The sequence below is a fragment of the Myxococcus faecalis genome (genome assembly GCF_050039385.1).
Lineage (GTDB): Bacteria > Myxococcota > Myxococcia > Myxococcales > Myxococcaceae > Myxococcus > Myxococcus fulvus.
The window spans coordinates 7,036,764-7,148,753 of sequence record NZ_CP144336.1; the positions used below are offsets into that span (position 1 = coordinate 7,036,764).

Below are 111,990 nucleotides of genomic sequence, written 5' to 3' on the forward strand. Positions count from 1 at the left end.
GCCGCGAGCACCACCAGGTCCGGCCTGCCGTCACGGGTGCCGTCGGCGCGCAGGTAGTCGATGCCGTCCGCGTCGAGGACGCTGTCGCGGTCCTTGTCGTTGTCCTCGAGCAGGCCCGGCTCATCCGCCAGCTTGCGCACCACGACGCGCGGCCAGACATCCGGCACCCCGTCGCGGTTGGCGTCGTCCGGCACGCCGTCGCGGTTGGCGTCCACGTAGCTGACGAGGAAGGCCTTGGGCCGCTGCGTCACCGGGCTGGCCTCCACCACCTGCGGCGTCAGCCGCAGCACCTTCATGGGCCCGCCCGCCGCCAGGGTGTTGTCTCCGCCGCCGGCGACGGTGACCTGGAAGGCGGGCCGGTCCACCGGCACCTGCGCGGTGGCCTGCGAGAAGCTCACCGTGACGTTGGTGAGCGGCTGCGGATGGCCCTCCTCGTCCTTGGTGACCTCCAGGACCAGCGGCTGGCCGTTGGTCAGGTCCACCGCGGCGCCGCCGATGTCGCCCGTGTTGGGCTCGCTGGTGACGCCGTACCAGGGGTTGAAGTCGGGGACGTGGCAGGGCGTGACGCCCGTCGCGCAGGTGTCCACGTCGATGAAGCCGCGCAGCATGTACTTGCCCGCGCCCACCAGGCTGAACGCGAAGGGCGCGGTGAAGGGGCCGGGCGAGTGGGTGCCGAGCGCCGGGCCGAACAGCTGCGCCGCGGGGATGACGGTGAAGGCCACCGGACGACCGCTGCCCTGGGGCGGCGGCAGCGGGCGCTTCTCCACGTCGTAGAGGAACACCACCGCGTTGCCCCGGAGGGCCGACTGCACGACGAGGCTGCCCTCGATGCGGGCGGTGTGCAGGGCCTGCTGGCCGTCCGCCGTGGGGACCACGGACGGGGACTCACAGCCCAGCACGAGCAGGGACGAGGCGAGCGCGACGAGCGCGGAGTGCTTGAACGAGGAGGTGCGGCTCATGGAGTCACCGTCAGCGTCGCGTAGACGCGCCGCTCGATGCGGTTGCCGAAGGGGTGTTGGGAGTGCGCGGCGCCCAGCTGGCTGCCGATGAGCGCCACGTCCACCAGGTTCTTCACCGCCGTGTAGCCCACGCGCGCGTTGATGATGGTGTGGGCGCCCAGCGGGTTGGAGGCCAGCTCGATGCGGGTCGGGTCCGCCGCCGCGGGCTCGCGCTCAATCCAGGTCGTGGACGAGGTGTAGGCCAGGTCCACGCCGAACTCGAGGTCCGCCTGGGTGCGGTAGGTGACGCCGCCGTACAGCTTGAGCTGCGGCACCTGGCTGCACGGGCCGCACTCCGCCTTGTCCTCCAGGTCCGAGGAGACCGTCTGGAAGGCGGCGCTCGCCTTGAGGCCCAGGCCGTCGATGAGGGCCAGCGTGAGGCCGGCTTCCGCGCCGCGCGCGGTGTAGATGGAGTCCTCGTTGACGAAGCGCGAGCGGCCGATGAGGTAGTTGCCCGTGGCCGCGTCGTAGGACTCGCCCACCGGCAGCCGCTCGAAGTTGGACAGGCCGATGAGGTCCTTCACCCGGTTCTGGTACAGGGCCACGTCCCAGTCCATGCCCAGCTCCGCGGACTCGCCGCGCCAGCCCAGCTCGAAGGCGGTGAGGCGCTCGGGGCGCAAGGCCGTGTTGCCCGTCGTCAGCGCGCTGGCGCCGTTGACGCCCTGCACGGGGACCAGCAGCCGCGTGTAGCTCTCCAGGAACGTGGGCTCGCGGAAGGCGGACGCCGCGCTGATGCGGAACGCGTGGCCCTCCACGGGCATGAACAGCGCGGACACGCGAGGCGAGTGCGCCAGGCCCGGCGAGCCCCCGTCGAGCAGCGGGTGGCGGTCCACGCGGTAGCTGGCGATGAGGCGCAGCGGGTCCGCCAGCCGCCACTCGTCCTGCACGAAGGCGGCGGCGTGGACCTCCTCACGCAAGGGGCCCAGGTAGTCCCAGCCCACGCGCTTGAGGCGGCCCTCCACGCCGACGTTGAGCTGGTGCTCGCCGCCCAGGTGGAAGGCGCGCGCGAAGAGCAGCTCCGCGTTGAACAGGTTGGAGCTGACCTCCGTGCCCAGCGAGCGCTGACCGATGGGCTCGTACTGGGGACCGGCGCTGCCGGAGATGTGGTTCCAGAACGTCTTGAGCTTCAGCGGCCCCAGCTCCACGTCGCCCTTGGCGTACGCGTTGAGGCCGTCCATGAAGTAGTTGCGCAGAAGGCCCAGCGGGTAGATTTCCGTCGCGTAGCGGTGCACGCCGCCGGACAGGCCCACCGTGCGGCCCTCCGCGAAGCTGTACACCGTGGACAGCGTGGCCCGGGCCCCGCGCATGCCGATGTCCGGGTCCGGGTCCCTGAGCACGATGTCCGGCCGGTCGCTGGCGTAGTCGCGGCTCCACTTGTCCGCCTGCGAGTACGCCACCGACGCGCGGTAGCGCAGCGCCCCGGAGCTGCCGTGGCTCAGGAACGAGCCCGCCACGCTGTGGCCGGTGCCGCCCGTCACCGTGAAGCGCGCGCGCGGGCCGGAGCCGGGGGCCTGGGTGATGATGTTGATGACGCCCAACATGGCGTTGGCGCCGTAGAGCGCGCTGCCCGGGCCGCGGATGACCTCGATGCGCTCGATTTCATCCAGGCCGATGGGGATGGACGACCAGAGCGTCAGGCCGAGGAAGTCCTGGTACTCGGTGCGGCCGTCGACGAGCACGAGCACCTTGTTGGCGATGCGCTGGTTGAAGCCGCGCATGGACACGTTGGCGCTGCCGATGCCCAGCGACATCACGTCCGCGCCCGGCACGCGCCGCAAGAGCTCCGGCAGGCTGGTGGCGCCCGACAGGCGGATGTCCTCCGCGGTGATGACGGTGGTGGCGTTGGGCGCCTCCAGCGAGGACTGGGCGCGGCGGCTGGCCGTCACCACGCGCTCCTCGTAGGGCACCGCGCCGTCGTCGCCCGTGGCCGCCTCGGACACGCCGGGCAGCACGGAGGGCACGTACGTGGAGGGCGCGGGCGTCGCGGGGCCCGAGGGCATGGACTCCGCGCGCTCGATGGCCTTCTCCAGCCGCTCCAGGAGCCCCGCCAGCTGCTGCTGGGACTGGACGCTCGCGGGGGGCGGCGGCATGGGCAGCGCGGAGTTGTCCGTCGCGCCGGCGGCGGCCTCCGCCTCGCGCTGCTTCGCCTCCAGCGCCGCGACGGTGGTCTCCACCGTGGCCGCGTCGGGCGGGTTGCTCGCCAGGTAGCGCCGGTAGGTCTCCAGCGCCTCCGCGGAGCGGCCCGCGTCCTGGTACGCGCGCGCGATGTTGAAGAGGACGTTGGGGTGCGGCTTGATGGCGTACGCCTGCTCCAGCTCGGCGATGCCCTGGTCGTACTCCTTCCGGGCGATGAGGCTCATGCCGGTGCGGAAGTGGCGACGGGCTTCCAGGCGTGCGTCCGCCAGGGCCTGCGACGCGCAAAGACACAGCGCCACGAGGCCCACTCGACGAAGGGATTTGAAGTGTTTCACTAGTAGGGGTTGTCCTTGAAATTGTCGCGCGACTCAGCGGGCCGTTGGGGGCGGGCCGGCGCAGTCGGCTTCTTCTTGAGCCTGTGGCGGATGGTCTGTTCGGTGCCGGTGCCCTCGGCCTTCACCGTGAGGGGCTGGTAGCCCTCCAGCGTGAAGGTCAGCTCCGCGCTCGCAAGGCCCTCACCGTCCTGCCGGACCTTGTACTTCACGGGGGTGACACCCAGGTCCTTGTTCCCCGCGCGCACCCGGGCGCCCATGGGCTCGCTCTCGATGGTGAAGACCACGGAGGGCACGTTGCCGGGCACCAGCGGCGCCAGCGCCAGCTCGTCGTCCACGGCGATGGCCGCCGGGCCCGGGGCCGTCTTCGCGGGCGCGGCGGGCGCCTTGGGCAGGGCGGCCTGGGTGGCGGCGTAGTCGGGCGGCAGCGGCTTGAGCTTGGGCTCGCGCATCATCATGGCCACCGCGAAGAGCCCGCCGCCAATCACGATGGCGCCGCCGAGGATGGCCAGGGGCAGCAGCAGGCCCTTGCCGGACTTCGCGGCCGGCTCCTCCACGGCGATGTCCAGCGCCATGGTGCTGGGGCCGGAGCCGGCGGCGTTCACCGGCCCGCTGATGGGGCCGCTGCGAGGACCGCTGCCGGTGCCCGTCAGGCGCGGGCCGCTGAAGACGCCGCTGACGCCCACCACGTGCGAGAGGCGACGCATCGCCTCCAGCACCTCGTCCATGGACTGGTAGCGCTCGGAGGGAATCTTGGCGAGGCACTTCATGACGAGCGCCTCCACCTCCGCGGGCACGCCATGGCTGGCCCAGACGGCGCCGAAGGCGGGAGGGGGCTCGTTGATGTGCTTGACGATGACGTCGATGCTCTGCGCGGCCAGGAAGGGCGGCTGGCCCATCAGCATCTGATAGAGCACCACGCCCATGCTGTACACGTCGCTGCGCGGGTCGGCGACGTTGCGCGCCTGCTCCGGCGCCATGTACTGCGGCGAGCCCAGGATGATGCCCGCCTGGGTGAGCGACGTGTCCTGCGGCACGTCCGCGTCGCCGATGAAGGACTTCACCAGGCCGAAGTCGAGCACCTTGACGATGTCGTGGTCCGTCTCCTGGTTGAGGACCATCACGTTGGCGGGCTTCAGGTCGCGGTGGATGAGGCCGACCTTGTGCGCCTCGCGCAGCGAGCGGGCGATCTGCTGCGTGATGTTGAGCGCGCGCGCCCACGGCAGCGGGCCCACCTGCGTGAGCAGCTGGCCGAGCGTGAGCCCGTCCAGGTACTCCATCGCGATGTAGTAGATGCCGTCGTCCGTCTTGCCGTAGTCGATGACGGTGACGGTGTTGGGGTGGCGCAGCTTCGCGGTGACGCTGGCCTCCAGGAAGAAGCGCTTCTGGAAGCCCGGGTCCTTGCCCTCGTCGTTGTAGTGGGGATTGAGGACCTTCAGCGCGACCAGCCGGTCCAGCGGCGCCTGCACCGCCTTGTAGACGCGGCCCATGCCTCCGGCGCCCAGGGTCTCCAGGATGCGGAAGCGCTCGTTGAGGACGCGCCCCAGCAGCGGATCCACCATGTCGGGCGGCGCGCCATTCGTCGGGGCGTTGTTTTCAATCATGTCTGCCCCCACCGACCGGGAAGGCACACGACGCTCCGGTCGAACATGCGTGCGGATGCTAACACCGCAATCGTCCACTGCCCAAGCGACCTGCCAGGTTGGCGCAGTGCATCAACGGCCGAGAAACCGGCCCGGGCGCCGCAACGTCCGGCACCGGACACGCGGCCGGTGGATCAGCCGGCAGACGCGGACTGGGGGGCGGGAGCGTGAGCGACTCGGAGTGTGGAACAAGGTTTTCGGGATTTCATGAAGCCTCCGCGAAGAGGGTGCGCGCGGTTAGGGTGGCGGGATGAGCGTCCACCTGACCGAGTTGCTTTCCAGCGCGCCCGCCTATCCCCGGCGGGTGGTGTGCATGACGGAGGAGACGACGGAGGTGCTCTACCGCATCGGCGCGGGGGAGCTGGTGGTGGGGGTGTCTGGCTTCACGGTGCGGCCGCCGGAGGCGCGCAAGAAGCCCCGGGTGTCGTCGTTCCTGGACGCCAACTTCGAGCGCATCTTGGAGCTCAAACCGGACCTGGTGTTGGGCTTCTCCGACTTGCAGGCGGACCTGGGCCGCGAGCTGTGCAAGCGGGGCGTGCCCGTGTACCTGTTCAACCAGCGCTCGGTGGCGGAGATCCTCCAGTCGGTGCGGCTGACGGGCGCGCTGGTGGGGCGCGCGGAGGCGGCGGAGAAGCTGGCGGAGGAGCTGACGGCGAACCTCACGCGCCACGCGGACGCGGCGGAAGCGCTGCCGCGCCGGCCGCGCATCTTCTTCGAGGAGTGGCACGAGCCGCTCATCTCCGGCATCCGCTGGTGCTCGGAGCTGGTGGAGCTGGTGGGCGGCGAGGACGTGTGCCGCGAGTCGCGCGCGTCGCAGGGCGCGAAGGGGCGCATCTTCGAGCCCGAGGAGGTGGCGCGCAGGAACCCCGACGGCGTCATCGCCAGCTGGTGTGGCCGCAAGGCGAAGCGGGACAAGATTGCCGCGCGTCCGGGCTGGGAGAAGGTGACGGCGGTGGTGGAAGACCAGCTCTACGAGGTGAAGAGCAGCCTCATCCTGCAGCCGGGCCCCGCGGCGTTGTCGGACGGCGTGGAGAAGCTCGCGCGCATCGTCTCGGCGATTGCGCGCGGGGAGAAGCTGCCCGTGCCGAAGGGCGCGGACCTGCGCGGCGGATGACGGAAGTCCGGACGCCGCGTAGGGGACGGGCTCCCTCGATGGAGGGAGCCGGTGCGACAGTCGAGCCGGAACGACAAAGGGGCTCCTATGCTCGGGCCCGAGGACACACGCAACGCAAGGAGGCAGGACGTGGAAGGATTTCCGCTGAGGCTCACGTGGAAGGGCTCCACCGCGAGCGAGTACAGCCGCAACGCGGTGGCTGGCACGGATGGCAAGCCGGACATCCTGGTGAGCGCGGGGACGGGGTATGGCGGTGAGGACTCGCGCTGGAATCCGGAGGACCTGCTCGGGGCCTCGGTGGCGCAGTGCCACCTGCTCACGTTCCTGGCGCTGGCGAAGAAGCTGCGGCTGGATGTGCGCTCGTACGAGGACCAGGTGACGGTGTTCCTCGACACGGTGGAGAAGGTGAAGCGGGTGAACAAGGTCCGCCTCGCGCCGCTCATCCGCGTGGCGCCGGGCACGGACGTGGAGAAGGTGCGCGAGATGTTCGTGAAGGCGCACAAGTACTGCTTCATCGGCCAGAGCATCACCGCCGAGGTGGTGATGGAGCCGACCATCGAAGTGCAGTCCGAGGCGTAGCGCTCAGCGCTTCCTGCGCGGCTTCTGCTCGGACACCTTCTTCACGACGGCGTCCGAGCAGGCCAGGGGCCGGCCGTCCTCGGCGCGCAGCTCCAGGGGGCGCACCGGCCTGCCGTGCTCCGTGTCGACCAGTCGGGAGCGGGGCTCGTCGGGTTGGAAGCAGTGGTGCTCGCCCCACTGCCGCAGGGCCACGATGACCTGGAACAGGTCCTTGCCCTTGGGCGTCAGCGCGTACTCGTGGAACGCGCTCCCGTCGGACGCGGCCACCGTCTCCAGGATGCCGTGCGCGACCAGGTTGCGCAGGCGGCCGGAGAGGATGTTGCGCGCCACGCCCAGGTTCTTCTGGAGCTCTCCGAAGCGGCGCAGGCCGTCGAACACGTCCCGGAGGATGAGCAGGGACCACTCGTCACCGAGGATGTCCACGGTCCGCTCGACGGGGCACTCGGCCTGGCTGTGGGGTTTTCGCTGCGCCATTCGGAAACGGAGGTTGCCACATCCCCTCCGGCCCGTTAACTCCCCGCTGGTTTCATTTTGAAACCAGATGCGGGCAGGTGGTGGATGCGACGGGAGTCCAAGGTGGTGGAGCCTGCGGGCAGGGGGGGGCCCGGGCTGTCGGGCGCGGTGACGGGGTTGTTGGCGGTGGCCTGCGGGCTGGCCGTCGCCAACGTCTATTACGCGCAGCCGTTGTTGGATGCGATGGCGCGGGAGCTGGGGTTGCAACCCGCGACGGTGGGCGTGGTCGTCACTGTCACGCAGGTGGGGTACGGGTTGGGGCTGTTGCTCCTGGTGCCGCTGGGAGACCTGGTGGAGCGGCGTCGGCTGGTCGCCCTGCAGATGCTGCTGTCGGTGGCGGCGTTGACGCTGGTGGGGCTGGCGCCCTCGGGCGCGGTGTTGCTCGGCGCGCTGGCGGTGGTGGGGCTGCTCGCGGTCGTCACGCAGGTGTTGGTGGCGTTCTCCGCGTCGCTCGCGTCGCCAGCCGAGCGGGGCCGCGTGGTGGGGCTGGTGACGAGCGGGGTGGTGATAGGCATCCTGATGGCGCGCACCGTGGCGGGCTTCCTGTCCGATGTCGCCGGGTGGCGCTCCGTCTATCTCGTGTCGGCGGGCGCGACGTTGCTCGTGGCGCTGGCGCTGCTGCGGGTGCTGCCTCGCGAGCGTGCGCGCACGCGGCTGTCCTATCCGGAGCTGCTGCGCTCGGTGCTCACGCTGTTCGTGGAGGAGCCCGTGCTGCGGGTCCGCGCGGTGCTCGCGCTGTTGGGCTTCGCCGCGTTCAGCACCTTGTGGACGCCGATGGTGCTGCTGCTGGCGGCGCCGCCGTTCTCGCTCTCGCACACGCAGGTGGGCCTGTTCGGCCTCGCGGGGGTCGCGGGCGCGCTGGGGGCGTCGAGGGCGGGGCGGCTGGCGGACCGGGGCTTCGGGAATCGGACGACGCTGTTCGCGCTCGGGCTGCTGCTGGTGTCGTGGGTTCCCATCGTGCTGACGCAGACGCACCAGTCGCTGTGGGCGCTGGGGTTGGGAATCATCGGTCTGGACCTGGCCATCCAGGCGTTGCATGTGACGAACCAAAGCGAGCTGTACGCGGTTCGCCCGGAGGCGCGCAGCCGGTTGGTGGCGGGCTACATGGTCTTCTATTCCATCGGCAGTGGCGCGGGCTCGCTCGCGTCCACGGTGGTGTTCGCGCACGCGGGTTGGGTGGGCGTGTGCGTGCAGGGGGCGACCATCGCCGCCGTGGCGCTGGGGTTCTGGGGCGTCACGCGACTGGCGGCGCGGGAGCGGGGATTCGCGAGGGTTCGCCGCGTCTCGTCATGACGTGGGTGCTCGATTCGTGAGACGCCTGCCCTCCGGTCCCGGGGGTGATTCGTGGAGCAGGTGGTGCGCAGGTCGCCGCTGTACACATTCGTCATCTGTCCGAACAACAGCGGCAGCACGTTGCTGGTGCGGCTGCTGGCCACGTCGGACCAGGTCTCCGTCTTCGACTCGATGAACCACGAGGGACAGTGGCTGGTGCACCGGGATGACCCGGAGGCGATGCCCATCCCCGACACCGAGTCGGACGAGCTTCGCAACTGGACGACGAACGAGGCGAAGTTCGCGGACCCCCAGCGCTACCACTGGGAGCGCATCAAGGCCGTCTGGCATCGCGCGTGGGATTTGGGCAAGGCGGTGCTCGTGGAGAAGAGCCCGCCCATGGTGATGGCCGCGCCGCTGTTGCAGGAGCAGTTCGCGCCCGCGCGGTTCATCGTCTCGGTGCGCAGTCCGTATGCCTTCGCCGAGGGCGTGCGGCGCAAGCGCGGCTATCCGCTGTCCGTCGCGACGGCGCATTGGGTGCGCTCCAGCCGGCTGCAGCTCCGCAACCGGGCCGTGCTGCGAGGCTCGCTCTTCTTCCGGTACGAGGACCTCTGTCAGTCCCCGGAGACCATCGCCGCGAGAATCCTCGAGTACATCCCGGAGCTGGGGCGGCTGGATGTCGGCCGCGCGTTCGACATCATGGGCGAGCGCAGCACCATCCGTGACTTCAACGGGGACTCGCTCGGACGCATGAGCGCCGCGGACCTGGAGGAGATCAACACGGCGCTCGCGGGTCATGAGGACGTGCTGGAGGCGCTGGGCTACGAGCGCCTCGTCCGGGCTTGAGCGGGTGGGGATGACCGCAGTTGCTGGCGAAGCCGTGCATAGGAGGGGATTCCGAGTGGCACCTCGATGTCCGCGCGCCAGGTCGCGGCGAGCGCGTCGTGCACCGCCGAGGACAGCTCCGAGGAGTCTCCCACGCGGCCGGCTCGGACCTTGGTGGTCTGGACCTCGGGTGGGAGCGCGGTGAGTCGATTGACGGCCTCGGTCGTCGGGTGGTCGTCGAACTGGGACTCGTGCGCGTGCATGAACTCGAAGGTGGACTGCTTCGTCACGAGCGCGACGAGCGCGTCGTCCAGGGGGATGCCCATGAAGGCGCCGATGCGTCGGACCGCGGACGCCAGGTCCTCCTTCATGTCCTCGTAGGCGAGCAGCAGCACGTCGTCGCGCTCGCGGACGCTCCACCAGGCGCGCAGGTGTTCCCAGTAGCGGCCGAAGCGCGCGTCCTTCAGGAAGATGCCGAAGCAGAACTCCTCCACGCTGACGGAGTCGGGCTCGAACATCCAGCCGTTCACGTAGTGGTAGAAGGACGTGAGCGTGTCCGCCGGGTCTCGCATCACGTGGATGTAGCGCCCGCCCTTCGGCACCCGCTCCCAATGCAGGTGTGTCTTGAACGCGCGCGGTTTCGCGACCTGGGGCCCCGCGAGGTCGACGCCCGGGAGGGGTGGGCTCTCCAGCCACGGGACGACGAGGGAGATCTCCTCGAAGCCCATGTCGCCGCGCGTGCGCAGGCCGTGGACGATTTGCTGCGTCCACGTGGTTCCGCACTTGGGATAGGTGGCGACGAAGATGTCTGTCGGCTCCACGTGGAAGTGCGCGGGGCCGGAGATGGGCTCGCGCCATGCGCGCAGGGCTTGCAGCTCCGGAAGCGATTTCGGCAGACGAGATGATGGCTGACGGTGCGCGGCGTCCGACGTGGTCATGCGGCCTGTCCCCCAAGTGGAGTGACTCCACCCGCGCGGGAGCCTAGCGTCAGTCCGTGCACGCATCGCGTGCCGCGTTCGTCACGGGCCTTGGTCGAAGGCGGTTCGACGCGGGATGTCACCTCGACGCGGGGAGTTATCGCGCGGCCAGGATGGCGCGGAGGTCCTCGGGGATGTCCATGGGTGTGAAGATGCCCACGTTGGCGCCGCCCGTGTTGCCCAGCGGCGCGCGACCGAGCCACGAGCCCGGCGCGGCCAGGAGGAGTCGCGGCAACTGTCCGAGCAGCTCCCGCCAGTCTCCGTGTCCAACGGCCCAACGGAACATGGCGCCGTGGACGCGCAGGTGGGGCCACGCATGGGCCTGACTCAGGACGTGGGCGCGCTCCAGGAAGCGCCAGGCGTCTTGATGGGCACCGCGTGCATGGGCTTGCTCGGCGCGGCGCAGCTCGAGGTCGAAGTGGGTTCGCAGGGTCGGGGTCATCGGAGGTCTCGGTGGGGCGCTGGCGAGGGGGGCATCGTCAGGGCGAGGGAGTCGAGGTCGGCGGCGGGGCCGGACTCGCACGGTGCCGTCAGGCGCATGCGGCGTGGCGGGTGTCACCAGGGGCGCAGGGGTGGCAGGTCGCGGCGAGCGCGGGTTCGAGTTGGAGTGTGACGTGCTCGATGCCGAACGTGTCGTGCAGCCGGGCCTTCAGCGAGGGGACGAGCGCCTCGGTGCCGGACGGCGCATCCACCACGAGGTGGGCGGTGAGGGCCGACTCGGTGGTGCTCAAGGCCCAGACGTGGAGGTCGTGCACGCCGGTGACACCGGGCGCCTGCGTCATGAGGCTTCGCACCGCGCCCAGGTCGATGTTCGCGGGAACGGCCTGCAGCGCGAGGTTGAAGGAGTCCACCAGCAGCCTCCACGTGCTGACGAGGATGAGCAGCGCGATGCCGAGCGTCACCACCGGGTCCAGCCACGCCTGCCCCGTGAAGTAGATGAGCGCGCCGCTGAGCACCACGGCGAGCGACACGCCCGCGTCGGCCGCCATGTGCAGGAACGCGCCCCGCACGTTGAGGTCGTTCCTGCGCCCCTTCCAGAACAGCAGGGCCGTGGCGGTGTTGATGACGACGCCGATGCCCGCGACGCTCATGACGGTGAGGCTGGCGACGGGCGCTGGCTCGCCGAAGCGGCGGAGGGCTTCCCAGCCGATGGCGCCGACAGCGACCAGCAGGATGAGCGCGTTGAAGAGGGCCGCGAGGATGGAGGCACCGCGCAGGCCGTAGCTGCGCCGCTCGGTGGGCTGGCGTCGGGCGAGGATGCTGGCGCCCCAGGCGAGCTCGAGCCCCAGCACGTCGCTCAGGTTGTGGCCCGCGTCCGCGAGCAGCGCCAGCGAGCCGGAGAGGAAGCCGTACAGCGCCTCGATGGCCACGAAGGCCAGGTTGAGCGTGACGCCGAGCGCGAAGGCTCGGCCGTGTGACGTGGGCGCGTGGCTGTGTGAACCCGACATGGGGAAAGGGACCTCCAGGAATGGATGGCTCCGGGGGCGAGCGCTCGAGGACCCACGAGCCGCGACCCACCGTTCATCGAGGAAGACGCCACCTTTCGCGCGGTATTACAGCGGCATTTCCCGAGGGTTTTCGACGGCGAGCGTGCTGCCAGCGGGCCCGTTGCTCGGGAGGCTCCGCGCGGCGGATTCGGTTCCGACACAGGGCCCTGGTCGTCCTGCGACTCGGGCGACAGCCACCACCGAGAGGCCCGCGCCAGGAGCCGCACCGAAGGCGGTGCTCCGTGCACGTGGTGGTGCTGTCTGGGGTCCTTGGACCTGGGCGGTTCTCGCCCGAGCGATAGCCCGGACATCACGGAGGGGGCCGACGTCGACGAACCGCGCCATCCGAGCTTCCCGCGATGAAGATGCTCGCCAGGAATGCGGCGCATGCCAGGATGGTGGGGTGGCGCTACCACTGGTTGCCCTCATCGTCGTTCCTCTTGCCCTGACTCCACTCCAGGCGGAGCCTGTCGTCGCGTTGCTGTCACCTGCCGCGCTTGTCGCGACGCCACAGGGCGTGCAGGCGGCCCCCAGCCCCGAGAAGCGGGCGCCTGTCGTTGCGTCTCCGCCACGGGTCGCGCTCGTCGCGACGCAGCAAAGCGAACTGGCGGAGCCCGTCTCGGAGACCCCGACTCCCGCCGTTGCGTCGCCGCTACTGGGCGTGACGCAGCAAAGCGAACTGGCGGAGCCCGTCTCCGAGACACCGGCTCCCGTCGTCGCGACTCCGCCGCCGGACGCGCCCGTCGCGACACAGCAGGGTGAGCAGCCCGAGGGCGCCACGGTGGAGCCTCCACCCGCGCGCGCACCCGGGCTGACGCAGGAGAACTACGAGGAGGCCCTCGTCGTCGAGTCGCTCGTCCGGCATGGCCGCCAGGTGGACCCCTCCCCGGAAGGAAAGCCGCTCTCGGATGTGCTCGTGGACACCGAGGAGGTGGTGGTCGAGAGCGACCCGTATCCTGACTTCCTCAACATCTTCCACGTGCGCACGCGCGACGAGGTCGTCCGGCGCGAGGTGCTGCTGCCGCTCGGTCAGCCCTACTCCACGCGCCTCGCGGAGGAGACGGCGCGCAACCTGCGCGCACTGCGCCTGTTCTCCGTGGTGCGAGTCGTCCCGCTCGTCGGCAAGACGCCCGGCACGGTGTCGCTGCTCGTCGTCACCAAGGACATCTGGTCGCTACGACTCAACAGCGACTTCTCCGCGGTCGGCTCGCTGCTCCAGTACCTGCGGCTGCAGGGCACGGAGCAGAACTTCCTGGGCCGGGGCAAGAAGCTCGCGGTGGACTTCATCCTGCGCCTGGACACGCTCAGCCTCGGACAGAGCTACACCGACCCGCGCGTGCTGGGCAGTCGCTGGTCGTTCACCGAGTCCGCCGCCATCATCATCGGACGCGAGAGCGGCCAGGCCGAGGGCTCGCGGGGCAGCGTCTCCGTGAGCCGGCCCCTCTACTCGCTGTCGACGCCGTGGAGCGTCAGCTCATCCGTGGCGTGGAACGTGGAGACCAATCGCGTCTACCGGGGCGCGGACATCTGGCAGCTCCCGTTCCCCGGTGGCCCGACGGTGCCCTACGTGTACCGGACGGAGGAGGTCGCGGGCGCGGCCTCGTACACGCGCTCCTTCGGCCTGCGCTACAAGCTCAACCTGAGCGGCTCCGTGGGCGCGTACCACTACGCCTACGACCCGCCGAGGTCGTCGATGTTGACCGAGGACCAGTCCGCCTGGTTCCGGCGCAACTACCTGCCGCGCGCCGAGGACGCGGGCTACGTGTCCATGTCCCTGCGCGCCTTCGAGGCCCGCTACGAAGTCCTCCGCGACGTGGACTCCTATGTCCTCTCCGAGGACTACCAGATGGGGCACTGGCTCTCCGCGACGCTGCGCTACGCGCCGCCCGTCTTCGGTGACGACACGCACTTCACGGAGGCAGGGCTGGCCGCGCGCTACCGCCTGCGCTGGGGCGAGGCGCTCACCACTGTCGCCGCCTCCGGCTCCATCCGTCGACAGATGGGCGACGCGGCGACCTGGAACAACCGCCACTGGGCCGCGGAGCTGACGCAGGTGTCGCCCAAGGTGCTCGGAGGACGCTTCGTCGCGCGCGGCCTGCTGGACGTCAACATCGACGACCTGTTCGACCGGGTGACGCTCCTCGGTGGAGGCAACGGCCTTCGCGGCGCGCCCGCGGACGAGTACTCCGGCAAGCGGATGTTGCTCGTGAACGTGGAGTACCGCACCGCGCCGCTGGTCATCAAGACCGTGCACGTGGGCGGCGTGCTCTTCCTCGACTCGGGCAGCGCGTTCAACGACAGGCCGGACATGGTGACGTCCGTGGGCGTGGGCCTGCGGCTGCTCTTCCCTCAGTTCAACGTCAACCCGTTCCGAATCGACTTCGGCTACGTGCTCAACGGCGACCGGCCTCCCATCGGCAGCCGCTTCACGTTCGCCGGCGGCCAGGTGACGGACCTGCGCCCCAGCTTCCTCGACTCACCGCTGTAGCCGCTCACGGCGGCTCGACGCGCAAGAGCTCCCGGAACAACACCTCGGCGACATCCCGGAACAGCTCCCCGGACGCGAGCAGTCCGCCGCAGTGGTGCGGCTCCCTCGCGAGCGTCAGCGCCACCGCGCGCTGGAGCACCGCGTCCCAGAAGGGCTCGGAGCCGTCGGGCAGGAGGAACTCTCGGATGATGGCGCGCGGCCAGGGCAGCACCGTCGTCGGGTCCGCGTCGCTCAGCGAGGTGAAGCAGTCCAGGTCCACGTCCAGCAGCACCCGCTCCGCGTCCTCCAGCACGTCCCGCACCGCGTCACCCGGAGCAGGGTGGCTCCACGCCTCGGACGCGCGGTCCACCGTGGGCACCACCACCAGTCGGTGCGAGCGGCCTCGCGTGTCCACGTAGGTGTCCCCCGCGAAGGCGCCCCGGGGCCGCGTCCGGGCGATGAACAACGCATCCGCCACCAGCCCCGCCTCCATCGCCGCGAGGATGTGGTCGTAGTTGCGCACGTCCAATTCCCACCGGGCGTGCTCATCCAGCGCTCGCAGGCCCGCCGAGCGGTCCGGCACCGCCTCCGGCCTCCGGGGCACCACCACGTCCAGGTGACGGTCCAGCGTGACGAGCAGCGCGGCGGGCCCTGTGTCCCCCAGGGCCATGGCCCAGGAGGGCAGGGCGAGCCGGTGGGGGTCGAAGACGTACGCGTCCGTCGGCCCCCGGCCGCCTCCCAGCCCCAGCCGGATGATGCCCGCCAGGCGCAGGTGGAGCAGGGCGTCGTCGTCGGTCTTCATGCCTCGGGAATCCTCGCGTCCGTCGCGGGTTTGCTCAGCTTGCGCGGCGGCCGAGTGTAGGCTTCCCCGCACCCTTCCGTGAAAGGAGCCCCGCCGCTGGCGGGAGTTCGACTACGCATGCGCCAGGTCCTCGCCGCAGCGCTCATTTTCGTGAGCGCGCCCGTATACGCCCAGGAGATGAAGCCCCTCACCATGCCCCAGACGGCGCACTCGCAAGACCCCTTCTTGAGGCAGCTGTCGGAGACCCGCAACTTCTCCAGCGGCCGCCCGGTGAGCGTACGGGTCACCCCGGACGAGAAGCAGGTCCTCTTCCTGCGCACCCAGGACACCTCCAACGTCCAGACGCTCTATGCGTTCGACGTGGCGACCGGGGAGGTGAAGGAGGTGCTCACCCCCGAGGCGCTGCTCAAGGGCACCGAGGAGACGCTCACCCCCGAGGAGAAGGCCCGCCGTGAGCGCATGCGCGTCAGCGCCCGGGGCTTCACCTCGTACCAGATCTCCGACGACGGCACGCGCCTGCTCGTCCCGCTCTCCGGCCGGCTCTATGTCGTCGAGCGCGCGAGCGGCAAGGTGACCGAGCTCAAGACGGGCCCCGGCGTGCTGGACCCGCGCTTCTCCCAGGACGGCAAGCAGGTGGCCTACGTCCGCGAGAACGACGTCTACCGAATCGACATCGCGGCGAACAAGGAGCAGCGCGTGACGAAGGGAGGCACCGCCGAGAAGACGCACGGCGTGGCCGAGTTCGTCGCCCAGGAGGAGATGAGCCGCTTCTCCGGCTACTGGTGGAGTCCCGACGCCAGGCGCGTCGCCTACACCGAGTCCGACACCTCGGAGGTGGAGAAGCTCACCATCGTCGACGTGATGCACCCCGAGCGCGGCGGCGAAATCTTCGCGTACCCGCGCCCCGGCAAGCCCAACGCCAAGGTGCGCCTGGGCGTCACGGCCGTCACCGGTGGCAAGACGACGTGGGTGCAGTGGGATGCGGCGAAGTACCCGTACCTGGCCACCGTGGTGTGGCCCAAGGGCGGCCCGCTCACCATCCTGGTGCAGAACCGCGTCCAGACGGAGCAGCAGCTGCTCGCCGTCGACCCGGCCACGGGCAAGACGCGGGAGCTGCTGGTGGAGAAGGACTCGGCCTGGCTCAACCTGGACCAGGACTTCCCGCTGTGGCTGGACGATGGCTCGGGCTTCCTCTGGTACACCGAGCGCAACGGCGGCCCGGAGGTGGAGCTGCGCAAGGCGGACGGCTCGCTCGACAAGAGCTTCGTCAAGCCGGACGCGGGCTTCCGGGGCATGACGCGCTTCGTGCAGAAGGACCGCACGCTGTTCTTCAACGGCGGCCCCAACCCCACGCAGAGCGTGTTCTACCGCGTGAGGGACGGCGGGGCGCCCGAGCGCGTGACGAAGAACGGCGAGGGCATCGAGGGGGGCTCCGCCTCGCGCGAGGGCGGGGTGTTCGTCGTCAACACGTCCAGTCTCAAGAGCATGAGCCGCACGGAGGTGCTGCGCGCGGACGGCACGCGCGTGGGCCAGCTGCCGGAGGTGGCGCAGGAGCCGCCCTTCGTCCCCAACACGGAGCTCAGGCAGGTGGGCCCCAAGCGCTACTGGGCGTCCATCACCCGGCCGCGCGACTTCAAGCCCGGCAAGAAGCTGCCCGTCATCGTCGACATCTACGGCGGCCCCACCACCACCGTGGTGCACCACAGCATGGCCGCGCACCTGATGTCCCAGTGGATGGCGGACCAGGGCTTCCTCGTCGTGAAGTTCGACGTGCGCGGCACCCCCCTGCGCGGCGCCGCCTGGGAGCGCGAGGTGAAGTACGACTTCGCCACCGTCACCCTGGATGACCAGGTGGACGCGCTCCAGGCGCTGGCCAAGGAGCTGCCCGAGCTGGACCTCAAGCGCGTGGGCATCCAGGGCTGGAGCTTCGGCGGCTACATGGCCGCGCTGGCCGCCCTCAAGCGCCCGGACGTCTTCAAGGCCGCGGTGTCCGGCGCCCCCGTGGTGGACTGGCTCGACTACGACACGCACTACACCGAGCGCTACCTGGGCCTGCCCCAGGAGCACCCCGAGGCGTACGAGAAGAGCTCGCTGCTCACCTACGCCAAGGCGGACAAGCCCATCGGCAAGCTCTTGCTCATCCACGGCACCGCGGATGACAACGTCTACTTCTTCCACACGCTGAAGCTGAGCGACGCCCTGTTCCGCGCCGGCAAGCCGCACGAGCTGCTCCCGCTGAGCGGCCTGACGCACATGGTGCCCGACCCGCTGGTGAAGCAGCGCCAGTGGGAGCGCGTGATGGAGCACTTCAAGAAGAACCTGTGACGGGCGCGGGCCCGGGCGCGTCCGCGCGCCCGGGGGACGCTCCGGAAAGCAAGAGGCCCGGTTCCCTGGGGACAGGGACCGGGCCTCCGTTCGTGAGCCCCTCGCGGGGAAGGGCTCATCGCAACGACGTCTCAGGCGGCGCGAACGTTCTGCGCCTGCAGGCCCTTGGGGCCACGCGTCACTTCGAACTCCACCTTCTGACCCTCGGCGAGGGTGCGGAAGCCGTCCATGTTGATGGCGGTGTGGTGGCAGAACACGTCCTCACCACCGCCGTCCTGGGTGATGAAGCCGAAGCCCTTCGCGTCGTTGAACCACTTCACGGTACCGGTTGCCATTGCACTTCCTTCAGTCTCGCGGGGCGACGCGTGAGAGTCGCCCGTTCTTCCCGCCCCCCGACGACCGGGAGACATGTCCGGTTTTAGTGAAACGCCTGCCTGGAAGTCCAGCCAGCGACCTGAAATGCCCGGTTTGCATTGAGGCCGGGCATCTCAGTCAATACTGACGCGTCGCGTTGGCGGCCTCAGACGTCGAGCAGGAGCCGCTCGGGGTCCTCGATGCACTCCTTCACGCGCACGAGGAACTGGACGGCCTCGCGGCCGTCAATGAGGCGGTGGTCGTAGGTGAGGGCCACGTACATGATGGGCCGGATGACCACCTGGCCGTCGCGGGCGACGGGGCGCTCGACGATGTTGTGCATGCCCAGGATGCCCGTCTGCGGCGGGTTGATGATGGGCGTGGACAGCATGGAGCCGAAGATGCCGCCGTTGGTAATCGTGAAGGTGCCGCCCTGCAGCTCCGGCAGGGTGAGCTTGTCGTTGCGCGCCCGGGTGCCCAGGTCGCCCACGCCCTTCTCCAGCTCCGCCAGGGACAGCTTGTCCGCGTTGCGGATGACCGGCACGACCAGGCCGCGGCTGCCGCTCACCGCCACGCCGATGTCGTAGTAGTGCTTGAAGATGACGTCTTCGCCGTCGATCTCCGCGTTGACCTGGGGGAAGGCCTTGAGGGCTTCAATCGACGCGCGGACGAAGAAGCTCATGAAGCCGAGCTTCACGCCGTGCCTGGCCTGGAACTTGTCGTTGTACTTCTTGCGCAGCGCCATCACCTCGCCCATGTCCACCTCGTTGAAGGTGGTGAGCAGGGCGGCGTTGGACTGGGCCTGGACCAGGCGCTCGGCGACGCGCTTGCGAAGCGGCGTCATGCGCACGCGCTCCTCGCGCGCGGCGTTGGGGCGCGGGCCCGCGGGCTGGGCCGGGGCGGCGGGCTGGGAGGGCGCGGCCGGGCGGTTGAGCTGACCGAGCACGTCCTCCTTGGTGATGCGGCCGCCGGCGCCGCTGCCCCTGAGCTGGCTGACGTCGACCTTGTTCTCCTCCGCCATCTTCCTGGCGGTGGGGGTGATGCGCGCGTCGGACTCCTGCGCGGGCGCCGCGGCGGCGACGGGCGCCGGAGCGGGCGCGGTGGGAGCAGCGGCCGCCGCGGGCCTGGCGGCGGCGCCGGCACCGGCCTCGATGAGGCCGAGCACGTCGCCCACGCGCACCTTGTCACCTTCCTTGAAGGCGACCGACGCCAGGGAACCGGCCGCGGGCGCGGGCACGTCGATGGTGACCTTGTCGGTCTCCAGGACGACGAGCGGCTCGTCCGCGGACACCGCGTCACCCGGCTTCTTGTTCCACTTGCCGACGACGGCCTCGGTGATGGACTCGCCCAGGGGGGGTACTTTCAGTTCAACGGCCATTCTTGGTCCCTCGGAAGATGGCTTCCTCGATGATGAGCTGCTGCTCGATTTCGTGAGTCTTCGGGAAGCCGGTTGCGGGGCTGGCGGCCTCCGCGCGCCCGATGTAGCCCAACTTCACGGGTTGCTGCGAGCGCGACGACACCAGGTCATGCAGGCGCGGGAACATGAAGTGCCACGCGCCCGCGTTGCGGGGCTCCTCCTGCACCCAGTAGACCTCCGCGAGCCTGGGCAGCTTCGCCACCAGGTTCGCCAGCTCGTCCGCCGGGAACGGGTAGAGCTGCTCCACCCGGACGATGGCGATGCTGTCGTCCTTGCGCTCGTTCCGCGCCTTCACCAGGTCGTAGTACACCTTGCCGCTGCACAAGAGCAGCCGCGTCACGCCCGCGGGCGCCACGCTGTCCAGGATGACCTCCTGGAAGCCGCCCGTGGCCAGCTCGTCCACCTTGCTGGTGGCCTCCGGCCGGCGCAGGAGGCTCTTGGGCGACATGATGACCAGGGGCTTGCGCACCGGGCGCACCACCTGACGGCGCAGGAGGTGGAAGATCTGCGCGGGCGTCGTGGGGTAGCAGACCTGGATGTTGTCCTCGGCGGACAGGTCCAGGAAGCGCTCCAGGCGCGCGCTGGAGTGCTCGGGGCCCTGGCCCTCGTAGCTGTGTGGCAACAGCAGCGTGATTCCGCTCAGCCGGCGCCACTTGCTCTCCGCGGCGGCGATGAACTGGTCGATGATGATTTGAGCGCCGTTGGCGAAGTCGCCGAACTGGGCCTCCCAGAGGGTGAGGCCGTCCGGGACGTCCAGGCTGTAGCCGTACTCGAAGCCGAGCACGCCCATCTCCGACAGGGCGCTGTTGACGACCTGGAAGCTGGCGCGGCCGGTGGAGAACTGCTGCAGGGGCGTGTACTTGGCGCCCGTCTGCACGTCGTGCAGCACCGCGTGGCGGTGGCTGAACGTGCCGCGCTCGCAGTCCTGGCCGGACAGGCGCACCGGGTGGCCCTCGGAGAGCAGCGTGGCGTACGCCAGCGACTCACCCTCGCTCCACTGCAGCTCCTCGCTGTCGAGCATGCCCAGGCGCTTCTTGATGACGGTGCGCTCCACGTCGCGGTGCACGTGGAAGCCCTCGGGCACCGTGCACAGCCGCTGGAGCGCGTCGCGCAGCTTCGCCTTGTCCACGGCGGTGGACACCTGGGGCGCGTTCTTCACCGAGCCGCCCTGGTAGGCCTTCCACAGGCCCTCCAGCGCGCTGGGCTCCTTGAACTCGCTCTCCTGGCGCGCGCGGGTCAGCGCCGCGTCGAACTCCGCCAGGCAGCGCTGCTTGATGGCCTCCGACTCCTCCGCGCTGATGCGGTTGCCGTCCGCCAGCGCCTTCGCGTAGCGCGTGCGCACCGTGGGGTGCTTGCGGATGATGTCGTACATCGCCGGCTGGGTGAACGAGGGGTCGTCGCCCTCGTTGTGGCCGTAGCGGCGGTAGCAGATGAGGTCGATGACCACGTCGCTGTGGAATGTCTGGCGGTACTCCGCCGCCAGCCGCGCCACGTGCACGCAGGCCTCCGGGTCATCGCCGTTCACGTGGAACACGGGGATGTCCAGCATCTGCGCGATGGCGGTGGCGTAGATGGAGGAGCGCGAGTCGTGGGGGTCGGTGGTGAAGCCGACCTGGTTGTTGATGACGACGTGGAGCGTGCCGCCCGTCGTGTAGCCCTTGAGGCCCGACAGGTTGAGCGTCTCCGCGACGACGCCCTGGCCCATGAAGGCCGCGTCGCCGTGGATGAGCAGGGGCATCACGCCCACGCGCTCGGTGTCGCCGAAGCGCTCCTGCTTGGCGCGCACGCGGCCCTCGACCACCGGGTTGACGGCCTCCAGGTGGCTGGGATTGAACGCGAGCGACAGGTGCACGTTCTTGCCCTGGCGCGTGGTGTGGTCCGACGAGAAGCCCATGTGGTACTTCACGTCGCCGCGGCCCAGGTACGCCCGGGGGTCCTTGGGGCCGTCGAACTCGCTGAAGATCTGCCCGGGCTGCTTGCCCAGGATGTTCGTCAGCACGTTGAGGCGGCCGCGGTGGGCCATGCCGATGACGACCTCCTTCAGCCCCAGGCCGCTGCCCACCTCGGCGATGGCGTCCAGCATGGGGATGAGGGCCTCGCCGCCGTCCAGGCTGAAGCGCTTGGCGCCCACGTACTTGGTGTGCAGGAAGTTCTCGAAGCCCTCCGCGTAGGACAGCTTGGTGAGGATGTGGCGCTGGTCCTCCACGGAGAACGCGGTGCGGTTCTCGCTGTGCTCCATCCGCTGCATCAGCCAGCGGCGGCGCTCGCTGTCGAGGATCTGCATGAACTCCACGCCGACGCTGCCCGTGTACGTGCGGTGCAGGCGCGCGAGCAGCTCGTCCAGCTTCACCTTCTGCTGCGGGAAGACGTGGTGCGTCTCCACCTCCTGCTCGCGCTCCTTGGGCGAGAAGTGGCCGTCATCCACCATGCTCACGTCCGCCACGTGGGCGAGCGCGGGGCGCGGGCGGTTGAGCGGATCCAGGTCGGCGCGCAGGTGGCCGCGCAGCCGGAACGCGAAGAGCGCCTGGTCCACCTTGGACTGCAGCTCCAGCGCCTGGGCCTGGGCGGTGCTCTGGGCGGCGACGGGGGCGGCCGCGGCCGGCGCGGCGGCGGGGGCCTGGGCGGCTCCCGCGGCCTTGCCGTTGCCCTTGCCGGGCGCGACGGCCGCCGCGGGCACCTCCAAGAGCTTCGTGCTGAAGATGGGACGGCCGGCGCCATCGTTTCGCTCGAAGATCTCTCGCCAGCTTGCATCCACGCTGGCGGGGTCCTCGAGGTAGCGGGCGTAGAGCCCCTCGATGAAGTCGATGTTGGCGCCGGAAAGGAACGAGTCCTGGAAGTTCGCCATGGCGGTGTCGTCTTTTACTGGATGACCGCCCCGTTGGGGGTTTTTCGAGGCGTCTTTGTTGGGCCCTGGCGGCACCCCAGGGGAGGGGCCTGTTCAGGGGAGCAGGCCAAGTCATGCCGCTGTTGAGCCCAGCTTCACCTGGGAACACCCCGACACCCGGGGACTCCCAGCACCCGTTTCGTCCCGTTTCGGTCGAAAGGAGTGCTAGACAGCCCGCTCCCCCAACCCCTTCTCCCTCCCAAGAGGCCGCCTCACATGCTGCTCCAGGGCAAGAAGCTGCTCATCACCGGGGTGCTCACCCCCCAGTCCCTCGCCTATGGCATCGCCGAGCACGCGCTCCAGCAGGGCGCGGACATCCTCCTGACGGGCTTCGGTCGGGCCAAGTCCCTCACCGAGCGCAGCGCCAAGCGCCTCAAGCCGGGGCTCGAGGTGCTGGAGCTGGACGTCACGAACCCCGAGCACTTCAAGGCGCTCACCGAGTCGCTCAAGCAGCGCTGGGACCGCGTGGACGGCGTGCTCCACGGCATCGCCTACGCCCCGGACGACGCCCTGGGCGGCAACTTCCTCAACACGCCCTGGGAGAGCGTCCAGACGGCGTTCCGCATCTCCGCGTTCTCCCTCAAGGAGCTCGCGGTGGCGTGCGTGCCGCTGATGCCGCCGGGCGGCTCCATCGTGACGCTGGACTTCGACAACCGCGTCGCGTGGCCCATCTACGACTGGATGGGCGTGTGCAAGGCCGCGCTGGAGTCCACCGTCCGCTACCTGGCCAGGGACCTGGGCCCCAAGGGCATCCGGGTCAACGCGCTGGCGGCGGGTCCCTTGTCCACCATGGCCGCCAAGGGCATCCCGGGCTTCAAGGCGCTGGAGGCGGGGTGGGGTACCCAGGCCCCACTGGGCTGGAGCGCCAAGGACAGCCACGACATGGTGTCCAGGACGGCGTGTGCCCTGCTGTCGGACTGGCTGCCCTCCACCACGGGCGAAATGATCCACGTGGACGGTGGTTATCACGCCGTGGGTGCGCCACCGGTGCCCCCGGAGTCCGTGGCGGGCGCCCAGCCCGCAGGCACCAAGCCTCCGAGCGAGTAGGCGCCACCCGCTCCCGGCGTCGAGGTCATCCGACACCTGCCCGCCCGCCGTGAATGCGGACAGGTCCCCCCGCTTTCTCCCGTGAGAGCGCTCACGGTAGAGTCCTCCCACGTTTCGCAGGGGACGGCCGCATTGGCCCAACCCCTGCGCAGGAGCCGTGGCACCGTGAGCACCAACAGCACCAACATCTTGCTGGTGGACGACAGCCCGACCGTTCGGAACATCGTCAAGATCTACCTCATGAACCTCAAGGTAGGGACGGTGGAGGCGGAAGATGCATCTCGTGCGCTGCAACTCCTCAAACTCGTCCCGGTGAATCTGGTCATCGCGGACATCAACATGCCCGGGATGGACGGCATCACCTTCGTCAAGGAGGTCCGGGCCAGCAAGAACGCGCAGCTGCGCACCGTGCCCATCCTGCTGCTGACGGCGGAGAAGGACGTGGCCCTGCGCCAGCGGGGCACGGAGGCGGGCGCCAACGCGTTCATCCAGAAGCCGGTCTCCCACCACGAGCTGACGGAGACCGTCCGTCAGTTCTTGACCAAGGCTTGATGCCGTGAGCCTGCCGTCCCTGCTGCTCGTCGACGACAGCGACGCCATCCTGGCGCTCGAGCGCGCCATCCTCTCCGGCCACTACACCATCCACACCGCGAGCAACGGCCGCGAGGCGCTGGAGAAGGTCTCCCGCCTCAGGCCCGCCGCGGTGCTGCTGGACCTGTCGATGCCGGAGATGGACGGCGACGAGGTCCTCCAGCGGATGAAGGCGGACCCGGCCACGTCGGACATCCCGGTCATCATCATCTCCTCGGAGAAGTCGCGCGCGGAGGCGTGTCTGGGGTTGGGCGCGGAGACGTTCCTGGCCAAGCCCTTCCGCGCGGATGAGCTCTTGCACGCGGTGGGGGAGGCGCTGGCCAACTCGCGCCGCCGCGCGCGCACCGGCTCGCTCCTGGTGTTGCGGGTGACGGTGGGCACGCTGGAGTTCGCGGTGCCGCTGGACGCGGTGCGCGAGGTGCTCCTGCATCCGGCGACGCGGCCGTTGCCCACGGCGCCCTCGTACCTGCGCGAATACGTGGAGGTGCGCGGCGAGGCGCTGTGCGTGCTGGACGTGGCGCGCCGCCTGAGCGTGGAGCACTCGCTGCCGCGCGTGGAGCGGATGCTGGTGGTCATCCAGGTGGACGGGGTGGCGCTGGCGCTCGCGGTGGACACGGTGAAGGACCCGGAGGAGTACGCGGCGGCGGACATCGACCGGCGCGAGCGCGTGGGCGGCACGGACCATGGTCCGCTGCGCGAGGGGCTCATCGGGATGTTGCGCGCCGGGGGGCACCTATTGCCCATCCTGGACCCGCGGGTGTTCGTGGCGCGGGGCCTGTTGCAGGACCTGCCCAAGATGGTGGAGGCCGCGGAGGCCAGGCGGAGCGCATGAGCGCAGAGCTCGACCCGCGGCTTCTGACCCGAGCGCGGGAAGTGGTGTCCTCCATCACCGGCTTCCGCGACGACGCCATCGCCTCCGAGGCCATGGAGCGCGTGGTGCGCCAGGAACTCGCGCGCGGACGCTCGTCGGCGGACCTCCTGGGGGAGATGCTCTTCCCCCAGTCGCCCCTGTCCGGGACGCTGGTGCGCGCGGCGCTGGTGGGGGAGACGTACTTCTTCCGGCAGCCCGAGCACTTCCGCTTCATCTCTCAGGTGGGCGTGCCGGCGGCGCTGCGCAAGGGCGCGCTCGCGCTGCGCGGCTGGAGCGCGGGCTGCGCCACGGGCGAGGAGGCCTACTCGCTGGCGGCGGCGCTGCTGGCGTCGGTGCCGCATGGCTTCCCGGTGGAGGTGCTGGGCACGGACCTGCACGAGGCGAGCCTGGAGACGGCGCGGCGCGCGTCCTACGGCACCTGGTCCCGGCGCGAGTCGGCGCCGCGGCTGTTCCCGCTCTACCTGGACGCGCCGGAGCGGCAGGTCACCATCCTCCCCGTGGTGCGCCGCATCACCACCTTCGCGCAGGGGAACCTGCTGGCGCCCTTGCCCGAGCGCTTCGGCCGCTTCGACTTCATCCTCTGCCGCAACGTGCTCACGTACTTCTCCCCGGCCGCGCGCGAGCAGGCCATCTCGCTCTTGACGCGGGCGCTCAACCCGGGCGGCTTCCTGTTCCTGGGCGCCGTGGAGGCGGACCGGGTGCCGCCCGGCATGGTGCGCGAGGGCCCGCCGGAGCTGCAGACCTTCCGCATGCTGGCGCCCGGTGAGCTGACCACGCCCGCGCCCGCGCCGCGCCCGGTGGAGCGCGCCGAGCCGCCCGCGCCGTTGTTCCGCAAGCCCAAGGCCACGCCCGTGCCGGTGGTGCCCGCGCGGGTGACGCCGCCGCCCCCGCCGTCCCGGCTGCACCTGGAGGCGCTGGAGCGCATCGAGGAGGGCGACGTGGAGGGCGCGGCGGCGGTGCTGGAGTCGCTGGTGCGTCAGGCTCCCGACTACCTGCCGGGGCTGCTCGAGCTCGCGCTGCTTCGGGAGCGCACCGGGGCGCGCGAGGCGGCGGTGCCGCTGATGCGCGCGCTGCGGGTTCGCGCGGAGCGGCTGGCGCCGGACCACCTCGTGGACGGGCCCGAGGCCCTGCCGGCGCGGTTCTATCAGGCGTCCGCTGACGCCTACCTCAATCAAGGGGCCCTCGAATGAAAATCCTTCCCAGAAGCATGGAGGAGGCCCAGGAGCAGGAGGCCGTCGAGCTGCTCGAGCGGCGCGCCTCGCGTCTGCGCGAGCAGGCCGAGACGACGGTGGAGGAGGCGGTCCACTGGATTGCCGAGTTCCCGCTGGGCGAGGAGCGCTACGCGCTGTCGCTGGAGATGCTGCGCGCGGCGCTGCCCCTGCGGATGGTGACGCCGGTGCCGCTGTCCTCGCCGCATGTCGTGGGTGTGCTGCGCTTCCAGGGCCAGGTGCTCTCCGCGCTGAGCCTCGCGTCCATGCTGGGCGGGCACGGCTGGCGGCAGGATCCGGCGGTGCTGCTGGTGGTGGACCGCGGCGACGGCGAGCTGTGCGCGCTGGACTGCGAGGCCATTCCGCGCCCCACCACGCTGCCGGCGAGCGCGGTGGAGGCCGCGCGCGTGCGGGCCGAGGGGCCGGTGATGGAGGTCTTCACCCAGGACCGGCAGCTCATCCACCTCATCGACCTCAAGCGCCTGTTCACCACCCGCTCGACGGGAGGACGCAATGCCCGTTGACCCGATGCTGCAGGGACTCGTCACGGGGTTCGCCGTCGAGGCCCAGGAGGTCATCCAGAAGGTCACCATGGACCTGCTGGAGCTGGAGCGCGAGGGCCTGGACTCGGGCGCGCTCGCGAAGCTCTACGTCCGGCTGGGCCGGCACCTGCACACCCTCAAGGGCAGCGCGTCCAGCCTGGGGCTGCAGGACCTGGGCGACATCGCGCACAAGCTGGAGGACGCGCTCGCGCCGCTGAAGGCCACCACGCAGAAGATGCCCCGGTCCGTGGTGGACGTGCTGCTGCACGGCCTGGACCTGTTCATGCTGCGCGCCCAGGCGCACGCGGATGGACGCGGGGACTCGCTGCCGGACCCGGCCGCCGCGCTGGCGCAGTTGGTGGCGGACGGCCCCGCGCCGGAGTCGGTGGGCGCGCAGGCGGCCCCGGGCCCGAACGGCGCCGCGGAGCCGGAGCCGAACAGCGCCTCGGAGGAGGCCGGGGCGTCGGAGCTGTCGGCGCAGCTGGACCCGCAGGCGGAGTCCGCGGACACGGGCTGGCGCGTCAGCGTGCGGCAGGTGACGGCGCTGATGCGCGAGGTGGAGCGGCTGCGCGAGGTGCGCCTGCGCGTGGAGGAGCGCGGCCGCGAGCTGGACCGCGTGGTGACGGTGCTGGCCAAGCAGGGCCTGCTGGCGGAGACGGCCGAGGCGCGCACGCTGCTGTCCGGCACGTCGCGCTCGCTGCGCACCGATGGCGAGGAGACGAGCGACATCGTCGACGCGCTGGAGGAGGGCCTCAAAGCCATCACCACGCGCCCGGTGCGCACCATCCTGGACCCGCTGCAGCGCATGGTGCGTGACTTGTCGCGCCAGCTGGGCAAGGAGGCGCGGCTGTCGGTGGTGGGCTCGGAGCTGTCCTTGGACCGGCGCCTCCTGGAGAAGCTCCAGGGCGCGCTGGTGCACCTGCTCCGCAACGCCGTGGACCACGGCCTGGAGCTTCCGTCCGAGCGCGAGAAGGCGGGCAAGCACCACGAGGGCGCGCTCACGCTGCGCGTGGAGCAGCAGGGCAACCTGCTCTTCCTCGAGTGCGCGGACGACGGCTCGGGCATCGACGTGACGCGGGTGCGCAAGGTGGCCGAGTCGCGCGGCGTCATCGCCTCCGACGAGGCGGAGCGGCTCAACGAGAACCAGCTGCGCGACCTCATCTTCCGGCCGGGCTTCAGCACGCGCTCGGACGTGACGGACACGTCGGGCCGGGGCGTGGGCCTGGACGCAGTGCGCGCGTCGGTGGAGGGCCTGCAGGGCCGCATCGAGGTGAACAGCACGCCGGGCCAGGGCACGCGGTTCGTGATGACGCTGCCGGTGGACCTGGGCAGCTCGCCCGTGTTGGTGGTGCGCGCGCTGGAGCAGCTGGTGGGCCTGCCGATGCTCGCGGTGGAGGCCACGCAGCTGGCGCGCGCGGACTCGCTGCGGCTGGGCAAGCGCAAGGCGCATCTGGAGTACCAGGGGCAGTTGCTGCCGGTGGTGGACCTGGGCGCCAGGCTGGGCCTGCGCGCGCTGGCGCCGCCCGCGGAAGGCCAGCCACTGCTCATCGTGCAGAGCGGAGGCAAGCGCGTGGCCCTGGGCGTGGACGCGGTGGTGGGGGACCGGGACCTGGTCATCCGGCCGCTGCCCTCCGAGGTCCGCGACGTGCCGGCGTGGCAGGGCGCGGCGACGCTGAGCCGCGGTGAGCTGCTCCTCATCTGCCGGCCGGACTGGCTGGTGACGGAGTCGGGCCAGACGCAGGTGACGGCGCAGCGCCGGGCGCTGGTGGTGGACGACTCGCTCACCGCGCGCGCGCTGCACCGGGCCATGCTGGAGGCGGGCGGCTTCAGCGTGCACCTGGCGGCCAGCGGCGCCCGCGCGCTGGACCGGCTGGCGACGGACACCTACGACGTCGTCATCTGCGATCTGGACATGGAGGAGATGGACGGCACCCAGCTCATCGCCCGCCTGCGGGAGAAGCGGGAGACGGCGTCGCTGCCGGTCATCCTCGTCTCCGCGCATGACAGCGCGGCGGCGCGGGAGCGGGGCCTGGCGGCGGGCGCGGATGGCTACCTGAGCAAGCGCGAGTGCGCCGCGGGCCGCCTGCTCGCCGAGGTGCTCGACGTCATGAGCCGCAGGGGAGCGCGCGCGTGAACAACCGACGCCCCATCCGGGTGCTCGTGGTGGACGACTCGCCCACCATGGCGAACACACTGACGGCCCTGCTCACCGAGGACCCTCGCATCGAGGTCGTCGGTCGCGCCGGGGACGGCAACCGCGCCGTGCAACTGGCGCGCCTGCTGCGCCCGGACGTCATCACCATGGACCTGCTCTTGCCGGGCCTGGACGGCCCCAGCGCGATCACCGCCATCATGTCCCAGGCCCCCGCGCGGGTGCTGGTGGTGAGCGCGGTGGCCGAGCAGCGCGGCGTGGACCTGGGCTTCCAGGCGATGAGCGCCGGCGCGCTGGAGCTCATCGGCAAGCCCAACGTCACCAACGTGGAGGAGCTGCGCCGGTGGGGCCGGGACCTGGCCCACTCGGTGTGTCTGATGGCGGAGGTGCCGGTCATCTCCCGGCGCCAGCGCGCCAACGTGGTGACGCCGCCGCCCATCGGCGCGCGCGTGGACGTCTTCGGCGTGGTGGCCTCCACCGGTGGCCCGCCCGCGCTGGCGGAGCTGCTCTCCAAGCTGCCCAAGGATTTGCCCGTCCCGCTGCTCATCGCGCAGCACATCACCGTGGGCTTCACGCAGGGCATGGTGCGCTGGCTGTCGCAGGTGACGCCGCTGACGGTGGACGTGGCGCGGGACGGCGAGCGGCTGGAGCCCGGCCGCGTGTACTTCCCGCTGGACGGGCACGACCTGCTGGTGGACCCGGCGGGGCTGGCGCGGCTGCAGCGCAGCAAGGGCGGTCCGTGCCCCAACGGGGACGTGCTGCTGTCGTCGCTCGCGGCGTCGTTCGGCCGGCGCAGCGGCGGGGTGGTGCTCACCGGCATGGGCGAGGACGGCGCGCGCGGGCTGCTCGCCATCCGCAAGGCCGGTGGTGTCACCTTCTCCCAGGACGAGGCCACCTCCGTGGTCTACGGCATGCCCCGCGCGGCGCTGGAGATCCACGCCACGGACCAGGGCGTGCCCCTGGCCTCGGTGCCGGAGCTCATCCTCCAGAGCTGCATCCCCCACAACTTCCGGGCCGGTGGGCGCGGAGAGGGTGGGGTGGGACGATGAGCCCGTCAGTGCCCCCTGTTCGTCGCGGGCCGCTTGCTGGTAGTCCCGAGTCGTTTGTATTCACCCCGCGCCCTCGCGGGTGTCGTCCCGACGTCTTCCGGGTGGTGATGCCGTGAGCACCGAACAGACCTCGTTCACCACGCAGCTCGGCCAGCAGTTCCGTCAGTCGCTCGGACTGGCGCCGAAGCTCGTCCTCGTCACCACGCTCGTCAGCGCGACGGTGGCCGCCATCCTCACCGGTATCGCCACGCGGCGGCTGGAGGCGGACCTCGTCTCCAGCCACATGGGCGAGGGCCAGCTGCTCGCCCGCAGCCTCGCGGTGGCCGCGGAGCAGGGCGCGAAGATGGGCCTCACCACGCTCCAGCCCCTGCTGGACGTCTCGCGCACCAGCGAGGACGTCGCCTACGTCTTCGTCTCGGACGCGGGCGGCAACGTGGTGGCGCACAGCCTGACGGGCGCCTTCCCCGAAGCGCTGAAGGCGTCCGCGGTGGCGCAGGGCGAGGTGAGTGAGGAGAACGGCTGGGGCGAGGTGCTCGAGTTCGAGACCGAGGGCCGCACGCTGCACGCCTCGAACGTGGCGGCGCCCGTGGCCGGTGGCCGGCTGGGCACGGTGCACGTGGGCATCTCCCGCGACCACATCGACGACCTGGTGTCCGCGCTGCGCTGGCGGATGATGGGCTTCGCGCTGTTGCTGGTGGCGCTGGGCGTGGCGGTGGCGGCGGCCTTCGGGCGCAGCATCGTGCGCCCCATGCGCGAGCTGACGGAGGTCGCCGGCCACATCGTCGAGTCCGGTGACCTGACGCGCCCCATCCACGCCAAGAGCGGCGACGAGGTGGGCCGGCTGGCCAACTCCTTCGCGCAGATGGTGGCCCGGCTGCGCGAGGTGACGCTCAACCTCCAGCAGGCCGCGCAGGCGCTGACGCAGTCCACCGAGCACCTCAACACGTCCTCCACGGACCAGGCGCAGACCATCTCCCGGCAGGCCGCCGCGCTCCAGGAGACGCAGGTCACCGCGCAGGAAATCAAGCAGACCTCCATGCTCGCCGCGCAGAAGGCGGAGAGCGTGCTGTCGGTGGCCGAGCGCGCGGACGCGCTGGCCCGCGCGGGCGAGGCCTCCATCGAGCAGACGATGGCGGGCCTCAACGACATCCGCGTCCAGGTGGGTGAGATTGCCCAGAAGATTCTCGAGCTGGGCGAGCGCACGCAGCAGATTGGCGGCATCACCCAGACGGTGAAGGACCTGGCCGACCAGTCCAACATGCTCGCGCTCAACGCGGCGATTGAATCGGTGCGCTCGGGCGAGCACGGCAAGGGCTTCGGCGTGGTGGCGCGCGAGATTCGCGCGCTGGCGGACCAGTCCATCCAGGCGACGACGCGGGTGCGGGAGCTGCTCGACGACATCGCCAACTCGGTGACGGCCGCGGTGCGAATCACCGAGCGCGGCGCCGAGCGCATGGAGGCGGGCCTGGCCCAGGTGCGCACCAGCGGGCAGAACCTGCGCGAGCTGTCCTCCATCGTCCAGGACAACGCCGCCGCCGTCCGTCAGATTGCCGCCGCGGTGTCCCAGCAGAACGTGGGCATCAACCAAATCACCCTGGCGGTGAACGACCTCTCCAAGATGATGGACGAGACGGTGGCCCGCATCGGCTCCACCGGCGAGGCCGCCACCACGCTGCAAATCATCTCCGAGCAGCTCTCCAGCGCGGTGAAGATCTACCGCGTCGAGTAGCGCGGCTGCTGGAAACGTCAGAGGCCCCGACTCCCACGGTGGGAATCGGGGCCTCGTTCGTTTCGAGGGCCTTGCTCGCGTGGCGCTACGCCGGCACGGGCTCGGCGGGGGCGGCGGTCGTCTGGAGGTCCAGCTTGTCGCCGCCCTTGTCCACGTCGTAGCGGGCGGTGCCGCCGTTCTTCAGCTCACCGAAGAGCAGCGCCTCGGCGAGGGGCTTCTTGAGCGAGTTGTCCACGAGGCGGGCCATGGGCCGGGCACCGAAGGCCGGGTCATACCCACGCTCGGCCAGCCACGCGCGCGCGGCGGGCGTCAGCTCCAGCTTCACCTTGCGCTCCTCGAGCATCTTCTGGAGGAGGCGGACCTCCTTGTCCACGACCTTGAGGATGATTTCCGGCGGCAGGCCGGAGAACAGGATCCACCCGTCCAGCCGGTTGCGGAACTCCGGCGTGAAGGTGCGCTCAATCGCCTTCTTCGCGCGCGTCGCGTCCGCGGGCTTCGCCAGGTCGCCGAAGCCGATGGACTTGGTGCTCATCTCCTGGGCACCCGCGTTGGTGGTGAGGATGAGGACGATGTTGCGGAAGTCGGCCTTGCGGCCGTTGTTGTCCGTCAGCGTCGCGTGGTCCATCACCTGGAGCAGGATGTTGAAGAGGTCCGGGTGGGCCTTCTCGATTTCATCCAGCACCACCACGGCGTACGGGTGCTTGCGCACCGCGTCCGTGAGCAGGCCGCCCTGGTCGAAGCCGACGTAGCCCGGCGGCGCGCCGATGAGCCGGCTCACCGTGTGCTTCTCCGAGTACTCGCTCATGTCGTAGCGCAGGAACTCCACGCCCAACGTCTGCGCCAGCTGCTTGGCCAGCTCCGTCTTGCCCACGCCCGTGGGGCCCGAGAAGAGGAACGAGCCGATGGGCTTCTCCGGCGCGCGCAGCCCCGAGCGCGCCAGCTTGATGGCGCTGACCAGGTCCTTGATGGCCCCGTCCTGCCCGAAGATGACCGCCTGCAGCTCCTTCTCCAGGTTCTGGAGCTGGACGCCCTCGCTCGCGGACACGCTCTTGGCGGGAATCTTCGCCATCTTGGCGACGACGGCCTCCACGTCCGCGCCGGTGACGGTGTTGGTGCGCGCACCTTCCGGCTTGAGCTTCTCCGCCGCGCCCGTCTCGTCGATGACGTCGATGGCCTTGTCCGGCAGGAACCGGTCGTTGATGTGCTTGGCCGCCAGCTCCGCCGCCGCGCGAATCGCCTCGGGCGTGTACTTCACGCCGTGGTGTTCCTCGTAGCGGCTCTTGAGCCCCTCCAGGATGAGGACGGTGTCCTCGACGGAGGGCTCGGCGACTTCAATCTTCTGGAAGCGCCGCGACAGCGCGCGGTCCTTCTCGAAGGAGGACTTGAACTCCTGATACGTCGTCGAGCCGATGCAGCGCAGCTTCCCGCTGGCGAGCGCCGGCTTGAGGATGTTGGACGCATCCATGGAGCCGCCGCTGGTGGCGCCCGCGCCGACAATCGTGTGGATCTCGTCGATGAAGAGGATGGCCTCCGGCTGCTCCTGGAGCGCCTTGAGCACGCCCTTGAGCCGCTCCTCGAACTGACCGCGGAACTTGGTGCCCGCGAGCAGGGAGCCCATGTCCAGCGAGTAGACGATGGCGTTCTTCAAGGGCTCGGGGACGCGGCCCTCGTGGATGTAGAGCGCCAGGCCCTCGGCGATGGCCGTCTTGCCCACGCCCGCCTCACCCACGTAGAGCGGGTTGTTCTTGCGGCGGCGGCAGAGCACCTGGATGGTGCGCTCCAGCTCCTTGTCGCGGCCGATGAGCGGGTCGATGCGCCCCTCCTTGGCCTCGATGTTGAGCTGCGTGGTGTACGTCTCCAGCGGGCTCTTGCGCGGCGACTCGCCCTCCTCGTCGTCGTCCCCCGCGGGCGCGTGCCCGTTGCTGGCGCCGCCCTCCTCGCCCTCGCCCGCCTCATCCTTGGAGATGCCGTGGGAGATGTAGTTGAGCAAATCCAACCGGGTGACGCCCTCCTGCTGGAGCAGGTAGAGCGCGTGGCTCTCCTCCTCGCGGAAGAGGGCCACCAGCACGTCGCCGCCGTCGATGAGCTTCTGCTCGGCGGACAGGGCGTGCATGGCGGCGCGGTGGAGCACCCGCTCCACGCCGATGGTCTGCTGGGGGTCGGCCTCCGCGTCCTCGGGCAGCCGTTCGACCGTCTCCTCCAGGAAGGAGACGAGCCTCTCTTGGAGGCGCTTGACGTTGGCCCCACACGCCTTGAGGACCTCGCGGGTGCGCGAGTCCTTGGTGAGCGCCAGGAGCAGGTGCTCCAGCGTCAGGTACTCGTGGCCCATCTTCCGCGCCTCCTCCAGGGCGGTGCGGAAGCTGGCCTGCAATTCTTTGGCAATCAGCGGTCCTGCCACGGTTCAACCTTCCTCGGGTTCCATGGACAACCGCAGCGGGAACCCATTGTCCTGGGCCGCGGCCTCCACCGTCTTGAGCTTCGTCTCGGCGACCTCGAACGTATAGACGCCGGCCACTCCGACTCCGTTGTAATGGACGTGCAGCATGATCTGCACGGCATCCGACTCCGACTTGTGGAAGACCTCCTTGAGGACGGCCACCACGAACTCACGCGTCGTGTAGTTGTCGTTGTGCAGAAGCACCTTGTAGAGGGTCGGCTTCTTGAGCTTCTGCTTGGGGGCGGTCTCCGTGGCGACGGAGCCGTCGTTGTCATGCTTCTGCGCCATATTCCTGTCCGACTCCCTCTGATGACCTGGGAAGCGCGCCGTTTCAGGCCACTCCCTTGAAACCTGTCTCCGCCCGCCACTGCGGCAGTCCGCCCTGGACGGCTGCCCGCTCGTGCTCCAGGAAGCCGCGCACCGCCCGGTCCAGCCCCGGGTGGAGCAAGAGGTGGGCACTGTACGTGAGGCGCGGCTCGAAGCCCCGCGTGAGCTTGTGCTCGCCGCCCGCGCCCGGCTCGAAGCGTGTCAGCCCCTGGGCGATGGCCTCGGCCACCGGGTGGTAGAGGCACACGTTGAAGTGCAGGAAGGGGTGCTCCTCGAAACACCCCCAATAACGCCCGTACAGGACCTGGGGCGCCCTGAAGTTGAACGCGCCCGCCACCAGCCGGCCTTCCCGCCGGGCCTCCACCAGCTCGCAGCGGTGACGGAAGCCGGAGAGCATCCGCGCGAAGAAGTCGCGGGTGAGCAGGCGCGCGCCCCACGGATACTTGTCCACCGTGGAGGCGTACAGCCGGTGGAGCGTGTCCACGTCCACCTCGCACAGCGCGTCGCCGCGCAGCGTCTTCAGCTCGAGGCCCTGCTCGGCGGGCGCGCGCAGCTCCCGGCGCACCTGGTTGCGGCGCTTGGAGTGGAAGCGGGCGAGGAAGTCCTCCATCGTCCTGTAGCCGGCGTTGTCCCACTGGTACTGCACGCCCAGCCGCAGCGCGTAGCCCTGGGCCTCCAGCGTTGGCAGCTCCTCCTGGGTGGGGAACAGGACGTGGACGCCGGAGAGCTGCTCGGCGCGCGCGAACTCCAGCGCGCCCTGGTACAGCTCCGCCTCGCGTGCGGCGCGGTCCTCGCCGGGGGCCACCAGGACGCGCCGGCCGGTGGCGGGCGTGAAGGGCACGGTGAGCACCAGCTTCGGGTAGTAGCGCAGGCCCGCGCGCTCGGAGGCGGTGGCCCACGGCGCGTCGAAGATGAACTCGCCCTGGCTGTCGTCCTTGAGATAGGCGGGCGCGGCGGCCACCAATCGGGAGCCGCGCCACAACGTCAGGTGGCGGGGGTGCCAGCCGCGCTCGGGCACCGCGCTGCCGCTGTCCTCGAGCGCCGCGAGGAACGTCCACTCCAGGAAGGGCAGGGCCGCCTCGTCCACGAGCCCGTCCCAGAGGGAGGCGGGGACCTCGTGGATGGAGGGCAGGATGCGCAGGGTGGTGGGCAGCGGGGTGGACATCGGCGGCGCACGGTGGAGCGTGGGGCCAGCCTATAACGACGCGGGGCCCCTCATGCCACGGCCGGCCGGCCCCTACTTGCCGCGTGTCAATTCGGCGGCAAGGAAGCGGCCCGCCTCGGCCATGCCCTCGTCGCCCCGTCGACGTCCCTCCTCGGTCTCCATCACCCGGCGGGCCGCGTCGCTGGCGGTGCCCGCCTCCAGGTCCGTCAGCACCAGGAAGGCGCTCCAGGCGGGCGTCACCTCCGCCACGCGGCCCGGGCGCAGCGGGCGCTCCGACAACGTACCGGCGACCTTCTCCAACAGCCCGTCATCCGTGAGCCGCTTCGTCTTGCCGCGCATCGCGGTCCACGCCGCGTCCAGCAGCGCCGCGAGCATCCGCCCGGACATCGCGGACGTCAGCCGCTGCGCGGCCTCCTCCTCGTCGAGTCGGTGCGCCTGGGCGTAGGTGGGCACCAGCTTCGCGACCACGACGGCGCGGGTGGCGAGGTGGGCGAGTCGGGGAGGGTAGGACATGAACTCTCCTGGGCCCGTGCGGGCCCGGGTTACCAGCGGACGAGCAGACGGTAGCCCTCGACGTTGCGCTCCTCCACGGTGATTCGCGGCTGGGCGTTGGCCAGCTCCATCATCCGCTCCAGGCCGCCGGCCATCAGGTCCGGGCGGTTGTAGCGGTCCGTGAACACGATGCGCCGGCCCCGCTCACCCACGGGCGTCTGGGTGACGTCGATGTCCGTGCGCCCCATCAGCGCCAGGTAGCGCGGGATGCGCTCCGCCGCGCGCGCGGGGCCAATCATGGGCAGGGCCACCGCCGCCACCCGGCCGACCAGCGTGGAGGCGAAGCCGTCCACCAGCGTGCGGCCCAACCGACGGTAGGCCTCCTCGTCCGTCAGCGCGCCGAAGACCTCCCGCCTCGCCAGCAGCACCGCGCGCTGGAAGACCTCCACCGGATAGTCCACCTCCGGCCGCTTGATGTCGTAGCCCAGCGCCTCCAACTCCTCCACCAGCCGCCCGGAGACCTTCAGCCCCCGGACGAACAACCCCTCCAGCACGCTCGCGGGGATGCGTGGAGCCGCGGGCGCGGTTGACTCGACGGAGCGACGCAGCGGACTCGAGGCCATGTACGGCTCACCGGGGTGCAGAGGTCCTCCCACCATAGATTGTTTCAGGTTCCGCCGCGAATTCCGGCTGTTCTTTTATTCCCGGTTGAGAAGGCGAGGGACCTGGTGGGAGGGGCCCGAGCGGACGTTTGATTCCCCGAGGGTCGGGTTGCTATGGGGCCCCGAGCGCCTTAGAGGAGTGGCCGAGGAGAACTGCATGTCGGTGAACATCCAGCTTGAGTGGACCCCCAACCCCAGCACGCTGAAGTACGTGGTGGATCGGCGCCTGTTGGCGGGTGGCGCGGTGAGTATCACGAATCGTGAGGACGCCCAGGCGAAGTCGCCGCTGGCGCACAAGCTGATGGACGTGCGCGGGGTGACGGCGGTGATGATCGGCTCGAACTTCGTGACGGTGACGAAGGGCGAGGACGGTGAGTGGGACGAGCTGAACGACCAGGTGATGGAGACCCTGGACACGCACCTGACGGCGAACGAGCCGGTGGTGGACGAGGCGGCGGTGGCGGCGGCGCGTCAGGTGTCCTCGGAGGGGGGGGGCTCGGTGGAGTCGCGCATCCGCGAGGTGCTGGACGCGGAGATTCGTCCCGCGGTGGCGATGGACGGCGGTGACATCACGCTGGACCGCTTCGAGGACGGCATCGTGTACCTGCACATGAAGGGCTCGTGCGCGGGGTGTCCGTCGTCGACGGCGACGTTGAAGATGGGCATCGAGGGGCGTCTGCGGGAGATCATCCCCGAGGTGCTCGAAGTGGTGTCCGTCTGAGGCGCAACGTCAAGGCGTCGCAGGTCCGGCGGGAGCTCCTGCCGGACCAGTCGAAGGCGCTGTTGCGCGAGCTGCACCTGCTCACGCGCGAGGGGCACCTCAACGCGGACGCGCTGCGCAAGCTCAAGCAGGTCAACCACCTGATGGGGCTGATGCGTCCGGCGGTGGAGGACGTGAAGGCTCGCCATCCGGAGTCCGCGGTGTTCGTGGACGCGGGCAGCGGCAATGCGTACCTGGGGTTCGTGCTCTACGAGCTGTTCCTGAAGGACGCGGCCGGGGGCACGCTGTTGTCGGTGGAGGGGCGGCCGGAGCTGACGGAGCGCGCGAAGGGGCGCGCGGAGCGGCTGGGCTTCTCTCGGATGACCTTCCAGACGGCGCACATCGACCAGGCGGCGTATCCGGAGCGCATCCACCTGCTGATGGCGCTGCACGCGTGTGACACGGCCACGGACGACGCGCTCATCGCGGCGATTCGTCACGGGGCGGACCACGTGGCGGTGGTGCCGTGCTGTCAGGCCGAGGTGGCGGCGCAGCTCAAGGAGCAGCGGGCGGCGGGGAAGGGGAGCATGGGGCTGTTGTATGCGCACCCGTGGCACCGTCGCGAGTTCGGCTCGCATCTGACGAACGTGGTCCGCGCGCTGACGTTGGAGGCGTTCGGGTACCAGGTGACGGTGACGGAGCTGACGGGGTGGGAGCACTCGTTGAAGAACGAGCTCATCCTCGGGCGGCGCGTGCACCGGGACAATCGCCGGGCGCGGGTGCAGTTGGAGCGGCTGCTGGCGGAGACGGGGGTGAACCCGAAGCTGACGCGGGAGCTGGGCGTGAAGCCCGCGGCGTCGGGTGCGACGGAGCTGCCCGCGGAGCCCGTGGCGGAGGCTCCCGTCGAGGAGGCTCCGGTGCCGTCCGAGGGTTGATGCGCCGAGGCCGCGAGTGCTGCTCGCGGCGTTGGCCTCGCGATGAGCTGAGGCGTCCGAAAGGCGAGGCCGTCGGGCGCCGCTCGCGGTGTTGGCCCGCGATGCGTTGAGCCAAGGAGTCCGAAAAGCGAGGCCGTCGGGCGCCGCGCGCGGTGTTGGCCCGCGATGCGTTGAGCCAAGGAGTCCGAAAAGCGAGGCCATCGGGCACCGCTCCTGCGGCGGAGACACCGAGGCCGCGAGTGCTGCTCGGCGCGCTGGGGCGTAGTCATCTCGGCGAGCGAGGAGCGAGGAGCGCTCGGTGTCGGTGATGCGCCGCCTTGGTCAGAAGGGCGCGGGGCAGTCGAAAGTCACGCGCTCACCGGTCCCTGGATGCAGGAGGGTGAGTGACTCCGCGTGGAGCATGAGCCGCTCGCCGTCGCGGCCGTAGAGCCGGTCGCCGACGATGGGTGCGCCGAGGCCGAGCGGATGCGCGGCGTGGACGCGGAGTTGGTGCGTCCTGCCCGTGAGTGGGAAGAGGGCCACGCGCGTCCGACCGCCGCGACGCTCCAGCACACGCCACTCCGTCACGGCGGGCTTGCCGTGGATGGGGTCGTGAATCTGTCGGGGCCTGTCGTCGAGGTCGACGCGCATCGGGAAGTCGATGCGACCCTCTTCCCCGGTGACGATGCCGTCGACCCAGGCCACGTAGCGCTTGTGCACCTCGCGGTGGACGAACTGGCGTTGCAGCGCCGAGTGCGTGCGCGCATCGAGCGCGGCGACGAGCAGCCCGGAGGTGTCCAGGTCCAGCCGGTGCACGAGCAGGGGACCGGTGGCGTCGGGATGGCGTGCCCGCAGTCGCGTGAGGACCGAGTCGCTCAGCGAGGCCTCGCGCCCGGGAACGGAGAGCAGCCCATGGGGCTTGGCGACGACCACGAGCCAGCGGTCCTCGAACAGGATGCTCAGTGCGCCTGGAGTGGTGGACGGAGGCGTGAAGGTCCGTGGTGGCGCGACGTGGAGTCCCTCCAGCATGAAGGGCAACAGGGGGCCGCACTTGTCGCGACAGGCCGCGTAGTACGCGCCGGTGACTCGTCCTCCGGAGGGAGGCGGCGCGCCCCACCAGAACTCCGCGAGCGCGACGGGACGCAGCCCGTGAGCCCGTGCATATGCGAGCAGCTTGGGCGCGGCGCAGTCGGCGGCGCCGGAGGGCGGCTGGGCTCGCTCGTAGAGGCCGCGCAGGAGGCGGCGCTCTCCACGCGCATTGGTGATGACGTAGGTGTCATGGATGCGCCGCATGACGGCACGGCTCACCATGTGGCGCAGACGGTCTAGTGCGCGAAGCCGACGCTCCAGACGCAGCAGCTTCGGCTCGAGGCTGCTTCGCTCTGAAGCATGGGTGGCCTCCAGTCGTCGTCGCTCGGCCTTGTCGCCACGGCTCTCCTGGTCGAGCGCGTGAAGACTGGTGCGCAGCGCCGCTGCCTGGGTGGCAGCCTCCGGAGTGGCACCCTCGCCATGACTCTCGGCCGGGCGCGAGGCGGGTGACTCCACCGTTCCACCCGGACGATCCACCCATGCCGGCGCGGCTCCATCGTCACGGCTTGATGCGCTGGGCACCTGTTGTGGACGCTTCGAGGATGCCCCGGTCAGCTCCGCCCTGCGTGCATGCCGCTGCTTTCGTCGGACCTCGTGCCGCTCACGCAGCGCCGCGAGCTCCGCCGCGTGTCTCGCGGATTGCTCCGCATGTGCTGCCCGCAGGGTCAGCAGCTCGGGAGAGGCCCGCATGGTCTCCGCGCGGGCGAGGAGCGCCTTCACGGTGGCCTCGCCCTGGGGCTCAAGGCTCGCTCGCGCCGCACGGTCGAACAGCGGAGGCACATACCCCTCCACGTCCCAGTGTCCAGCGAGCATCCCCGAGAAGGCCCGGAGGAACCCCAGACGCCCATCGGACAGGCGCACCACCAGGACGCCGAACATCTTCCCGCCCTCGCGGCCCTCCAGCGGCGGCGTGGGGACGCCCGGAGCCACCCACCCCTCACGAAGCTCGCGCTGCAACACCTCCGCTGCCTGCCTCGCCAGCGGCGAGGGGCCCAGCTCATCGAACGGGCTCGGCAGGCCGCCCCCGTCGAGAGGCGCCTCCCATCCTGGGTCGAGCAGGGTGATGCGCGCGTCGTCCACGTCGCCACCGCTAACACGAAACCCAGGCCCACGGGGAACGGGCCTGGGCACCCGGCGACGGACCTACTCGAGCGCGACCTTCTCCTCCGCGGGCCGCCGCTGGAAGCGATACAGCACGAAGCCGACCCCGAGCGCGATGGCCCCCGCGATGAGGTTCTTCTTCTCCGCGCTCAGCGCGAACACGACACACAGCGACGCCGCCGCGATGGGAATCACCGGCCCGCCGGGGATGCGGAACGCGTTGGCCGGCTGCTGGAGCTTGCGGCGCAGCACCGGGACGGCCACCGCCGTGCCGAAGTACGTGGCCAGCCGGGCCACCACGGACAACGTGGCGAGCACCTCGAACGAGCCCGAGAACGCCAACGGCAACGCGATGCCCGTCTGCACCAGGATGGCCGCCGTGGGCGTGCGGAAGCGCGGGTGCAGCGTGGCGAGCACCGCGGGCCCGAAGCCATCCCGCGCGAGCGCATACAGATACCGAGGCCCCGCGAGCACCGTGTTGCTGTTGGTGCCCAGGATGGACAGCGCGCCGCCCACCGTCATCATCAGGCCGCCCCAGCCCCCGAGGAACCTCGCGGCGGCATCGGCCAGCGGCGTCTTCGCGTCCACCACCCCGGGCAACGTCCCCAGCGCCACCCACTGCACCGCGGTGTAGATGAGCGTGACGACGCCAATCTGCACGATGAGCGCGAAGGGCACGTCGCGGCGCGGGTTCTTGAACTCCCCCGCGGGCGCGGCCGTGTTCTCGAAGCCCGCATACGCGAACAGGAGCAGCAGCACCGCGGCGCCCAGGCTGCCGGTGCTCTTGGGCTCCACGGAGGTCGCCAGCGGCGCCGACACGAAGAAGATGCCCACGCCGATGAAGACCAGCAGCGGCACCGTCTTGGTGATGGCCAGGAAGACCGCGGTGCGAGCGCCGCTCTTCACCCCGACGACGTTGATGGCCGTGAGCGCGAGCAGCGGAATCGCGATGGCCAGGCTCTGACCGAAGCCCGCATTGGCGCCGGGCCACAGGTAGCCGAGCGCCCGGGAGAAGCCGACCGACAGCGAGGCCACCGAGGCGACGCGGGCCAGCCACGTCATCCACCCGACCTGGAAGCCCACCAGCTCGCCGAAGGCCTCGCGCGTGTAGAGGTACGCGCTGCCGGGCTTGTCGAAGTAGCTGGCGGCCTCCGCGAAGCAGAGCACGAGCAGCAGCACGGCCAGCCCGGCGAGCACCACGGCGCCGGTGCTCGCGGAGCCCAGGTTCGCCGCGGCCGCCGCGGGCAGCAGGTACACCCCGCTGCCGATGACGTCATTGATGGAGAAGCCCACCAGCTCCCAGCGGGAGACGGCGCGCCGCATGCCAACGTCTTGGGGACTCGAATCGCTTCCAGTCGTCATGGTGGGGTGGGGCGCCCGGGGGTGCTGACAGGGTGGGAGCAGGAAGCATACGTGCGTCGCCGCCTGTTTCGTCGAGTCCTTGGCGAAGGTCTCGCGGACTGCCCGTTCACGCGTTGCTGCACGACTCGAACACGAGGGGGAAAGAATGTCCTCGAATTGGTGGGGCGCAGTGCTTGCGGGTGTCGTGGTGTTGTCCTCCACGTCAGCCCGCGCGGATGTCCGTATCTACAATCAGGATGCCGAAGTTCCCATCTGGGTGAACTGGGACAGCTTCGAGGCGCAAGGGATTCCGGCCAGTTGGCGTGACCCCTTCATGTCCTGTCTCTACAACGCCATCGTGAAGTGGCGCACCATCGGCGCCTTCCGACTCAAGCCCGCCGTCTATGGCTACACGACGCGCACGGTGGCGTCGTCGGGCGAAATCATCGTGCAGATGAACGAGAAGCACGGCGATGGCTCCCGGGTGGCCTCCACCTTCGGGACGGGCAGCGCCATCACCATCATCTTCCACCGCAAGAGCTCCAACGGGACGCCCTGGACCTTCACGCCGCACCGCAACACCACGGGCGCCATCGACATGCAGGGCGTGGCCATCCACGAGTTCGGGCATGCGTTCGGCCTGGACCACGAGGACGGAATCACCACGGCGGTGATGTTCCCCTCGGTGCATGCGGGCATGCGCCACGGCCCGACGACGAAGGACTACACGGACGTGCGCGCGCTCTACGGTGCGCGGGACTACGACCGTGTCTACATGAAGCGCTCCACGGACAACGGCGTCTCCTGGAGTGCGTTCACCACGAACCTCTCCGGCATCGGCGTGACGACGTCCATCGACCCGACGGCGCTGCGGGACACCAGCCAGACGGTGTTCTTCTACACGGGCGCGGGGAAGAACCCGCAGTGGATTCGCGGCAACTCGGACGGCTCCGCCTATGACACCAGCAAGTGGTTCGTCTTCGGCGGCGAGCGCAGCATCTACGGCACCACCGGCCATGGCTGGAACAATGACTACATCATGGCGTGGGTGGACCCGCTCAACGACGCCATGCAGATCCGCATGGTCAAGTCCACCGACGGAGGCGTCAGCTGGTTCGGCGTGGGCAACGTCGCCGGCGCCACCACCATCGGCACGCCGGCGGTGCACAAGCTGACCGACACCGTGTGGATTCTCGCGTACGCGAAGCTCGACCGCGCCAATCCCAACAATGACGGTCAGGTGGTGACGCGCGTCTCCACCAACGGCGGCTGGAACTGGGGGCCGGAGGTCGTGGTGCCGGTGCCTGCCTACTACCGGGCGCTCGCGGGGGTCTCCATCACCAGCTCCGGCAACAGCTTCATCCGGATCGGGTTCAGCTGGTCCGATGACATCCTGCACTCGAAGTACCTCGTGCGGACGCTGAAGCTGCACTGGGACGGGGCGGGCCTGGTCTACGACGGGATGCTGTACGGCACGGATGAGACGCGCACCCAGCCGTCGCTGGCGAAGAGCCTCAGTGGCATGCATCAGGCCGTCCGGGGCACCAACTTCGCGGGGGTGCTGTACTCGCGGACGTCGCCGAACGATGGCTCCGCGTGGGGCACGGCGGGGCCGGAGATTGCGCCGGGCTCGCTCGTCACGCCCTCGTTGTCCGCGCACAGGGACTACAGCTTCGTCTTCGCGCACTACCTGCAGTGAGTTCCTCCGGAGCGCCCCATCCCGTCTCCGCCTGGGGCGGGGTGGGGGCATGGTTCCTTCGTCGTGCGAAGCGAGGAGTGATTGACATGCATGGGACCACGCTCACGCGGCTTGGGCTGATGGTGCTGTTCGCGGTTTCGGTGTCGGCGAGGGCTTCGTCCTCCATGGGGCCGATTCCGCCCGAGGACATCGTGCGGCAGGGCACGTCGGTGGTGGTGGGCCGCTTCCTGGAGGGGGCGTCGGTCCACTGGCGCGAGCTGGGCGGACAGTTCGACGACCAGGGACGCCCCATCACGGTGCGCGAGGTGTACACGCTGCGCGACTTCGAGGTCCTCGAGGTCGTCGATGGCGCGCCACCGCCGGCGCGGCTGCGCATCCTGACCGTGGGCGGCACGGTGGAGGGGATTCACACGCCGGAGAGCTTCAACGCGCCGCCGCCTGGAGTCGCGGTGGGGTTGGCGTTGCTGCCCGTGGAGGGGCAGGGCGAGACCTTCCTCATCGTGCACGTCCGCTCGTTCGAGGCGGACTCGCCCGCGAAGCTCGCGTCGTTCAGGGGCTTCGTGCGTGAGGCCCGCAAGCCCGTTCCGGAGTCGCCCGAGGACGCGCTGGCTCGTGACCTCGAGCGGCAGCAGCCCCCGCCTCCGGACCCGGCGCTGCAGGTGACGGACGAAGCGACAGGGCCCAAGGTGCCAGAGGAGCCTCCCGTCGAGGAGGCGGGGCCCGGGACCCGAGCGGCGCCTGAAGAAGCTCGCGGGACGCCGGATGTCGTTGCTCCGCGGGGCGCGCCCACGGCCGCCCAGGACAGGGCACCATCGGAGCGAGAAGTGGATGCCGGGTCAGCGCGTCAGGCGCCCCCTTCTCCCGCGGAGGCCGCGACGAAGGCCGTCGAGGATTCGGACACCTCGGCGATTCATGTTGGCTGGGTGGGCTCACTCTTCGCCATCGTCGTCGCGGTGGCCATCGTCGCCCGGGTGACCTTTCGTCGCCGCGATTGAGCCGAGGTGCCGAACCTCCGTGGTGGCTCGCGGAGTTGAAGACCGCGTCACGGGTCGAGACCGTTGCTCCAGGCGGCAGGGGTGCGAGGCTGTCGATGGACGGAGCGCTGGCGGCGCTCTCCGCGAGGGCCACACTTCCCGGGGACACGTGCGTGGTTGTTCAGCGGCGCGGCGAGAGTGCCTCCGTGAGGAGCAGCTTGCAGCGCAGGCCGCCGTTGCGCACGGGCAGGCTCCGGGCCTCCGGCAGGTTCAGCGCCTTCACGAGCCCCGTGTCCTCGGGCACCAGCAGCGCGGCACGCCAGCCCGTGAAGCCCTTGCGTAGCGTCTCGCCCATCGCCCGATAGAGCCCGGGCAGGTCCTCGCCCTCGCCCACGCGCTTGCCGTAGGGCGGGTTCGCCACCAACAGCCCGGGGCCTCCGGGGGGAGCCGTCAGCGTCTTCACGTCCTTGCGCTCCAGCGCGAGCGTCACGCCCGCGCGGCGCGCGTTCCTTCGGGCGGTTCCCAGCGAGCCCGCGTTGATGTCGAAGCCGTGCAGAGCCCCCCGTGGCGCGGCCAGCGCTTCCGACTCCGCCCGCGCCTTGCGCTCCGCCCAGCCATTCGCATCGAAGCCCGGAAACGATTCGAACGCGAAGCCATGCATCAAGCCTGGCGCTCGCTTCATCGACATCCACGCGCCTTCCACCAGGAAGGTCCCCGAGCCGCACATCGGGTCCACGAGCGGCTCCGCGCCGTCGTAGCCCGCCAGCGTCAGGATGCCCGCCGCGAGCGTCTCCCGCAGGGGCGCGCGGCTGATCTCCTGTCGATAGCCGCGGCGATGCAGCGGCTCGCCGCTGGTGTCGGCGCTCACCGTGAAGACATCGCCCTCCACGCGCACGAGCAACGTGAGCCCGGGACCGCCCTCCTCGTCGAGCGGCCCCGCGCGGGCCACCGACTCCACGCCCCACGCCTCCGCCGCCGCGTCCATCACCACGTCCGCGCCCGGGACTCCCGAGCGCTTCAGCGTCACCGACATCCGAGGTGGCGAGCGACGGTCCCAGATGCGCGACAGCTCCAGTCCGCGCAGGCCCCGGACCAGCACATCCTCGTCGTTCGCCCGGAAGACGCCCAGTCGCAGCAGCACACGGCTGGCGGTGCGCAGGCGCAGGTTCGCCTCCTGATGCAGCCCGGTGGGCCCCTCCAGCTCCACACCGCCCTCGGCGCGGCGAGGCTTCCATCCGAGCGCGGCGCACTCCGACTCCAGCGCGGGCTCCAGTCCAGGAAGGGTGGAGACATAGACATGCTCGGAGGCGCGGGCGTTCGTCACGGGAGGCCCATTGTCCGTGCTCCCGTGCGGACCGCAACGACTCATTGCGGCCTCGCTCCCCGAGGCCGAGCGCTTCGTGGCGAACCGAAGTGACTGAGCGCGGGTTCGCCCGAGGGCACCCTCCGTGGCGGGGGCATCACTCGCGCCTCGCGTCCTCCACGCCAAGGCGCGGGATGCGGGCCCGCGGTCCTGCCCGTGGAGCTCCCGTGCAGGGCTCCACGGGCCCCGACACGCAAGCCCTCACGGGGCTGGCGCGGAGGGCGGCTCGTGCAGCCGTGTCACGGACAGCGGAGTCGGGGGATTCGCATAGACGCCCTGGTACTCGGGAGGCAGCAGCCGCGCCACCCGGCGCATCATCGCGTCCGCCAGCGCCTGCCTCGCGTCCTCCGCGCCGACGGTCTCGGGCTCCAGGTCCTCCATGCGGAACGCCGGCCCCACCCGCACACGGACCTGCGCGTGGTACAGCCGCTCACCCCCCATGTCCGAGTCGTTGATGGGCATCAGCTTCTCGGTCCCCATCAGCGCCACCGGCACCACGGGCACCCCCGCGCGCTTCGCGATGAGCGCCACGCCCTTCTTCGCCTGGAGCAGCTCGTGGGTCCGGCTCCGCGCGCCCTCGGGGAAGATGAGCACCGAGCTGCCGCCCTTGAGCGTCTCCACCGCGCGCCGCATCGCCTCGATGTCCGGCGAGTTGGGCTTGATGGCAATCGTCTCCATCACCTCCGAGGCCAGCCGCGTCATCACCGTGCCCTGCAGCTTCACGCCCGCCAGGAACACCAGCTTCCGGGGACGGAAGGCGCGGTCCAGCGTGAATCCGTCCGCGTTCGACAGGTGGTTGCAGATGTAGAGACAGGGCACGTCCGGGAGGTTGCCGCGGCCCTCCACCACCTCGTCGGCCAGGGCATCCCACACCCCGTCCATCAGGGTACGCACCACGTGGCGCCGGACTCCCTCCGGCAGCCGTGCCATCAGCGAAAAGAGAATGCGGAGCACGCGTCGGTCGCCTCCACCTCGGGACGGCTTGAGAGCATGGACAAGTCGGCGCCCAGGCGTCCGACCTCTTTCACCCATCCTTCAGCCCCACCACTGGCCACCAGAAGATGTAGTCCCAGCCGCCTTACCGGTCAGCGCCCACGCCGCGCCAGCCCCCTGCCCGCATGCCGTCCCGTCGTGCAGCCAACGCTCCGGACCGACTCCGGGACGGGCCACTCGGGGCCCCTGTCACGGACCGGTATCCCACGCAGTCCGCGTCAACCCCATCGGCGAGCACCCCGGGTTTGGGCTAAGGGAGGGGCCATGAGCGCCGCCGAAGCGAGTCCCTCGCGCAGCAGGAAGCCCGTGGAGTACGAGGTCACCGTCGACCATGTGCGGATGGACACGCACGACACGGCCACCCTCTTCCTCGACTTCGGGGACGTCCGGCCCGACTACAAGGCCGGCCAGTTCATCAACATCGACCCGCACCAGTTCCCCGCGCTCGGGCGCTTGTCCGCCTACCTGCAGGAGCAGAAGGGGCGCAAGGAGCCCCAGCGCTCCTACTCCCTGGCCTCCGCCCCCCACGAGCGCCACGTGGCCATCACCGTGAAGGACGAGGAGTTCATCCCCGGCCTCACCCGCTACCCGCCGCTGCTCTCGCCCTTCCTCGTCCACGGCCGACTCACCGGCGCGCGCCTCAAGGTGCTCGGCTTCATGGGCCCCTACGTGCTGCCCGACGACGTGGAGACGCGCACGGGCCACGTCGTCCACCTGGTGGCCGGCTCGGGCGCGGTGCCCAACTTCGCCATCCTCAAGGACGCGCTGCACCGCGGCCTGAAGACGCGCCACACCGTCCTCATGTCCAACAAGACGTGGAGCGACATCCTCTACCGCGACGAGCTGGAGGCCCTGGCCCGGCGGCACGCGGACCGCGTCCGGCTGGTGCACACCCTCACGCGCGAGCTGGACGAGTCGCGCTTCGGCGGCGACGTGCGCAAGGGCCGCGTCCACCAGGCGCTCCTCGAGGAGCTCATCCCGGACCGCGACACGTGCCTGGTCTACGCGTGCGGCCCCGCGATTACGCCGTGGGACCGACGCAAGGCGCTGGAGACGCGCACGCCCGCGACGCCGCGCTTCATGGAGACGGTGCTCGGCCACCTCCACGCGCTCGGCATCGACGACAAGCGCATCAGGCGGGAGACCTACGGATAGGCTCCAGCGGGAGCACCACCTCGAAGCGCGCGCCCCGCTTCGGCCGACCACTGGCGCGCACCTGCCCGCCATGCGCCAGCACCACGCGCTTGACGATGGCCAGCCCCAGCCCGCGTCCGTTGGCGCGCGTGAGGAAGAAGGGCTCGAAGACGCGGCGCGGGTCCACGTCGGGGATGCCCGGGCCCTCGTCCTCCACCGTCAGCCGCACGCCCTCGTCCCCGGGCTCCACGCTCAGCTTCACGCGCCCGCCCGGAGGCGAGGCCTGCACCGCGTTGCGCACCAGGTGCGTCACCGCGAGCTGGAGCAGCGTCTCGTCGCCCATCAGCTCCGGCGTGTCGGGAGCCTCGTCCACGGTGAAGCGCAGCGTGGGCGCGTCCGGAGGGCCGTGCATCTGCCCCAGCGCGCGCCGCACCAGCTCGCCCAGGTGGACCCTCCGGGGCCTGGGCTCCAGCGGACGCACCACGTCCAGCAGGTCGCGGACGATGTCCTCCAGCCGGATGGCCTCCTCCTCCAGCATGCCCACCGCGGCCTGCCCCGTGGGGCCCAGGTGCGCCTCGCGCCGCAGCACCGCCACCGCGTTGAGGATGGCGCCCAGGGGGTTGCGCACCTCGTGCGCCACCACGCCCGCGGCCTCGCCCAGCACCATCAGCCGCTCCTGCGCCACCAACTCGTCCTGCAGCCGTGACACCTCCTCCAACCGCTGTGAGGCGACGCGGTGGTGGCGCACGTTCTCCAGCACGCCGCCCACCATCTGCGCGAACAGCTCCAGCGTGCTCGCGGCGGCGGGCGTGAGGTTCAAGCCCTGCGCGGAGAGGATGCCGAAGGGCTGGCCCTCCACGAAGATGGGCGCGTCCAGCGCGCGGATGCCGGGAGGGTAGGCCCGCTGGATGTCCTCGAAGACCTCGCTGCTGTGGATGCGGTGGGCCGCGCCGAGCGCGTCCTGATGGAAGGCCGCCTTGCGCCGCGAGAGCACCTCCGCCAGATGGGGGAGGGTGGTGAGCGGCAGCCGCACCTCGGTGACGGGCATGCCGTACTTGCGCTCGGCCAGCGCGACGATTTCGGGCTCCTGCCGCATGGGCCCGTGCCGGAAGGTGTCGCCCTCCACCAGGAGGATGGCCGCGTAGAAGCCCTGGCGGTGCACGGCCTCCACCGCCGTCTCCAGCACCTCGTGCTCGTCCCGGGCGTGGAGCAGCTCCGTGGCGGCGGCGCCCAGGGCCTCGGTGAGCCGGCGCGCGGTGTCCTCGCCTCCCGCGTCGTGCAGCAGCACCACCGTCTCGTCCGGCGACGCGCCGGGCGCGTACGTGGCCGTCAGCGTGCGCTCCTGTCCATCCGCGCGGCGCATGCGCAGCCACAGGGGATGCTCGGGACGGTTGCCGTCGCGCACGAGCGCCTCGTGGAAGGCCTCCACCCAGCCGCGCTCGGCGGAGATGAAGCGCGCGATGTGGGCGGAGACGGGCGTGGCCTTCAGCTCCTCGAGGGAGATTCCCAGCAGCGAGGCCATGGCCTGGTTGGCCACCAGGACCTGCTCTCCCCGGATGACGGACGCGGCGGTGGGCAGCCCGTCGAGCAGCCAGTAGTCAGGAGGCGTGGCGGGGGCGTCGGGAGGCACGGAGGTCATCCTGGAGGGCGTCGGGAGGGGGGATGCAATCGTCGGCGCGGTGTCCCGTAGGAAAGGGGGAGGGGGCAACACGAGGGACGGAGGACACCATGAACAACTTCATGAATGTGATGGGCCGCGATGACCTGGAGCTCAAGGCGGTGATGGCGGTGATGGCGACCTTCGTGATGACGGGCGCGGTGCTGCTCGGACAGCTGCTCTAGGCGTCCTGTCCGAGCGGCCCCTACCGCTCGGGCCTACTTCGGGGGCTTGCGGCTGACGAACTGCTGGATGAACTCGCGCTCCTCCTTGCGGAGGCTGCTGAGCCGCAAGCCGTAGCCGCGAGGGTTCTTCCCGTCGTCCAGCGAGTTCTCCCAGATGACCGAGCTGCGCAGCGTCATCACGCGCGACGGGTCATCGAAGCGCAACGTCAGCTCCACCAGCGTGCCCAGCCGCAGCGGCTTGTCCGTCGCGATGAACAGGCCGCCGGAGGACAGGTTGATGATGCGGTGGTCCGTGAAGATGCCGGTGTTCTGCATCGACACCTTCACGTCCGCGTGGATGCGATCATCCTGGCGGCGCTCCAACCCCACGAACTCCGCGCTGGAATAGGTGGGCGCGGCGGCGGCCCGCCTCAGGGGCACGGCCGGGGGCGGCGGCGCGGGCTGCGGCGGCGGCAGGGTGTGCGTGCGCTGCACCGGCGGCGCGGCGGGCACCCGGGCCGCCACCGGCGCCGAGGGCTGCATCACCGGCGGCGGAGGACGCGGCGGCGGCGCGGGCTGCGGCGGCGGCTGGGGCCTGGCGGCGACCGCCACGGGCGGCGACGCGTACGCGGGGGCGGCCACGGGCGGCGGCGCATGGACGGGCGCGGCCACCGGCGGCGGCGCGTACGCGGGGGCAATCGAGGGCGGAGGCGCGGGCGGCAGGGGCCCGTTCATGTCCAGCCGGGGCGGCACCGGGCGGGCCTGCTGGTAGGCGCCTTGCGAGTAGAGGACCTCCACCTCGCGCATGCAGCGCGACAGGAAGTCGAAGATCTCCGCGGACACCTTGCGCAGCTCCGGATGCGTCTCCGGGGCCAGGTGCTCGGGCGCGAAGCGCTTGGCCATGCGGAAGAAGGCCAGGCGCACCTCGTCGAGCGAGGACGAGGGCTTGGCGCCGAAGACCTCGTGTGGAGGCAGGTTCTGCAGCCCCTTGAGCTGGGTGCGCAGGCGCTCGGCCTGCTGCTGCTCCACCGACTGTGACGGGCGCGCGGCGGTGAACAGGTCCGCCAGCTCCGGCAGCTCCTGGAGGGCCACCCATTGGGTGCCATCGCGCGACGCGCGCACGGCGGCCTTCATCCGACCGGAGGCGATGAGCTCGCGCAGGGCCTGGAGGGCGATGGGCCCCAGTACGCGGCCGAGATTGTCCGCTACCCAGTAACCGACAGCAGGAGACGACACGCAGACACCTCTGAAGTCAGTGAGCCAACGCCTGGCGCACGGCCGAGGCGATTTCCAGCGGATGGAAGGGCTTACCCACGAAGCCCACCGCGCCAGCGGCCATGGCCTGCTCCACCACGGGCTCCGCGTCCATGCTGCTGATGACGAGCACTCGCGTGCCGGGCGACACCTGCTTGATGGCGCCGAGCACCTCCAGGCCGCTCTTCTTCGGCATGAACAGGTCCAGGAACATCACCGCGGGCTTCTCGCGTGCGGCCACCGCGAGGCCCTCTTCTCCGTCGGCGGCCTCGAGCAGTCGCAGCTCGATGCCCGTGTCGGCGATGACGTCCTTGAGGATGCGGCGCACGAAGCTGTCGTCGTCGACGAGCAGCAGTGTCGGGGTGTCGGACATGGCGCCGCATGATACTTGGACCGCGCAACATCCGCGCGAGGGTCTGCGTCGCCTGCCTGCCTTTTTGGGTTAAGGGGTGAGCATGTCCATTGACCAGGCCCTCTCTCACTTCGAGTCCCAGAAGAACGCCTACCTCGAGGACCTCATGGCCCTCGTGCGCATACCCAGCGTCTCGTTCCCCGGCTTCGACGCCGCCCGTGTCCGGCAGAGCGCCGAGGCGACTTCTCGACTCTTGAGGGACCGTGGGTTTGAAAACATCCAGCTACTCGAAATCGGGGATGCCCATCCCTATGTGTATGGGGAGGTCCTGCGGGCGCCAGGTGCACCGACGTTGCTGTTGTATGCCCATCACGACGTGCAGCCGGCGGGGGATGAGTCGCTCTGGAAGAGTCCTCCGTTCGAGCCCACGTTGCGCGACGGGCGGCTGTACGGGCGGGGCACCGCGGACGACAAGGCGGGCATCGTGGTGCACACGTCGGCGGTGGACGCGTGGTTGAGGGGCGCGGGGAAGCTGCCGCTCAACGTGAAGGTGCTCATCGAGGGGGAGGAGGAGATTGGCAGCGGGCACCTGTCGGAGTTCCTGCGTCGGCACGCGGCGCTGTTGCAGGCGGACGCGATTGTGCTGACGGACACGTCGAACTTCGACACGGGGCTGCCGTCCATCACCACGGCGCTGCGGGGGCTGGTCACGGTGGACGTGGAGGTGCGGGGGCTCAAGCAGGCGGTGCACTCGGGGATGTGGGGTGGGCCGGTGCCGGACCCGGTGATGGCGCTGTGCCGGATGCTGGCGACGCTGACGCACGCGGACGGCTCCATCGCGATTGAAGGGTTGGGTGAGAAGGTGAAGCCGCTGACGGCGGGGGAGCGCGCGAGCATCCAGTCGTTGCCGGGGGACGAGGCGACGTTCCGCGAGCAGGTGGGGTTGTTGCCGGGGGTGGAGGTGCTGGGCGGGCGGCACCCGTACGAGACGAACTGGCGTCAGCCGAGCATCGCCATCAACGCCATCCAGGCCAGCAGTCGGAAGGACGCGCGCAACATCATCTGCGACGCGGCGTGGGCGCGCGTGGGCATCCGCATCGTTCCGGACCTGGACCCGGCGGACGTGGAGCGGCGGTTGAAGGAGCACTTGCGCAAGGTGTGCCCGTGGGGGCTGGAGGTGGAGTTCCAGACCGAGGGCGCGTCGGGGTGGTGGTACACGGACCCGTCGCATCCGGCGTTCCAGGCGGCGTTCCGCGCGCTGGAGAAGGGGTACGGGACGAAGGCGGTGGCCATCGGCTGTGGCGCGTCCATTCCGTTCGTGGAGCCGTTCGCGCGGGAACTGGGCGGTGTGCCCGCGCTGCTCATCGGCGTGGAGGACCCGTACACGTACGCCCACTCGGAGAACGAGAGCCTCCACGTGGGCGACTGGGAGAAGTCCATCCGCAGCGCCATCCACATCTACGAGGAGCTGGCGCGGGCGCTCACCGCGCGGTGACTACTTCTTGAACCCCAGGTGCGCGAGCGCCGCCTTCACCCAGTCCTTGATGGACACGGTGTCGAAGGGCACGGCCTCGCGGCCGGGGTACTTCTTCTCGAAGTACGTCACCGCCGCCACGCCCATCGCGAACGCGGTGCCGCCGCTGGCCGCGCCCTTGAGCAACCAGCCCGCGACCGGAATCCAGCCCACCGTCTCGCCCACGATGGAGCTGGCCGCCTTGCGCGCCACGATGCCCGCGCCCAACGTGGGAATCATCCCGAGCGACTCACCCAGGCTGAGCTTCTCTCCGTAGATGCCCGCCACGTGATAAATCATGTACGCCTCGATGGCGGACGTGAGCGCCGTGTGCGCGCCCGGCACCGGGATGGGCAGCGCGGCGGCCCCCGCGGCCCTCAACGCACTCTCCTCCACCCAGCTTCGCGCGGCCTTCTCTGCTGACATGTGCTCGTCTCCCGAGGACTGACCCGTCCCCACCACCTTAGGGACTCCCCGGGCCGAGCGAAAGCACGCGGCGCCCCCTCACCCTGGACGGAAGCGGTCCGTGGCCTCCAACAGCGCCGCCGTCGTCCCCGGCTCGTTCGCCGAGTGCCCCGCGTCCGGCACCATCACGAACCGCGCCTCCGGCCACGCGCGATGCAGCGCCCACGCGCTCTCCGGCGGACACACCACGTCGTATCGCCCCTGCACGATGACCGCCGGGATGTGACGGATGCGCGGCACGTCCTCCAGCAGCTGCGTGTCCGAGCGCAGGAACCCGCGATGGAAGAAGTAGTGGCACTCGATGCGCGCGAACGCCAACGCGAAGTCCCCCGTGCTGTTTCGCGCCACCAGCTCCGGGTTGGGATGCAGGTAGCTGGTGTGCGCCTCCCACACGCTCCACGCCCGCGCGGCCTCCAGCCGGACCGCCATGTCCGCGCTCGTCAGGCGGCGGTGGTACGCGCCCAGCAAGTCATGCCGCTCCTCGATGGGGATGGGCGCGAGGTACTCCTCCCAGGCCTCCGGGAACAGCGCGCTCGCGCCCCGCTGGTAGAACCAGTCCAGCTCCTGCTTGCGCAACAGGAAGATGCCTCGCAGCACCAGCTCCGTGACGCGCTCCGGATGCGCCTGCGCGTAGGCGAGCGACAACGTGCTGCCCCACGAGCCCCCGAAGAGCATCCACCGCTCGACGCCCAGGTGCTCGCGCAGCCGCTCCAGGTCCGCCACCAGGTCCCACGTGGTGTTCTCCTCGAGGCTCGCGTGCGGCGTGCTGCGGCCACAGCCCCGCTGGTCGAACAGGATGATGCGGTATGCGGCCGGGTCGAAGAAGCGCCGCTGCCGCGCATCCGTGCCGCCACCCGGGCCCCCATGGACGAACACCACGGGCTTGCCCTGGGGGTTGCCGCTCTCCTCGAAGTACAGCTCGTGGAGCGGGGACACCCGCAGGCGGCCCATGCGGTAGGGCTCCACGGGCGGGTACAGCGTCCGCGACGACCGGGACGGGACGGACATGCGCCTTCCGGGACTGCGAGAGAGCCCGAACGCTAGCGGATGCGCGCGGCTCCCGCGACGCCACGCCCCCGGCCCGCATGCGCGGGTGTTCGCGTGTCCTCTCGCTCGGCGTGGAGACTGTCAGGCAGGGCACAGCTCCCAGGCTCCGGGGCGCGCCAGGCGCGATGTGACGGCGAAGTTGCCCGCGTGCGACGTGGTGTTCGTGGGGGTGGTGGATGCTGCCCGCAACTCCACACCCCGGAGCGTTCCATGAACATCGCTTCCCTGATGAACCCCCCTCGGAAGAATGCGCAGGACACGTCGACCCACCTCACCACCCTGGTCCGCGTCCAGGCCACCGTCCTCGCCCAGGGCGCGCTCACCGTCGCCAAGGACCAGGTGAAGTCCTTCCGCCACATGCTCGACGTGCTCACCGGCGCCTACGCGCAGGCCCGTCCGTAGCACCGCGACCGCGCAGGCGGCCATCCCTCGCGGGCATGACGACGCGCGAGCGGCGTGAGTGCTCGAGAGGGGAGGTCAGTGCCTCCCACCGGAGGCTGAACCCCTTCGACGTGCCCCAGAGGCGACTCCGGGGCGCGTCAGCGTGAAGCCGACGTCGACGTGCTCGCGGGGCGTGTCGGTCCCCGAGGGGCACGTGGACGTCTCAGGAGGGCGCGCCGGGGCTCGGGCTGGTTCCCGGGCTCGAAGGCGCGTCCTCCTTCGGAGGCGGGGGAGGCACGCCCTTGCCCGCGGGCGCCACCATCCGCACCTCCGATGTCTCCCCGAGCGCCAGGCCGTCGCCCTTGGGCTCCGTCTCCGTCACCGCGATGACGTCACCCCGGTGCAACTGGAGGAAGCGCTCGTTCTTCTCGTTGCGGTGGCGCTCCTGCATCGCCAGGCCCACGCGGCCCTCGGGCCCGCAGCCGATGTAGCGGTGGCGCCCCTTGCCCTCCAGCGGCTCGGAGACGATGCGGAACAGCCGCCCCGGCGGCGTCTGGGGCCACTCCTCGCCCTTGGGCGCCAGCATCAGGTAGCTCATCTTCAGCGCTTCCTTGTGCAGGCTCGCCGCGCGCGCCAGCTCCTCCACGACGCGAGGCATGGGCCACGGCCGCTCCGCGTGGCACCAGTCGGTCTCCTTCACCAGCGCCGGACACGGCCCCCGGTACATGCACGGCGCGCGCACCGCGTAGCCCCGCGACACCAGCGCGTCGCGCACGTGCAACAGGCCCCGGCTCGTCTCGCGCAGCGCCGGCTCCATCACCAGCAGGCTGCCGCCCTTCTTCACCTTCGCCAGCACCGCCTCCAGCAGCGCCGCGCGCGGGTTCGTCGCCGCGTCGCCCGTGCCGTACAGCTCGTTGATGACGTGCCCCATCGTGATGAGGTCGAACTGTCCCTCCGGCAGCGCCGCGGCCTTCTTCGTCGGGTCCCACTCGCGCGTGGCCAGCGCCTCGCCGGCCTCCGTCGCCAGCGCGCGCGCCAGGTTCAGCGCCGGCTTGCTGCGGTCCGCCGCCGTCACCTCCTTGGCTCCCGAGTCCATCGCCGCGAAGGCCACCGGCCCCGGGCCACTGCCCAAATCCAGCACCTGCCGGGGCCGGTTCGGCAGCTCTCCCAACACCTGCCGGGCCTGCGCGTAGGACACCGGCCAGTAGAAGAGGAGATAGGCGCCCAGGAGCTTCGGGTCGTCCATGTAGCGCGCGCCCGCGAGCTGCCGCTCCCGCGTCAGGCCCATGGACAGCTGCCGCACGCCGGCGCCCACCTCCTTGACCTCCTGCGGCGTCAGCTTCGTCTCCGGCCCGTCCCCCCGGCCGCGCGACTGACGCCACACGGCGATGAGCCGCGGCATCCACCGCTCCAGGTCCTTGCTGTATGCGTTGCTCATCCCGCCAAGCCTTCGACCGAGGGGCCGCTCCCGGCAGCGGCCCGTGTCAACCCGTTGTCACCGCGCCACTTGCTCAACTCCACGGTCGCCACCCGGGGGCGTCCGCGTTAAACCCTTGTCGCACATGATCTCCGTCCAAGGGCTGCGCAAGCACTACAAAGTCCACAAGCGCCCGCCTGGCCTCAAGGCGGCCCTCCGCTCGCTCTTCCACCGCACCTACACCTCCGTGAAGGCCGTGGATGGCATCTCCTTCGACATCCGCCCCGGCGAGCGCGTGGGCTTCCTGGGCCCCAACGGCGCCGGGAAGACCACGACGCTCAAGGTCCTCTCCGGCCTCCTGCACCCGTCCGAGGGCGAGGTCCGGGTGGACGGCCACGTGCCGCGCCTGCGCGAGGAGGCGTTCCTCAAGAAAATCATGCTCGTCATGGGGCAGAAGCAGCAGCTCTTGTGGGACCTACCACCGGCGGAGACCTTCGAGCTCAACCGCGCCATCTACGACGTGCCCGCGGCCCAATACAAGCAGACGTTGGACGAGCTGGTGGGCCTCCTGGAGATTGGCGACCTCATCGGCAAGCCCACCCGGCAGTTGTCCCTGGGCGAGCGCATGAAGTGCGAGCTGGCCGCGGCCCTCATCCACCGCCCCCGCGTGCTGTTCCTGGACGAGCCCACCATCGGCCTGGACGTGTCCATGCAGGCCACCATGCGGACCTTCATCAAGGACTACAACGAGAAGTACGGCGCCACGCTCATCCTCACCAGCCACTACATGGACGACGTGGCCGCCCTGTGTCCGCGCGTCATCGTCATCGACAAGGGGCTGCTCTCCTACGACGGCAGCCTGGACGCGCTGGTGCAGCGCGTGCGCCCGGAGAAGCGCGTGGTGCTGCGCCTGTCCGAGCAGGTGGAGGCGGGCCGGCTGGAGCCTTTGGGCAAGCTGGTGACGCACGAGGCGGGGATGGCGGTGCTCCAGGTGCGCCAGGACGCGGTCAACGCCACCATCTCCCGCGCCCTGTCGGGCCTGCCGGTGACGGACCTCACGGTGGAGAACGCGCCGCTCGAGGAGGTCATGAGCGAGCTGTTCGCGGAGAACAAGGCGCGCCGTGAGTCGACGGCCCAGGTGGTGCCGGCGTGAGCGCCCGAGGCGTGCTGCGCGCCCTGCCCACCATGCTGCGCGTGGGCTTCGCCGAGTCGATTGCCTACCGCGCGGAGATGTTCGTCTGGGTGCTGTCCACCACCATGCCGCTGGTCAACATGGTGCTGTGGATGGCGGTGTCCAAGGACGCGCCCGTGGGCAACTACGGCCAGGTCGACTTCGTCAGCTACTTCCTGGCCACCTTCGCGGTGCGCCAGCTCACCAGCGCCTGGGCCGCGTGGCTCATCAACTGGGAGGTGAAGCAGGGCACGCTGGCCATGCGCCTGTTGCGTCCCGTGTCGCCCCTGTGGGCCTACGCGTCGGAGAACGTCGCGGGCTTCCCCATGCGCGTCGTGGTCGCGGTGCCGGTGGTGCTGGTGAGCGTGGCGCTGGTGGGCGCCGACAAGGCGGTCCCCCAGCACGCGTGGGGCTGGGCCCTGTTCATCATCGCGGTGCTGGGCGGCTGGGCGATCACGTTCCTGGCCAACGTGGCCATCGGCGCGCTGAGCCTCTTCATGGACAGCAGCCAGAAGATGATGGAGGTCTGGATGGTCCTCTTCTTCGTCTGCTCCGGCTACATGTACCCGGTGGAGCTGCTGCCCGAGGGGCTGCGCACGCTCATCGACTGGCTGCCGTTCCGCTACCAGATGGGCCTGCCGGTGGAGCTGATGACGAGCGCGCATGATGTGCCCACGGCGCTGGGGCTGCTCGCGCGGCAGTGGGCGTGGGTGCTGGGGATGGGAGTCCTGGCGGTGACGCTCTGGAAGCAGGGCGTGAAGCGCTTCGCGGCGTTCGGAGGGTAGGGGAATGGTGCGGCGTTATCTGCGACTGCTCGGCGTACAGCTCAAGGCCTCCGGGCTCCAGGCGCTCCAGTACCGGGCGGACTTCCTCACCGAGGGCTTCACGTCCCTGTGCTGGGTCTTCACCGCGCTGGCGCCGCTGTTCGTCGTCTACGGGCGACGGCCGGCGGTGGAGGGGTGGACCTTCGGCGAGTCGCTGCTCGTGGTGGGCTGGTTCACCCTGCTGCAAGGCGTCCTGGAGGGTGCCATCAACCCCAGCCTCACGGGCGTGGTGGAGCACATCCGCAAGGGCACGCTGGACTTCGTGCTGCTCAAGCCCGCGGACGCGCAGTTCCTCGTGTCGACGCAGCGCTTCCTGCCGTGGCGCGCCTTCAACGTACTCACCGGCCTGGGCCTGTTCGTCTACGCCTTCATGCTGCTGGGCCGAGGGCCGTCACCCCTGGGATTGCTCGCGTCCGTGCTGCTGCTCGGCACCAGCACGCTGCTGTTGTACTCGCTGTGGATATTGACGGTGAGCGCCGCCTTCTTTGTCGTCCGGGTGGACAACCTCACCTTCCTCTTCTCGTCCATCTTCGACTTCGCGCGGTGGCCCTCGTCGGTGTTCAAGGGCGTGGCGCGCGGCGCGTTGACGCTCGTCTTCACCTACGTGATTCCCCTCGCCCTGATGACCACCTTCCCGGCCGAAGCCATGTTGGGCCGGCTGCCGACGGTGTCCCTCGTCGGAGCGGTGGTGGGCTCGGCGCTCTTCGCGTGGGTGGCGCGGCGCGTCTGGATTCGCTCCATCGGCCATTACACCTCGGCCAGCAGCTAATCCCTTTCATCTCGCCCGGTTCCGCCGGGCGGACGGGCGCTTGTCGACTCGGCGGTGGGGTGTATCAACCCCACCTGTCGCAGGGGTGGAGCGTGTTTTTTCAGAGGCGGGATTGGCCTCGCTCCCGGGGATTGGGTTAAGCGCCGCCCTGTGCGGGCCATCGGGCCCCACATCCCCCTCGGGAAAGGACCTCCCTCCATGAAACGATGTATCAGGCTCGGCCACCTGGCCGCGCTGGTGACGGCGCTTGTCCTCACGGGATGCTCACACGAAGAATTTGCAGAGCCGTCGGAAGCCAGGGGGGCGGGTGCGGGGCTGACCGCCGCGCCCGTGCCGGAGCTGGGCTGGTCGTTGACGGCGAGCATGACGTTGCAGCGGGTGGACCACACGGCGACGGTGCTGCGCTCCGGCAACGTGCTGGTGGTGGGGGGCCAGTCCTCCACGAGCGCGGAGCTGTATGACGTGGCGGGCGCGCGCTGGCTCACGGGCGGCACGCTGAACGCGGCGCGGCGGCGACACACGGCGACGTTGCTCGGCAACGGCAAGGTGCTGGTGGTGGGGGGCGACTCGGCGGCGTCGGCCACGGGCACCGCGGAGCTGTATGAGCCGTCGCTGGGCTCGTGGGCGCCGACGGGCAGCCTGGACTCGCTGCGCTCGGGCCACACGGCGACGTTGCTCGGCAACGGCAAGGTGCTGGTGGTGGGCGGGGAGAACGGCGCGGGCGCGGGGCTCGCGAGCGCGCAGCTCTATGACTCGGCCACGGGCACGTGGTCCCAGACGGGGGCGCTGCGCAGGCCGCGCGTGGGCCACACGGCGACGCTGCTGCCCAACGGGCGGGTGCTGGTGGTCGGCGGACGGCAGGGGCCTCGGGGCGCGTTCCTGCGCGACGCGGAGCTGTACGAGCCGTCCACCGGGACGTGGAGCGTCGCGGCGAGTCTGCTCGTGGCGCGCGCGGGCCACACGGCGACGCTGCTGTTGTCCGGCAAGGTGCTGGTGGTGGGCGGCTTCGTGGACGAGTTCACCGCGACGCGCGGCGTGGAGGTGTTCGACCCGGGCATGGGGAGTTGGAGCCCCGTCACGCAGGCCTTGCCGGCGGAGCGCGCGCAGCACACGGCCACGCTCCTGCACTCGGGCGAGGTGCTCGTCACCGGAGGCTCGGACGGCAACGAGCCCTACCTGGAGACGGCGCTGCTGTATGACCCGGCGCAGGGGCGCTGGACGCAGGTGGCGTCCATGAGCACGAGCAGGCTGGGCCACACGGCGACGTTGCTGGTCCAGGGCGACGTGCTCGTCACGGGCGGAAGCCCCGACAGCGTGCAGCGCTCCGCCACGGCCGAGCGGTACTCGGTGCCCACGCCGCCGTGGCGCCTCACCACGAGCATGGCGACGACGCGCTATCAGCACACGGCGTCGCTCCTGGGGTCGGGCAAGGTGCTGGTGGCGGGCGGCACGATGGGCGGCGCGGGCCTGGGCGGCGCGGAGCTGTATGACGAGGCCCAAGCCACGTGGACGGCGACGGGCAGCCTCGTCACCCCGCGCTTCCTGCACACCGGGACGGTGCTGCCCTCGGGCAGGGTGCTGGTGGCGGGAGGTCAGGCCTCCGGGTCGTCCTACCTGTCCTCCGCCGAGGTGTACAACCCGGACACCGGCCTCTGGAGCACCACCGGCGCGCTCGCGGGGACGCGCTCGCGGCACACCGCGACGTTGCTGCTCTCCGGGCAGGTGCTGGTGACGGGAGGGCGGTCTTCGTCGAGCTTCAGCAGCATCCAGGCCACGGCGGAGCTGTATGACCCGCCGTCGGGCACCTGGCGCGCCACGGGCTCGATGAGCGTGAAGCGCATCAACCACACCGCCACGATGTTGTTGTCGGGACACGTGCTGGTGGCCGGTGGCACCACGCCCACGGGGGACACGGCCACCGCGGAGCTCTACGACATGAACACCGGGGTGTGGTCTCCCGCGGGCTCCATGTCGGGCACGCGCTATGGCCACGTCGCGGTGTCGCTGCCGGGAGGCCGGGTGCTGGTGGCGGGCGGCTGGGGGCAGGGGGGCGCGTTGGCCTCGGCCGAAATCTACGAGCCCGCGCTGGGCCTGTGGATGCCGGTGGCGCCCATGTCGAGCAGCCGCTACGGGGCGATGGCGTCGGTGCTGCCGTCGGGCCGGGTGCTGGTCATGGGCGGGGACGCGGGCGCCGCCACGGGGCTGTTGCCCACCTCCGAGGTGTATGACCCGGCCACGGGCCTGTGGACGTCCGCGGGCGCGCTGTCCAATCCGCTGTCGAGCGCGGCGGTGTCGCGCCTGGCGGGCTCGGACCGGTTGCTCGTCACTGGCGGGCTGGGCTCGAGCGGCGCGGTCTCCACCGTGGAGCTCTACTTCCCGGCGCCCTGAGACGCGGTGTCATGTCCCGCGCGTGCGGGATGCCGCGGGCGGGACGTGGCGTGGAGGGCCGCGCTCACGCGCCGGGAGGCGGCGCCTCCGTCTCCTCGGACTCCACGCCGTAGTAGGCCAGACACTCCACCTCGCGGCCCCGCACGACGCGCCGTCCATCCAGCGGCCCGCCGTGCGCGGTGACGACGGTGCACTGGCCCTCGTCGCCGTCCTTGTCGAAGTAGAGCACCACCCACTCGCGCGTCGCGTCCTGCTGGTGCGCGAGCGCCGTGTTGGAGAACAGCGCGCGCACGCTCCACCCGTCCACTTTGCGCCGCAGCACCGGCAGCCACGCCTCGCCCGTGGGGTTGAAGCGCCGGGGCGCGATGGTGCGCAGCTCGCCGGCCTCCGCGCGCCGGCGGTACTCCTCGTCCACCTGGAGCAGCAGCCCGACGTCCGGCTGGGGACCGCCTTCCTCCCGTTGCTCCTGCTTGCGCGCCAGCCCGCGCCGGTTGCGGCCCAGCCGCGCCGCCAGCAGGTCGCGCACCTGCTGCCCGCGACGAGGACCGAAGCCCTCCACCGCCTCCAGGTGCCCGTCGTGCGCCGCCTGCTCCAGCTCCTCGAGCGAGCGCACCCCCAGCTCCTCATGGATGCGCCGCGCGAGCTCCGGCCCGATGCCCGGCACGCTGGCGAGCAGCTGCTCGGGAGAGGACTCGTCCTCCAGGCGCTGCAACAGCCCCAGGTGCCCGGTGCGCACCAGCTCCGCGATGGAGGCCGCGATGCTCTTGCCCACCCCGGGCAGCTCCCGGAGACCCGCCTCGCCCTTGGACGCGAGCAGCTCCGCCACGGAGTCCGGCCACTTCCCCACCGTCGCCGCCGCCTTGCGGTAGGCCGATACCCGGAAGGGCATGGCGTCCTGCTGCTCGAGCAGGTCCGCCACGCGCTCCAGCGCGTCCGCGAGGCTGATGTTGTCCTTCCATTCGACGCCCATGGCTCCCTCCAACTTGGAGCGTCGCGTCCCAGGCGGCCACCCCGACCCGGGACACCGGGCGGACAGGGGAGCGCCCGCTCCTCAGGGCGTCGGAGCCGGCGCGTCCGCCACGATGGCGTCCGCTTCGATCTCCACCAGCATCGCCGGGTCGATGAGCTTGCTCACCTCCACCATCGACGTGGCGGGGCGGATGGCGGCGAAGAACTCCCCGTGGGCGCGGCCCACCTCCTCCCAGCGGGAGATGTCCGTGACGTACATGCGCGTGCGCACCACGTCCTTCAGGCTGGCGCCCACGGCCTTCAGCGCGGCCTCGATGTTGCGCAGGGTCTGCGTGGCCTGGAGGTAGGCGTCCCCGGGGCCCACCACCTGGCCCTGGGCGTCCGTGGCGGTGGTGCCGGAGACGGAGACGAAGGGGCCCACGCGCACCGCGCGCGAGTAGCCCACGCGGGGCTCCCAGGGAGTACCTGTCGAGTGGTGGGTCCGCTGCATGGCCGCCTCCAGGGGCGAGAAAGGGTGGGCGGACCCTCCCACGGGCGTCGGGCGGACCGCCAGGGGCTCCTTGCTGGCTGCAAGGAAACACGGCCCGTGGTAGTTGGCCTCGGGTCATGACGAACGAGCTCGACAGGGAGGTCGCCCGGCGGCGCACCTTCGCGATCATCTCCCACCCCGACGCGGGCAAGACCACGCTCACCGAGAAGCTCTTGCTCTACGGCGGCGCCATCCACCTGGCCGGCAGCGTCAAGGCCAAGCGCGCGCGGCGCCACGCCACCAGCGACTGGATGGAGCTGGAGAAGGAGCGCGGCATCTCCGTCACCTCGTCCGTCCTCCAGTTCTCCTACCGGGACCACGCGGTCAACCTGCTGGACACCCCGGGCCACCAGGACTTCTCCGAGGACACCTACCGCACGCTGGCCGCGGCGGACTCGGCGGTGATGCTCATCGACGCCGCCAAGGGCGTCGAGCCGCAGACCAAGAAGCTCTTCAAGGTCTGCCGCATGCGCGGCATCCCCATCTTCACCTTCGTCAACAAGCTGGACCGCTACGGCCGCGAGCCGCTCGAGCTGATGAACGAGCTGGAGCAGGTGCTCGGCATCCGCTCGTACCCGATGAACTGGCCCATCGGCATGGGGCCGGAGTTCCGCGGCGTCTACGACCGGCAGGCCCGCGTGGTCCACGTCTTCTCCGCGGAGGGCTCCCACGGCGAGTCGGAGGTCGCCGAGCGCTCGGTCTCCATCGACTCGGATGAAATCAAGACGGTGCTCACCGAGGCGGAGCTGGCGAAGCTGCACGAGGACATCGAGCTGCTCGACATCGGCGGGGACGAGTTCACCCGCGAGAAGAGCGACGCGGGGCAGTTGACGCCCATGTTCTTCGGCAGCGCGATGACGAACTTCGGCGTGCGCCCGTTCCTCGACGCGTTCCTGGACCTGGCGCCCGCGCCCACCTCTCGCCCGACGACGAACGGCCCGCGCGAGCCGAACAACCCCAGGTTCGCGGGCTTCGTCTTCAAGATTCAAGCGAACATGGACCCCGCGCACCGCGACCGCATCGCCTTCATGCGCGTGGTGAGCGGCCGCTACGTCAAGGGCATGAACGCGTACCACTCGCGCCTGGGCAAGGAGGTGCGCCTGGCCAAGCCCAGCCAGTTCATGGCCGCCGAGCGCACCGCGATTGAAGACGCGTGGCCCGGGGACGTCATCGGCCTGTTCGACCCGGGGCAGTACCGCATCGGCGACACGCTCGCCGAGGGCACGGACGTGGAGTTCGAGGGCGTGCCGCGCTTCAGCCCCGAGTACTTCGCCGTGGTCCGCTCCAAGGACCCGCTGCGCCGCAAGCAGATGGAGAAGGGCCTGGAGCAGCTGTCGGAAGAGGGCACGGTCCAAATCTTCCAGCAGCTGGCCATGGGCATGAAGGACCCGATTGTCGGCGTGGTCGGCGCGCTCCAGTTCGAGGTCCTCCAGTACCGGCTGGAGCACGAGTACGGGGCGAAGATCGCCCTGGACCGGCTGCCCTTCAGCCACGCGCGCTGGGTGGTGGGGCCCAACTTCGACCCCAAGTCCTTCGACTGGGAGGGCAACCGTCAGACGGTGCAGGACCGCGACGGGCTGCCGCTGGTCCTCTTCCGCGACGACTGGGCGCTCCAGCACGCCGAGGACAAGCACCCGGACCTGAAGTTCCTCAACGAGGCCCCGCAGCTGCGCAAGGCGCTGGCGCTCAACACGGGGAGCTGAGGCGCCCCGCGCGGCGGGCGGCTACTTGTAGACGTTGACCGTGCCGCCGCGGAACTGGGAGTCGCGAAGGACCAGGCCCTCCTTGTAGAGGCGGGCTGCCTTGGGGCCGACGAAGAAGTCCTTCGGCTGGCCCCGGCGGTACGTCTTCTTCACGTGCTCCTCGATTTCGAGGAACAGGCCCCGGAAGCGGTCCGGCGCCGCGTTCTTGCGGCCCGTCTGCGCGGTGATGTCCAGCTCCGCCCAGAGCTTGCCTGAGACCAGCTCGCCCTCCTCGTTGGTGCGGCAGCGCTCCATGAAGATGACGGGGGAGCGCACCTCGTCCACGCGCCAGCTGCCCTTGTCCGGGCCGCGCTTCACCTTGTCGACGATGGCGGGGCCAATCTCGCTGGCCACCAGGTACAGGTCCTCCTGGGGCAGCCGGTCCATGTGGTCCTGGTGGGCGCGGAACGTCACCCAGTCCTCCGGGACGCGGCGGGGGTACACCTCCAGCACGAAGCGCTCCAGGTAGCGGAAGAAGGCGAGCTCGTCGTCGGGGGTCATGAAGAACTGGAGGACATTGGCCATTGCCGGGCCCTCATACCCTTGTGTCCTCCGGGGCGGAAGTCCGGGGTGAGGCGCGCTATAGAGTCCCCATGGATACCTGGCTGCTCTCCCGGATGCAGGAGCTGAAGGACCTCCAGGGGCTCATCGGCCTCGCCACGTGGGACCAGGAGACGTACCTGCCCTCCAAGGCGGGTCCGGCCCGCGCCCAGCAGCTCTCCACCCTCCAGGGGCTCCACCACGAGCGCCTGGTGGACCCGAGGCTGGGAGAGGCCCTCTCCAAGGCCTCCGTGGACCCTGGGCTGACCGGGGACGAGCAGGCCATGGTGGCCGTGCTCCAGCGGGAACGGGAGCGCGAGGTGCGCGTGCCCGCCGCCCTGGTGCGTGCCCTGGCCGAGGCCCAGAGCCATGGGCTCCATGCCTGGAGGGAGGCCCGCAAGGAGCGCCGCTTCGCCCGGTTCCAGCCCGCGCTCCAGCGGCTGTTGTCGCTGCGCCGCGAGCAGGCGGACGCCTACGGACATGACGGTGAGCGTTACGACGCCCTGCTGGAGGGGTACGAGCCGGGCATGAGGGTCTCCCGACTGACGCCGGTGCTCACGGCGCTGCGCGAGCAGCTGGTGCCCATGGTGGGGAAGCTCACGGGGACGGGGAAGCGTCCTCGGCCCGTGTTCGACGGGCGCCGCTTCGACAAGGACGCGCAGTGGCGCTTCACGTTGAAGCTGCTCGAGGACATCGGCTTCGACCTGGAGGCGGGGCGGCAGGACTTGAGCATCCACCCGTTCACCGGGGGCACGCATGCGCTCGACGTGCGGCTCACCACGCACGTGGACGAGTCGAATCCGCTGTCGGCCATCTTCAGCACCATCCATGAAGCGGGGCACGGGCTGTTCGAGCAGGGCTTCGCGCCGGAGCTGCACCGCACGCCGCTGGCGGCGTCTCCCTCGATGGGGCTGCACGAGTCGCAGTCGCGGCTGTGGGAGAACCAGGTGGGCCGGGGCCGGCCGTTCTGGGAGCACTACTTCCCGCTGCTGCGTGACAGCTTCCCGGAGGCGCTGAAGGGCGTGGACCTGGAGGACTTCCTCGCGGCGGTCAACGAGGTGCGGCCGTCGCTCATCCGCATCGAGTCCGACGAGGTGACGTACAACCTGCACATCGCCGTGCGCTACGAGCTGGAGCTGTTGCTCTTTCGCGACGCGCTCCCGTTGGACGACGTGCCCGCGGCGTGGAACGAGCGCATGGAGCGCTATCTGGGGGTCACGCCGCCTGATGACACGCAGGGCGTGCTCCAGGACATCCACTGGGCCTGGGGCGAGCTGGGGTACTTCCCCACGTACTCGCTGGGCAACCTCTACGCGGCGTCGCTCTACCGCGTCGCGGGGCGGGAGCTGCCGGACCTGGACGCGCAGCTTCGTCAGGGGAAGATGTTGTCCCTGCGCGACTGGCTGCGAGAGCGGGTGCACCGGCATGGCTTCCGCCTGCCGGCCGAGGAGCGGATGCGCGTGGTGACGGGGCAGGGGCTCACCGACGCGGACTTCCTCACGCACCTGCGCTCGAAGTACGGCGTGCTCTACGGCATCACGCTCTGACTCGACTTTCGCCATTTTAGAGCGAGGGAGAGAGCGCGGCGGTCTACTCCGCGCTCTCCTGAGATGGCGGGGCGCGAGAGGCAGCATGTAAGTTGGCGCGAAGTCGACGCGGCGAATGCCAGCGGGCCCGGGCCAGGGAGGATTGAGCCAGGCGGAGGACATCCGCGAAGCTGACCGTGGTCTTGGTGGTGTACCAGGGGCGCAGAGGCACCCTCAGCTGTTGCCAGTTGGCGGTCAGCTCCAGGTACCAGAGGACGAGAAGGGTGTAGCTCAAGCCAGCGAAGGGAGCGGTGCGAAGCACGGCCAGGCGACGGCGGGCCCGCGAGTCGGCGAAGCCAAGCAGTTGCTTCAAGTCCCGGAAGAGCACTTCGATGCTCCACCTGAAGGCATACCGTTCCACCACTTCGAGGGCGGACAGGGAGGGGGCGGTGCAGAAGAAGACTCGCAGGGGGCGGCTTCCACTTGTCATCCGCACGACGACCACCTTGAGCATCCGCTCGCCGGCAGCACTCCTCCACCGGGCCACCACCTCCTTGTAGTCCACCTGCTGCGAGCGGCCGTAGAGCTGGGCTGTCAGCCGCATCCAGGGGAGTGCTGAATCTCTGGCAAGGGCCTCGGGCTTGGGCACCGGCACGTCACGCGTCAGCCAGCGCCCCGTTTTCCGCGAGCGGCAGCGGTGCACGCGCGGGCGCGTCAGCACTGCATCTGGACGCATGGCTCCGACGAAGACGAGCCGCTGCGGCAACCCCTTGAGCAGGGTGCTGCATGAGTACGCTTCGTCCGCGGCCAGTTCCAAAGGGCCCGTTGGCAGCCAGCTGAGGACACGCTCAACCAACTCTCGGCCCAACTGCGTTTTCTTCCGGTGCCGGATGTCCCTCCTCTGGCACTCGGCTTGGGTGCGGTAGAGCCGGAAGAGAACGGGCAGTGCCCAGGGGCGCGCAGCAAAGGGCACGTGCACCAGCACCGCGAGCGTCACCCAGACGTGGCCGAAGCAGAAGACGCGCATGGCCCGGGTGGAGCGAACCGCATCCAGGTGACTGCCCAGGCCGAAAACCTTCGGCCCCTTGTGACTGCAAAGGGTGTCATCGAGTACCAACCGCACGGGTCCCAATGCCGCCAGCTTCAACAGGAGCAGTCGGCCTACCTCGTCCGTACTCCACCGCGTCCGGGAGAAGAAGCGATGGAAGGCCGCATGGTGCTGCACGCCCGACACTCCTGCGGCCACCAGCGCCTCGGTAACGGCGTGCGTGCCTCCACTGCACACCCAGCCGGCGAACAGCACCAGGAAGCGGAGGAACGAGGGCTCGGTGAACGCCGGCCGAACCAGCTGCAGGACTCGAAGCAGTGCATACAAATGGGAAGCGGCCATCGCAGACCTCGAAGGTGCTGGAAGAGGCGTGTCTTGCCGGACACCTCTCTCAGCTGGTCTCGATGGCCGCTCTTTACCAACCCTCAGCCCTCTCTCCTCTCGGCCCCCTGCTTGGGCATCCCACCCCAAAAGGGCGAAAGTCGAGTCTGAGTCGAGGCGCGCTCACTTCCCGGAGCGCACCGCGGCCATGATGAACTTGGGCAGCAGCTCCTCACGGAACTTCCGCCAGAGCGCGACGTGGTTGTAGTTGCCCGCGGTGAACATCACGACGAGGTCCAGCTCGGGGACGACCATCACGAGCTGGCCGCCGTTGCCGCAGGCCTCGTACTCGGAGAACACGCGCTCTCCGACCTTCAGCTCGTGACGCCACCACGTGTAGCCGTAGGTCTGCTTCTCGTTCATCGTCGCGTGCTTCGCGATGGACTGCTCCACCCATCGCTTGCTCACCACGCGCCGGCCGTTCCACGTCCCTCCCGAGAGGTACAGCTGCCCGAGCTTCAGCGCGTCGCGCGGGCGCATGTAGATGCCGCCGCCCAGGTACTGCTCGCCGTCCGGCATCAGGTCCAGGTGGTAGTCGCGCATCTGGAGCGGCGTGGCGAGGTGCTCGGTGAAGAACTCCGGAATCCACCGCTTCGTGGTGTTGCGCAGCACGCCGCCCACCAGGTTGATGTTCGCCGAGCAGTACACGCCCTTCGTCCCCGGCTCGGACACCATGGGCAGGTCCAGCGTGTACTTGTACCAATCCGGGACGGAGTCCTCGAGCCGGTCCTCGTTGCCCGGTGACTCCGCGTCATCGTCGTCACACGCCAGCCCCGTGGACATCGACATCAGGTGCGCCACGTCGAGCCTGCGCTTGCGCTCATCCAGGTGCGCCACCTTGCCCTGGTACTCGGGGAGCAGCGAGAGGACGGGTGTGTCGACGGTGAAGGGCGCGCCCTGGTCCAGCGCGATGCCCACCAGCACGGAGGCGTACGTCTTCGCCGCCGAGCGCAGGTCATGCGGACGCTCCTTGTCGAAGCCCTGGAAGTACTCCTCGACCACCAGCTTCCCCCGTCGAGCCACCAGCAGGCCCTGGATGGCCGGCGCCGACTCCGGGCTCGGCTCCTGGTCGAGAATCTGCTGCACCAGCTCACGCAGCGGCTGCGCGTCCATGCCCACGTCCGCGAGTGACGCCGTCTTCCAGCCGTCATCCTCGGCGACAGGGGGCCGGTAGACGTAGGGGCCCGGCGCGGGCGTGCGCGCGTACAGGCCCACCGCCTGCGAGCGCTCCCGCCGCGTGAAGTCGAACGTCGTCTCGAAGGGCGGGTAGTGCAGCGACAGCCGCTCCGAGTCCGCGTCGAACGTCCCCTGGTACGTGGCCCCGCCCTTCGTCGGCGTCAGTCGCACGGTGTTGCCCTCGACGCTCACGCGGAACAGCACCCGGTTGCCCACGTTGCGCTCGGGGTTGCGCAGGAATGCGGTCACGGTGCCGTCGGTCTCCTTGCGCACCACCAGGTACAGCGAGAACCGGTCCTCCAGCGGCGCCACCTGTCCACGCCACACGTCCGCGCGCAGCGCACGCAGCTCCACCGGCGAGGCGAACTTCATGCCGCTCATCTGGACTCGCGGCTGAATCCAGTGGCCCCGGATGCGCTTGCCGTCCTTCGAGCGCGTGGCGCGCAGCTCGCCCTGTCCGCCCGGCAGGACGACGGAGACCTGGGTGCCCTCCACGCGCGCCGGAGCCTCGAAGCCGGCGATGCGCGCGCGCCACGTGTCTGCCTCGCGCGTCAGCGTCAATTCACCCCGGACCTGGGGACCGAGGACCCGCTCAGCGCCCCAGGTGCCCACCAGCCGCTCGGCGGACACCGGGGGCGCGGCGGCGGTCTGGCCACGCGCGGGGAGGGCGGAGAACACCAGCCCGAGGGCGAACAGGAAGTTGATGGTCGAGTTGTAGATGCAATTCATCTCGGAACGATGGTAGCGCGGGCTCGGCCGGATGTATCCCGGCATGTCTCGCGCGGGCCCGGGTCACGAGGATGTGACGGGGCGAGCGTCCCGGCGGCTCAGAACGAGAACAGCAGCGGGCGGCACGAGCGGGCGAGCCGCAGCGCGTCCCGGGCGAGCGAGTACGAGCTGGCGTCATCCGCGTCCAGCCAGGCCGCGCGAGCCACCTGGTTGCTCAGCTCGAAGCACAGGTTGGTGGTGTGCCGCGCCAGCCGGCTCTCCTTGCGCAGCGCGCGCACGTTGAGCTCGCACAGCTCCGCGCACTGCCGCAGCGCGCGCACGGAGGCGCTGCTCAGCGTCTGGCCCTGGGCCAGCAGGCGCGCCATGCCCGCCTCGCACGACGCCTGACACTGGAGGCTCGCATCGATGCAGCGCGACACGTCCGCGCGAGCACCGCCCAGTCTCGCTCCCGTCATCGCAGGCACCTCCGTTGCGCCCACCAGGGTATGCACGCCGAGCGGCGGAGCAACTGGAAGTGGGCCATGGGATGCCCGATGTTAAACGTTCACCATGCCGAAGCTCACGCTCGTCCCGAATGAAATCGAGGAGTACGCCCGCGCGCACACCGCGGCACCCGCGCCACTGTTCGAGGAACTCAAGGACATCACCCAGTCGCGCACGACCTCTCCCGGAATGCAGGTGGGCCCCGTCGAGGGCGCCTTCCTGAAAATGCTCGTCTCGCTCACGAGTGCGAGGCGCGTCCTGGAAATCGGGACCTTCACGGGATACTCCGCTCTGATGATGGCGGAGGGGCTCCCGGGCGACGGCGAGCTCATCACCTGCGACATCAATCCCGAGACGGCGGAAATCGCGCGCGCCTTCTTCGCCAGGAGTCCGCAGGGTCGGAAAATCCAGCTTCGACTCGGACCTGCCCTGGAAACCCTGAAGACGCTGCGGGGTCCTTTCGACCTCGTCTTCATCGACGCGGACAAGGGGAACTACGGCGCCTATTGGGACGCGGCGGTGCCGCTGGTGCGTCCGGGCGGGCTCCTGGTCGCGGACAACGTGCTGTGGTCCGGGCGCGTGCTCAGCCCGGAGTCGGAGTCGGACCACGCGATGGTGGCCTTCAACGCGAAGGTCGTGGCGGACGCGCGCGTGGAGCCGGTGCTGCTGACGGTGCGTGACGGGATGATGCTCGCGCGCAAGCGCTGACGTCAGTAGCGCGCGAGGAAGCGCGTGAGGCCGGGGCGCAGGGCCTCGCGCTGCGCGATGCACTGGTCCACGCGCTCCAGCGACTGGGCCAGCACGCGCTCGCCGCCCTCGACGTCGCGGGCGCGCGGGCCGAACACCCGGGCCACCTCGTCGCGGTGCGCGGCGTCGCAGAAGAACCCGCCGCCGCCGAGCAGCCACGTGGTGAGGTCGCGGGGCAGCCGCTCGCGCAGGGCGTCGAAGTGCTCGTGCAGGAAGGTGAAGGCCACCTCGCGCGTGGGCGCCTCCGACAGGAGCCCGAAGAGGATGGCCAGCGCCTCGCGCGTGTCCACCTTCGCGTCCAGCAGCAGCTCCAGGCTCTTCTTCGCGAGCGTCACGTCGCGGAAGCCGCCGAGCGTGGCGAGCAGCAGCCGGCGCTCCTCGTCGGTGGCGGTGCGCGCGGCCGCGCGCAGGCGCTCGTGCAGCTCGGCGTCACCCGCCGCGGCGGCCGCGTTGAGGACGGTGGCCCGGTCCTCGGGCGCGAGCGTGCTCCGGTCCTGGAGCCAGCGCAGCGTGAGTCGGCGCGCCTCGGCGCGCAGCCTCGGGTCCTCGCCCTCGGTCGTCGCCATCGAGAGCAGGGAAGGGCGCATCAGCCGCGTCTCTTCACTCTCCCCGGGGCGCGACACGAAGCCCACCGCGCGCGCACGTCCGCCGAAGAGCCCGCGCACGAAGCGCGCCCGGTGCGAGCGCAGCGAGTCCGGCACCAGGTCCCGATGCACGCTGTCCACCACCTCCGCCGCGCTGCTGACCAGCTCCGCGTCGCCCTCGCCCAGCCGCGCCACCAGCGTGAGCGTCTGGCCGACGTCCAGCTCGCCGCTGCCGACGAGCGCCCGCGCGTCCGCCATCAGCACCAGCCGCTCGGGGACGGTGAGGCGCGCGCCGCCGCGTCGCGCGAGCTTCTCCAGCCCGTCCCCCCGCAGGAGCGCGTGGTAGTAGCCGCGCGCGTCCGCGTTGGGGTGCACCCAGTCCGGGCAGCCCTTCGCCTCGGGCAGCGCCAGGGTGTCACGGGCGCCGGTGAGCACCGTGCATGCGCGGCCCTCCTTCTGGCCCACCGCGTAGCGCACGCACAGCGGCACGCGCCAATCCCGCGTCCCGGAGGTGTCCTTCGCGCCGAGGGGCAGGTAGCGCTTCTGCTCCAGCGCGAGCCGGGGCGCGCCGTCCTTGGGGCACTGGAGCGTCATCGCCACCAGGGGCACGCCGGGCTGGTCCAGGAAGGTGGAGAACGCGGGCGCCACGTCCTGCCCGGCCTCGAGCGACAGTGCGTGGAAGAAGTCCTCCGTGGTGGCGGTGCCGCGCGCGTGGGCGCGCAGGTAGTGCCGCACGCCGCGCTGGAACGCGTCCTGTCCCACCCACGACTCGAACATCGCGAGCACCGCGGCGCCCTTGCCGTAGGTGATGCCGTCGAACGCGCCGTGGATGTCGCCGGGTGACTCAATCGGCTGGCGGATGCTGCGCGCGGTGACGAGCCAGTCCTCCTGCATCGCCTGCCCGCGCGCCTCCACGCGGCGCACGTCCGCGCGCCACCCGGGCTGCCAGCGCTTCACCATCTTGAAGGCGAGCCAGTCCGCGAAGGACTCGTTGAGCCACAGGTCGTCCCACCACGCGGGCGTGACCAGGTTGCCGAACCACTGGTGCGCCAGCTCGTGCGCCTGCGTCTCGGCGAAGCCGCGCTGTCGCCACAGCGTGTCCGTCTCCGGCGTGCGGAGCATCAGCGGCGCGCCGAAGGTGATGAGGCCCGGGTGCTCCATGGCGCCGCCCACGAGCCCCGGCACCGCGAGCACATCCAGCTTCGAGTACGGGTAGGGCGAGCCGAACCACTCCTCCAGATGGGCGAGCAGCGGCGCGGTCACGGACGCGGCGTACGCGGCCTCCGCTCCCCGCCCACGGGGCACCAGCATGCGCACCGGCACCTTCGCCTCGCCCGCCGTGCCCGCGTCCACCGCGTCGAAGGGCCCCACCGCGAAGGCCACCAGGTACGTGGGCAAGGGCGGCGTCGTCTGGAAGCGCACCGTCTTCCAGCCCTCGGCCCCTGGCTCCTCGGCACGCACGGGCATGTTGGAGAAGGCGGCGTCCTCCGCGCGCACGCGCAGGGTGAGCGACCAGGGAATCTTGAAGCCGGGCTCGTCGAAGCAGGGGAAGGCGCGCCGCGCGTACAGCGGCTGGAACTGCGTCATCGCGTACCAGCGGCCCTCCTCCTCTTCACGGAAGACGCCGCTGTCCTCCTTGTCGTACGCGCGGCCCGAGTACTCGACGTGCAGCGTGACGGTGCCCGGCGGAAGCGGCGCCTGCGCGACGAAGGCGAGCAGGTCCTCGCCCACCGGCATCGCCTCCACCGGCACGCGCGCATCCGCCGTCTGGACGTGCGCGCGCCGCAGCGCCAGCTCGGTGCCGTGCAGCCAGAGCACGCGCGTGGGCTCCGACAGGGACAGCTCCACGTCCACCTCGCCGCGGAACGTCTCCTGACGCGGGTCCAGCTCCAACGTCACCGACTGCCGCGTGGGACGCACGCCGGCCTCCAGGCGCAGCCCGGGTGGCACGAGCGCTTGGGGCGTCTCCACGGGCGCGGGCACGACGCGAGGGCGAGGCATCGGCGTGGGCGCCGCGTCGCGTGAGCGCCCCAGGCACCCCACGTGGAGGAGCGTCAGCCAGAGTCCGAGGATGGCGCCAAGGTGTCCCAACCGCATCGAGGAGCTCCGTCCCGTCCGACACATGCGACGCGTGATGGTGTCCATTCCATCACCGCCGCGACAGGGACGGTAGCGCCTCGATGGGGGTCGCGGGTGACGCGCCCCTCGGAGCGAACGCGCGGTGCGTCAGCCGCCCTGCACGGGGAAGGCGGCGAGCAGCTCGATGAGGGCGGGGCCGTACAGCTTCAGCCGCTTCTCGCCGAGGTAGGGCACCCGGGCGAGCTCCTCCAGGTTCGTGGGAGGCTGGCTGAGCAGCGCGTCCATCAGCGGGTTGGTGAGCACCACGCTCGGCGTCACCTTGCGCTCGGTGGCCTTCTCCACGCGGAACGCCTTGAGCGCGTCCTCGCGCTTGCGGCGGTTGGAGTCCTTGGGGCCCTTGTTCTCGCGCTCCGGCGCCAGCTCGCCCTTCTGCGACTTCTCGCGCTGCTCGCGGACGATGGCGAGCACCTCGTCGCCATGGGCCCGCACGAAGACGCCCCGCACGCCGGCCGCGCGCGCCAGGTCCTTGGGCGTGGAGGGCAGCCGCGTGGCGATGTCCGCCAGCGCCATGTTGGAGAGCATGCGCCCCATGGGCACGTTCTCCTGCTCCGCCCACTCCAGCCGCTTCTTGTGCAGCGCGTGCGCAATCGCGTTCGCCAGGGTGAACTGCGCGGGGGACAGCCCGGTGCGCGGCAGCTTGGGCTTGAAGTCCGCGCCCACGTCGGGCCGGGCGACGGCCTCGTCACACAGCCGCTCGCAGTCGAGCGTCACCTCTTCCAGGATGTCCGCGTCGATGCACGCCTGCCGCACCTGCCGGCCCAATTCGCACAGGTAGCGCACGTCGTTGGCGATGTAGGTATGCATGCCCGGGGGCAGCGGGCGCAGCGAGAAGTCCGACTGCTGGTGCTCCTTGGGCAGCTCCACGCCCAGCTTCTCGCGGGCCACGTCCGCCAGGCCCACCTTGGGCCAGCCCAGCAGCGTCGCGGCGCGGTGCGTGTCGAACAGGCCCCGCACGCGCACGCCCGCCTCCGCGAGGAACTGCAGGTCGCCCTGCGCCGCGTGGAAGTACTTGGTGCGCTCCGGGTCGGCCAGCAGCGGGGCGAGCAGCCGGGCCTCCACGTCGGGCTGGAGCGTGTCGAAGAGGAAGACGTCCAGGTCCGTGGCCACCTGGAGGAAGCACAGCCGGGCGCGGAAGGCGTGCATGGAGTCGGCCTCCAGGTCCACGGCCAGCTCACGCGCCGCCTCCAGCTTCTGGAGGGCGCTTTGGGCCCCTGCGGCATCCACCACGTCCACGTCACCCTGCGGGTAGGTAGGCATCGAGCTGAGCAGGCTAGCGGACCGGACCGCCTGAATGACGTGTTTTTTCCCGGGCCGCCGCTAGGATGGCCACGCCGATGAATGACGTCCAGCGCCTGGAGAAGAGTCTGCTTGGCCACATGGGCCGAGCCATCGCGGACCACCGCCTCATCGAGGACGGGGACCGCATCATGGTGGGTGTGTCCGGGGGCAAGGACTCCTACACCATGCTCTACCTGCTCCGGGAGCTGCAGCGCCGCGCGCCGGTGAAGTTCGACCTGCTCGCGGTGAACCTGGACCAAGGACACCCGGGATTCCCCGGCCACGTCCTGGAGGAGTACTTCCAGCGAGAGGGCTACGCGTACAAGCTCCTCAAGGAGGACACGTACAGCATCGTCCTGGAGAAGACCCCGCCGGGGAAGACGCAGTGCGCGGTCTGCTCGCGCATGCGCCGGGGCATCCTCTACACGGCGGCGGTGGAGCTCGGGTACAACAAGATTGCCCTGGGCCACCACCGCGACGACCTCATCCACACGCTCCTGCTGAACCTGTTCTTCGCCGGCTCCATCAAGGCGATGCCGCCGCTGCTCAAGAGCGACGACGGGCGCAACGTGGTCATCCGGCCGCTGTGCTACGCGCCGGAGAAGGACATCGCGAGGTTCGCGGAGCTGAAGGCCTTCCCCATCATCCCCTGTGACTTGTGCGGCACGCAGGAGAACCTGCAGCGCAAGCGGATGCAGAAGCTGATGGAGGAGCTGGGCAAGGAGATTCCCAACGTCCGTCAGAGCGTGCTGAACGCGATGGCCAACGTGCGGCCGTCGCACCTGATGGACCGGACGCTCAACCCGGACCCGCTCAACGCCGGCGGGGCCGAGTCGGGGGCGCCCACTCAAGACACGCAGGACACGCAAGGGGGAGCCAGCCCATGGCTCGAGAGCAGGCAGTGAGCGCGCGCAAGGAACGCAACGCCGCGCTGGTGGAGGTGATGTTGCTGGCGGCGATGGCGGACGGCCGTGTCTCTCAGCGGGAGATGCAGACGTTGATCAGCCGCGTGCTGGAGCGGCCGGAGTTCGAGGGCACGCGTCCGGAGGAGCTCAACGCGCTGGTGGAGTCCAGCGCGGCCCGGCTGTCGGAGGCGCGGGATTTGGAGGACGTGCTGGCGTCGTTGCGGCGGCGGCTGCCGGACCACAAGAACCGGATGCTGGCCTTCGGGCTGGCGGCGGCGGTGGCGCTGGCGGACCAGCGGGCCACGCGCACGGAGCTGGGGCTCTTGAAGACGTTCCAGGCCGCGCTGGGCATCTCCGAGGACGAGGTGGCGCAGATCATCGACGTCATCGAGAACGGCGGCAGCCTGGCGGAGGCGCTGGGCGAGCCGCTGGAGCGGCTGTTCGCGGAGGTGATGGTGCTGGTGAGCGCGGCGGACGGGCGGCTGAAGGAGGCCGAGGCCCGGGCGCTGGTGGAGAGCTTCGCGGCGGACCCCCTGTTCGAGAACGTCAGCCCGGAGCGCGCGCAGAGCTTCGTGAGCGAGGCTGTGTCGGCCCTGTCCGCGGAGGGGCTGCCCCAGCGGCTCCAGGTGCTGGCCCACGGCCTGACGACGCACACCCAGCGGCTGAAGGCCTTCCGGCTGGCCACGAAGATTGCCCACGCGGGTGGGGAGCCCAGCCTGCCGGAGCAGCGAATCCTGGACCTGCTCCAGGCGACGTTCGGTCTGGCCGACGACGAAGTGGCGCGACTGGGCAGGGAGGGGTAATCAGGGGGCGGTCATGACCCTTCAAGTCCCTTCCGCGACCCGACACTCGTTCCGCTTCGGACTGCCGCCGTCATTGGGCAGTGAAACGGCGCGGGAGCGCGCGGACCGGCTGGCGGCCTTCCTCCAGCGGGCCATGGGCAAGCTGGTGGAGGTGAGCGTCGCGTCGAGCTACGAGACGCTCGCCAAGGACCTGCTCTCCGGACGCGCGGACGCGGCGTGGGCGCCTCCCTTCGTGTGCGCGCGGATGGAGGCCATGGGGGTGCGGGTGGTGGTGCGCGGGGTGCGCCGGGGCATGTCGTCCTACCGCTCGGCGCTGGTGTGTCGGGCGGGGGCGGGGCTGTCGGTGGACCGGCTCAAGGGCGCCACGGCGGCGTGGGTGGACCGGGATTCGGTGGCGGGGTTCCTGCTCCCCACCGCGTACCTGAAGGCGCAGGGCCTGGAGCCGGCGCGGGCCTTCTTCGCGCAGCACTTCACGGGCTCGTACCGGGGCGCGCTGGAGTCGGTGCTGGACGGCAAGGCGGACGTGACGAGCGTGTTCTGTCCGCCGGCCTCCACGGGGCTGACGTACACGACGGGCGTGGAGGATGTGCTGGGGGCGGGCGCGGGGCGCCGCTTCGAGCTCATCGCGTACACGGACGAGGCGCCCAACGACGGCGTGCCGGTGGCCATGGGGCTGCAGCCGCAGCTGGTGACGGCGCTGGAGACGACGCTGCAGGGCCTGCAGTCGTCGCCCGAAGGCGTGGCGCTGCTCAAGGACATCTTCAACGCGGAGCGCTTCGAGCCCGCGCCGCGCATGGGCTACCGCGCGCTGTACCGCGTGGCGCTCGCGAGCCTGTAGCGCCTGGCGTGGGGTGGGCCGCATGCCGCGACGCGGCGCGCGTTTTCGCGTGGACGTCCGTGCGAGCACATGCAGGATGCCGCGCATGAGCGAGCTCAAGAGCTACGAGGGCGGCTGTCACTGCGGGCAGGTGCGCTACGAGGTGAAGCTGGACCTGTCCCAGCCGGCCATCCAGTGCAACTGTTCCATCTGTCAGAAGACGGGGACGATGCTGAGCTTCACGCCGGTGTCGCAGTTCACGCTGCGCTCGGGCGAGAGCGTCCTGACGGACTACCAGTTCAACCAGAACATCATCCACCACCTGTTCTGCTCGAAGTGCGGCGTGCGCTCCTTCGCGCGCGGCAAGGGCCCGGACGGCTCCGAGATGGCGGCCATCAACGTGCGCTGCCTGGACGGCGTCGACCTGAACACGGTGAAGACGTTCCAGTACGACGGCCGCAGCAAGTGAGTCACCGCGCCTCCGGGACACGAGGTCGCGGTGTCCCGGGGGGCGTGGGAGGTCGTTCCGACGCGGGGCAGGGGATGTGATGCAAACACCAGCACCTCGGACTGCGAGCACCTCGAGGTGGGCCCGCGTCCTCGCGGTCGTGGCCAGTGCGTTGCTGTGTCTCTACGTGTTCCGTCCGCTCGACGGATACCTGGGGGAGCTGGCCTCGCTCGCCTTCAGGGAGGACACCGTCTTCGCGCCCGGCTATTCGGCCTTCAAGTTCTGGCGGATTCGCCGGGGGATGACCGAGGCCGAGGTCGAGCGGCTCGTGGGCGGGCCGCTGAAGACGTGGACGCCTCGGGATGTCGACCTGGATGAAGTGTATTGGAGCTACTCCCACTCACCTGGGGATACTCACTACCGCATGCGTCTGGTGTGTTTCCGTGACGGCCGCGTCCACGACCTCCACACCGAGTTCTATGTCGACTGAGGTCGAGCCGAACGCGAGGGTGCCGGGGCTACGGCTCCTCGGGTTCCTCGGGTTCCTCGGGAGGCTCGGGAGTCCGCGTGGGCACGCGCTTGGGCGCCGAGCCCGCTGTCCTGCCCGGAGGCGGTGAGGGCGCCTTGCCGGAGCCGGTGCCTCCCTTGGCGGGCATCGGCGCGGCGGACGAGGTCGAGCCACCGCTTCGCGTGGGCGCCGCCGAGCCACCACTCGTCCCGCTTCGTCCGGCCACCGGCGCCGCAGCCGCGGAGGACCCCGTGGGCGCACGCCGGGCGGGCGCCATGGGCGAGGTGGACGACGCGGACACACCGCCCGGGTCCTTCACCATCGCTGGCGCCGAGGCCGAGGAGCCTCCAGGCTTGCGCGCCGGCGTCCCCGCGGGCGTCGGACGCGCCGTGGGCCGCTGCCCGGAGCCCGCCGTGTCACCCGCCGCCGCGGCCGCCGCGGCCGCCTGCTGACGGGCCGCGAGCCTCGGGTCGTAGTGGATGACGGTGGGCTCGGCCGCGAGCCGCTCCTCCTCCAGCTCCTCCGAATACGTGTCCTGCATGAACGCCGCGAGGTGCGCGGGCGTCGCGTGCAGCTTCTGCTGCACCAGGAACTCATCCAGCGCGAGCTGCACCTCGCCCGCCGACGCGAAGCGCTCCTCGCGCTTGCGCGCCAGCGCCTTGAGCACGATGGCGTCCAGCGCCTTCGGGATGTCCGGCATCACCTCGGACGGAGGGACAATCTTGGTCCCCACCACCGCCTTGAGCGTGGCGATCTCCGTGTCGCGCTTGAACAGCCGCTGGTGCGTCAGCAGCTCGTAGAACACCGTCCCCAGTCCGAAGATGTCGGAGCGGTGGTCCAACGGCTCGCCCCGCGCCTGCTCCGGGGACATGTACGCGTGCTTGCCCTTGATGGTGCCCACCACCGTCTGGGAGAACTTCCCCGACGCCTTGGCCACCCCGAAGTCGATGAGCTTGACCCCGCCGTTGTAGCCGACGAGCACGTTCTGCGGCGACACGTCCCGGTGGATCAACGCCAGCTTGCGCCCCGACGGGCTGCGCGCGTTGTGCGCCGCATCCAGCCCCGCCGCCGCGTCCGCGATGATGCGGCACTTGAGCCCCAGGGGAATCGTCAGCTTGCGCTGCTGTGCCCTGAGTCCCAGCGGCCCCACCGCCTCGCCGTGCACGTACTCCATGGCGATGAAGTACTGCCCGTCCACATCGCCCAGGTCGTAGATCTGCGCGATGTTCGGGTGGTTCAGGTGCGCGGCGATGCGCCCCTCGTCCAGGAACATCTCGATGAACTCATCGTCCTCGGACAGGTGGGGCAGCAGCCGCTTCACCACCAGCAGCTTCTGGAAGCCCACCGGCCCCTTCTGCCGGGCCAGATAGACGGCGCCCATGCCGCCGATGGCGATCTTCCGGAGCAGCTCGTAGCGGCCGAATGTCTCCACGTCGACGCCACGATAGCCGCGCCGGGGCCAGCTGAGGAAGCCCGCGGCGCGTCATTTCCCCGCCACGCGAAAGGCCCCACCTCCCGGAGGACGTGGGGCCCCGCTTACTCAGGGGCTCGAGGTGGGCGGCGCCTTGCACACGCTGCGGTAGCGCACCTCCACCGCCTGCCCGGGACGAGGCACCGCCGCGCCGCCGAAGACGATGGAGTTGGTCGCCCCGTCGTACGTCCACTGGCTCTCCGGCACCTGCTGGCCCTGCACGTACACGGACATCTCCGCCTGGCCCGTGGGCGTGGTCGTCAGCGGGAAGTCCGCCTGCAAATCGCCAGCGCGCTGGATGACCGAGTCGAGCAGCGGCCGGTAGTTGCCCTCGCAGATGGACTCCGCCCGGCCACCCGTGCCGCGCGCCACCTCCACGAAGCGGTCCGCGTCGCTGCCCGCCGTGGTGCAGCGGTTGTCGGTGGGCACCAGCGCGTACAGCTGGCTGCGGTGCGACATGCCCGTGCCCTTCAGCGTCTGGAGGAACTGGATGTAGCTGTCCGGCGCGAAGCCCGAGTTGTCGTCCTCGTCCGCCAGCACCACCACCGCCATGCGCGCCGCCGGCCGCGTGAAGCCCCAGTTGCCGTCGTTGGGCTGAGCGGTGCGCGGGTCATCCGTCTGCTCGGACAGGGGCGCCGACAGGGCCTGCCGCATCGTCTCCAGGCCCTGCACCAGGTTGTGGCACAGGCCCACGTCGATGTTCGCCTGCAGGCCCGCCGCCGCGTTGGGGCTGGAGCTGGACAGCACGCGCGCCCGGTTGCCGTCCACCGGGAACAGGCGCCCGGCCTCGCCGCCGTTGGCCCCGCCGCCGCACTGCGGCCCGCGCTGCACCAGGCCCGTGCTGGTGACGCCCATGCGCACGTCCACGTTCTGCTGCCGCGCGTAGTCCAGCCAGCCCGGAATCGCCGCCTTCAGGCGCTCCTGGTACGGGTCCATCGTCGTCGTGTTGGAGACCACGAAGAGCACGTCCAGCTGGCTGTCGGTGCCCTGCGTGTAGCGGTCCACCTGGATGCCCTCGTGGTTGGTCTCGCCGAGCAGCGGCACCAGGAAGGGCGTCGGGTCCGTCGCCGTGCGCAGGTACAGGGGCGAGTAGTGCTGGCCCAGCACGGTGCGCGAGTAGTCCACCTCCAGCTCGAAGCCCTCGCCCGCCTGCAGCGTGCGCGGCTGGGTGATGGGCGTCAGCAGCGAGAACTGCGTGCTCGTCCCCGGGCCGATGTCCGCGCCCGTCACCGTGAGCGGCTCGCTGCACCGGTTGGAGATGTACGTCTTGCGAGGCGCCGCGGCGCAGTCGTAGCGGATGGGGCCGAAGTCCACGTAGGACGGCGTGGCCACCAGGCAGCTCTGGCGCGACACCCCCTTGAGCGGCAGCGTCACCGTGGGCGCCGCGGGGTTGTTCACCGTGAGCTTGAGCTCACCCGTGTACTCGCCCTCCGTCTGCGGCCGGAAGGCCACCATGGCGCTGAAGGCCGTGTCGTAGAGCACCACGCCGCCCGTCAGCCGGCCGCCCGGCATGAAGAACGCGCCGCCCGCGTCGTTGGACAGGTGCACGTCCTTCACCGCGCACTCGGCCCGGCCGGGGTTCTTGAAGCGGAAGCCCAGCACCGCGCCGCGGCCCGGCACCACGTTGCCGAAGTCCATCATCGGCTGCGGCGACAGCTCGTACACGCACGGGCCGCTGGTGCGCGAGCGACCGGTGAGGATGATTTCGCGCTCCGCGTTGAACAGGTCATCCGAGCGCACGCGCAGCCGGGCCCGGAAGCTGCCCTCCACCGTCGGCTCGAAGTAGACCTTCAGCTCCAGCGCGTCGTTGCCCGGGGCAATCTCCAGCCCGCCCGACTCCAGCGTGGGCCACGCGCCCGACGCCCACGGCAGCCGCTGCGTGCCGCGCGTGGGCACGTCCACGTTGAACTGGTTGCTGTCCCCGTCGGACGCCACGCCCATGAAGCGCAGCGAGCCGTTGGTGCCCGCGTTGGTGATGCGGATGACCTGCTCCACCTTGCCGCCCACCGGCAGCTCGCCGAAGTCCAGCGCCACGGGCGTCACCGCCAGCGTGGGCCGGCCGCCTCGCGCGTCCAGGATGACCTCCGACTGGCGCGGCTTGTCGGACGCGTACTGCACCTTGAGGTCCCCCACGTTGGGGCCGGAGAAGCGCGCCGCGAACTCCATGGGCAGCTCCACCACCTCGCCCGGCGCCACCGTGGAGCCCTCCGGCTTGGAGAGCGGCACGAAGGCGTGGTCGCTGGTGATGAGCTGCGAAATCGTCACCGGCCGCCAGGTGATGTTGCGCGCGCGGGTGAACGACTGGGTGCGCTCGTGCACCGGAATCAGGTCGAACGGCACGGGCGCCGGGTCGAAGACGAAGGCGCTCGCCACCGAGTTGCCCTTGAGCTCCACCACCGACGGCGTGCACGCCTCGCACGAGCGGACCTCCAGCCTCGCGTCCATGCTGCCCAGCGCGCGCGGCAGGTACTGCGTGCCCACCTCCACGGTGGAGTTGGGCGGAATGGTAATCGTGTCGGGCGTGAAGGGGTCCGGCCAGTCGCCGCGCACCGCGAGCGTCAGCGGCAGGTCCACCGGGTTGTTGATGGTGACCGTCAGCTTGCGCTCGCTGTCCACCTCCAGCGTCTCGTAGTCGAGCACCGGCGGGAACAGGCCAATCTGCGTCGGCGTGCCCAGGCCGGTGACGCGCACCTGCGCCTGCGCGCCCTGGTTGGCGTCCGTGGAGACGAACACCGTCTCCTCCGTCACGCCCTCGGCCAGCGGATGGAAGCGCACCTTCACCAGGTGCGACTCACCGGGCATCACCCGGCCGCCACCGTCCGTCAGCTCCACCTCGTATGAGGGGTTGCCGATGATGGCCAGTGCCTCGATGGCGAAGAAGGGCACATAGCCGACATTGCGGATGCGCACTTCGCGCTCCCGCCACTCGCCCACCGGCACCTCGCCGAAGTCGAGCACGTCCATGTCCACCACCGCGGTGGCCTGCACCGAGCGGGTTTCATTCCCCTCGTGACACGCCATCGTGGTGGTGACGAGCACCGCCAACGCGAGGACTCGCCCCCTCAACCCCATCCCCATTGTCCGCTCCCTCACCCTTCTCCCCACACGCCCCCGGATGGGTCCGGTGCGTGATCCGCCGAGGCGCGGTAATCCAAATCGCATACCAACCGAAAGGACGAGGACGCTGTCCTGAATTCAAGGGGTTGGGATGCGCAGTGGCGGTAAGGAGCCTGGGGTGGAACCGACTTGCCCACGCCTGGGAAAGAGTTTTCCGGGCGTTCTGACCGGGTGACAGCCCTTCAGCGGATGAAGTCCGCGAGCGCGCGGGCGACATCCTGGGCACGCTCCATGTGGACGTGATGCCCACCCGGGAGCACGAGCGGAGGGCCCGAAAGTGTACGCAGCGCCTCAAGCCGCCGGTCCAGCTTCGCCGCGTCCGGCCACAGCCCGTCCTGGCCCCGGATGAGGAGCACCGGGCACGTCACCGCGGCCTGCAGCGCCAGCCACTGCGCCTCGTCGTGTCCGTGCGCGAACCTGCGGCGGTGTCGTGGATCAAACGTGAAGACCACGCCTCCTTTCTCATGGGGCCGGGTGCCGTGCCGGGCCAGGTGCAAGGCGGCGGCCGGGGGCAGGGTGGGGTTGTTCTCCCTCAGGCGCGCGGCGGCGGCCGCCACGTCCGGATAGGGCTTGGCGTTCGGCGGCCGGCGCGCGTCGTTCATGAAGGCGCGCAGCCGCTCCACCGCGTACTCGGGCGGGCCGCCGGTGGGGCCTAGGCTCTCGATGAGCGCCACGTCCAGCACGCGCTCGGGCCGCACCGCGGCGTACGTCAGCGCGATGATGCCGCCGAGCGAGTGGCCGACCAGGTGGGCCTGCTCGAAGCCCAGCCCGTCCAGCGCGGCCTCCACGTCCAGCAGGTGGTCTCCCGCCTGGTAGTTCGCCTCGGGCGGGGCGTGGGCGCTCTGGCCCATGCCTCGGAAGTCGAGCAGCGCCACGCGCCAGTCGGCGGGTACGTGCTCGAGCACGGCGTCGAAGCTGTGGGAGTGGTCCAGCCAGCCGTGGAGGAACAGGACGGCGGGTCGGGTGGGGGCGCCTGGACGCACGCGCACGTGCAGGCGCAGGCCCTGGGCGTCGACGAAGCGGGATTCGAGAGAGAGGGACACGGGCGGCTCCTGACCCGTGCCTTATCTCATGGTCTGCCTAGCGGACCGGCGACGGCGGACGCGGCGGCCCACCCGTGTCCGGCTTGGACATCACCATGGCCAGCTGCCGGGCCTGGTTCTCCGTGGCGCACCGGTACTCCTGCACCTTGCCGTTCTCCTTTTCGATACGGAGAACCCAGACGTCGTTTTCCTTCGTCACGTTCGGACGTTGAGACATGTGGCGGTTCCTCCCCGCCACGGCGGTAAGCATGTCTCATGCCCGACAACGGGGCTTGAGCCAAATACCTGATATCCGGATGCGCTCCCCCGCACAGGTGGGTGGAGGTGACAAATTTGGTTCGCCGTTGCGACAATTTTTGGAGGCTGACCCCGACAGTCCTTGCGTAGTACCCCAGGGCTGGGTCGGCGTGGACCTGCCGATGTGAGGCATTGCGCTCAGGGGGCGTCGGGCCACTCCCAGGCGGAGCGGTAGCCGGCGCTCGTTTGAGTTCCTTCGATGAAGCGGGCGTAGAAGGGGTGGCCGCTGAGGGTGGCGGAGTCGCCCACGACGAAGAGGTGGCGGCGGGCGCGGGTGAGGGCGACGTTCATGCGGCGCAAATCGTTGAGGAAGCCCACCTGGCCCTCGCTGTTGGAGCGGGTGAGGGAGACGAGGATGGCGTCCTTCTCGCGGCCCTGGAAGGCGTCCACGGTGTCGACCTCCACGTCGGGGGCGAAGGGCTCCAGCCGCTCGCGCAGGCGGTGGGCCTGGGCGCTGTAGGGCGTAATCACGGCCAGCTCGCGCGGGGACAAGCCCAGGCCGAGCAGCGCGCGCACGCGGGCCTCGATGAGGTCCGCCTCGCCGGTGTTGAAGAGGCTGTGGGTGGTGGGCTCGACCTCCTCGTCGAAGCCCTTGCCGGCGGTGTCGAGGAAGAGGACGGGCGGGGCGTCGACCTCGGTGCCCGGGGGCAGCACGTCCTGGAGCGTGTGGTCGGCGACGGAGGGGTGCGCGCGCAGCTCGCCCGCGTACATCTCACGCGAGGGGAAGTCCATGATGCGCGCGTTCATCCGGTACTGCTCGCGCAGCATGCGCTTGACGCCGTCGCCGTGGTCCTCGAGCAGGCGCTCGAAGAGGCTCACCGCCAGGCCCGCGCGCGCGGCTTCCTGTGAGAGCACGGTGGGCGGCAGCTGCTGCGGGTCTCCGGCGAGGATGACGATGGGGGCGCGCAGGAAGCCCAGGAGCGCGAGCGGCTCGGTGGCCTGGGTGGCCTCGTCGAGCAGGGCCAGGTCGAACTTCTCGCCGGCGAGCACGCTGGACTCCAGGCTCGCGAGCGTGACGCAGACGACGTCCGCGTTGGCGAGCACGGAGCGCACGGCCTTCTTCTCCAGCGCGCGGGCCTCGTCGAGCATGGCCTTGGCTTCCGTGGTGGAGGCGCGGGCGTTGGAGAAGCGCTCGCGGCTGCGGCCCTGGGTGCGCTGGCGCCGGGCGTAGCCGAGCAGGGAGAACGCCTCGTCGAAGAGGTCTCGGGAGATGACGCGGTCGGGGTGCTCCTCCACGACGATGTCCAGGGTGTGCTCCTGGAGTCGGGCCGCGACGCGGGCGGGGTGGCCCACGCGGATGGCGCGCAGGCCCTTGGCGAGGCACAGGTCCAACAGGTGGTCCACGGCGGCGTTGCTGGCGGCGGTGCACAAGAGGCGCTGGCCTTTGGCCACGGCCTGGGCTGCGACCTCCGCGAGCACGGTGGACTTGCCGGTGCCCGGGGGGCCGTGGACCAGGAAGAAGTCCTCGGCGGCGAGCGCGCGCTTCACGGCGTCGAGCTGCTCGGGGTTGAGGGGGCGGCTCGGCTCGAAGTCACGGGGCGTGTCGGAGCGCGGGGGCTCGTTGCCCAGCAGGACCTCGCGCTTGCGGCGCTCCAGGCCCTTGTCCATGGCCTTCACGCGCTGCAGGCCCGCGCGCATGCGCTCGTAGGTGATGTCGTTGGGGACGACGTCCAGGCGCAGGAGGCCCTCGTGGACGTAGGGCGGCGGGGAGCGGCCGAAGGCGAGCTGCAGGCGCGTGGCGCTGGCGCGGGAGACGAGGGCGCGCGCGGGCTCGCTCACCTCGGCGCGGCGGGGGAGCACGGCGACCAGGTCTCCGTTGTGGAGCCGGGCGGGCAGGCGCGCGCGGTCGGCGCGGGCGAGCGTCAACAGGACGCGGCCTCCCAGGCCGACCGCCTCCTCCACCGTCTCCAGGTCGAGGACGGACAGGCCCTGCTCCTCGCGCTCGTGGAGGGACAGGCCCTGGGCGAGGGTGGCCAGGCGGGCTTTCTCGGCCTCGCGCTCCTTGGCGAGGAGGGAGCCGAGCTGGTCGAAGAAGGAGACGTCACGGGCCATGGCGCCGAGTCATGCCACGCGGGCGAGTCGGGCGGCCAGTGTCTTGGGTGCGCCCGTGTCGCCAGGACGGCGGAGCGGTGTTCCCGTGCACGTCGCGATGGTCAGCGCCGAGGCCAGGCCAGCGGACTTTCGCGCGGCGAGGACGCGAAGGACGGCCGCTGGCGGCGCTCCGTGAACGATGGATGCGGACGTCCGAGGCACGCCGCCGGACTCGAGGCGCTTCGGGTGCGCCGCTCGTCAAGGTGGGGGCGACCTCGGTCCATCCGCGCGAGGCGGGAGGGCGCCTCGGGGGGGCGATGCACCACCGGGGCCGACGGGCCGACCCCGGTGGTGTCCCGTGAGCCATGCGCTCACGGACGATGTGTTCGGGCACGCGCGCCGAGGCCCGCTTCCCGGGCCCGGCGCGAAGGCGCTACGGGACGATGAGGCCGCCGCTCACCACCAGCGCGTACTTCGCGTCGATGACGCGCGTGGAGAGGTCGGCGTCCTGGACGATTTCGTCGCCCAGCACCTCCACCTTCCAGCTGCCCGCCTCGGGCGAGACGAGGAAGACGTTCTCGACGGTGTCGACCTTGTTGGACACGCCGCCCGCCGTGGAGACGTTGCCCGCGGACAGGCCGTTGTTGCCCCAGTAGACGATGCCCGAGGGCGACGTCACGCGCAGCGACAGGTCATTGATGCGCGCTTGGGCCGCGCCCACCGTGCCGGCCGGGTCCGTGTAGACGAGCGTGACGTTGAGCTCCTTCTCGGTGCCCGTCACGGAGACCTTGTACTCGTTGACGCCCAGGGGCAGCAGGGTGTCCGTCTCGTTGATGATGCTGGTGGAGCCGGAGCGGTCATGCAGCCGCTTCAGGTCCGCGGTCCCCCAGCCCTGGCGCACGCGCGTCAGGTCCGCGTTGTTGCCGGTGACGTTCCAGTTGTAGCGGTGCGCCAGGTTGATCATCAGCGCCTTCGCGGTGGCCATCTGCGGGCGGCTGTCGAACACGTCCGCGCCGCCGCCGAAGCCCGCCCACACGCCCTCGTGCCACATCTGGAACAGGAGGCCGAAGTGGCCCGCCGTCTGCGGCGTGGCCGCGCTGGTGCCGCTGAAGTTGTAGTACGACGTGTTGCTCGAGTTGTTGGCCGAGCGGACCGCGTCGTAGAAGAACGACAGGTCCGGCTTGATGCGCCCGTCGGCCGCGGGGCCGATGCTCGCGCCGCCGTTCCAGCGGTCATCGTCGCGGTTGGCGTTGTCGTAGTGGTAGAAGCCGCCCACCGACACGATGTTCTTCGCCCACGCCTGGGGCCGCGAGTTGCGCGTGCCGGAGTTGCTCTGCGACTGGGTGCTCAGGATGGGGTGCTTGAACAGGTAGTCGTCCACCTCGGCGGAGATGGTGGTGTACGCGGTGCCCAGCGTGCTGCCCACGCTGGAGGTCTGGAACACGGCGCGGTAGGGGCCGGCCGGGTCCGTCAGCTCGCGGTTGATGTCGTAGCGCGACTTGGGGCCGCCGAACTGACTGGACTGGCTGTAGAGGAAGAAGATGCCCTGGCCGTCCGGCAGGAGCCCCTTCGCGGTGGCGTCCACGCCCCTGGCGAAGTTGATGCTGTAGCAGCTCGTCCCGTGCGCGCTGCCCGCGCTGGACGTGCTGTGGATGAGCGGCGGCGTCGCCCACTCCTGGTGCGTCGTGCGCAGCTCGGTGTCGAAGATTTCGCCGCGCACGCCCTGGCCCGTGAAGCCCTCGGCCGTCTGGATGTAGTTGGCGCCGCCGACCTCGCGCACGTTGTTCATGTCCACTTCACCCGGCCCGCCCCACCGGTCGATGTACTGGACGGCGTTGGAGCGCGCGAGCCGCTCCAACTGGTCCTGCGTGAGCGTGGCCTCCACGCGCAGCCCGCCGGCCTCCACCAGCTCCACCGTGCCGCCCAGCTTGCGCACCGCCTCGGCGACCTCGTCCTGACGCGCACTGCCGCGCTCGCCCACCATGATGGAGTAGCGCTGCGGCTCCAGCTTCGCCGCGCGCCCCGTCAGCGATTCGCGCAGCACGTCCTCCACGCGGTACTCGGGATGGTACGGCCCCACCCAGCGCACGAAGGGCAGCTCCGCCACGCGCTTGCGCGCGTCCGCGTCCAGCTCCACCAGGTACGTGTGGTCCGTGAGGAAGCGCAGCACCTTGCCGCCCTCGCGCTCCAGCGCCTCGCGCAGCTCCGGCAGCGGCGTGGCCTGCAGCTGCACCAGCGAGAGCGTGTTCCCCGTGTCCGCGGCCAGCGCGTCGGCCACCAGCGGCGCGCCCTGTCGCACCGGGTCGAAGCTCACGTGCGCCAGTCGCACCTGGTACGAGGTGGGCTGCGCGCGCCCGAGCAGCTCCGTGCCGCCGCGGCTGTAGGCGAAGAAGTCCTGGCGCTTGCCGTCCGCGCCCGTCTCCTCCCAGACGTGCAGCTGCAGCGTCGTCTTGGGGACGGACAGCGTCCTCAGCGACTGGATGGTGTTGTCCGTGCGGTGCAGCACGCGACCCGCGCCCGTGACGAGCGCGTGACGTCCGCCCGCCGTCGCCACCAGGCCCGTGGCCTGCTTCGCCGAGCCCAACGCCGCCGCGTCCACCACCCGCGCGGGGAGCAGCGACGCGCGCTCCACGCGCGAGGGGGACTTCGAGGCCGCGAGGACCGGAACGGGGGCCACCATGCCCAGGCCCAGGGCCATGACGGAGAGCCGACGCCAACGTAACGCATACGACGAGAGTGAGGTCTTCATGGGTGTCTCCTGCTCGGGTTGCGCTTCGTGCTGCGGCCGCCTCTTCCGGACTTCAGTCCGGACGGCGGATTACGACAACTCTTGAAATCAATTAATTCGAGACTTGATTGTTAATCGAGCAAAGCCAGTCGAATCAACACATTCGCCGCGAAAGGTGCGCGAGCTGTGCAGCGGCGTACAGCGCGAGCGAATCCGGGTAGACGCGAGGCTCCAAGCCCGCGCGACGTGGTGAGTGGCGCGTGGGTATCCCGCGAGCGGTGCGCATGCGCGGCGCGGGGTCGAGCGTCAGCCGGTCTGTCGGCGCCGCGTCCGGAGGGCTTCCGCCATGGAACTCATCCTCTTCATCGGGTTGCAGGCCTCCGGCAAGAGCCGCTTCTTTCACGAGCGCTTCGCGGACACGCACGTGCTGGTGAGCAAGGACCTGTGGCCGCACGCGCGTCGCAAGGAGGCGCGTCAGCGTCGGCTCGTCACCGAGGCGCTGGTGGCCGGGCGCTCAGTGGTGGTGGACAACACGCACCCCGACTGTGAGCAGCGCTCCCCGCTCATCGCCCTGGGGCATGCGCTGGGCGCGCGCGTCACGGGCTTCTATTTCGAGTCGCGCCTGGAGGACTGCCTCGCCCGGAACGCCCGGCGCGAGGGTCGGGCGCGGGTGCCGGAGGTGGCGCTGTACGCCACGGTGAAGCGGCTGTGCCGGCCGCGCCGCGAAGAGGGCTTCGATTCGCTGTACCACGTGCGCTGGGCCGCCGAGGGCGGCTTCATCGTCGAGGACTGGAAGGAGGACACGGATGCTGGACGCTGACGAGCTGGCCGGACGCATGCGACAGGGGGAGTGTTTCCACGCGCTGCGCCTCCTGCCGGGCGCCTGGGCGGTGCTGCGCGTGGACGGGCGGGGCTTCTCGCGCTTCACGCAGGAGCGCTTCGAGAAGCCCTTCGACCCGCTCTTCCACCGGTGGATGGTCCGCACCGCGAGCACGCTGCTGGAGGAGCTCCAGGGCGTGTACGCGTACACGCAGAGCGACGAAATCTCCGTGCTGCTGCGGCCGGACGCATCGCTGTTCGACCGCGCGGTGGAGAAGCTGGTGTCGCTGTCGGCGGGCCTCGCCAGCGCCACCTTCACGCACGCGGCGGGCGTGCCGGCGGTGTTCGACGGGCGCGTGTGGCTGGGCGCGGACGAGCGCGCGGTGCTGGACTACTTCACGTGGCGGCAGGCGGACGGCAGCCGGTGCGCGTTGCAGGGCTGGTGCTACTGGACCTTGCGCAAGGAGGGCTTGAGCGCGGCGCAGGCCACGCGCGAGCTGGACGGCAAGCCGGTCGCCTTCAAGAACGAGCTGCTCTTCCAGCGCGGCATCCACTTCAACGAGCTGCCCTTGTGGCAGCGCCGGGGCTCCGCCATCTTCTGGGAGCGCTACGTGAAGGAGGGCGTGGACCCGCGCGATGGCTCCAGGCACCAGACGACGCGCCGCCGGCTGGGCGTGGACTCGGAGCTGCCGATGAAGGAGGCCTACGAGCGCTACCTGCGAGGCGTGCTCGCCGGGGCCACTCCGGAGCCGCGCTAGCCGGAGGTGGCGGCGTCCAGCGGCATCACCCGCCACAGCCGGGGCTTGTCGTACTTGGGCGGAATCATGCCCGGCGGCCAGCCCTCGGCGGTGACCTCGGCGTATTGGTAGCTGCGCCCGCCGTGCCTGAGGCGGGTGCCCGCGCCCGGCAGGCCCACGCCCACCGCCGCGTGGGCCAGCGGGTCCGAGTAGAGCATCACCGCCTCGATTCCCACCTGCCGCAGGAGCATCACCGCGAGCAGCGCCTTGGAGTCGCAGTCCCCCCGGTTCCTCGCCGGCACCAGCGCCGGGGGGATGATGCCGAAGGGCTCATCGGTGGGCACCTCGTACTGGATGCGCTGCACGAAGCCGAGGATGAGCCGCGCGGCCTGCTGTGAGTCCAGCCCGCGCTCGCGGATGGTGACCATGAAGCGCTCGCCCAGCGCCTCCACGGGCCCCGCGTTGCCGCGCATCAGCTCCTCGTAGATGCAGCGCATGTCCGCGGAGCAGCCGCTCGGGGGCTGGTAGGTGAAGCGCTCTTGGCCCAGCGAGCGGTAGCGCAGCCTGCGCCCGAGCACCTTGTGCTGGTCCTCCAGCCACGCGTCCAAGAGCTCACCCAGGCCGTACCCCAGCCGGCTGCCCGGCGGCCGCAGCCCCTCCGTGTTCCAGTCGTACGTGAGCGCGCGCGAGGGCGACGTGTCGGCCGGGATGAGCACCAGGCCCAGGTCCACCACATCCGCGCTCGGAGGCAGCCCCGGCTCCACGGGCGGCGCCTTCGTGTCCACCAGGTGCCCCACCATGCCCACGCCCAGGCAGCACAGCGCGCTGGTCAGCGCGAACACGGCGAGTAGCAGCTTCAGGGCCGTCTTCAGTCCGGCGCTCGTGGACATGGCCTCGTCCGTCGCCTCCCGTGTCAGGCCGGCGCCACCAGCGTCCCCTCGGGGAGCTGGGGGAAGGGGATGAGCCCGTTGAGGGCCGCCTGGAGCCCGGGCGCCGTCAAGAGCGCGAGCACCAGGAGGATGGCGGAGAGGATGAGCCCCGCGGCGACGTTGCCCTTGCGCACCTCCGCCAGCTCGTCGATGCCGGGCGTCATCCGGTCGAACAGGAGGATGCCCAGCGCCAGCACGGTGACGCCGACGATGAGCGACAGGCCCACGTGCAGCGCGGCCACGGCGACGAGCCCCGGCACCATGGACCATTGCAAGTGAGGGGCGCGCACGGCCAGGTCCACCGCGTCCGACGTGGCCTGCACCGCGTGCTGCACCAGCAGCCCCAGCGACACCAGGCTGGAGGCGTGCACCAGGCCCGCCGCCACGTTGCCCTGGCGCAGCTCCTCCTCCGGCCGGGAGCCGAGGATGCGGCTGAGCCCGCGCAACGCCAGCCAGATGCCCAGCGCGGCCACGAGGCCGCCCAGCACCACCTTGATGAGCCCGACGACGAAGAGGGTGAAGTCCATGGGGAGCGCGAGCGACGCGTCACCCGCGCCGCCACGTCCGGACTCTACACCCTGTGGGGCGTCAGCGGCTCACCCGTACTTGAGGCCCGGGATGAGCGCACCGGCCGTCCAGCCGCGGTTGTGGGCGCTGAAGATGTTCACCCCGTACGCGGAGCCGCGCGCCTCGATGGTGCGCCCGTCGCCCAGGCTGATGGCCACGTGGCCGGGGCGGTACAGGAGCGCGCCGCGCGTGCGCAGGGCCTCGTCCACGGAGATGGTGGTGCCCTTCTGCTTGAAGTACGGCAGCTGGTTCATCGTGCCGTCGGGCACCTTGACGCCCGCCTGGTGGGCCGCCCACTCGACCAGCTCCGAGCAGTCCCACTTCGACGGGTTCTTGTCGCTCATCTTCGTCTCCGCGCCGAAGACGTAGCGGTCCCCGCGCTGCGCGAGCGCCTTCTGCACGAAGGTCTCCGCGCTGCCCTTGGTGCCCGGCTGCTGCGCGGGCGGCTTTGTTCCGCCCGTCTTGTTCAGCGCGCCCCACGTCTTCGGGCCCACGATTCCGTCCTGCACCAGGCCCTTCGCCTTCTGGAAGGACAGCACCGCCGCCTGCGTCTTCGGCCCGAAGATGCCGTCCACGGGGCCCGGGCTGAAGCCCGCGGCGGCCAGCTTCTTCTGCAGCGTCGTCACCGTCGGGCCCTGGGAGCCCTTCTTCAAGGTGGGGGGCGTGGCGGCGGCCGCGGTGGCGGAGGTGGAGACTCGACGCGAACCCGCAGGGGAGACAGTCGACATGGGGGACCTCCGTTTAGTGGGCAAAAACGGTTTCCCTTGTTGTCGGTGAGAGGCTTTGAAAGTTGTCATGCCCTCCCGGGCACGTCAGGGTCTGGCATTGCGGACCCACCACACCCGGAAGAAATGCAGACGACGTCCTTGGAAAGTTCCAACCAGCTCGACGTGCTCGTCCATGATTTCGAAGCGGTCCGTGAGGGCCGCGGGAGCGAACGGGCCATCCTCTTCCACCCAGAGCACATCTTTCCCAGGCGGGATGGGGGGCTCTCCCCAGACGTCATATTGGCTGAAGCGGACGGGGCCGGCGGTGCCCACGGGGACGCGGGCGTAGTGTGCGATTTGTGACGCCAGCTGATAGTTGCCGGCGAACACCGCGACGACGCTGTCTGGCTTCATCCCCGGGAAGAGCTTCTCGGGCGTGGACAGCTGGCTGAGCACGTCCCAGCCGTGGGTGCGCCACAGGGCTGTATCGCGTTTGAAGTTCAGCACCGGGAAGAACAGGTGCAGCGTCACCGCGAGCACCACCGCGAGCCCCGAGGAGGCCGCCGCGATTTGCCAGGGCCTGCGCATGCCCGCGACGCCCACGCAGACGCTGACATAGGCCATGGTGGTCCAGTTGACCTCGCCGCGCGCGCGCGACGCCGCGTAGCCGAAGAACAGCAGCGGCACGAGCGCGGCCATGCGCAGGAGGAACTGCTCGCGCGGGCCCTTGAACGCATAGACGAACGCGAGGGGCAGAGTCACCAGCCCACCGAAGGCGAGCTGCCCCGCGATGAACTCACCGAGCGTGCCCCAGCCGCCCTTGCCCTCGAGGCCGTGACGCAACTGGAACGCGATGCCCACCCAGTCATGGCGCGCGTTCCACAGCAGCACCGGGAGGAGGCACAGCGCCGCCAGCGCGCCCGTGCCCCACGCGCCCTTGGGCAGGCGGCGCACCTTCACCGCGGTGATGAGGAAGGCCACGCCCAGGAGCACCGCCGGGAACTTGGCGAGCAGCGCGAGCCCCGACGCCACGCCGGCCCACACCCAGCGCTCGCGCCACAGGGCCCACAGGGCCAGCGTCCAGAACAGGAGCAGCGGCGAGTCCGGCGTGGCCCAGACGCCGGCCACCATGCCGCCGGGCACCACGCTCCACAGGGCCGCGGCGCTCCAGGCGGCCTGACGGCTCTGGTACACGTCGCGCGCCAGGCCCCACACCGCGGCGATGGTGCCCGCGCCGCACACGAGCGCGGTGGCGTGGATGCCGAGCAGGGCGATGAGCCACGCGACGAGCGGAGGGTGGTCGTAGTAGCCCCAGTCGAGCCGCCGCGACCATTGCCAGTAGTAGGCGGTGTCGAAGTAGACGTCGGTGCCGAACGCCAGCATGAGCCTCACGATGAGCGCCACGCCCACCAGGGCGATGCACGTCTTCAGTCCGAGGCCGACGGGGTTGGGCGGGGCGGGGGCGAGGGAAACCATGCTCACGTCTTGTCGACAGCGTACCCTGCTCGCGTTCGACAGTGGAGGGTCGCGCCATTGGGACTTGCTCCGGATGGCGGGGCTCCATATGCCCTGGGTCCGGCAGTTCCCGCCCGGAGACCCCATGGCCACCCACCCTCCGTCGTCCGGCTCCGCCAACCGTCTGGCCCAGGAGCCCTCGCCGTACCTGCGCCAGCACGCCGACAACCCGGTGGACTGGTTCGCCTGGGGCGATGAGGCGCTCGCTCGCGCGCGCGCCGAGGACAAGCCCATCCTGCTCTCGGTGGGCTACTCCGCGTGCCATTGGTGTCACGTGATGGCCCACGAGTCCTTCGAGTCGCCCGACACCGCGCGGCTGATGAACGAGGGCTTCATCAACATCAAGGTCGACCGCGAGGAGCGGCCGGACCTGGACCAGATCTACCAGGGCGTGGTGCAGCTGATGGGGCAGGGCGGCGGGTGGCCGCTGACGGTGTTCCTCACGCCGGACCTGAAGCCCTTCTTCGGCGGCACGTACTTCCCGCCGGAGGACCGCTATGGCCGGCCGGGCTTCCCCCGGCTGTTGATGGCGCTGCGGGACGCGTGGGCGAACAAGCGCGAGGAGGTGCTGCGGCAGTCCGAGCAGTTCGCCGAAGGCCTGGGGGAATTGGCCGCGTATGGGCTGGACGCGGCGCCCGGCGTGCTGTCCGCGGAGGACGTGGTGACGATGGGCAAGCGCATGGTCCAGCAGGTGGACCCGGTGCACGGCGGCTTCGGTGGCGCGCCCAAGTTCCCCAACCCGATGAACTTCTCGCTGCTCTTGCGCGCGTGGCGGCGGGGCGGTGGCGCGCCGCTCAAGGACGCGGTGCTGCTCACGCTGGAGCGCATGGCGCTGGGGGGCATCTACGACCAATTGGGCGGAGGCTTCCATCGCTACTCGGTGGATGCGCGCTGGTTGGTGCCGCACTTCGAGAAGATGCTCTACGACAACGCGCAGCTCGTGCACCTGTACGCGGAGGCCGAGCAGGTGGAGTCGCGTCCGCTGTGGCGCAAGGTGGTGGAGGAGACGGTGGAGTACGTGCGCCGCGAGATGACGGACGCGGGCGGCGGCTTCTTTGCGGCGCAGGACGCGGACAGCGAGGGCGAGGAGGGGAAGTTCTTCGTGTGGCGTCCGGACGAGCTCCACGGGTTGTTGTCGCCCGAGCGCGCGGAGTTGGTGATGCGGCACTTCCACGTCACGCCGCAGGGGAACTTCGAGCACGGGGCCACGGTGCTGGAGGTGGTGGTGCCCGCCGATACGCTCGCGCGGGAGCGAGGGCTCCCGGTGGCGGAGGTGGAGCGCGAGCTCGTCGAGGCGCGGCGCGTGTTGTTCGAGGCGCGCGAGCAGCGGGTGAAGCCAGGGCGGGACGACAAGATTCTCGCGGGGTGGAACGGGCTGATGATTCGCGGGCTGGCGCTGGCCTCGCGGGTCTTCGAGCGGCCGGACTGGGCGCGGCTCGCGGTGGCGGCGGCGGACTTCGTGCTGGCGAAGCTGTGGGATGGGACGCGGCTTTCGCGCTCGTACCAGGAGGGGCAGGCGCGCATCGACGGGTTCCTGGAGGACTACGGGAACCTCGCCTCGGGGCTGACGGCGCTGTACCAGGCCACGTTCGACGTGAAGTACCTGGAGGCGGCCGAGGCGCTGGTGAAGCGCGCGGTGGAGCTGTTCTGGGATGAGGAGAAGCGGGCGTACTTCACGGCGCCGCGCGGTCAGAAGGACCTGGTGGTGGCGACGTATGGCCTGTTCGACAACGCGTTCCCCTCGGGGGCCTCCACGCTGACGGAGGCGCAGGTGGCGCTCGCGGCGCTCACGGGCCACGAGCACCACCTGGAGCTGCCGACGAAGTACGTGGGGAAGATGCGCGAGGGGCTGGTGGCCAACGCGATGGGCTACGGCTACCTGGGGCTCGCGGCGGACGCGCTGCTGGAGGGCGCGGCGGGGGTGACGTTCAGCGGCTCGCGCGAGGCGGTGGCGCCGCTCTTGAGCGTGGCGAACCGCGTCTACGCGCCGACGTTCGCGTTCGGCTGGAAGGAGGAGGGGAGGCCCGTGCCCGCGCTCCTGAAGGAGCTGTTCGAGGGACGCGAGCCGGTGGGCGGCAAGGGCGCCGCGTACCTGTGCCGGGGCTTCGCGTGCGAGGTGCCTCGCACGGATGCGAAGGAACTCGTCGAGCGACTGGCGCTGGCGCCCCGGGGGGCGTGAGCACGTCCCCCGGAGGTTCGCCGCGTTACTTCACCTCGACGACCTTCAGCGTGCCGATGAGGGGCGTGATTTCGGCGTTGCCCTCGTAGCCGAACGCGAAGTGGGTGGCGTCCGCGACGGGCTGGTTGAACGTGGGGTCCATCTGGGTCCACTCCCCCACGAACGCCTCCACCCACTCGTGCCAGTACAGCGCGGGCACGCCGTCCTGGTTCACCATGTAGATGACGCCGTCCACGCGCCGCGCCGGGATTCCCGCCGCGCGCAGCAGCGCCACGCTCAGCAGCGAGTGCTCCGTGCAGTCACCGCGCTTCTGGCGCAGCACATCCGTCGCCCGGTCCGCGCTGGCGCCGTAGTCCTTCTCCAGGTGTGTGGCCACCCACGTGTTCACCTTCTGCGCGGCGCGGTACGCGTCCTTCTCGTCCCCGATGATCTTCTTCGACTGCTCGCGGATGGCCGGCGCGTCGCTCTCCACCATGAGCGTGGACTTGAGGTTCTCCCCGCCGTCCGGGTCCGTCAGCGGCCGGGGCTTGCGGTTCGCCGTCGCGGGCGCCGCGGCCAGGAGCGTCACGTCCACGCCGCCATCCGGCCGGGCCGTGAACTTCTGCCGGTACGTCTCCACGCGGAACTTCTCCGGCAGCCCCTGCACCACCAGCTTCACGTTGCCGGGCACCGCGCGAGCCGCCTCGGGCAGCGGCTTGGGCAGCACCACGCGCGTGAGACCGAACACCTCCACCAGGTCCATCCGCTTGGCGACCGCCTCGGTCTCCTTGCGCGCCTGCATCGTCTTGCCGAAGTCCACCAGCACCATCTCCCCACGCTGCGTCACGTAGGAGTCCACCGGCACCTTCTCCTTCTGCGACAGGCTGCTGGCCTTGCCCAGCTTCACCTTCACCCCGTTGAGCGTGCGCTGCTCCGGGGCCTCCACCGTCGTCGACAGGCCGTAGGTCTCCAGGTCCATCCCGTCGAGCGAGAAGCCCTCCACCTTCGCCTTGCGAAAGAGCGCCACGCGCGCCTGGTCCGCGTCCTCCACGTGCTCCTTCGGCGCGGGCAACAGCGGCAGCACCTCGTCCGCGTAGCCCACGCGCTTGCGCACCACGCGCAGCTTCCCGTCGGGCGTCGTCGTGCCCTCCAGCGTCTGGTCGCCACCATCCCCGCGCTGCGTCACCGTGAAGGACAGGAGCCGTCCGCCGGCCTTCGCCTCGTAGACGCGCTCCTCGCGGTGGTTGCGCTCCGACAGGCGGGTGCCGACCAGCGCCTTGAACACGAGCTGGTTGACGCTCTTCACCTGGGGCACCGCCCCGGGCACCAGCACCAGGTCCGTGAACAGCCAGCCCACCTTCTTGTCCATGAGGTACAGGCCGAAGAACTCGCCGCCCTGGGGGCGCGGCGCCTTCAGCACGTCGGACGCGTCTGCGGGGAGGGAGGCGGCCTTCGCGGGCGCCGCGGCCTTGGCGGGCGCGGCGGCCTTCGCGGAGGGCGCGCCCGTCAAGAGGGCGCACAGGGCCACGAGGGCCAGGGACATCGGTCGGAGCGTGCGGGTCATCACGCCCCTTCTAACGGGGGAGGCGGGCAAAGTCTTCACCCGCCCCACACCCCGTGCGGTGGACTACAGCCGCTTGGTGAGGATGATGAGGTCGTCGCCCACCTTGTAGAAGTCGCGGATGCGCGCCTCCTCGCCGTACTTCATGGACGCGTAGAAGCCGCGCGTGGGGCCGTAGGCCTCCGTGGCGCTCGTCTCCACGCGGATGAGCCGGCCGTTGCGACGGCGCAAATCGCCCTCCATTCCGGACACCAGCGCCGCGCCCACGCCCTGGCCACGCACCTCCGTGGCGGACGCAATCCAGTACAGGTCGTACGTGTCCTCCGTCATCGGCGTGGGGCCGTAACAGACATAGCCCACCAGCTGACCGGCCCGGTCCGCGACGATGATGGCGTAGTCCGTGTTGCCCGACTTCAGGGCCTCGCCCACCAGCTCGATGGCGACCTCAACCTCCTGCGGCGAGAAGGTTTCGATCTTTCGAATCAGCGCGGCGAGGGGCTCCCGGTCCTTTTCTTCGATGGGACGGATGTCCATGGGCTCTTTCGGTAGCGACCTCCACCAGCCGGGCGGCCAGCGCGGCGTAGTCCAGGCCCGCGGAGGCCGCGGCCCTGGCGAACCCGGCTCCCGGATGGAGGTCGCAGTTGGGGTTGATATCGATGACGTAGGGCACGCCCTCCGGAGACACCCGGAGATCGACCCGGCCATAGTCCTGACAATCGAGTGCTGCGAAGGCTTCCAGCGCGACCTGCACACAACGAGCTTCCAGCGCCGCATCCACCTGGCACGGCCCGGCGGGCGTATCCCGGTACTCGTCGGAGCCCGCCTCCCACTTGGCGCTGTACGACACGATGTTCGGCCGGTCCTCGAAGGTCCGACCGAAGTGGATTTCCGTCAACGGCAGCGCGCGGCGCGGCTGGTTGCCGAGCAGCGGCACGTAGATTTCGCGGCCGGCGATGAACTGCTCCACCAGCGCGGGCTGATGGAACTCGCGCAGCACCCGCTCGCAGGCGCGCACCAGCGCCGCCCGCTCGTGCACCACCGAGTCCCCGCTGATGCCCATGCTGGCGTCCTCGCGCGCGGGCTTCACGATGAGGGGCCAGGACAGGTCCACCGCCAGCGCATCCTCCAGCCGCTCCACCACCCGGAAGCCCGGGGTGGACACGCCGCGCGCACAGAGCAGCTCCTTCGCCTTGGGCTTGTGCAGCGCGAGGCCCAGCGAGAGGGCGGACGAGCCCGTATAGGCCAGGCCCAGCGCGTCCAGCAGGCACGGGACGGCCATCTCCCCGCGGCTGTCGGCGGCGAGCGACTCGCAGAGGTTGATGACCAGGTCCGGCTGCCGCCGCCGCAGCGTGTCCACGAAGTCCAGCCGGTCGCCCTCGATGGCGAGCGGCTCGGCGAGGGTGTCGCCCTTCGTGAGGGCCTCGGCGAGCGCCGCGGCGACCCGCACCACGTCCTCGCGGGCTTCCCGGCCCGGGTCATCCTGGAGGAGCTCGTGGTCGCGGTTGTGCAGCAGAATGATGTGCATTCGGAGGTGGCCGAGGGTTAGCACGTCCCTCGGTCCTCGCCCAGTCCGCAGGTGACGGTTGGTTACCTCCTGGGCTACCTCCCGCCAGGGCTTGAAGTACGGTGGAATACCTCCGGTGGGGGTATCCAGGAGTATGGAAAGGGCATCATGCGCATCCGCGACCCCATCCACGGCACCATCCCGGTGAGCGACGCCGAGAAGGCGGTCATCGACAGCCGGCACTACCAGCGGCTTCGCTATGTGCGGCAGCTCGGCTTCGGCGACCTGGCCTTCCCCGGGGCCACGCACACCCGTCACATCCATTCGTTGGGCGCCATGCACGTGGCCGCGCGGGTGTTCGCCGCGGTGGCCTCGCGCTCCACGCTGCCCGAGGACGTGCGCGAGCGCTTCTGCACCGCGGTGCGTCTGGCCGTGCTGTGTCATGACCTGGGGCACATGCCGCTGTCGCATGCCTCCGAGCGCATCGCTCCGAAGCGCTCGCTCCTGCGGCTGCCCGGCTGGCTGGACTCGGCGGCCGAGGGCGAGCAGGCCACCCACGAGGACTACACGGCCAAAATCCTGCTCGACAGCTCGCTGACGCCCATCATCGAGCGCGAGTTCGGGCGGCTGGGCATCACCCCGATGGCGGCGGTGGCGCTGATCACCGGCGCGCGTCCGCCCAAGGACCCGGGCTTCACCTGGCAGGGCGTGGACTGGGCGCCGCTCTTGCGCGCCATCGTCTCCGGCGAGCTGGACGCGGACCGCATGGACTACCTGCTGCGTGACTCCTTCTACACGGGGGTGAACTACGGCCGGTACGACATGGATTGGATCATCAACAACCTCAATCCGGCGGTGAAGGACGGGCGCGCCTATCTGGCGTTGAGTCGGGCGGCGGCGTTCGCCTTCGAGGACTTCCTGCTCAGCCGCTACCACATGTTCGTGTCGGTCTATCTGCACCACACGTCGGTGAGCTTCGACTACATGCTGCGGCGCTACTACGAGGAGTCGCCGGGCGAGTTCGAGATTCCCTCGGACCCGGAGGCGTTCCTGCTCTGTGACGACTCGGCGCTCTGGTACACGCTGCGCCGCTCGCACAACCGGTGGGCCCAGCGCATCATCACGCGGCAGGGCTTCAAGCTGCTGGCGCAGTTCACCGAGCGCGACGCCGGGTATGACCTGGACGTGCTGCGCAGCGCACTCGTCTCGTCGGGCTTCGAGCACTACGTCGTCGAGTCGGTGAATGTGCTCAGCAAGTACGCCTCGGGGCCCTCGAGCACGGGGCCGAGCCTCTTCATCGTCGACGCCTCCACGGGTCGGCTGACGGAGGTGGCGCGCTACACGCCGCTGTATCAGCGCTACAGTGGCGCGGTGCGCCTCACCCGGCTGTATGTGAGGCCGGACCAGTCGGCCGCGGCGCACGAGCTGATGGGCCAGCTGTTGGGCCAGACGGTGCGAACATGAGCGAGCGACTCCCCGGTCTGGGCCTCGGCCTGGACCTGCAGCATGTCCCCAGTGAGCCCAGGGGCTCGGCCGTGGCGTTGTTGTACCGCCGCGTGGGCGCGGGCGTGGAGGTGTACTGGGTGAAGCGCGGCAAGGCGCTGGCCTTCGCCGGCGGCTTCTATGCGTTCCCCGGTGGGAAGCTGGACGCGGCGGACGCGCAGGTGCCGGTGCGGGGTGTCACGGGCGAGGAGGCCGCGCTGCGCTCGGCGGCGGCGCGCGAGCTGTTCGAGGAGGCGGGCGTGCTGGTGGCCGAGGGCGCCGAGGCGCTCTCGCAGGAGAAGCTGGACGCCCTGCGCAAGGCGTTGCTCGCGGGGAAGCTCGGGTGGGGTGAGTTGCTGCACGCGGAGGGGCTGGCGCTGCGCGCGGACGACTTTCGGGGCGCGGGGCGGTGGATTACGCCGCCGTCGGTGCCGGTGCGCTTCGACACGCACTTCTACCTGGTGGAGCTGCCGCCCAAGGCGCGCGCGGAGCTGTGGCCGGGCGAGCTGTCGGAGGGGGCGTGGATTGCGCCCGAGGCGGCGCTGGCGCGGTGGAACGACGGCACGGCGCTGCTGCATCCTCCGGCGGTGCATGCGCTCCAGGTGCTGGGCTCGTTCAAGGACGAGGCGGATGCGCGGGCGCGGCTGCTGACGCCGCCGTACTGCCCTGGGTACATCTCGCAGCGCATCGAGTTCCAGAAGGGTGTGCGCGTGGTGGCGCTGGAGACGGCCACGCTGCCTCCGGCGACGCACACGAACGCGTACGTGCTGGGCAACGGCGAGCTGTTGCTGGTGGACCCGGGCTCCGGGGACGTGAAGCAGTACGCGAAGCTGTTGTCGCTGGTGTCGAGCCTGAAGGCGGAGGGGTGCAAGCCGGTGGCGGTGGTGCTGACGCATCACCACGGTGACCACGTGGGCGGGGCGCGCGCGGTGAAGGAGCGACTGGGGATTCCGCTCTGGTGCCATGCGAAGACGGCGGAGTGGCTCGACTTCCCCGTCGAGCGGCTGCTGGAGGATGGCGAGGTGCTGGAGCTGGCCGGGGATGTGCCGCAGCGCTGGCGCGTGTTGCACACGCCGGGACATGCGCGGGGACATCTGTGTCTGGTGGACGAGCGCAGTCGCTCGGCGGTGGTGGGGGACATGGTGGCCGGCGTGGGCTCCATCGTCATCGACCCGCCCGAGGGCAACATGCGCGACTACCTGGCGCAGCTCGCGCGGCTGCGCGACTGGCCCGTCACGACGCTGTACCCGGCACATGGGCAGCCGCTGCCGGATGGTCCCTCGAAGCTCCAGGAGTACCTGAACCACCGCGCGCAGCGCGAGGCGCTCATCCTCGACGCGGTGCCCGCGGACGGCGTCTCGCTGGCCGAGGTGGTGGAGCGCGCGTACGCGGACACGCCGCCGGTGATGCACCCGGTGGCGGAGCGCAGCGCGCTGGCCACGCTGGAGAAGCTGGTGGCCGAGGGCCGCGTGCGCGAGGAGTCGGCTCGCTACTTCCGACAGGGGAGCTAGAAACGCCCGATGAGACCGAAGCGGGGCCCGTGCTCGGTCATCCCGGCCACGGGCATCAGCCGCACGCCGGTGTCCGCGCGCGTGGGCGCCACGGGCTTCACGGCCGAGTGCGACTGGTGCGACAGCTCGTAGCCCGTGGTGGCGCCGATGACGGGCAGGAAGAGCAGCAGCGCGGAGACGGCCTTGTCGTCGTCGGCCCCGAGCACGAGCGAGCCCAGCAGCGCGCCGCCCCAGCCCACGAGGCTCCCGCCGACAGTGGCGAGGATGGTGCCCTTGCCGTCCATCAGCCGTCCGCCCGCCCACGTCCCCGCGGGCACGCCGATGACGACGCCGGTGAGCCCGCCCACCAGCGAGACGACGTTGCACTCGTCACAGCCCACGGTGGGCGCGCCCAGCAGGTAGCCCACCACGAGCCCCACCGCGCCGCCCGCGATGCCACCGGCGGTGCCTCCCACGAACTCCACCGCGATGCGCGGGACCGGGTCCTCCACGGCCGCCTTGCGGCTGGGCCGGGCCTCCTCCGCCACCTGCGTCCCCGCGTCGTCCGGGGGCGTGTCCTGCGTCCGTCCGCTCGAGCCCTCGTCGTCGTCCTTGTCGCCAGGGGACACGGGGACGAGTGGAGGAGGCGTCAGCTCGGGCGCGGGGCGCTTCGCGGGCTCGTCCTCGGAGACGTGCTGACCCCACGCGGGGCCCGTGCTCAGAAGGAGCAGGCCCACCAGGAGGACAGGATGCGCGCGCGAAAGCCTCACCCGCACACGCTACCGCAAGGCTGGGGTACTCGTCGCGTCAACTGGCGGACACCTCGGTGACGCGCTCGGGACGGGCCCGCCGACGCAGCAGCACCAGGGCCAGCGGCGCGGCGGCCAGGAGCACCTGGGGCACCAGCGAGAGCAGGTCCGGATAGATGCCCAACAGGTCGATGGTGACGAAGCCCACCGGATAGAGCGGCAGCGCGCCCACCTCCTGCAGCGAGTGCAGGCCCTTGCCCAGCAGCATCACCGCGGTGACGACGAGCACCACCGTGGAGATGTTGAAGAGCGTCTTCATGGGCAACCGGAAGCCGAGCCGGTTGATGAAGAGCACCAGGATGACCAGCGCCACCGAGCCCACCAGCGCGCCCCACGCCACGCCCGCGGGCGAGTCCAGCGCCAGGCCCTGCAGGAAGATGGCGGTCTCGAAGCTCTCGCGCAGCACGGCGGTGAAGGCGATGAGGAACAGGCCGAACAGGCTGCCTCGCCCCAGCGCACCCTTCATCTTCTCGCGCAGCTCCCCCATGAACTGGCTCATGTTGGAGCGCGCGTTGAGCCACAGCGCCGCGTACAGCAGCATGCCCACGGCCACGAGCGCGGCCACGCCCTCCATCCACTCGCGCTCGGCGCCAGCCAGCAGGTGGCGGCCCAGCACATAGGCGACGGCGCCCACCACCAGCGCGGACATCCAACCGGCGTGCACCACGCGCACGTGCTCGGTGGCCTTCATCTTCTTCAGGGCCGCCAGTAGCGCGGCGACGATGATGGCCGCCTCGAAGCCCTCGCGCAGCAGGATGAACACGGTGAGCCACAGCGTCGACACCAGGTCCGCCGCGCTGCCGCTGTCCCGGCGCGCCTGGTCGAGCAGCGCAATCAGCTCGCGCCCCTCGTCCTGCAACCTGGGGCTGCTGGTCTCCGCCGCCAGTCGCGCCTTGAGGAAGCCCTGCTCCAGCTTGAGCACCAGCGCGGAGTCGCGCGAGGTCAGCTTGGGCTCCACCGGCTCCAGCCCGTTGAGGTACGCATCCAGGAGCGCGGCCTTCGCGGCGGACGGGTTGCCCGCGGCGCCCTGGCGCATGGCCTCCTGCACGCCGTCGCGCGCCGCCATCAGCGAGCGCTCCTCGTCCACCTGGGGCAGCTTCCGACGCAGGCACGCGAGCTTGTCGGCGCCAAAGTCCTTCACCAACTCGTCGTCGGTGGCGTTCGCCAGCCGCTCCAGCGACGCGCGCGGAGGCGTCCCCTCGCACGGGGGCAGGCGCAGGGTGAAGGCGAAGAACGCGAGCGACCAGCGCTCGTCCTCGGTCAGCGTGGGGAAGGCGGGCATGGCGGTGCCCGGCACGCCGAAGCTGGTGGTGTTGAACGCCTTGTAGGGCGTGAGGCCGCCCATCAGCTCCGCGTCCTGGAAGTTGGCGGGCGCGGGCTCCATCGTCGCGGCGATGGGCAGGTTGGCGCTGCCGTCCGCGGCGTGGCAGGCCGCGCAGTTCGTCTGGAAGAGCTCGGCGCCGCGCTGGAGGTCCGGCGGGTGACGGGGGCTGCGCGCGAGTCCACCGACGAGCACCAGGTCCTGCACCAGCGCGCCGCAGTCGCGGCTGACGCCCTCCGGGTCCTGCGACTGGTCCACGCGCGCCTGGATGGCCTTCACGCGGGGGACGAAGACCGAGGCCTGCGCACCCAGCTCCCGCGCCGCGGACACCGCCTCCGCCGCGAAGCTCTTCTGCTCCTCCAGCTCGAACGCGGACTGGGACTCGATGGCGGCCGGGTAGTCCGCCTCCAGGTACTGGAGGATTCCCACCAGCCGATGCCAGGTCCGCTCCTCCGCGCCGCTCTCGGCGGCGAAGGCCGACCCGGGCACCATGAAGAGCAGGACGAGGACGACGCGGACCACATGATTCATGCGTCCCGTCTACCAGCGGGGCCCGGTCGTTTCAATTCTGCGACTCAATCTCAAGATGGGGACTTCAGGCGGGAGTCGGAAGGCCCGGAATGGGGGCGGGGTTGCCCAGGGCTGTCCACCGTTCGACCTCCAGCGAGTGGATGCGCAGCCGGGCGATGCGCCAGTCGCCGCCGCGCAGGTGGCCGAGGGCGAGCGAGGCCACGGTGAGCGCGCCGATGGAGACGGCGCCGATGGCGAGCGCGCCCAGGCCGGTGGCGCCGATGGCGGTGGCTCCGACGGCGAGCGCGCGCAGGGCGCGTGGGCGGAAGCGGCGCTGACGTTGCTGGGCCTCGAGCTGACGCGAGAGGCGAGCGAGCGTGGTGGTGTTGGCGAGGGTGAGCGTGGCGCCGAGCAGGGAAGCGGCGCGCCAGGGCAGGCGCGGCGCGGGGAGCCAGGGGCTGAGCGTGAGTCGAGGGCCGAGGGAGGTGCGCATGCCGTTCCAGGTGCGCACGGCGCGGGAGCGAGACAAAGCCGACGTGGAACGCCGCGCTGCTCGACGAGGGAGCAGCGGCGTCAGCGCTCGTAGGTGAGGAACGCGTACGGAGGCTCGGACTCCGGATGCGGGTCCTCTTCGATGAGCCGCCAGCCGGACAGGTCCACCTCGGGGAAGAATGTGTCACCCGGGTAGTCGCGCGCGATTCGCGTGAGGTAGAGCCGCTGGATGCGGTCCATCGTCTGCGCGTACAGGTCCGCGCCCCCCGCGATGAAGACCTCGTCGTCGCCTCGGGCCTCGGCCTGTTGGAGCGCCTCCTCCACCGAGTGCGCCACCGTGACCCCCGATGGCGCGAAGTCCTTCTGCCGCGTGACGACGATGAACGTACGCCCCGGCAGCGGACGGCCGATGGAGTCGTACGTCTTGCGGCCCATCACGAGCGTGTGGCCCATGGTGAGCCGCTTGAATCGCGCCAGGTCCGCGGGCAGTCGCCACGGCAGTTGGTTGTTCGCGCCGATGACCCGGTTCGACGCCAGCGCGACGATGGCCGACAGCTTCATACGGCCACGGGCGCCTTGATGGCGGGGTGGGGCTCGTAGCCCTCGAGCGTGAAGTCCTCGTACCGGAACGCGAAGAGGTCCTTCACCTCGGGGTTGAGCTTCAATCGCGGCAGCGCACGCGGCGCGCGCGAGAGTTGCTCGCGGGCCTGCTCCACGTGGTTGAGGTACAGGTGCGCGTCGCCAATCGTGTGGATGAACTCGTGCGCGACCAGGCCCGTCGCCTGCGCCACCATCATCGTCAGCGCCGAGTACGAGGCGATGTTGAAGGGCAGCCCGAGGAACAGGTCCGCGCTGCGCTGGTAGAGCTGGCAGGACAGCTTCCCGTCGGCCACGTAGAACTGGAAGAGCACGTGGCACGGCGGCAGCTTCATGCCCGGCAGGTCCGCCACGTTCCACGCGCTGACGATGTGTCGGCGCGAGTCCGGGTTCTTCTTCAGCCCGTCGACCAGCGCCTTCATCTGGTCGATGTGGCCCCCGTCCGGCGCGCTCCACGAGCGCCACTGGTGTCCATACACGGGGCCGAGCTTCCCCTCGGCGTCAGCCCACTCATCCCAGATGGTGACGCCCTGCGCCTGCAGCGTGCGCACGTTGGTGTCACCCGCGAGAATCCACAGCAGCTCGTGAAGGATGGACTTCACGTGCAGCTTCTTCGTGGTGACGAGCGGAAACCCCTGCGTCAAATCGAACCGCAGCTGGGGGCCGAAGACACTCAGCGTGCCCGTGCCGGTGCGGTCGCCCTTCTTCGTCCCGTGCTTCAGGACGTGGTCCAGCAGGTTCAGGTAGGGCTGCATGGGGCCCAGCCGTCTAGGCGTCGTTGCCCCCAGTGGCAAGCACGAAGAAACGCAGTGCCCGCAACCCTGCAATCTCACTTGGGTCCACACACGTCCTTCGGATTGGACGCGCGGCGCATCCCGCCGGTAGAAGCCCGGACATGAAAATCTACACGAAGCGCGGAGACGCCGGAGATACCGGTCTATTCGGGGGCGGCCGGGTCCCGAAGGATGACGTGCGCGTGGATGCCTACGGCGAGGTGGACGAGCTGAACGCGACGCTGGGCCTGGTGCGCGGCTTCTCCCCGCCGCCGGAGCTGGACGCGATGCTCCACCGGCTGCAGGACCAGCTCTTCACCGTGGGCGCGGTGATGGCGACGCCCATGGACGCGAAGGCCGCCTCGCACCTGCCTCCGCTGAAGGAGAGCTGGGTGACGGACATGGAGAACGCCATGGACCGGTTCGACAGCGAGCTGCCGAAGATGACGCACTTCATCCTGCCCGGAGGCACGCAGGCGGCGGCCGCGCTGCACCTGGCTCGCACGGTGTGCCGTCGCGCCGAGCGCCGCGCCGTCCCGCTGCTGCGCGAGGGGACGATTCCCAAGGACGTGGTCATCTTCCTCAACCGGCTCTCCGACCTGCTCTTCGTCATGGCGCGCGTGGCGAACCACCGCGCGAATGTGCAGGACGTGAAGTGGATTCCGGAGAAGCCGTCCGAGTCCTAGTCTCTTCAAGGCGTCTTCTTGCTCCCCACCGCTCCGCTTCGTGACCTCGCCCGCTCGGTGGGCTTCGACCTGGTGGGCTTCGCCCGCGCGGAGCCCATCGAGCCGCGCTTCCTCCTGAGCTGGCTGGAGGCGGGCTACGCGGCGGACATGGACTGGATGGGCGAGCGGGCGGAGGAACGCCTGGACGTCGGCCGTCTCCTGCCGGGCGCGAAGACGGTCATCTCCTTCGTCAACAACTACTACCGCGACGAGGAGCCGTCGAAGGGCTCGCCCATCGCCCGGTACGCGCGGGGGCGCGACTACCACTCCACGCTGCGCGACCGGATGAAGGCGTTCCGCAAGGCCATCATCCAGATGGCCCCGGGGCTGGGCACGTACGGGAGCGTGGACAGCGGCCCGCTGATGGAGAAGGTGTGGGCCGCGCGCGCGGGCCTGGGCTACGTGGGCAAGAACGGGTGCTTCATCACCGAGCCCTTCGGCTCGTGGGTGCTGCTGGCCACGCTCGTCATCGATGCGGAGGTGGACGAATACGCGGACGGCCCCACGGCGGACCGGTGCGGCGCGTGTCGTCGGTGTCTCGTGTCGTGTCCCACGGGCGCGCTGGTGGGCAACAGCCAGGTGAACGCGGGAGCGTGTCTTTCCTACCAGACCATCGAGAACCGCGAGCGCGAGGTGCCCGAGCCATTTCGTTTCAAGTTCAACAACCTCATCTTCGGGTGCGACATCTGTCAGCAGGTGTGTCCGTTGAACCGCAAGCCTGTGTTCGCGGAGCACCCACGCTTCGCGCCTCGCGCGGTGGCGGAGCTGGGCACGCTGGAGCTGGCGGGGCTGACGACGGAGCAGTACGAGCAGCTCATCCCGGGGACGGCGCTGGCGCGCGCACGCTACGACGTGCTGCGCCGCAACGCCGTGTACGCGCTGGGGGTGGCCAGACAGGCGGACGCGCGGCACCTGCTCGAAAAGCTCAGCGACGATTCGAGCGAATTGGTACGTAGCGCGGCGCAATGGGCACTGCGCCAGCTGGTCCCCTGAACTCCTCCACGCCTTCGCTGCGCGGCGTCTACGCCGCCCTCCTCATCCAGGTGCTCATCAGCGCGGGGACGTACCTCGCCGCGAAGCGCGCCATGGCGGAGCTGCCGCCGCTCACGGTGGTGTTCTGGCGCTTCATGCTCAGCGGGCTCGTGTTCATCGCGCTGCTGGCGCTGGTGCCCGGGCCCAAGCTGCCTCCGCGAAACGCTTGGGGCCGCATCCTGTTCCTCGGGCTGATGGCGGGCCCGGTGAACCAGCTGTTCTTCTTCACGGGGCTGTCGCGCTCCACCGCCGCGCACGGCGCGCTCCTGTATTCGCTCATGCCGCTGGGCGTGTACGTGCTCAGCCTCGCGCGAGGACAGGAGCGTGCCTCGACGCGGACCCTCGCGGGCATCGCCGTGGCCTTCGTGGGCGTGGTGGTGCTGCTGCTCGGCCGAGGGCTCGCGGAGGCGCGCGGCTCGCTGACGGGCGACCTGCTCATCCTCTGCGCGGTGATGGCGTGGGTGGTCTACACGACGGAGGGCAAGCCCTTCGTCGCCATCCATGGGCCGCTGCGCGCCACCGCGTGGTGCATGACGATGGCCACGGTGATGATGCTGCCGTTCGCGCCGTTCGTCGCGAACCCGGAGGCGCTCGTGGCCACGAGCACGCTCGCGAAGGGCTGCATCGTGTACCTGGGCCTGCTGACGTCGGTGGTCGCGTACGTGCTCTGGTACTACGCGCTGTCGAAGGTGTCGGCGTCGAAGGTGGCCATCTTCTCCAACCTCCAGCCGGCCGCCACGGCGCTGGCCGCGTGGGCGCTGCTGGATGAGGCCCTGCACTGGGAGATCGCCGTGGGCGGCGTGCTGGTGCTCGCGGGCGTGCGGCTCACCCAGACGGCCGTGACGAAGCCGCCGGTCCTCGCTCCCACGACGGACCGTCCCGCGACCTGAGGACCTTTTTCTTTCGTGCCTCGCTTTCGCGGTGCCGACGAGGCCTTTGGAGGGATGTTAAGCATTCTTGACATGGAGTCTTGAATGCTTAACATTGTGCGGTACGTGAAGGGAGCGGTTCATGGAGACGCAGATGTCGTCCCGGGAGCGGTTCGCGTGGGTGTTCCTGGTGTTGCTCGTCGTCAGCTACGGGACGTACTTCACCGCGGTCGCGGTGCTGGACGCGCGGGGTGAGCTCACGTTCTGGTCGCAGATCATCATGCTGACCGCGTCGGCGGTGTTCCAGGGCGTGGTGCTCGGTGTCTCGGCGATTGTCGGCCGGATGCGTCGGGCACCGGGCGAGAGGACCGGGCCCGACGAGCGCGACCGGGCCATCGCGCATCGCTCCGCGTCCGTCGCGTACTACGTGTTGATGGGCGGGATGATTCTCGTCGGCTGCATCATGCCGTTCGGCGCCAGTGGCTGGAAGGTGGCGAACGCGGCGATTCTCGCCATCGTCATCGCGGAGCTGGTGCACACGGGCCTGACGGTGTCGGGCTACCGCAGGGGCTTGCGTGCCTGAGCCTCGGCTGACCAACGAAATCCGCACGCTGCGCTTCCTCGCGGGCGAGATGACGCAGGCCGCGCTCGGCGAGAAGGTGGGCCTCACGCGTCAGACGATTGCCGCGATTGAAGCGGGCAAGTACTCGCCCAGCCTGGAGACGGCGTTCCGCATCGCGGAGGTCTTCGGCAAGCCGCTCGAGGCGGTGTTCCGCTGGGAGCGCTGAAGCCCGACACCGCGCCTCGAGGGCACTTCCCGAGGCGCGGTGTTCCCACTGGGGCCGGCTACTGCGGGTCCCATCCCGCGTTCACCGTCACGCGGTCCAGCGCGCGCACGGTGACGTAGGGCACGAAGCCCGCGGCGCGCGAGCGGGTGTACGCATCCGCGACATGGGCGGACTGCGTGGCGTAGTCGGTGGACAGCACCAGCTTGCCCGCGGCGCGCACGCGAGCGGCGTTGGTGCGGTTCTCCTCGCACCAGCCCTCGTCGCAGGCCACGTCGTCGGACCAGTACATGTCCTCCATGCCCAGCCCGTCGATGGCGGGCAGGTAGGCGGGGTCATCGACCAGCTCCGGCGAGTTCTGTGGCACCACCTTGAAGTCCGGGTTGCGCGCCTTCGCGTACGTGTTGATGCGCGCGATGAGGGCCACCATCTTCCGCGCGAGGTCGGCGCGGTTGGTGCCGGCGGAGTTGGCGGGAATCTCCTCGTACGTGACGACCATGTCGAGGTAGCAGCCGTTGAAGCCCGCGGCGAGCGCGCGGTCGATGCGGCCCTGGACGATGGGCCACCAGCGCTCGTCCCAGTACTTCACGTACTGCTCGTCGGGCCAGCCGGACACGGGGCCGAGCTTCAGGTCCGCGGGCACCTGGCTCCACTCGGGGCGGTACTCCTCGATGGCGCCAATCTCGAAGTAGGCGAGCACCTGCTTGCCCCGGGCCTTGAGCGCCGAAATCTCCGCGGCGGTGAAGTAGCCGCTGGAGCCGTCGCGCACGAGCTCGACGATGGCCAGGTCGAACTTCGACGCGGCAATCGCGTCGAGCTTGCCCTGCGGATAGTTGGTGAGCTGGTACGTGAAGCTCTTCACGTTCGCCCAGGGCACCTGCGTGCCCGCGTCTGTCGGAGTCCCCGCGTCGGTGGGCGTGCCCGCGTCCGTCGGAGTCCCCGCGTCGGTGGGCGTGCCCGCGTCGCTCGCCGCCACCTGCACGCGCACGACGAGCAGGTCCAGCAGCGACGCATCCGCGGTGGAGTCCGTGCGGTAGCGCAGCTTCACCGGGCCGCCGGACAGGAAGCGCGCGGGCGTGGGCAGGGCCAGCGACGTGGCCGTCCAGCGCCACGACTGCGCGAAGGTGTTGTCACCCACCAGGGCCCAGCTGTTCGTCGAGTAGTCCCACGCCTCGATGACCCAGCGCATCTGCGCCTTCGCGGGGCCCCGGTAGTTCACGCCGACCTCGGCCGCGACGACGCTGTCCGCGCTCACGCCCGTGGGCAGCGGATAGGTGCACGTGGCGGAGCTGTTCGGCGCGAACTCGACGTACTCGGCCCAGCGGTCCTGCGTTCCGGACAACGTCTGGGTGTTGAGCCCCTGGCCGCTCTGTCCCGAGGGGAGGGCGCCGCGCTCGAACTGGAGCGTGGCGCAGGGCAGGGTCCGCGCGTCGGGCAGGATGGCGTCCTGTCCCGTGTCGAA

General features: G+C 70.5%; 96 protein-coding genes and 1 pseudogene (2 of these 97 running past the window's edge). 44 read left to right on the top strand and 53 right to left on the bottom strand.

Annotation, left to right across the window (positions count from 1 at the left end; genetic code table 11):
* The 3 genes in view from VZQ01_RS28250 to VZQ01_RS28260 are tightly spaced (at most 35 nt apart) and all read right to left on the bottom strand, a layout consistent with a single transcriptional unit that may run on beyond the window.
* On the bottom strand, positions 1-959 hold the 5' portion of the coding sequence (locus VZQ01_RS28250; protein ID WP_223748402.1) for a hypothetical protein. The gene continues 295 nt to the left of window position 1, outside the view; only the first 959 of its 1,254 coding nucleotides appear in the window; the start codon lies at positions 957-959; its stop codon lies off the left edge, out of view.
* Entirely contained in the window at positions 956-3,433 is a 2,478-nt protein-coding gene (locus tag VZQ01_RS28255) for a TonB-dependent receptor domain-containing protein (RefSeq protein ID WP_491630665.1), read from the bottom strand. Before VZQ01_RS28255 ends, VZQ01_RS28250 begins: the two co-directional genes overlap by 4 nt.
* Before the next feature lie 35 nt (positions 3,434-3,468).
* Positions 3,469-5,070 (bottom strand): serine/threonine protein kinase, encoded by a 1,602-nt coding sequence (locus VZQ01_RS28260; protein ID WP_223781619.1) that lies wholly within the window; start codon positions 5,068-5,070, stop codon positions 3,469-3,471.
* Positions 5,071-5,359: 289 nt separating this feature from the next.
* Here VZQ01_RS28260 and VZQ01_RS28265 point away from each other — a divergent pair, with 289 nt between their 5' ends.
* Positions 5,360-6,223 carry an ABC transporter substrate-binding protein gene (locus tag VZQ01_RS28265; RefSeq protein ID WP_223748404.1) on the top strand — a complete coding sequence of 288 codons (864 nt, stop codon included), beginning with the start codon at positions 5,360-5,362 and terminating at the stop codon, positions 6,221-6,223.
* Between the two features lie 129 nt (positions 6,224-6,352).
* Complete coding sequence (locus VZQ01_RS28270; protein ID WP_223748405.1) at positions 6,353-6,802, top strand: OsmC family protein; 450 nt, start codon at positions 6,353-6,355, stop codon at positions 6,800-6,802.
* A gap of 3 nt (positions 6,803-6,805) precedes the next feature.
* Here VZQ01_RS28270 and VZQ01_RS28275 read toward each other — a convergent pair whose 3' ends face one another.
* On the bottom strand, positions 6,806-7,225 hold the full coding sequence (locus VZQ01_RS28275) for a winged helix-turn-helix transcriptional regulator (RefSeq protein WP_223748406.1): 420 nt from the start codon (positions 7,223-7,225) through the stop codon (positions 6,806-6,808).
* A gap of 135 nt (positions 7,226-7,360) precedes the next feature.
* On the opposite strand from VZQ01_RS28275, the gene VZQ01_RS28280 reads away from it, so the two are divergent.
* Positions 7,361-8,608 carry an MFS transporter gene (locus tag VZQ01_RS28280; RefSeq protein WP_426745200.1) on the top strand — a complete coding sequence of 416 codons (1,248 nt, stop codon included), beginning with the start codon at positions 7,361-7,363 and terminating at the stop codon, positions 8,606-8,608.
* A 63-nt stretch (positions 8,609-8,671) separates the two neighbouring features.
* Complete coding sequence (locus VZQ01_RS28285; RefSeq protein ID WP_223748408.1) at positions 8,672-9,433, top strand: sulfotransferase; 762 nt, start codon at positions 8,672-8,674, stop codon at positions 9,431-9,433.
* Here VZQ01_RS28285 and VZQ01_RS28290 read toward each other — a convergent pair.
* The 3 genes from VZQ01_RS28290 to VZQ01_RS28300 all read right to left on the bottom strand — a co-directional run bounded on the left by VZQ01_RS28290 (position 9,409) and on the right by VZQ01_RS28300 (position 11,837).
* Positions 9,409-10,350, bottom strand: a complete 942-nt coding sequence (locus tag VZQ01_RS28290) for a sulfotransferase domain-containing protein (RefSeq protein WP_426745201.1) — start codon at positions 10,348-10,350, stop codon at positions 9,409-9,411. The genes VZQ01_RS28285 and VZQ01_RS28290 overlap by 25 nt on opposite strands.
* Positions 10,351-10,486: 136 nt before the next feature.
* A complete protein-coding gene (locus tag VZQ01_RS28295; RefSeq protein ID WP_426745203.1) occupies positions 10,487-10,831 on the bottom strand; it encodes a DUF3703 domain-containing protein in 345 nt (114 codons plus the stop codon).
* Positions 10,832-10,919: 88 nt separating this feature from the next.
* Positions 10,920-11,837 carry a cation diffusion facilitator family transporter gene (locus VZQ01_RS28300; protein WP_426745204.1) on the bottom strand — a complete coding sequence of 306 codons (918 nt, stop codon included), beginning with the start codon at positions 11,835-11,837 and terminating at the stop codon, positions 10,920-10,922.
* Between the two features lie 700 nt (positions 11,838-12,537).
* On the opposite strand from VZQ01_RS28300, the gene VZQ01_RS28305 reads away from it, so the two are divergent.
* Positions 12,538-14,364 carry a BamA/TamA family outer membrane protein gene (locus VZQ01_RS28305; RefSeq protein WP_426745205.1) on the top strand — a complete coding sequence of 609 codons (1,827 nt, stop codon included), beginning with the start codon at positions 12,538-12,540 and terminating at the stop codon, positions 14,362-14,364.
* A gap of 4 nt (positions 14,365-14,368) precedes the next feature.
* Here the strand turns inward: VZQ01_RS28305 and VZQ01_RS28310 are convergent, their stop codons facing one another.
* Positions 14,369-15,145 (bottom strand): hypothetical protein, encoded by a 777-nt coding sequence (locus tag VZQ01_RS28310; RefSeq protein ID WP_408889326.1) that lies wholly within the window; start codon positions 15,143-15,145, stop codon positions 14,369-14,371.
* A gap of 117 nt (positions 15,146-15,262) precedes the next feature.
* Here VZQ01_RS28310 and VZQ01_RS28315 point away from each other — a divergent pair, with 117 nt between their 5' ends.
* The gene (locus tag VZQ01_RS28315) at positions 15,263-17,470 is read left to right on the top strand and encodes an alpha/beta fold hydrolase (protein ID WP_426745206.1); all 2,208 of its coding nucleotides are present in this window, start codon (positions 15,263-15,265) and stop codon (positions 17,468-17,470) included.
* A gap of 131 nt (positions 17,471-17,601) precedes the next feature.
* Here VZQ01_RS28315 and VZQ01_RS28320 read toward each other — a convergent pair whose 3' ends face one another.
* The 3 genes from VZQ01_RS28320 to VZQ01_RS28330 form a co-directional block, all read right to left on the bottom strand.
* Complete coding sequence (locus VZQ01_RS28320; RefSeq protein ID WP_141332297.1) at positions 17,602-17,805, bottom strand: cold-shock protein; 204 nt, start codon at positions 17,803-17,805, stop codon at positions 17,602-17,604.
* A gap of 185 nt (positions 17,806-17,990) precedes the next feature.
* Positions 17,991-19,202 carry a 2-oxoglutarate dehydrogenase complex dihydrolipoyllysine-residue succinyltransferase gene (gene odhB, locus VZQ01_RS28325; RefSeq protein ID WP_426745208.1) on the bottom strand — a complete coding sequence of 404 codons (1,212 nt, stop codon included), beginning with the start codon at positions 19,200-19,202 and terminating at the stop codon, positions 17,991-17,993.
* On the bottom strand, positions 19,192-22,086 hold the full coding sequence (locus VZQ01_RS28330) for a 2-oxoglutarate dehydrogenase E1 component (RefSeq protein WP_426745209.1): 2,895 nt from the start codon (positions 22,084-22,086) through the stop codon (positions 19,192-19,194). Before VZQ01_RS28330 ends, odhB begins: the two co-directional genes overlap by 11 nt.
* A 255-nt stretch (positions 22,087-22,341) precedes the next feature.
* Here VZQ01_RS28330 and fabI point away from each other — a divergent pair, with 255 nt between their 5' ends.
* From fabI to VZQ01_RS28370, 8 genes are all read left to right on the top strand, one after another.
* Complete coding sequence (fabI, locus tag VZQ01_RS28335) at positions 22,342-23,172, top strand: enoyl-ACP reductase FabI (RefSeq protein WP_223748416.1); 831 nt, start codon at positions 22,342-22,344, stop codon at positions 23,170-23,172.
* A 165-nt stretch (positions 23,173-23,337) separates the two neighbouring features.
* A complete protein-coding gene (locus tag VZQ01_RS28340; RefSeq protein ID WP_141330178.1) occupies positions 23,338-23,724 on the top strand; it encodes a response regulator in 387 nt (128 codons plus the stop codon).
* 4 nt (positions 23,725-23,728) lie between these two features.
* The gene (locus VZQ01_RS28345; protein WP_141330176.1) at positions 23,729-24,595 is read left to right on the top strand and encodes a response regulator; all 867 of its coding nucleotides are present in this window, start codon (positions 23,729-23,731) and stop codon (positions 24,593-24,595) included.
* The gene (locus VZQ01_RS28350; RefSeq protein WP_223748417.1) at positions 24,592-25,824 is read left to right on the top strand and encodes a CheR family methyltransferase; all 1,233 of its coding nucleotides are present in this window, start codon (positions 24,592-24,594) and stop codon (positions 25,822-25,824) included. Before VZQ01_RS28345 ends, VZQ01_RS28350 begins: the two co-directional genes overlap by 4 nt.
* Positions 25,821-26,366: a chemotaxis protein CheW gene (locus tag VZQ01_RS28355; protein WP_141330172.1), complete on the top strand. Its 546-nt coding sequence runs from the start codon at positions 25,821-25,823 to the stop codon at positions 26,364-26,366. Before VZQ01_RS28350 ends, VZQ01_RS28355 begins: the two co-directional genes overlap by 4 nt.
* Positions 26,356-28,518: a hybrid sensor histidine kinase/response regulator gene (locus VZQ01_RS28360; RefSeq protein ID WP_426745210.1), complete on the top strand. Its 2,163-nt coding sequence runs from the start codon at positions 26,356-26,358 to the stop codon at positions 28,516-28,518. Before VZQ01_RS28355 ends, VZQ01_RS28360 begins: the two co-directional genes overlap by 11 nt.
* Complete coding sequence (locus tag VZQ01_RS28365; protein ID WP_408889329.1) at positions 28,515-29,585, top strand: chemotaxis protein CheB; 1,071 nt, start codon at positions 28,515-28,517, stop codon at positions 29,583-29,585. Before VZQ01_RS28360 ends, VZQ01_RS28365 begins: the two co-directional genes overlap by 4 nt.
* A 112-nt stretch (positions 29,586-29,697) precedes the next feature.
* Entirely contained in the window at positions 29,698-31,314 is a 1,617-nt protein-coding gene (locus VZQ01_RS28370; protein WP_223748419.1) for a methyl-accepting chemotaxis protein, read from the top strand.
* An 85-nt stretch (positions 31,315-31,399) separates the two neighbouring features.
* On the opposite strand, the gene clpA is transcribed toward VZQ01_RS28370, so the two are convergent.
* From clpA to VZQ01_RS28395, 5 genes are all read right to left on the bottom strand, one after another.
* Positions 31,400-33,712: an ATP-dependent Clp protease ATP-binding subunit ClpA gene (gene clpA, locus VZQ01_RS28375; protein ID WP_267699676.1), complete on the bottom strand. Its 2,313-nt coding sequence runs from the start codon at positions 33,710-33,712 to the stop codon at positions 31,400-31,402.
* Positions 33,713-33,715: 3 nt separating this feature from the next.
* Positions 33,716-34,039: an ATP-dependent Clp protease adaptor ClpS gene (locus VZQ01_RS28380; RefSeq protein WP_046715870.1), complete on the bottom strand. Its 324-nt coding sequence runs from the start codon at positions 34,037-34,039 to the stop codon at positions 33,716-33,718.
* Between the two features lie 43 nt (positions 34,040-34,082).
* Positions 34,083-35,243, bottom strand: a complete 1,161-nt coding sequence (locus tag VZQ01_RS28385) for a GNAT family N-acetyltransferase (protein ID WP_223748421.1) — start codon at positions 35,241-35,243, stop codon at positions 34,083-34,085.
* A gap of 72 nt (positions 35,244-35,315) precedes the next feature.
* Positions 35,316-35,756, bottom strand: coding sequence for a hypothetical protein (locus VZQ01_RS28390; RefSeq protein WP_223748422.1), 441 nt, complete (start codon positions 35,754-35,756; stop codon positions 35,316-35,318).
* 29 nt (positions 35,757-35,785) lie between these two features.
* Positions 35,786-36,358 (bottom strand): DUF2378 family protein, encoded by a 573-nt coding sequence (locus VZQ01_RS28395; RefSeq protein WP_426745211.1) that lies wholly within the window; start codon positions 36,356-36,358, stop codon positions 35,786-35,788.
* A gap of 196 nt (positions 36,359-36,554) precedes the next feature.
* Between VZQ01_RS28395 and VZQ01_RS28400 the strand changes: the two genes are divergently transcribed.
* Both VZQ01_RS28400 and VZQ01_RS28405 read left to right on the top strand, forming a co-directional pair.
* Positions 36,555-37,118: a NifU family protein gene (locus VZQ01_RS28400; RefSeq protein WP_141331543.1), complete on the top strand. Its 564-nt coding sequence runs from the start codon at positions 36,555-36,557 to the stop codon at positions 37,116-37,118.
* 143 nt (positions 37,119-37,261) lie between these two features.
* Complete coding sequence (locus VZQ01_RS28405) at positions 37,262-38,032, top strand: class I SAM-dependent methyltransferase (protein WP_426748999.1); 771 nt, start codon at positions 37,262-37,264, stop codon at positions 38,030-38,032.
* A 321-nt stretch (positions 38,033-38,353) separates the two neighbouring features.
* On the opposite strand, the gene VZQ01_RS28410 is transcribed toward VZQ01_RS28405, so the two are convergent.
* Positions 38,354-40,180, bottom strand: a complete 1,827-nt coding sequence (locus VZQ01_RS28410; protein WP_426745212.1) for an RluA family pseudouridine synthase — start codon at positions 40,178-40,180, stop codon at positions 38,354-38,356.
* A gap of 63 nt (positions 40,181-40,243) precedes the next feature.
* On the bottom strand, positions 40,244-41,524 hold the full coding sequence (locus VZQ01_RS28415) for an APC family permease (protein WP_223748425.1): 1,281 nt from the start codon (positions 41,522-41,524) through the stop codon (positions 40,244-40,246).
* Between the two features lie 184 nt (positions 41,525-41,708).
* Here VZQ01_RS28415 and VZQ01_RS28420 point away from each other — a divergent pair, with 184 nt between their 5' ends.
* Together VZQ01_RS28420 and VZQ01_RS28425 are read left to right on the top strand one after the other, a co-directional pair.
* Positions 41,709-43,241 (top strand): matrixin family metalloprotease, encoded by a 1,533-nt coding sequence (locus VZQ01_RS28420; RefSeq protein WP_426745213.1) that lies wholly within the window; start codon positions 41,709-41,711, stop codon positions 43,239-43,241.
* An 86-nt stretch (positions 43,242-43,327) separates the two neighbouring features.
* Positions 43,328-44,236, top strand: a complete 909-nt coding sequence (locus VZQ01_RS28425; RefSeq protein ID WP_426745214.1) for a hypothetical protein — start codon at positions 43,328-43,330, stop codon at positions 44,234-44,236.
* Between the two features lie 160 nt (positions 44,237-44,396).
* On the opposite strand, the gene VZQ01_RS28430 is transcribed toward VZQ01_RS28425, so the two are convergent.
* Entirely contained in the window at positions 44,397-45,584 is a 1,188-nt protein-coding gene (locus VZQ01_RS28430; RefSeq protein ID WP_408889334.1) for a THUMP domain-containing class I SAM-dependent RNA methyltransferase, read from the bottom strand.
* Between the two features lie 195 nt (positions 45,585-45,779).
* Complete coding sequence (locus tag VZQ01_RS28435) at positions 45,780-46,532, bottom strand: lysophospholipid acyltransferase family protein (RefSeq protein ID WP_141331553.1); 753 nt, start codon at positions 46,530-46,532, stop codon at positions 45,780-45,782.
* Positions 46,533-46,835: 303 nt separating this feature from the next.
* On the opposite strand from VZQ01_RS28435, the gene VZQ01_RS28440 reads away from it, so the two are divergent.
* On the top strand, positions 46,836-47,726 hold the full coding sequence (locus tag VZQ01_RS28440; RefSeq protein WP_223748429.1) for a ferredoxin reductase domain-containing protein: 891 nt from the start codon (positions 46,836-46,838) through the stop codon (positions 47,724-47,726).
* Here VZQ01_RS28440 and VZQ01_RS28445 read toward each other — a convergent pair.
* The 3 genes from VZQ01_RS28445 to VZQ01_RS28455 form a co-directional block, all read right to left on the bottom strand.
* Positions 47,704-49,344 carry a sensor histidine kinase gene (locus VZQ01_RS28445; protein WP_426745215.1) on the bottom strand — a complete coding sequence of 547 codons (1,641 nt, stop codon included), beginning with the start codon at positions 49,342-49,344 and terminating at the stop codon, positions 47,704-47,706. The genes VZQ01_RS28440 and VZQ01_RS28445 overlap by 23 nt on opposite strands.
* A gap of 236 nt (positions 49,345-49,580) precedes the next feature.
* Complete coding sequence (locus tag VZQ01_RS28450) at positions 49,581-50,762, bottom strand: TIGR02266 family protein (RefSeq protein WP_223748431.1); 1,182 nt, start codon at positions 50,760-50,762, stop codon at positions 49,581-49,583.
* Positions 50,763-50,778: 16 nt separating this feature from the next.
* The gene (locus tag VZQ01_RS28455) at positions 50,779-51,153 is read right to left on the bottom strand and encodes a response regulator (RefSeq protein WP_046715860.1); all 375 of its coding nucleotides are present in this window, start codon (positions 51,151-51,153) and stop codon (positions 50,779-50,781) included.
* 82 nt (positions 51,154-51,235) lie between these two features.
* Here VZQ01_RS28455 and VZQ01_RS28460 point away from each other — a divergent pair, with 82 nt between their 5' ends.
* Positions 51,236-52,627, top strand: a complete 1,392-nt coding sequence (locus tag VZQ01_RS28460) for a M20/M25/M40 family metallo-hydrolase (RefSeq protein ID WP_223748432.1) — start codon at positions 51,236-51,238, stop codon at positions 52,625-52,627.
* Here the strand turns inward: VZQ01_RS28460 and VZQ01_RS28465 are convergent, their stop codons facing one another.
* Together VZQ01_RS28465 and pip are read right to left on the bottom strand one after the other, a co-directional pair.
* The gene (locus tag VZQ01_RS28465; protein WP_426745216.1) at positions 52,628-53,071 is read right to left on the bottom strand and encodes a DUF697 domain-containing protein; all 444 of its coding nucleotides are present in this window, start codon (positions 53,069-53,071) and stop codon (positions 52,628-52,630) included.
* A 78-nt stretch (positions 53,072-53,149) separates the two neighbouring features.
* Positions 53,150-54,118: a prolyl aminopeptidase gene (gene pip, locus VZQ01_RS28470; RefSeq protein ID WP_408889338.1), complete on the bottom strand. Its 969-nt coding sequence runs from the start codon at positions 54,116-54,118 to the stop codon at positions 53,150-53,152.
* A gap of 249 nt (positions 54,119-54,367) precedes the next feature.
* Here pip and VZQ01_RS28475 point away from each other — a divergent pair, with 249 nt between their 5' ends.
* On the top strand, positions 54,368-54,559 hold the full coding sequence (locus tag VZQ01_RS28475; protein WP_046715856.1) for a hypothetical protein: 192 nt from the start codon (positions 54,368-54,370) through the stop codon (positions 54,557-54,559).
* Between the two features lie 202 nt (positions 54,560-54,761).
* Here VZQ01_RS28475 and VZQ01_RS28480 read toward each other — a convergent pair whose 3' ends face one another.
* Positions 54,762-55,976 carry a small ribosomal subunit Rsm22 family protein gene (locus tag VZQ01_RS28480; protein WP_426745217.1) on the bottom strand — a complete coding sequence of 405 codons (1,215 nt, stop codon included), beginning with the start codon at positions 55,974-55,976 and terminating at the stop codon, positions 54,762-54,764.
* Positions 55,977-56,208: 232 nt separating this feature from the next.
* Here VZQ01_RS28480 and VZQ01_RS43475 point away from each other — a divergent pair.
* The 5 genes and pseudogenes from VZQ01_RS43475 to VZQ01_RS28500 all read left to right on the top strand — a co-directional run.
* Positions 56,209-56,679 (top strand): annotated as a pseudogene (locus VZQ01_RS43475) (ATP-binding cassette domain-containing protein); the annotation flags it as partial.
* Between the two features lie 63 nt (positions 56,680-56,742).
* Positions 56,743-57,108, top strand: coding sequence for a hypothetical protein (locus VZQ01_RS43480; protein WP_491630673.1), 366 nt, complete (start codon positions 56,743-56,745; stop codon positions 57,106-57,108).
* Positions 57,105-57,911: an ABC transporter permease gene (locus VZQ01_RS28490; protein ID WP_223748437.1), complete on the top strand. Its 807-nt coding sequence runs from the start codon at positions 57,105-57,107 to the stop codon at positions 57,909-57,911. The genes VZQ01_RS43480 and VZQ01_RS28490 overlap by 4 nt, the downstream gene beginning before the upstream one ends.
* A 4-nt stretch (positions 57,912-57,915) precedes the next feature.
* Complete coding sequence (locus VZQ01_RS28495) at positions 57,916-58,719, top strand: ABC transporter permease (RefSeq protein ID WP_223748438.1); 804 nt, start codon at positions 57,916-57,918, stop codon at positions 58,717-58,719.
* A gap of 363 nt (positions 58,720-59,082) precedes the next feature.
* Positions 59,083-61,107, top strand: coding sequence for a Kelch repeat-containing protein (locus VZQ01_RS28500; protein WP_426745218.1), 2,025 nt, complete (start codon positions 59,083-59,085; stop codon positions 61,105-61,107).
* A gap of 64 nt (positions 61,108-61,171) precedes the next feature.
* Here VZQ01_RS28500 and VZQ01_RS28505 read toward each other — a convergent pair whose 3' ends face one another.
* Both VZQ01_RS28505 and VZQ01_RS28510 read right to left on the bottom strand, forming a co-directional pair.
* Positions 61,172-62,077 (bottom strand): helix-hairpin-helix domain-containing protein, encoded by a 906-nt coding sequence (locus VZQ01_RS28505; protein ID WP_223781637.1) that lies wholly within the window; start codon positions 62,075-62,077, stop codon positions 61,172-61,174.
* A gap of 81 nt (positions 62,078-62,158) precedes the next feature.
* Positions 62,159-62,566 carry a RidA family protein gene (locus VZQ01_RS28510; RefSeq protein WP_267699690.1) on the bottom strand — a complete coding sequence of 136 codons (408 nt, stop codon included), beginning with the start codon at positions 62,564-62,566 and terminating at the stop codon, positions 62,159-62,161.
* A 116-nt stretch (positions 62,567-62,682) separates the two neighbouring features.
* Between VZQ01_RS28510 and VZQ01_RS28515 the strand changes: the two genes are divergently transcribed.
* Positions 62,683-64,308 (top strand): peptide chain release factor 3, encoded by a 1,626-nt coding sequence (locus VZQ01_RS28515; protein ID WP_223781639.1) that lies wholly within the window; start codon positions 62,683-62,685, stop codon positions 64,306-64,308.
* A 21-nt stretch (positions 64,309-64,329) separates the two neighbouring features.
* On the opposite strand, the gene VZQ01_RS28520 is transcribed toward VZQ01_RS28515, so the two are convergent.
* The gene (locus VZQ01_RS28520; RefSeq protein ID WP_223748442.1) at positions 64,330-64,872 is read right to left on the bottom strand and encodes a hypothetical protein; all 543 of its coding nucleotides are present in this window, start codon (positions 64,870-64,872) and stop codon (positions 64,330-64,332) included.
* Between the two features lie 68 nt (positions 64,873-64,940).
* On the opposite strand from VZQ01_RS28520, the gene VZQ01_RS28525 reads away from it, so the two are divergent.
* On the top strand, positions 64,941-66,434 hold the full coding sequence (locus tag VZQ01_RS28525; RefSeq protein WP_426745219.1) for a carboxypeptidase M32: 1,494 nt from the start codon (positions 64,941-64,943) through the stop codon (positions 66,432-66,434).
* A 43-nt stretch (positions 66,435-66,477) separates the two neighbouring features.
* On the opposite strand, the gene VZQ01_RS28530 is transcribed toward VZQ01_RS28525, so the two are convergent.
* The 3 genes from VZQ01_RS28530 to VZQ01_RS28540 all read right to left on the bottom strand — a co-directional run bounded on the left by VZQ01_RS28530 (position 66,478) and on the right by VZQ01_RS28540 (position 70,202).
* The gene (locus VZQ01_RS28530) at positions 66,478-67,803 is read right to left on the bottom strand and encodes an IS701 family transposase (protein WP_426745220.1); all 1,326 of its coding nucleotides are present in this window, start codon (positions 67,801-67,803) and stop codon (positions 66,478-66,480) included.
* A 162-nt stretch (positions 67,804-67,965) separates the two neighbouring features.
* Entirely contained in the window at positions 67,966-69,747 is a 1,782-nt protein-coding gene (locus VZQ01_RS28535; protein WP_426745221.1) for a serine hydrolase domain-containing protein, read from the bottom strand.
* A gap of 98 nt (positions 69,748-69,845) precedes the next feature.
* Positions 69,846-70,202: a four-helix bundle copper-binding protein gene (locus VZQ01_RS28540; protein WP_046715845.1), complete on the bottom strand. Its 357-nt coding sequence runs from the start codon at positions 70,200-70,202 to the stop codon at positions 69,846-69,848.
* Between the two features lie 94 nt (positions 70,203-70,296).
* Here VZQ01_RS28540 and VZQ01_RS28545 point away from each other — a divergent pair, with 94 nt between their 5' ends.
* Entirely contained in the window at positions 70,297-70,938 is a 642-nt protein-coding gene (locus VZQ01_RS28545) for an O-methyltransferase (protein ID WP_223781642.1), read from the top strand.
* 2 nt (positions 70,939-70,940) lie between these two features.
* Here the strand turns inward: VZQ01_RS28545 and VZQ01_RS28550 are convergent, their stop codons facing one another.
* Both VZQ01_RS28550 and VZQ01_RS28555 read right to left on the bottom strand, forming a co-directional pair.
* Entirely contained in the window at positions 70,941-73,658 is a 2,718-nt protein-coding gene (locus VZQ01_RS28550; protein WP_426745222.1) for a M1 family metallopeptidase, read from the bottom strand.
* Positions 73,659-73,787: 129 nt separating this feature from the next.
* Entirely contained in the window at positions 73,788-74,957 is a 1,170-nt protein-coding gene (locus VZQ01_RS28555) for a ribonuclease D (protein ID WP_223781644.1), read from the bottom strand.
* Between the two features lie 65 nt (positions 74,958-75,022).
* Here VZQ01_RS28555 and ttcA point away from each other — a divergent pair, with 65 nt between their 5' ends.
* From ttcA to VZQ01_RS28580, 5 genes are all read left to right on the top strand, one after another.
* Positions 75,023-75,883 (top strand): tRNA 2-thiocytidine(32) synthetase TtcA, encoded by an 861-nt coding sequence (gene ttcA, locus VZQ01_RS28560; protein WP_223748448.1) that lies wholly within the window; start codon positions 75,023-75,025, stop codon positions 75,881-75,883.
* Positions 75,862-76,686 (top strand): TerB family tellurite resistance protein, encoded by an 825-nt coding sequence (locus tag VZQ01_RS28565; protein WP_223748449.1) that lies wholly within the window; start codon positions 75,862-75,864, stop codon positions 76,684-76,686. Before ttcA ends, VZQ01_RS28565 begins: the two co-directional genes overlap by 22 nt.
* Positions 76,687-76,699: 13 nt before the next feature.
* Entirely contained in the window at positions 76,700-77,524 is an 825-nt protein-coding gene (locus VZQ01_RS28570) for a phosphate/phosphite/phosphonate ABC transporter substrate-binding protein (protein WP_223748450.1), read from the top strand.
* 85 nt (positions 77,525-77,609) lie between these two features.
* Positions 77,610-77,972, top strand: coding sequence for a GFA family protein (locus tag VZQ01_RS28575; protein WP_223748451.1), 363 nt, complete (start codon positions 77,610-77,612; stop codon positions 77,970-77,972).
* Positions 77,973-78,111: 139 nt separating this feature from the next.
* Positions 78,112-78,441 carry a hypothetical protein gene (locus VZQ01_RS28580; protein WP_223748452.1) on the top strand — a complete coding sequence of 110 codons (330 nt, stop codon included), beginning with the start codon at positions 78,112-78,114 and terminating at the stop codon, positions 78,439-78,441.
* 28 nt (positions 78,442-78,469) lie between these two features.
* On the opposite strand, the gene VZQ01_RS28585 is transcribed toward VZQ01_RS28580, so the two are convergent.
* The 6 genes from VZQ01_RS28585 to VZQ01_RS28610 form a co-directional block, all read right to left on the bottom strand.
* Positions 78,470-79,891: a serine/threonine protein kinase gene (locus VZQ01_RS28585; protein ID WP_426745223.1), complete on the bottom strand. Its 1,422-nt coding sequence runs from the start codon at positions 79,889-79,891 to the stop codon at positions 78,470-78,472.
* A gap of 108 nt (positions 79,892-79,999) precedes the next feature.
* On the bottom strand, positions 80,000-83,008 hold the full coding sequence (locus VZQ01_RS28590; RefSeq protein ID WP_426749000.1) for a choice-of-anchor D domain-containing protein: 3,009 nt from the start codon (positions 83,006-83,008) through the stop codon (positions 80,000-80,002).
* A 221-nt stretch (positions 83,009-83,229) separates the two neighbouring features.
* On the bottom strand, positions 83,230-84,090 hold the full coding sequence (locus VZQ01_RS28595; RefSeq protein WP_426745224.1) for an alpha/beta fold hydrolase: 861 nt from the start codon (positions 84,088-84,090) through the stop codon (positions 83,230-83,232).
* Positions 84,091-84,127: 37 nt separating this feature from the next.
* Positions 84,128-84,307, bottom strand: a complete 180-nt coding sequence (locus VZQ01_RS28600; RefSeq protein WP_223748455.1) for a hypothetical protein — start codon at positions 84,305-84,307, stop codon at positions 84,128-84,130.
* 218 nt (positions 84,308-84,525) lie between these two features.
* Positions 84,526-86,439 (bottom strand): AAA domain-containing protein, encoded by a 1,914-nt coding sequence (locus VZQ01_RS28605; protein WP_426745225.1) that lies wholly within the window; start codon positions 86,437-86,439, stop codon positions 84,526-84,528.
* A 412-nt stretch (positions 86,440-86,851) separates the two neighbouring features.
* Positions 86,852-89,116 carry a S8 family serine peptidase gene (locus VZQ01_RS28610; protein WP_426745226.1) on the bottom strand — a complete coding sequence of 755 codons (2,265 nt, stop codon included), beginning with the start codon at positions 89,114-89,116 and terminating at the stop codon, positions 86,852-86,854.
* 376 nt (positions 89,117-89,492) lie between these two features.
* Between VZQ01_RS28610 and VZQ01_RS28615 the strand changes: the two genes are divergently transcribed.
* Both VZQ01_RS28615 and VZQ01_RS28620 read left to right on the top strand, forming a co-directional pair.
* A complete protein-coding gene (locus VZQ01_RS28615) occupies positions 89,493-89,966 on the top strand; it encodes an AAA family ATPase (protein ID WP_426745227.1) in 474 nt (157 codons plus the stop codon).
* A complete protein-coding gene (locus tag VZQ01_RS28620; RefSeq protein WP_408889348.1) occupies positions 89,953-90,723 on the top strand; it encodes a tRNA(His) guanylyltransferase Thg1 family protein in 771 nt (256 codons plus the stop codon). Before VZQ01_RS28615 ends, VZQ01_RS28620 begins: the two co-directional genes overlap by 14 nt.
* Here VZQ01_RS28620 and VZQ01_RS28625 read toward each other — a convergent pair.
* The 4 genes from VZQ01_RS28625 to VZQ01_RS28640 all read right to left on the bottom strand — a co-directional run bounded on the left by VZQ01_RS28625 (position 90,720) and on the right by VZQ01_RS28640 (position 94,381).
* Positions 90,720-91,592: a transglutaminase-like domain-containing protein gene (locus VZQ01_RS28625; protein ID WP_426745228.1), complete on the bottom strand. Its 873-nt coding sequence runs from the start codon at positions 91,590-91,592 to the stop codon at positions 90,720-90,722. The two genes, VZQ01_RS28620 and VZQ01_RS28625, sit on opposite strands and share 4 nt — an antisense overlap.
* A gap of 23 nt (positions 91,593-91,615) precedes the next feature.
* Positions 91,616-92,158, bottom strand: coding sequence for a DUF350 domain-containing protein (locus VZQ01_RS28630; protein WP_223748460.1), 543 nt, complete (start codon positions 92,156-92,158; stop codon positions 91,616-91,618).
* A 69-nt stretch (positions 92,159-92,227) separates the two neighbouring features.
* Positions 92,228-92,926 (bottom strand): peptidoglycan-binding protein, encoded by a 699-nt coding sequence (locus tag VZQ01_RS28635; RefSeq protein ID WP_426745229.1) that lies wholly within the window; start codon positions 92,924-92,926, stop codon positions 92,228-92,230.
* 84 nt (positions 92,927-93,010) lie between these two features.
* A complete protein-coding gene (locus VZQ01_RS28640) occupies positions 93,011-94,381 on the bottom strand; it encodes an ArnT family glycosyltransferase (RefSeq protein ID WP_426745230.1) in 1,371 nt (456 codons plus the stop codon).
* Between the two features lie 124 nt (positions 94,382-94,505).
* On the opposite strand from VZQ01_RS28640, the gene VZQ01_RS28645 reads away from it, so the two are divergent.
* Positions 94,506-96,599, top strand: coding sequence for a thioredoxin domain-containing protein (locus VZQ01_RS28645; protein WP_426745231.1), 2,094 nt, complete (start codon positions 94,506-94,508; stop codon positions 96,597-96,599).
* A 25-nt stretch (positions 96,600-96,624) separates the two neighbouring features.
* Here the strand turns inward: VZQ01_RS28645 and VZQ01_RS28650 are convergent, their stop codons facing one another.
* The 3 genes from VZQ01_RS28650 to VZQ01_RS28660 all read right to left on the bottom strand — a co-directional run bounded on the left by VZQ01_RS28650 (position 96,625) and on the right by VZQ01_RS28660 (position 99,664).
* Positions 96,625-98,142 (bottom strand): transglutaminase-like domain-containing protein, encoded by a 1,518-nt coding sequence (locus tag VZQ01_RS28650; RefSeq protein WP_223748464.1) that lies wholly within the window; start codon positions 98,140-98,142, stop codon positions 96,625-96,627.
* Between the two features lie 63 nt (positions 98,143-98,205).
* Entirely contained in the window at positions 98,206-98,673 is a 468-nt protein-coding gene (locus VZQ01_RS28655; protein WP_046718419.1) for a GNAT family N-acetyltransferase, read from the bottom strand.
* Complete coding sequence (locus VZQ01_RS28660; RefSeq protein WP_267699703.1) at positions 98,585-99,664, bottom strand: D-alanine--D-alanine ligase family protein; 1,080 nt, start codon at positions 99,662-99,664, stop codon at positions 98,585-98,587. The genes VZQ01_RS28655 and VZQ01_RS28660 overlap by 89 nt, the downstream gene beginning before the upstream one ends.
* 147 nt (positions 99,665-99,811) lie before the next feature.
* Between VZQ01_RS28660 and VZQ01_RS28665 the strand changes: the two genes are divergently transcribed.
* Positions 99,812-101,107: an HD domain-containing protein gene (locus tag VZQ01_RS28665; protein WP_426745232.1), complete on the top strand. Its 1,296-nt coding sequence runs from the start codon at positions 99,812-99,814 to the stop codon at positions 101,105-101,107.
* Positions 101,104-102,636: an MBL fold metallo-hydrolase gene (locus VZQ01_RS28670; protein WP_426745234.1), complete on the top strand. Its 1,533-nt coding sequence runs from the start codon at positions 101,104-101,106 to the stop codon at positions 102,634-102,636. Before VZQ01_RS28665 ends, VZQ01_RS28670 begins: the two co-directional genes overlap by 4 nt.
* On the opposite strand, the gene VZQ01_RS28675 is transcribed toward VZQ01_RS28670, so the two are convergent.
* The 5 genes from VZQ01_RS28675 to VZQ01_RS28695 form a co-directional block, all read right to left on the bottom strand.
* Positions 102,633-103,385, bottom strand: a complete 753-nt coding sequence (locus tag VZQ01_RS28675) for a GlsB/YeaQ/YmgE family stress response membrane protein (protein ID WP_426745235.1) — start codon at positions 103,383-103,385, stop codon at positions 102,633-102,635. The two genes, VZQ01_RS28670 and VZQ01_RS28675, sit on opposite strands and share 4 nt — an antisense overlap.
* A 37-nt stretch (positions 103,386-103,422) precedes the next feature.
* Complete coding sequence (locus tag VZQ01_RS28680; protein WP_426745236.1) at positions 103,423-105,276, bottom strand: cytochrome c/FTR1 family iron permease; 1,854 nt, start codon at positions 105,274-105,276, stop codon at positions 103,423-103,425.
* 64 nt (positions 105,277-105,340) lie between these two features.
* Positions 105,341-105,748 (bottom strand): hypothetical protein, encoded by a 408-nt coding sequence (locus VZQ01_RS28685; protein WP_223748470.1) that lies wholly within the window; start codon positions 105,746-105,748, stop codon positions 105,341-105,343.
* An 80-nt stretch (positions 105,749-105,828) separates the two neighbouring features.
* Entirely contained in the window at positions 105,829-106,308 is a 480-nt protein-coding gene (locus VZQ01_RS28690; RefSeq protein WP_426745237.1) for a dihydrofolate reductase, read from the bottom strand.
* Positions 106,305-107,099, bottom strand: a complete 795-nt coding sequence (locus VZQ01_RS28695) for a thymidylate synthase (RefSeq protein WP_223748472.1) — start codon at positions 107,097-107,099, stop codon at positions 106,305-106,307. The genes VZQ01_RS28690 and VZQ01_RS28695 overlap by 4 nt, the downstream gene beginning before the upstream one ends.
* A 140-nt stretch (positions 107,100-107,239) precedes the next feature.
* On the opposite strand from VZQ01_RS28695, the gene VZQ01_RS28700 reads away from it, so the two are divergent.
* From VZQ01_RS28700 to VZQ01_RS28720, 5 genes are all read left to right on the top strand, one after another.
* Positions 107,240-107,803, top strand: a complete 564-nt coding sequence (locus VZQ01_RS28700) for a cob(I)yrinic acid a,c-diamide adenosyltransferase (RefSeq protein WP_223748473.1) — start codon at positions 107,240-107,242, stop codon at positions 107,801-107,803.
* A gap of 18 nt (positions 107,804-107,821) precedes the next feature.
* Entirely contained in the window at positions 107,822-108,835 is a 1,014-nt protein-coding gene (gene queG / locus VZQ01_RS28705; RefSeq protein ID WP_426745238.1) for a tRNA epoxyqueuosine(34) reductase QueG, read from the top strand.
* Positions 108,808-109,764 carry a DMT family transporter gene (locus VZQ01_RS28710; RefSeq protein ID WP_223748475.1) on the top strand — a complete coding sequence of 319 codons (957 nt, stop codon included), beginning with the start codon at positions 108,808-108,810 and terminating at the stop codon, positions 109,762-109,764. Before queG ends, VZQ01_RS28710 begins: the two co-directional genes overlap by 28 nt.
* A 121-nt stretch (positions 109,765-109,885) precedes the next feature.
* Positions 109,886-110,326, top strand: a complete 441-nt coding sequence (locus VZQ01_RS28715) for a hypothetical protein (protein WP_426745239.1) — start codon at positions 109,886-109,888, stop codon at positions 110,324-110,326.
* Complete coding sequence (locus VZQ01_RS28720; RefSeq protein WP_046715820.1) at positions 110,319-110,531, top strand: helix-turn-helix transcriptional regulator; 213 nt, start codon at positions 110,319-110,321, stop codon at positions 110,529-110,531. Before VZQ01_RS28715 ends, VZQ01_RS28720 begins: the two co-directional genes overlap by 8 nt.
* Before the next feature lie 58 nt (positions 110,532-110,589).
* On the opposite strand, the gene VZQ01_RS28725 is transcribed toward VZQ01_RS28720, so the two are convergent.
* Positions 110,590-111,990, bottom strand: partial view of an endo alpha-1,4 polygalactosaminidase gene (locus tag VZQ01_RS28725; RefSeq protein ID WP_426745240.1) — the 3' portion only. Its footprint extends 84 nt past the window's final position; 1,401 of the gene's 1,485 nt are visible here — the last part of the coding sequence; its start codon lies off the right edge, out of view; the stop codon is at positions 110,590-110,592.

What these genes read in the sequence shown, in the direction of transcription:
- VZQ01_RS28310 (WP_408889326.1), bottom strand. Translation starts at nt 15,145, where the DNA reads ATGAAGACCGACGACGACGCCCTGCTCCACCTGCGCCTGGCGGGCATC.
- VZQ01_RS28385 (WP_223748421.1), bottom strand. Translation starts at nt 35,243, where the DNA reads ATGTCCACCCCGCTGCCCACCACCCTGCGCATCCTGCCCTCCATCCAC.
- VZQ01_RS28355 (WP_141330172.1), top strand. Translation starts at nt 25,821, where the DNA reads ATGAAAATCCTTCCCAGAAGCATGGAGGAGGCCCAGGAGCAGGAGGCC.
- VZQ01_RS28330 (WP_426745209.1), bottom strand. Translation starts at nt 22,086, where the DNA reads ATGGCGAACTTCCAGGACTCGTTCCTTTCCGGCGCCAACATCGACTTC.
- VZQ01_RS28360 (WP_426745210.1), top strand. Translation starts at nt 26,356, where the DNA reads ATGCCCGTTGACCCGATGCTGCAGGGACTCGTCACGGGGTTCGCCGTC.
- VZQ01_RS28645 (WP_426745231.1), top strand. Translation starts at nt 94,506, where the DNA reads ATGGCCACCCACCCTCCGTCGTCCGGCTCCGCCAACCGTCTGGCCCAG.
- VZQ01_RS28575 (WP_223748451.1), top strand. Translation starts at nt 77,610, where the DNA reads ATGAGCGAGCTCAAGAGCTACGAGGGCGGCTGTCACTGCGGGCAGGTG.
- VZQ01_RS28625 (WP_426745228.1), bottom strand. Translation starts at nt 91,592, where the DNA reads ATGTCCACGAGCGCCGGACTGAAGACGGCCCTGAAGCTGCTACTCGCC.
- VZQ01_RS28415 (WP_223748425.1), bottom strand. Translation starts at nt 41,524, where the DNA reads ATGCGGCGCGCCGTCTCCCGCTGGGAGCTGGTGGGCTTCTCCATCAAT.
- VZQ01_RS28695 (WP_223748472.1), bottom strand. Translation starts at nt 107,099, where the DNA reads ATGCAGCCCTACCTGAACCTGCTGGACCACGTCCTGAAGCACGGGACG.
- VZQ01_RS28600 (WP_223748455.1), bottom strand. Translation starts at nt 84,307, where the DNA reads ATGTCTCAACGTCCGAACGTGACGAAGGAAAACGACGTCTGGGTTCTC.
- VZQ01_RS28570 (WP_223748450.1), top strand. Translation starts at nt 76,700, where the DNA reads ATGACCCTTCAAGTCCCTTCCGCGACCCGACACTCGTTCCGCTTCGGA.
- VZQ01_RS28655 (WP_046718419.1), bottom strand. Translation starts at nt 98,673, where the DNA reads ATGGACATCCGTCCCATCGAAGAAAAGGACCGGGAGCCCCTCGCCGCG.
- VZQ01_RS28545 (WP_223781642.1), top strand. Translation starts at nt 70,297, where the DNA reads ATGCCGAAGCTCACGCTCGTCCCGAATGAAATCGAGGAGTACGCCCGC.
- VZQ01_RS28380 (WP_046715870.1), bottom strand. Translation starts at nt 34,039, where the DNA reads ATGGCGCAGAAGCATGACAACGACGGCTCCGTCGCCACGGAGACCGCC.
- VZQ01_RS28620 (WP_408889348.1), top strand. Translation starts at nt 89,953, where the DNA reads ATGCTGGACGCTGACGAGCTGGCCGGACGCATGCGACAGGGGGAGTGT.
- VZQ01_RS28520 (WP_223748442.1), bottom strand. Translation starts at nt 64,872, where the DNA reads ATGGCCAATGTCCTCCAGTTCTTCATGACCCCCGACGACGAGCTCGCC.
- VZQ01_RS28295 (WP_426745203.1), bottom strand. Translation starts at nt 10,831, where the DNA reads ATGACCCCGACCCTGCGAACCCACTTCGACCTCGAGCTGCGCCGCGCC.
- VZQ01_RS28540 (WP_046715845.1), bottom strand. Translation starts at nt 70,202, where the DNA reads ATGACGGGAGCGAGACTGGGCGGTGCTCGCGCGGACGTGTCGCGCTGC.
- ttcA (WP_223748448.1), top strand. Translation starts at nt 75,023, where the DNA reads ATGGCCACGCCGATGAATGACGTCCAGCGCCTGGAGAAGAGTCTGCTT.
- VZQ01_RS28350 (WP_223748417.1), top strand. Translation starts at nt 24,592, where the DNA reads ATGAGCGCAGAGCTCGACCCGCGGCTTCTGACCCGAGCGCGGGAAGTG.
- VZQ01_RS28690 (WP_426745237.1), bottom strand. Translation starts at nt 106,308, where the DNA reads ATGAAGCTGTCGGCCATCGTCGCGCTGGCGTCGAACCGGGTCATCGGC.
- VZQ01_RS28480 (WP_426745217.1), bottom strand. Translation starts at nt 55,976, where the DNA reads ATGAGCAACGCATACAGCAAGGACCTGGAGCGGTGGATGCCGCGGCTC.
- VZQ01_RS28260 (WP_223781619.1), bottom strand. Translation starts at nt 5,070, where the DNA reads ATGATTGAAAACAACGCCCCGACGAATGGCGCGCCGCCCGACATGGTG.
- VZQ01_RS28635 (WP_426745229.1), bottom strand. Translation starts at nt 92,926, where the DNA reads ATGTCGACTGTCTCCCCTGCGGGTTCGCGTCGAGTCTCCACCTCCGCC.
- pip (WP_408889338.1), bottom strand. Translation starts at nt 54,118, where the DNA reads ATGTCCGTCCCGTCCCGGTCGTCGCGGACGCTGTACCCGCCCGTGGAG.
- odhB (WP_426745208.1), bottom strand. Translation starts at nt 19,202, where the DNA reads ATGGCCGTTGAACTGAAAGTACCCCCCCTGGGCGAGTCCATCACCGAG.
- VZQ01_RS28550 (WP_426745222.1), bottom strand. Translation starts at nt 73,658, where the DNA reads ATGCGGTTGGGACACCTTGGCGCCATCCTCGGACTCTGGCTGACGCTC.
- VZQ01_RS28680 (WP_426745236.1), bottom strand. Translation starts at nt 105,276, where the DNA reads ATGAATCATGTGGTCCGCGTCGTCCTCGTCCTGCTCTTCATGGTGCCC.
- VZQ01_RS28515 (WP_223781639.1), top strand. Translation starts at nt 62,683, where the DNA reads ATGACGAACGAGCTCGACAGGGAGGTCGCCCGGCGGCGCACCTTCGCG.
- VZQ01_RS28265 (WP_223748404.1), top strand. Translation starts at nt 5,360, where the DNA reads ATGAGCGTCCACCTGACCGAGTTGCTTTCCAGCGCGCCCGCCTATCCC.
- VZQ01_RS28465 (WP_426745216.1), bottom strand. Translation starts at nt 53,071, where the DNA reads ATGTCAGCAGAGAAGGCCGCGCGAAGCTGGGTGGAGGAGAGTGCGTTG.
- VZQ01_RS28495 (WP_223748438.1), top strand. Translation starts at nt 57,916, where the DNA reads ATGGTGCGGCGTTATCTGCGACTGCTCGGCGTACAGCTCAAGGCCTCC.
- VZQ01_RS28700 (WP_223748473.1), top strand. Translation starts at nt 107,240, where the DNA reads ATGAAAATCTACACGAAGCGCGGAGACGCCGGAGATACCGGTCTATTC.
- VZQ01_RS28420 (WP_426745213.1), top strand. Translation starts at nt 41,709, where the DNA reads ATGTCCTCGAATTGGTGGGGCGCAGTGCTTGCGGGTGTCGTGGTGTTG.
- VZQ01_RS28715 (WP_426745239.1), top strand. Translation starts at nt 109,886, where the DNA reads ATGGAGACGCAGATGTCGTCCCGGGAGCGGTTCGCGTGGGTGTTCCTG.
- VZQ01_RS28640 (WP_426745230.1), bottom strand. Translation starts at nt 94,381, where the DNA reads ATGGTTTCCCTCGCCCCCGCCCCGCCCAACCCCGTCGGCCTCGGACTG.
- VZQ01_RS28665 (WP_426745232.1), top strand. Translation starts at nt 99,812, where the DNA reads ATGCGCATCCGCGACCCCATCCACGGCACCATCCCGGTGAGCGACGCC.
- VZQ01_RS28500 (WP_426745218.1), top strand. Translation starts at nt 59,083, where the DNA reads ATGACGTTGCAGCGGGTGGACCACACGGCGACGGTGCTGCGCTCCGGC.
- VZQ01_RS28565 (WP_223748449.1), top strand. Translation starts at nt 75,862, where the DNA reads ATGGCTCGAGAGCAGGCAGTGAGCGCGCGCAAGGAACGCAACGCCGCG.
- VZQ01_RS28505 (WP_223781637.1), bottom strand. Translation starts at nt 62,077, where the DNA reads ATGGGCGTCGAATGGAAGGACAACATCAGCCTCGCGGACGCGCTGGAG.
- VZQ01_RS28710 (WP_223748475.1), top strand. Translation starts at nt 108,808, where the DNA reads ATGGGCACTGCGCCAGCTGGTCCCCTGAACTCCTCCACGCCTTCGCTG.
- VZQ01_RS28670 (WP_426745234.1), top strand. Translation starts at nt 101,104, where the DNA reads ATGAGCGAGCGACTCCCCGGTCTGGGCCTCGGCCTGGACCTGCAGCAT.
- VZQ01_RS28455 (WP_046715860.1), bottom strand. Translation starts at nt 51,153, where the DNA reads ATGTCCGACACCCCGACACTGCTGCTCGTCGACGACGACAGCTTCGTG.
- VZQ01_RS28630 (WP_223748460.1), bottom strand. Translation starts at nt 92,158, where the DNA reads ATGGACTTCACCCTCTTCGTCGTCGGGCTCATCAAGGTGGTGCTGGGC.
- VZQ01_RS28315 (WP_426745206.1), top strand. Translation starts at nt 15,263, where the DNA reads ATGCGCCAGGTCCTCGCCGCAGCGCTCATTTTCGTGAGCGCGCCCGTA.
- VZQ01_RS28425 (WP_426745214.1), top strand. Translation starts at nt 43,328, where the DNA reads ATGCATGGGACCACGCTCACGCGGCTTGGGCTGATGGTGCTGTTCGCG.
- VZQ01_RS28590 (WP_426749000.1), bottom strand. Translation starts at nt 83,008, where the DNA reads ATGGGGATGGGGTTGAGGGGGCGAGTCCTCGCGTTGGCGGTGCTCGTC.
- VZQ01_RS28475 (WP_046715856.1), top strand. Translation starts at nt 54,368, where the DNA reads ATGAACATCGCTTCCCTGATGAACCCCCCTCGGAAGAATGCGCAGGAC.
- VZQ01_RS28440 (WP_223748429.1), top strand. Translation starts at nt 46,836, where the DNA reads ATGAGCGCCGCCGAAGCGAGTCCCTCGCGCAGCAGGAAGCCCGTGGAG.
- VZQ01_RS28525 (WP_426745219.1), top strand. Translation starts at nt 64,941, where the DNA reads ATGGATACCTGGCTGCTCTCCCGGATGCAGGAGCTGAAGGACCTCCAG.
- VZQ01_RS28650 (WP_223748464.1), bottom strand. Translation starts at nt 98,142, where the DNA reads ATGACCCGCACGCTCCGACCGATGTCCCTGGCCCTCGTGGCCCTGTGC.
- VZQ01_RS28300 (WP_426745204.1), bottom strand. Translation starts at nt 11,837, where the DNA reads ATGTCGGGTTCACACAGCCACGCGCCCACGTCACACGGCCGAGCCTTC.
- VZQ01_RS28390 (WP_223748422.1), bottom strand. Translation starts at nt 35,756, where the DNA reads ATGTCCTACCCTCCCCGACTCGCCCACCTCGCCACCCGCGCCGTCGTG.
- VZQ01_RS28400 (WP_141331543.1), top strand. Translation starts at nt 36,555, where the DNA reads ATGTCGGTGAACATCCAGCTTGAGTGGACCCCCAACCCCAGCACGCTG.
- fabI (WP_223748416.1), top strand. Translation starts at nt 22,342, where the DNA reads ATGCTGCTCCAGGGCAAGAAGCTGCTCATCACCGGGGTGCTCACCCCC.
- VZQ01_RS28615 (WP_426745227.1), top strand. Translation starts at nt 89,493, where the DNA reads ATGGAACTCATCCTCTTCATCGGGTTGCAGGCCTCCGGCAAGAGCCGC.
- VZQ01_RS43480 (WP_491630673.1), top strand. Translation starts at nt 56,743, where the DNA reads ATGGACGACGTGGCCGCCCTGTGTCCGCGCGTCATCGTCATCGACAAG.
- VZQ01_RS28685 (WP_223748470.1), bottom strand. Translation starts at nt 105,748, where the DNA reads ATGCGCACCTCCCTCGGCCCTCGACTCACGCTCAGCCCCTGGCTCCCC.
- VZQ01_RS28445 (WP_426745215.1), bottom strand. Translation starts at nt 49,344, where the DNA reads ATGACCTCCGTGCCTCCCGACGCCCCCGCCACGCCTCCTGACTACTGG.
- VZQ01_RS28320 (WP_141332297.1), bottom strand. Translation starts at nt 17,805, where the DNA reads ATGGCAACCGGTACCGTGAAGTGGTTCAACGACGCGAAGGGCTTCGGC.
- VZQ01_RS28610 (WP_426745226.1), bottom strand. Translation starts at nt 89,116, where the DNA reads ATGGCCCTGGGCCTGGGCATGGTGGCCCCCGTTCCGGTCCTCGCGGCC.
- VZQ01_RS28290 (WP_426745201.1), bottom strand. Translation starts at nt 10,350, where the DNA reads ATGACCACGTCGGACGCCGCGCACCGTCAGCCATCATCTCGTCTGCCG.
- VZQ01_RS28530 (WP_426745220.1), bottom strand. Translation starts at nt 67,803, where the DNA reads ATGGCCGCTTCCCATTTGTATGCACTGCTTCGAGTCCTGCAGCTGGTT.
- VZQ01_RS28405 (WP_426748999.1), top strand. Translation starts at nt 37,262, where the DNA reads ATGGGGCTGATGCGTCCGGCGGTGGAGGACGTGAAGGCTCGCCATCCG.
- VZQ01_RS28535 (WP_426745221.1), bottom strand. Translation starts at nt 69,747, where the DNA reads ATGAATTGCATCTACAACTCGACCATCAACTTCCTGTTCGCCCTCGGG.
- VZQ01_RS28555 (WP_223781644.1), bottom strand. Translation starts at nt 74,957, where the DNA reads ATGCCTACCTACCCGCAGGGTGACGTGGACGTGGTGGATGCCGCAGGG.
- VZQ01_RS28395 (WP_426745211.1), bottom strand. Translation starts at nt 36,358, where the DNA reads ATGGCCTCGAGTCCGCTGCGTCGCTCCGTCGAGTCAACCGCGCCCGCG.
- VZQ01_RS28605 (WP_426745225.1), bottom strand. Translation starts at nt 86,439, where the DNA reads ATGGCCCGTGACGTCTCCTTCTTCGACCAGCTCGGCTCCCTCCTCGCC.
- VZQ01_RS28280 (WP_426745200.1), top strand. Translation starts at nt 7,361, where the DNA reads ATGCGACGGGAGTCCAAGGTGGTGGAGCCTGCGGGCAGGGGGGGGCCC.
- VZQ01_RS28430 (WP_408889334.1), bottom strand. Translation starts at nt 45,584, where the DNA reads ATGAGTCGTTGCGGTCCGCACGGGAGCACGGACAATGGGCCTCCCGTG.
- VZQ01_RS28460 (WP_223748432.1), top strand. Translation starts at nt 51,236, where the DNA reads ATGTCCATTGACCAGGCCCTCTCTCACTTCGAGTCCCAGAAGAACGCC.
- VZQ01_RS28510 (WP_267699690.1), bottom strand. Translation starts at nt 62,566, where the DNA reads ATGCAGCGGACCCACCACTCGACAGGTACTCCCTGGGAGCCCCGCGTG.
- VZQ01_RS28660 (WP_267699703.1), bottom strand. Translation starts at nt 99,664, where the DNA reads ATGCACATCATTCTGCTGCACAACCGCGACCACGAGCTCCTCCAGGAT.